Annotated in this window: 102 protein-coding genes and 1 tRNA gene (2 of these 103 cut by a window edge); 49 read left to right on the top strand and 54 right to left on the bottom strand. The window is 42.1% G+C overall.

The window, feature by feature from the left end; translation table 11 throughout:
- The 5 genes from C5745_RS04450 to C5745_RS04425 all read right to left on the bottom strand — a co-directional run.
- A protein-coding gene (locus C5745_RS04450; RefSeq protein ID WP_105715779.1) for a pirin family protein crosses the window boundary here: on the bottom strand, nucleotides 1–434 show its 5' portion. The gene continues 481 nt to the left of window position 1, outside the view; 434 of the gene's 915 nt are visible here — the first part of the coding sequence; the start codon lies at nucleotides 432–434; the stop codon falls past the left edge of the window.
- A gap of 42 nt (nucleotides 435–476) precedes the next feature.
- Nucleotides 477–911 carry an OsmC family protein gene (locus tag C5745_RS04445; RefSeq protein ID WP_165793016.1) on the bottom strand — a complete coding sequence of 145 codons (435 nt, stop codon included), beginning with the start codon at nucleotides 909–911 and terminating at the stop codon, nucleotides 477–479.
- A 25-nt stretch (nucleotides 912–936) separates the two neighbouring features.
- Nucleotides 937–1227 carry a GNAT family N-acetyltransferase gene (locus tag C5745_RS04440; protein ID WP_105715777.1) on the bottom strand — a complete coding sequence of 97 codons (291 nt, stop codon included), beginning with the start codon at nucleotides 1225–1227 and terminating at the stop codon, nucleotides 937–939.
- Nucleotides 1227–1442, bottom strand: a complete 216-nt coding sequence (locus C5745_RS04435; protein WP_105715776.1) for a (4Fe-4S)-binding protein — start codon at nucleotides 1440–1442, stop codon at nucleotides 1227–1229. Before C5745_RS04435 ends, C5745_RS04440 begins: the two co-directional genes overlap by 1 nt.
- 330 nt (nucleotides 1443–1772) lie before the next feature.
- Nucleotides 1773–2414: an NAD(P)H-dependent oxidoreductase gene (locus C5745_RS04425; protein WP_243403247.1), complete on the bottom strand. Its 642-nt coding sequence runs from the start codon at nucleotides 2412–2414 to the stop codon at nucleotides 1773–1775.
- An 89-nt stretch (nucleotides 2415–2503) separates the two neighbouring features.
- On the opposite strand from C5745_RS04425, the gene C5745_RS04420 reads away from it, so the two are divergent.
- Complete coding sequence (locus C5745_RS04420; protein WP_105715774.1) at nucleotides 2504–3418, top strand: LysR family transcriptional regulator; 915 nt, start codon at nucleotides 2504–2506, stop codon at nucleotides 3416–3418.
- A 31-nt stretch (nucleotides 3419–3449) separates the two neighbouring features.
- Here C5745_RS04420 and C5745_RS04415 read toward each other — a convergent pair whose 3' ends face one another.
- The 7 genes from C5745_RS04415 to C5745_RS04385 all read right to left on the bottom strand — a co-directional run bounded on the left by C5745_RS04415 (nucleotide 3450) and on the right by C5745_RS04385 (nucleotide 13143).
- Nucleotides 3450–4016, bottom strand: a complete 567-nt coding sequence (locus tag C5745_RS04415; protein ID WP_105715773.1) for an AAA family ATPase — start codon at nucleotides 4014–4016, stop codon at nucleotides 3450–3452.
- Nucleotides 4017–4187: 171 nt separating this feature from the next.
- Entirely contained in the window at nucleotides 4188–4586 is a 399-nt protein-coding gene (locus C5745_RS04410) for a RidA family protein (protein ID WP_105715772.1), read from the bottom strand.
- A gap of 198 nt (nucleotides 4587–4784) precedes the next feature.
- A complete protein-coding gene (locus tag C5745_RS04405) occupies nucleotides 4785–5702 on the bottom strand; it encodes a hypothetical protein (RefSeq protein ID WP_105715771.1) in 918 nt (305 codons plus the stop codon).
- Between the two features lie 48 nt (nucleotides 5703–5750).
- The gene (locus C5745_RS04400; protein WP_207795714.1) at nucleotides 5751–6854 is read right to left on the bottom strand and encodes an endo-1,4-beta-xylanase; all 1104 of its coding nucleotides are present in this window, start codon (nucleotides 6852–6854) and stop codon (nucleotides 5751–5753) included.
- Nucleotides 6855–6886: 32 nt separating this feature from the next.
- Nucleotides 6887–8428: a RagB/SusD family nutrient uptake outer membrane protein gene (locus C5745_RS04395; RefSeq protein WP_207795713.1), complete on the bottom strand. Its 1542-nt coding sequence runs from the start codon at nucleotides 8426–8428 to the stop codon at nucleotides 6887–6889.
- Nucleotides 8429–8482: 54 nt separating this feature from the next.
- Nucleotides 8483–11806 carry a SusC/RagA family TonB-linked outer membrane protein gene (locus C5745_RS04390; protein WP_207795712.1) on the bottom strand — a complete coding sequence of 1108 codons (3324 nt, stop codon included), beginning with the start codon at nucleotides 11804–11806 and terminating at the stop codon, nucleotides 8483–8485.
- A gap of 167 nt (nucleotides 11807–11973) precedes the next feature.
- Nucleotides 11974–13143: a FecR family protein gene (locus C5745_RS04385; protein WP_105715768.1), complete on the bottom strand. Its 1170-nt coding sequence runs from the start codon at nucleotides 13141–13143 to the stop codon at nucleotides 11974–11976.
- Between the two features lie 173 nt (nucleotides 13144–13316).
- On the opposite strand from C5745_RS04385, the gene C5745_RS04380 reads away from it, so the two are divergent.
- Complete coding sequence (locus C5745_RS04380; protein WP_105715767.1) at nucleotides 13317–13880, top strand: RNA polymerase sigma-70 factor; 564 nt, start codon at nucleotides 13317–13319, stop codon at nucleotides 13878–13880.
- Between the two features lie 27 nt (nucleotides 13881–13907).
- On the opposite strand, the gene C5745_RS04375 is transcribed toward C5745_RS04380, so the two are convergent.
- On the bottom strand, nucleotides 13908–14789 hold the full coding sequence (locus tag C5745_RS04375) for a carbohydrate kinase family protein (RefSeq protein ID WP_133166290.1): 882 nt from the start codon (nucleotides 14787–14789) through the stop codon (nucleotides 13908–13910).
- 55 nt (nucleotides 14790–14844) lie between these two features.
- Nucleotides 14845–16062: an enolase C-terminal domain-like protein gene (locus C5745_RS04370; RefSeq protein ID WP_105715765.1), complete on the bottom strand. Its 1218-nt coding sequence runs from the start codon at nucleotides 16060–16062 to the stop codon at nucleotides 14845–14847.
- A gap of 255 nt (nucleotides 16063–16317) precedes the next feature.
- On the opposite strand from C5745_RS04370, the gene C5745_RS04365 reads away from it, so the two are divergent.
- The 3 genes from C5745_RS04365 to C5745_RS04355 all read left to right on the top strand — a co-directional run bounded on the left by C5745_RS04365 (nucleotide 16318) and on the right by C5745_RS04355 (nucleotide 20578).
- Nucleotides 16318–17076: an NYN domain-containing protein gene (locus C5745_RS04365; protein WP_105715764.1), complete on the top strand. Its 759-nt coding sequence runs from the start codon at nucleotides 16318–16320 to the stop codon at nucleotides 17074–17076.
- Nucleotides 17077–17194: 118 nt separating this feature from the next.
- Nucleotides 17195–17812 (top strand): MCP four helix bundle domain-containing protein, encoded by a 618-nt coding sequence (locus tag C5745_RS04360; protein WP_105715763.1) that lies wholly within the window; start codon nucleotides 17195–17197, stop codon nucleotides 17810–17812.
- Between the two features lie 114 nt (nucleotides 17813–17926).
- Complete coding sequence (locus C5745_RS04355; RefSeq protein WP_105715762.1) at nucleotides 17927–20578, top strand: alpha-L-rhamnosidase; 2652 nt, start codon at nucleotides 17927–17929, stop codon at nucleotides 20576–20578.
- A gap of 36 nt (nucleotides 20579–20614) precedes the next feature.
- Here the strand turns inward: C5745_RS04355 and mgrA are convergent, their stop codons facing one another.
- Nucleotides 20615–21646, bottom strand: coding sequence for an L-glyceraldehyde 3-phosphate reductase (mgrA, locus tag C5745_RS04350; RefSeq protein WP_105715761.1), 1032 nt, complete (start codon nucleotides 21644–21646; stop codon nucleotides 20615–20617).
- Nucleotides 21647–21721: 75 nt separating this feature from the next.
- Between mgrA and C5745_RS04345 the strand changes: the two genes are divergently transcribed.
- The 3 genes from C5745_RS04345 (at nucleotide 21722) to C5745_RS04335 (ending at nucleotide 23371) form a co-directional block, all read left to right on the top strand.
- Nucleotides 21722–22171, top strand: a complete 450-nt coding sequence (locus C5745_RS04345; RefSeq protein WP_243403246.1) for a GNAT family N-acetyltransferase — start codon at nucleotides 21722–21724, stop codon at nucleotides 22169–22171.
- 119 nt (nucleotides 22172–22290) lie between these two features.
- Nucleotides 22291–22824: a Crp/Fnr family transcriptional regulator gene (locus C5745_RS04340; RefSeq protein WP_207795711.1), complete on the top strand. Its 534-nt coding sequence runs from the start codon at nucleotides 22291–22293 to the stop codon at nucleotides 22822–22824.
- Nucleotides 22825–22885: 61 nt separating this feature from the next.
- Nucleotides 22886–23371, top strand: a complete 486-nt coding sequence (locus C5745_RS04335) for a carboxymuconolactone decarboxylase family protein (RefSeq protein ID WP_105715759.1) — start codon at nucleotides 22886–22888, stop codon at nucleotides 23369–23371.
- A gap of 24 nt (nucleotides 23372–23395) precedes the next feature.
- Here the strand turns inward: C5745_RS04335 and C5745_RS04330 are convergent, their stop codons facing one another.
- The 8 genes from C5745_RS04330 to C5745_RS04295 form a co-directional block, all read right to left on the bottom strand.
- A complete protein-coding gene (locus C5745_RS04330) occupies nucleotides 23396–23986 on the bottom strand; it encodes a DUF1989 domain-containing protein (protein ID WP_105715758.1) in 591 nt (196 codons plus the stop codon).
- 33 nt (nucleotides 23987–24019) lie between these two features.
- Nucleotides 24020–24730, bottom strand: coding sequence for a guanitoxin biosynthesis heme-dependent pre-guanitoxin N-hydroxylase GntA (gene gntA / locus C5745_RS04325; protein WP_105715757.1), 711 nt, complete (start codon nucleotides 24728–24730; stop codon nucleotides 24020–24022).
- A 134-nt stretch (nucleotides 24731–24864) separates the two neighbouring features.
- Entirely contained in the window at nucleotides 24865–26331 is a 1467-nt protein-coding gene (locus tag C5745_RS04320; RefSeq protein ID WP_105715756.1) for a sigma 54-interacting transcriptional regulator, read from the bottom strand.
- A gap of 73 nt (nucleotides 26332–26404) precedes the next feature.
- Nucleotides 26405–27526: a vWA domain-containing protein gene (locus tag C5745_RS04315; RefSeq protein ID WP_105715755.1), complete on the bottom strand. Its 1122-nt coding sequence runs from the start codon at nucleotides 27524–27526 to the stop codon at nucleotides 26405–26407.
- 74 nt (nucleotides 27527–27600) lie between these two features.
- Nucleotides 27601–28221 carry a response regulator transcription factor gene (locus C5745_RS04310; RefSeq protein ID WP_105715754.1) on the bottom strand — a complete coding sequence of 207 codons (621 nt, stop codon included), beginning with the start codon at nucleotides 28219–28221 and terminating at the stop codon, nucleotides 27601–27603.
- Nucleotides 28214–30244: a tetratricopeptide repeat-containing sensor histidine kinase gene (locus C5745_RS04305; RefSeq protein ID WP_105715753.1), complete on the bottom strand. Its 2031-nt coding sequence runs from the start codon at nucleotides 30242–30244 to the stop codon at nucleotides 28214–28216. The genes C5745_RS04310 and C5745_RS04305 overlap by 8 nt, the downstream gene beginning before the upstream one ends.
- 50 nt (nucleotides 30245–30294) lie before the next feature.
- On the bottom strand, nucleotides 30295–30897 hold the full coding sequence (locus C5745_RS04300) for a hypothetical protein (RefSeq protein ID WP_133166289.1): 603 nt from the start codon (nucleotides 30895–30897) through the stop codon (nucleotides 30295–30297).
- 14 nt (nucleotides 30898–30911) lie between these two features.
- The gene (locus tag C5745_RS04295; RefSeq protein ID WP_133166288.1) at nucleotides 30912–31901 is read right to left on the bottom strand and encodes a TolB family protein; all 990 of its coding nucleotides are present in this window, start codon (nucleotides 31899–31901) and stop codon (nucleotides 30912–30914) included.
- A 235-nt stretch (nucleotides 31902–32136) separates the two neighbouring features.
- Here C5745_RS04295 and C5745_RS04290 point away from each other — a divergent pair, with 235 nt between their 5' ends.
- The gene (locus C5745_RS04290) at nucleotides 32137–33345 is read left to right on the top strand and encodes a GTP pyrophosphokinase (protein ID WP_105715750.1); all 1209 of its coding nucleotides are present in this window, start codon (nucleotides 32137–32139) and stop codon (nucleotides 33343–33345) included.
- A gap of 31 nt (nucleotides 33346–33376) precedes the next feature.
- On the opposite strand, the gene C5745_RS04285 is transcribed toward C5745_RS04290, so the two are convergent.
- The 5 genes from C5745_RS04285 to C5745_RS04270 form a co-directional block, all read right to left on the bottom strand.
- Entirely contained in the window at nucleotides 33377–35266 is a 1890-nt protein-coding gene (locus C5745_RS04285) for a PAS domain-containing sensor histidine kinase (RefSeq protein WP_105715749.1), read from the bottom strand.
- A 47-nt stretch (nucleotides 35267–35313) separates the two neighbouring features.
- Nucleotides 35314–36375, bottom strand: a complete 1062-nt coding sequence (locus C5745_RS04280) for a fatty acid desaturase family protein (RefSeq protein WP_105715748.1) — start codon at nucleotides 36373–36375, stop codon at nucleotides 35314–35316.
- 48 nt (nucleotides 36376–36423) lie between these two features.
- Nucleotides 36424–36546, bottom strand: coding sequence for a hypothetical protein (locus C5745_RS20710; RefSeq protein ID WP_262508116.1), 123 nt, complete (start codon nucleotides 36544–36546; stop codon nucleotides 36424–36426).
- 354 nt (nucleotides 36547–36900) lie between these two features.
- Complete coding sequence (locus C5745_RS04275) at nucleotides 36901–37092, bottom strand: cold-shock protein (RefSeq protein ID WP_105715747.1); 192 nt, start codon at nucleotides 37090–37092, stop codon at nucleotides 36901–36903.
- Between the two features lie 145 nt (nucleotides 37093–37237).
- The gene (locus tag C5745_RS04270; protein ID WP_105715746.1) at nucleotides 37238–37585 is read right to left on the bottom strand and encodes a response regulator; all 348 of its coding nucleotides are present in this window, start codon (nucleotides 37583–37585) and stop codon (nucleotides 37238–37240) included.
- A gap of 248 nt (nucleotides 37586–37833) precedes the next feature.
- Between C5745_RS04270 and C5745_RS04265 the strand changes: the two genes are divergently transcribed.
- Complete coding sequence (locus tag C5745_RS04265) at nucleotides 37834–38313, top strand: hypothetical protein (RefSeq protein ID WP_105715745.1); 480 nt, start codon at nucleotides 37834–37836, stop codon at nucleotides 38311–38313.
- 33 nt (nucleotides 38314–38346) lie between these two features.
- On the opposite strand, the gene C5745_RS04260 is transcribed toward C5745_RS04265, so the two are convergent.
- The 4 genes from C5745_RS04260 to C5745_RS04245 all read right to left on the bottom strand — a co-directional run bounded on the left by C5745_RS04260 (nucleotide 38347) and on the right by C5745_RS04245 (nucleotide 40349).
- Nucleotides 38347–38844 (bottom strand): copper resistance protein NlpE, encoded by a 498-nt coding sequence (locus tag C5745_RS04260; RefSeq protein ID WP_105715744.1) that lies wholly within the window; start codon nucleotides 38842–38844, stop codon nucleotides 38347–38349.
- Between the two features lie 55 nt (nucleotides 38845–38899).
- Complete coding sequence (locus C5745_RS04255) at nucleotides 38900–39319, bottom strand: hypothetical protein (RefSeq protein WP_133166287.1); 420 nt, start codon at nucleotides 39317–39319, stop codon at nucleotides 38900–38902.
- 72 nt (nucleotides 39320–39391) lie between these two features.
- Nucleotides 39392–39829 (bottom strand): adenylyltransferase/cytidyltransferase family protein, encoded by a 438-nt coding sequence (locus C5745_RS04250; protein WP_105715742.1) that lies wholly within the window; start codon nucleotides 39827–39829, stop codon nucleotides 39392–39394.
- Between the two features lie 40 nt (nucleotides 39830–39869).
- Nucleotides 39870–40349 carry an adenylyltransferase/cytidyltransferase family protein gene (locus C5745_RS04245; RefSeq protein WP_105715741.1) on the bottom strand — a complete coding sequence of 160 codons (480 nt, stop codon included), beginning with the start codon at nucleotides 40347–40349 and terminating at the stop codon, nucleotides 39870–39872.
- Nucleotides 40350–40610: 261 nt separating this feature from the next.
- Between C5745_RS04245 and treY the strand changes: the two genes are divergently transcribed.
- From treY to treZ, 3 genes are read left to right on the top strand one after another with little or no spacing between them, the layout of a single operon-like run.
- Complete coding sequence (treY, locus tag C5745_RS04240; RefSeq protein ID WP_105715740.1) at nucleotides 40611–44792, top strand: malto-oligosyltrehalose synthase; 4182 nt, start codon at nucleotides 40611–40613, stop codon at nucleotides 44790–44792.
- Between the two features lie 28 nt (nucleotides 44793–44820).
- A complete protein-coding gene (gene glgX, locus C5745_RS04235) occupies nucleotides 44821–46944 on the top strand; it encodes a glycogen debranching protein GlgX (RefSeq protein WP_105715739.1) in 2124 nt (707 codons plus the stop codon).
- A gap of 38 nt (nucleotides 46945–46982) precedes the next feature.
- Nucleotides 46983–48800: a malto-oligosyltrehalose trehalohydrolase gene (gene treZ, locus C5745_RS04230; protein ID WP_165793014.1), complete on the top strand. Its 1818-nt coding sequence runs from the start codon at nucleotides 46983–46985 to the stop codon at nucleotides 48798–48800.
- Here treZ and C5745_RS04225 read toward each other — a convergent pair.
- The 4 genes from C5745_RS04225 to folB form a co-directional block, all read right to left on the bottom strand.
- Nucleotides 48797–49210 (bottom strand): DUF2721 domain-containing protein, encoded by a 414-nt coding sequence (locus tag C5745_RS04225; protein ID WP_105715737.1) that lies wholly within the window; start codon nucleotides 49208–49210, stop codon nucleotides 48797–48799. The genes treZ and C5745_RS04225 overlap by 4 nt on opposite strands.
- Before the next feature lie 127 nt (nucleotides 49211–49337).
- Entirely contained in the window at nucleotides 49338–50570 is a 1233-nt protein-coding gene (locus C5745_RS04220) for an MFS transporter (RefSeq protein WP_105715736.1), read from the bottom strand.
- Nucleotides 50571–50878: 308 nt separating this feature from the next.
- Entirely contained in the window at nucleotides 50879–51322 is a 444-nt protein-coding gene (locus C5745_RS04215) for an Hsp20/alpha crystallin family protein (RefSeq protein WP_105715735.1), read from the bottom strand.
- Between the two features lie 127 nt (nucleotides 51323–51449).
- Nucleotides 51450–51815: a dihydroneopterin aldolase gene (gene folB / locus C5745_RS04210; RefSeq protein WP_105715734.1), complete on the bottom strand. Its 366-nt coding sequence runs from the start codon at nucleotides 51813–51815 to the stop codon at nucleotides 51450–51452.
- Nucleotides 51816–51891: 76 nt separating this feature from the next.
- On the opposite strand from folB, the gene C5745_RS04205 reads away from it, so the two are divergent.
- Nucleotides 51892–52626, top strand: a complete 735-nt coding sequence (locus C5745_RS04205; protein ID WP_105715733.1) for a 3-keto-disaccharide hydrolase — start codon at nucleotides 51892–51894, stop codon at nucleotides 52624–52626.
- Between the two features lie 71 nt (nucleotides 52627–52697).
- On the opposite strand, the gene asnB is transcribed toward C5745_RS04205, so the two are convergent.
- From asnB to C5745_RS04190, 3 genes are all read right to left on the bottom strand, one after another.
- A complete protein-coding gene (gene asnB / locus C5745_RS04200; RefSeq protein ID WP_105715732.1) occupies nucleotides 52698–54389 on the bottom strand; it encodes an asparagine synthase B in 1692 nt (563 codons plus the stop codon).
- A gap of 207 nt (nucleotides 54390–54596) precedes the next feature.
- Nucleotides 54597–56435, bottom strand: a complete 1839-nt coding sequence (locus C5745_RS04195) for a UbiD family decarboxylase (RefSeq protein WP_105715731.1) — start codon at nucleotides 56433–56435, stop codon at nucleotides 54597–54599.
- Nucleotides 56436–56501: 66 nt separating this feature from the next.
- The gene (locus tag C5745_RS04190) at nucleotides 56502–57359 is read right to left on the bottom strand and encodes an SDR family oxidoreductase (RefSeq protein ID WP_105715730.1); all 858 of its coding nucleotides are present in this window, start codon (nucleotides 57357–57359) and stop codon (nucleotides 56502–56504) included.
- A 209-nt stretch (nucleotides 57360–57568) separates the two neighbouring features.
- Between C5745_RS04190 and C5745_RS04185 the strand changes: the two genes are divergently transcribed.
- From C5745_RS04185 to C5745_RS04170, 4 genes are all read left to right on the top strand, one after another.
- Entirely contained in the window at nucleotides 57569–58813 is a 1245-nt protein-coding gene (locus C5745_RS04185; protein ID WP_105715729.1) for a deoxyribodipyrimidine photo-lyase, read from the top strand.
- A gap of 163 nt (nucleotides 58814–58976) precedes the next feature.
- Nucleotides 58977–61706, top strand: a complete 2730-nt coding sequence (locus C5745_RS04180) for a 2-oxoglutarate dehydrogenase E1 component (protein ID WP_105715728.1) — start codon at nucleotides 58977–58979, stop codon at nucleotides 61704–61706.
- 147 nt (nucleotides 61707–61853) lie between these two features.
- Nucleotides 61854–63092 carry a 2-oxoglutarate dehydrogenase complex dihydrolipoyllysine-residue succinyltransferase gene (odhB, locus tag C5745_RS04175; protein ID WP_105715727.1) on the top strand — a complete coding sequence of 413 codons (1239 nt, stop codon included), beginning with the start codon at nucleotides 61854–61856 and terminating at the stop codon, nucleotides 63090–63092.
- Nucleotides 63093–63178: 86 nt separating this feature from the next.
- Nucleotides 63179–64189: a hypothetical protein gene (locus C5745_RS04170; protein ID WP_105715726.1), complete on the top strand. Its 1011-nt coding sequence runs from the start codon at nucleotides 63179–63181 to the stop codon at nucleotides 64187–64189.
- A 16-nt stretch (nucleotides 64190–64205) separates the two neighbouring features.
- On the opposite strand, the gene C5745_RS04165 is transcribed toward C5745_RS04170, so the two are convergent.
- Nucleotides 64206–66140 (bottom strand): LTA synthase family protein, encoded by a 1935-nt coding sequence (locus C5745_RS04165; RefSeq protein ID WP_105715725.1) that lies wholly within the window; start codon nucleotides 66138–66140, stop codon nucleotides 64206–64208.
- Nucleotides 66141–66330: 190 nt separating this feature from the next.
- Between C5745_RS04165 and C5745_RS04160 the strand changes: the two genes are divergently transcribed.
- The 4 genes from C5745_RS04160 to C5745_RS04145 all read left to right on the top strand — a co-directional run bounded on the left by C5745_RS04160 (nucleotide 66331) and on the right by C5745_RS04145 (nucleotide 70816).
- Nucleotides 66331–68949, top strand: a complete 2619-nt coding sequence (locus tag C5745_RS04160) for a valine--tRNA ligase (RefSeq protein WP_105715724.1) — start codon at nucleotides 66331–66333, stop codon at nucleotides 68947–68949.
- Between the two features lie 60 nt (nucleotides 68950–69009).
- The gene (locus tag C5745_RS04155) at nucleotides 69010–69762 is read left to right on the top strand and encodes an isocitrate lyase/PEP mutase family protein (RefSeq protein WP_105715723.1); all 753 of its coding nucleotides are present in this window, start codon (nucleotides 69010–69012) and stop codon (nucleotides 69760–69762) included.
- A 541-nt stretch (nucleotides 69763–70303) separates the two neighbouring features.
- The gene (locus tag C5745_RS04150; protein ID WP_133166286.1) at nucleotides 70304–70579 is read left to right on the top strand and encodes a hypothetical protein; all 276 of its coding nucleotides are present in this window, start codon (nucleotides 70304–70306) and stop codon (nucleotides 70577–70579) included.
- 33 nt (nucleotides 70580–70612) lie between these two features.
- Nucleotides 70613–70816 (top strand): YqaE/Pmp3 family membrane protein, encoded by a 204-nt coding sequence (locus C5745_RS04145; RefSeq protein ID WP_105715721.1) that lies wholly within the window; start codon nucleotides 70613–70615, stop codon nucleotides 70814–70816.
- A 1-nt stretch (nucleotide 70817) separates the two neighbouring features.
- On the opposite strand, the gene C5745_RS04140 is transcribed toward C5745_RS04145, so the two are convergent.
- The 3 genes from C5745_RS04140 to C5745_RS04130 form a co-directional block, all read right to left on the bottom strand.
- A complete protein-coding gene (locus C5745_RS04140; protein ID WP_105715720.1) occupies nucleotides 70818–71261 on the bottom strand; it encodes a PepSY-like domain-containing protein in 444 nt (147 codons plus the stop codon).
- A 77-nt stretch (nucleotides 71262–71338) separates the two neighbouring features.
- The gene (locus tag C5745_RS04135; RefSeq protein WP_105715719.1) at nucleotides 71339–72619 is read right to left on the bottom strand and encodes a sensor histidine kinase; all 1281 of its coding nucleotides are present in this window, start codon (nucleotides 72617–72619) and stop codon (nucleotides 71339–71341) included.
- Nucleotides 72620–72623: 4 nt separating this feature from the next.
- Nucleotides 72624–73295 (bottom strand): response regulator transcription factor, encoded by a 672-nt coding sequence (locus C5745_RS04130; protein WP_105715718.1) that lies wholly within the window; start codon nucleotides 73293–73295, stop codon nucleotides 72624–72626.
- Nucleotides 73296–73652: 357 nt separating this feature from the next.
- Between C5745_RS04130 and C5745_RS04125 the strand changes: the two genes are divergently transcribed.
- The 5 genes from C5745_RS04125 to C5745_RS04105 all read left to right on the top strand — a co-directional run bounded on the left by C5745_RS04125 (nucleotide 73653) and on the right by C5745_RS04105 (nucleotide 83966).
- Entirely contained in the window at nucleotides 73653–78848 is a 5196-nt protein-coding gene (locus C5745_RS04125; protein ID WP_243403245.1) for a translocation/assembly module TamB domain-containing protein, read from the top strand.
- Nucleotides 78838–81147 carry a translocation and assembly module lipoprotein TamL gene (gene tamL, locus C5745_RS04120; RefSeq protein ID WP_243403244.1) on the top strand — a complete coding sequence of 770 codons (2310 nt, stop codon included), beginning with the start codon at nucleotides 78838–78840 and terminating at the stop codon, nucleotides 81145–81147. The genes C5745_RS04125 and tamL (C5745_RS04120) overlap by 11 nt, the downstream gene beginning before the upstream one ends.
- Nucleotides 81148–81261: 114 nt before the next feature.
- Complete coding sequence (locus C5745_RS04115) at nucleotides 81262–82206, top strand: malate dehydrogenase (RefSeq protein ID WP_105715715.1); 945 nt, start codon at nucleotides 81262–81264, stop codon at nucleotides 82204–82206.
- 53 nt (nucleotides 82207–82259) lie between these two features.
- The gene (locus tag C5745_RS04110; protein ID WP_105715714.1) at nucleotides 82260–82697 is read left to right on the top strand and encodes an aspartyl protease family protein; all 438 of its coding nucleotides are present in this window, start codon (nucleotides 82260–82262) and stop codon (nucleotides 82695–82697) included.
- 9 nt (nucleotides 82698–82706) lie between these two features.
- Entirely contained in the window at nucleotides 82707–83966 is a 1260-nt protein-coding gene (locus C5745_RS04105) for an acyloxyacyl hydrolase (RefSeq protein ID WP_105715713.1), read from the top strand.
- A gap of 9 nt (nucleotides 83967–83975) precedes the next feature.
- On the opposite strand, the gene C5745_RS04100 is transcribed toward C5745_RS04105, so the two are convergent.
- Complete coding sequence (locus C5745_RS04100) at nucleotides 83976–85199, bottom strand: MFS transporter (RefSeq protein WP_105715712.1); 1224 nt, start codon at nucleotides 85197–85199, stop codon at nucleotides 83976–83978.
- A 125-nt stretch (nucleotides 85200–85324) separates the two neighbouring features.
- Between C5745_RS04100 and fsa the strand changes: the two genes are divergently transcribed.
- From fsa to rnr, 3 genes are all read left to right on the top strand, one after another.
- On the top strand, nucleotides 85325–85984 hold the full coding sequence (fsa, locus tag C5745_RS04095; RefSeq protein WP_105715711.1) for a fructose-6-phosphate aldolase: 660 nt from the start codon (nucleotides 85325–85327) through the stop codon (nucleotides 85982–85984).
- A 131-nt stretch (nucleotides 85985–86115) separates the two neighbouring features.
- On the top strand, nucleotides 86116–86565 hold the full coding sequence (locus C5745_RS04090) for a Fur family transcriptional regulator (RefSeq protein ID WP_105715710.1): 450 nt from the start codon (nucleotides 86116–86118) through the stop codon (nucleotides 86563–86565).
- Between the two features lie 513 nt (nucleotides 86566–87078).
- Complete coding sequence (gene rnr, locus C5745_RS04085; RefSeq protein WP_105715709.1) at nucleotides 87079–89208, top strand: ribonuclease R; 2130 nt, start codon at nucleotides 87079–87081, stop codon at nucleotides 89206–89208.
- Between the two features lie 80 nt (nucleotides 89209–89288).
- On the opposite strand, the gene C5745_RS04080 is transcribed toward rnr, so the two are convergent.
- Nucleotides 89289–89753 carry a hypothetical protein gene (locus C5745_RS04080; RefSeq protein ID WP_133166285.1) on the bottom strand — a complete coding sequence of 155 codons (465 nt, stop codon included), beginning with the start codon at nucleotides 89751–89753 and terminating at the stop codon, nucleotides 89289–89291.
- 169 nt (nucleotides 89754–89922) lie between these two features.
- Complete coding sequence (locus C5745_RS04075; protein ID WP_105715707.1) at nucleotides 89923–90402, bottom strand: GNAT family N-acetyltransferase; 480 nt, start codon at nucleotides 90400–90402, stop codon at nucleotides 89923–89925.
- A 106-nt stretch (nucleotides 90403–90508) separates the two neighbouring features.
- On the opposite strand from C5745_RS04075, the gene C5745_RS04070 reads away from it, so the two are divergent.
- From C5745_RS04070 to rpsJ, 5 genes are all read left to right on the top strand, one after another.
- Nucleotides 90509–91108: an NAD(P)H-dependent oxidoreductase gene (locus tag C5745_RS04070; RefSeq protein WP_105715706.1), complete on the top strand. Its 600-nt coding sequence runs from the start codon at nucleotides 90509–90511 to the stop codon at nucleotides 91106–91108.
- Nucleotides 91109–91217: 109 nt separating this feature from the next.
- Complete coding sequence (gene rpsL, locus C5745_RS04065) at nucleotides 91218–91625, top strand: 30S ribosomal protein S12 (protein ID WP_105715705.1); 408 nt, start codon at nucleotides 91218–91220, stop codon at nucleotides 91623–91625.
- A 19-nt stretch (nucleotides 91626–91644) separates the two neighbouring features.
- Complete coding sequence (gene rpsG, locus C5745_RS04060; RefSeq protein WP_105715704.1) at nucleotides 91645–92112, top strand: 30S ribosomal protein S7; 468 nt, start codon at nucleotides 91645–91647, stop codon at nucleotides 92110–92112.
- Between the two features lie 102 nt (nucleotides 92113–92214).
- Nucleotides 92215–94338 carry an elongation factor G gene (fusA, locus tag C5745_RS04055; protein ID WP_105715703.1) on the top strand — a complete coding sequence of 708 codons (2124 nt, stop codon included), beginning with the start codon at nucleotides 92215–92217 and terminating at the stop codon, nucleotides 94336–94338.
- Between the two features lie 64 nt (nucleotides 94339–94402).
- On the top strand, nucleotides 94403–94708 hold the full coding sequence (gene rpsJ, locus C5745_RS04050) for a 30S ribosomal protein S10 (protein ID WP_002993539.1): 306 nt from the start codon (nucleotides 94403–94405) through the stop codon (nucleotides 94706–94708).
- A 74-nt stretch (nucleotides 94709–94782) separates the two neighbouring features.
- Here the strand turns inward: rpsJ and C5745_RS04045 are convergent, their stop codons facing one another.
- Nucleotides 94783–95409 (bottom strand): porin family protein, encoded by a 627-nt coding sequence (locus C5745_RS04045; RefSeq protein WP_105715702.1) that lies wholly within the window; start codon nucleotides 95407–95409, stop codon nucleotides 94783–94785.
- Between the two features lie 196 nt (nucleotides 95410–95605).
- Between C5745_RS04045 and C5745_RS04035 the strand changes: the two genes are divergently transcribed.
- Together C5745_RS04035 and C5745_RS04030 are read left to right on the top strand one after the other, a co-directional pair.
- A tRNA-Cys gene (locus C5745_RS04035) sits at nucleotides 95606–95676 on the top strand.
- A gap of 28 nt (nucleotides 95677–95704) precedes the next feature.
- On the top strand, nucleotides 95705–95884 hold the full coding sequence (locus C5745_RS04030) for a spore protein (protein ID WP_105715700.1): 180 nt from the start codon (nucleotides 95705–95707) through the stop codon (nucleotides 95882–95884).
- A 64-nt stretch (nucleotides 95885–95948) separates the two neighbouring features.
- Here C5745_RS04030 and C5745_RS04025 read toward each other — a convergent pair whose 3' ends face one another.
- Both C5745_RS04025 and surE read right to left on the bottom strand, forming a co-directional pair.
- Complete coding sequence (locus C5745_RS04025) at nucleotides 95949–96968, bottom strand: aldo/keto reductase (protein WP_105715699.1); 1020 nt, start codon at nucleotides 96966–96968, stop codon at nucleotides 95949–95951.
- 75 nt (nucleotides 96969–97043) lie between these two features.
- Nucleotides 97044–97775, bottom strand: coding sequence for a 5'/3'-nucleotidase SurE (gene surE, locus C5745_RS04020; RefSeq protein WP_105715698.1), 732 nt, complete (start codon nucleotides 97773–97775; stop codon nucleotides 97044–97046).
- 76 nt (nucleotides 97776–97851) lie between these two features.
- Here surE and C5745_RS04015 point away from each other — a divergent pair, with 76 nt between their 5' ends.
- The 5 genes from C5745_RS04015 to C5745_RS03995 all read left to right on the top strand — a co-directional run bounded on the left by C5745_RS04015 (nucleotide 97852) and on the right by C5745_RS03995 (nucleotide 101231).
- Complete coding sequence (locus C5745_RS04015; RefSeq protein ID WP_165793013.1) at nucleotides 97852–98751, top strand: diacylglycerol/lipid kinase family protein; 900 nt, start codon at nucleotides 97852–97854, stop codon at nucleotides 98749–98751.
- Between the two features lie 23 nt (nucleotides 98752–98774).
- Nucleotides 98775–99032: a SemiSWEET transporter gene (locus tag C5745_RS04010; protein ID WP_105715696.1), complete on the top strand. Its 258-nt coding sequence runs from the start codon at nucleotides 98775–98777 to the stop codon at nucleotides 99030–99032.
- Between the two features lie 164 nt (nucleotides 99033–99196).
- Complete coding sequence (locus C5745_RS04005) at nucleotides 99197–99499, top strand: hypothetical protein (protein WP_105715695.1); 303 nt, start codon at nucleotides 99197–99199, stop codon at nucleotides 99497–99499.
- 38 nt (nucleotides 99500–99537) lie between these two features.
- Nucleotides 99538–100143: a hypothetical protein gene (locus C5745_RS04000; protein WP_105715694.1), complete on the top strand. Its 606-nt coding sequence runs from the start codon at nucleotides 99538–99540 to the stop codon at nucleotides 100141–100143.
- Between the two features lie 20 nt (nucleotides 100144–100163).
- The gene (locus C5745_RS03995) at nucleotides 100164–101231 is read left to right on the top strand and encodes an AI-2E family transporter (RefSeq protein WP_105715693.1); all 1068 of its coding nucleotides are present in this window, start codon (nucleotides 100164–100166) and stop codon (nucleotides 101229–101231) included.
- Here C5745_RS03995 and C5745_RS03990 read toward each other — a convergent pair.
- On the bottom strand, nucleotides 101208–102740 hold the full coding sequence (locus tag C5745_RS03990) for an FAD-dependent oxidoreductase (protein WP_105715692.1): 1533 nt from the start codon (nucleotides 102738–102740) through the stop codon (nucleotides 101208–101210). The two genes, C5745_RS03995 and C5745_RS03990, sit on opposite strands and share 24 nt — an antisense overlap.
- Before the next feature lie 253 nt (nucleotides 102741–102993).
- On the opposite strand from C5745_RS03990, the gene C5745_RS03985 reads away from it, so the two are divergent.
- From C5745_RS03985 to C5745_RS03975, 3 genes are all read left to right on the top strand, one after another.
- The gene (locus C5745_RS03985) at nucleotides 102994–103554 is read left to right on the top strand and encodes a type 1 glutamine amidotransferase domain-containing protein (RefSeq protein WP_105715691.1); all 561 of its coding nucleotides are present in this window, start codon (nucleotides 102994–102996) and stop codon (nucleotides 103552–103554) included.
- A gap of 105 nt (nucleotides 103555–103659) precedes the next feature.
- The gene (locus C5745_RS03980) at nucleotides 103660–104409 is read left to right on the top strand and encodes a 5'-nucleotidase C-terminal domain-containing protein (RefSeq protein ID WP_105715690.1); all 750 of its coding nucleotides are present in this window, start codon (nucleotides 103660–103662) and stop codon (nucleotides 104407–104409) included.
- Nucleotides 104384–105373 carry a bifunctional metallophosphatase/5'-nucleotidase gene (locus C5745_RS03975; RefSeq protein WP_105715689.1) on the top strand — a complete coding sequence of 330 codons (990 nt, stop codon included), beginning with the start codon at nucleotides 104384–104386 and terminating at the stop codon, nucleotides 105371–105373. Before C5745_RS03980 ends, C5745_RS03975 begins: the two co-directional genes overlap by 26 nt.
- A gap of 101 nt (nucleotides 105374–105474) precedes the next feature.
- On the opposite strand, the gene C5745_RS03970 is transcribed toward C5745_RS03975, so the two are convergent.
- Entirely contained in the window at nucleotides 105475–108909 is a 3435-nt protein-coding gene (locus C5745_RS03970; RefSeq protein WP_105715688.1) for a TonB-dependent receptor, read from the bottom strand.
- A gap of 204 nt (nucleotides 108910–109113) precedes the next feature.
- Nucleotides 109114–110775: a DNA repair protein RecN gene (recN, locus tag C5745_RS03965; RefSeq protein WP_105715687.1), complete on the bottom strand. Its 1662-nt coding sequence runs from the start codon at nucleotides 110773–110775 to the stop codon at nucleotides 109114–109116.
- A 525-nt stretch (nucleotides 110776–111300) separates the two neighbouring features.
- Between recN and C5745_RS03955 the strand changes: the two genes are divergently transcribed.
- The 3 genes from C5745_RS03955 to C5745_RS03945 all read left to right on the top strand — a co-directional run bounded on the left by C5745_RS03955 (nucleotide 111301) and on the right by C5745_RS03945 (nucleotide 114116).
- Nucleotides 111301–111933: a SprT-like domain-containing protein gene (locus tag C5745_RS03955; RefSeq protein ID WP_105715685.1), complete on the top strand. Its 633-nt coding sequence runs from the start codon at nucleotides 111301–111303 to the stop codon at nucleotides 111931–111933.
- Between the two features lie 37 nt (nucleotides 111934–111970).
- A complete protein-coding gene (locus C5745_RS03950) occupies nucleotides 111971–113635 on the top strand; it encodes a M28 family metallopeptidase (protein WP_243403243.1) in 1665 nt (554 codons plus the stop codon).
- A 64-nt stretch (nucleotides 113636–113699) separates the two neighbouring features.
- Entirely contained in the window at nucleotides 113700–114116 is a 417-nt protein-coding gene (locus tag C5745_RS03945) for a hypothetical protein (protein WP_105716022.1), read from the top strand.
- A gap of 64 nt (nucleotides 114117–114180) precedes the next feature.
- Here the strand turns inward: C5745_RS03945 and C5745_RS03940 are convergent, their stop codons facing one another.
- Nucleotides 114181–114441: a hypothetical protein gene (locus C5745_RS03940; protein WP_105715684.1), complete on the bottom strand. Its 261-nt coding sequence runs from the start codon at nucleotides 114439–114441 to the stop codon at nucleotides 114181–114183.
- Between the two features lie 57 nt (nucleotides 114442–114498).
- On the opposite strand from C5745_RS03940, the gene C5745_RS03935 reads away from it, so the two are divergent.
- Nucleotides 114499–115086 carry a hypothetical protein gene (locus C5745_RS03935; RefSeq protein ID WP_105715683.1) on the top strand — a complete coding sequence of 196 codons (588 nt, stop codon included), beginning with the start codon at nucleotides 114499–114501 and terminating at the stop codon, nucleotides 115084–115086.
- Here the strand turns inward: C5745_RS03935 and tamL (C5745_RS03930) are convergent.
- On the bottom strand, nucleotides 115083–115343 hold the end of the coding sequence (gene tamL, locus C5745_RS03930; RefSeq protein ID WP_243403261.1) for a translocation and assembly module lipoprotein TamL. 2052 nt of this gene lie beyond the right edge of the window; 261 of the gene's 2313 nt are visible here — the last part of the coding sequence; its start codon lies off the right edge, out of view — the gene reads right to left on this strand; it ends in the stop codon at nucleotides 115083–115085. The genes C5745_RS03935 and tamL (C5745_RS03930) overlap by 4 nt on opposite strands.

Below are 115343 nucleotides of genomic sequence, written 5' to 3'. Positions count from 1 at the left end.
AATTCTTCTGGCTTATAGTTCTCGAAGGATGGATCACTTTCTTCGTCCTTTTCGGGAAGTGCCACCCATGTTTGCAGCATTTCCAGTTTGCCTCCCGCAAGCATCGCCGGATCTTCAAATCGCTCACTGTGTGTTATACCTTTGCCTGCTGTCATCCAATTTACCTCGCCCGGTGTTATTAACTGTTCTACCCCCAGACTATCTCTGTGGGTCACGTTCCCGCTAAATAAATAGCTTACAGTAGATAAGCCAATATGAGGGTGGGGCAAAACATCAAAATTATTTATCGATCCGGTCGGCGCATTTAATGGCCCGCCATGATCGACAAAAATAAACGGTCCAACCATTCTGCGAAGTCGAAACGGGAGGATACGTTTAACTGTAAAACCTGGGGAAAGTTCAGCCTGTCGGGCTTCTATAACTATATCAAGCATAATAAATATTTAAATTACCATTTGCCTATAACTCGAAAGCTTTTACTCGACTATGCTTTCATCCTTAATTAATTCTGTTGAAATGTTGATATTTCCTTTCAGTAGCTTCGATATGGGACAGTTTTCCGCTACCCTCAATAATCGTTCTTCTATGTCTTGATCGAGTGGTTCTCGAAATATGATCTTTCGCTCCATGTATGCAGCTGATGCTTTGTCTTCGATTTTATAGAAAATATTCGCCTGGACTTCTATCTCCGAAACGGCTAATCCTTTGTGGTCGATATACATTCTAAGAGTAGCTAAGGTACACCCCACTAGGGAAGACAGCAACAACGTGTAAGGATCTGGACCTAAGTCTCTCCCACCTAATTTTTCAGGTTCATCTGTGATGAATACCCCGTTCCTCCAATGGATCGTTGTTTCGTATTTTTGGAGTCCAATCGTACCCTTTAACGGGGTTTCTAGTAGATATTTCATTTGCGCTATATTGTTTACGTCTCTTTTATGACCTAACATCTGCATATTCCTCTGGGTAGCGCTTGAACTGCGCAAGAACATACGGGCAAAGTGGTATAATCCTCAAGCTGCTCTCCCGGGCATAACTTACCAGCTGATTAAGTAACAGTTTTGCGAAACCTTTGCCTTCGTGTTCCACGTCTACTTCGGTATGATATACTCGGAGCTTCCCGTCGGCAACAGAAATATCCATCTTTCCTACTTTTTCATCATCTGAAAACAGTTGAACTTCACCGTAGATACCATCTTCTTTAAAAATTACCTGTGTATTTTCCATTATTCAATTATCTTTTTGATACTCAAAGCTCCTGATGGGCATTTGGACACCTGATCAATGAGTTCCTGTGATGTTGCATTCTCGACTTTTATCCACGGCCGTGCTTTCGGATTATAAACCTGTGGCAAAGCCTTTACACAGACTCCCGCGTGGGCGCATTTTGTCGGTTCCCAGAGAATGGTGATTTCCCCGTTTGGATATTCATGTACGTTCATAATAGCCTCTTTCAAATGGGTTATTTATTTAATATTTAGATGCCTAAACTGGAGACCAGTTCTGGGGTTTTCCATTATTACCTTTTTGATTTAAAAGTTTACAACTCAAAAGTACCTCAAATAGAAAGAAAAAAAGTAGATAAATGACGAAAAAAAATATCGACTAATGTCTACAATATATAAAATGTAATGTATCCGCCTAGCCTAACTTATCTTTTCACTGCTTTTCTGCGTACTCGGCTCAGTGTGTCTTTTGTAACGCCAAGATAAGAAGCAATGATATGTTGAGGAAACCGGTGAACAAAATAGGGATGCCGTTCCATGAAGTCTTCATAGCGTTTTCAGCGACAAATTTTCGTCCCGATTATTGTTAACTGGCTCGAAAGTTTGCTTTAGATGCGCAATATAACTTTTATGATAATCCTCAAAACGCTGCGGGGTCAATCCTTTAACGATATCATAAAAATGGAATCCGTCTAGTTTGGACAGGCCTACAAATTTCATAGCGATATGAACCCCGAACAAAACGCCCTCATCCACTGTCTTTTGATCCATTATTTCGTCTTTGATAGTAAAAGCACCGGCAGGTGCATTCCAGCTCGAAGTGATCATATATTTCTTTCCTTTCAACAAACCTCCTGTCCCGTAGTTTATTTCGGGGTTTGTGCGCGTTCTTCCGTCACTTTTGTAAATCTTGCCACGTCCATTTTGAAAGACCAAATCGATGTATTGTTTGAATTTGTAAGGAAGTTGGAACCACCAAATGGGTGTGTGTACAACGATTGCATCCGCCCATATGAAATTTTCGATCTCCGTTTCTATTTCATATCCGTCTTCTATATGGGTGATACGGACTTCAAAGCCAAGTTCTTTCGCCGTATTTTCTGTCCATTCAGTCAACAACTTATTAAATAGCCCCTTTGATTCATTAAATTCTTGACCTCCGTTAATGATAAATATTTTTGACATCATTTTTAAAATTAATAGTGAGCAGCAAAATTATCCCGTTTCCATGTATAATAAAAATAATGTAGATTTGAATAAACTATAATAATTATTATATGCAAGCAAATTTTGAATGGTTTAGAACGTTTAAGGCGATATATGAAACGGGTACAATGAGCGGTGCGGCGAAGCAGCTCTTCGTTTCACAACCGGGAGTAGGACTACATTTGAATGCACTGGAAACCTACACGGGTTTTCCCTTGTTCGAACGTACGTCAAGAAAAATGATACCTACCGAAAAAGGCAAATTGCTTTATCAGCAAATGGTGAAGTCTTTGCTCTGCCTCGAAGATATTGAGATGCGTTTTCAACGAAAATCGGGACGTGACCGGGCAAATGTGAGCGTTGGAATGTGCGTAGAAACTTTTCAACAGGCTTTAGAAAAATATATTCCGACGCTGAATTTTAATCTTATCATGAGGTTTGGCACCAACGAAGAATTGGTACAATCGTTAGAAAACGGTTCGGTGGATTTAATTTTGACATCTTCTGTTTCCAGCCGCGGCAACTTGATTTATGCACCATTCACGACCGAAAGATTTGCGTTGATCGCAGGTAGGTATACTGATATTTCGACATTTGAGATTTTGGACGGGAATGATACAATCAAAGACTGGATGAAATCCCAGATTTGGTATAGTACCGCAGCAGATATGAGTTTTTTGAACCAATTTTGGGAGAACAATTTCGGCGAACGTCCTGATTTTGTTCCCAATTATATTGTACCCAATAAGTTTTCTATCATCCGATGCCTGTCAGAAGGAAGCGGTCTAGCCGTTTTACCCGACTTTTTATGTAAGGATGCAATGGACAATCATAAAATCCATAAAATTTGGGAGGGCGACAGACCTATTGAAAACACTTTATATTTCGGAAAAAGGAAACAGTCTCTGTTTATGGAGGAGATAGAATGGATAGAAAAAGTTTTGGTAGATGAGTTTCAAAAGTTTGCAAGCGAGTACGTCAAGTAAATTAACATTGCGTCTGGACTGTGGTGATACATTAAGATCTCGGTGATCTGATCTTTGTTTTCTCGACGATAAATCGCTGTCTCTCCAAAACCGAAACTTTCGGTACTTCGATGACATGATAACCATATTCTAAATAAGTTTCTTTCATCCTATCAAAGGTGGACAAAGCCTCTTTCCAAGATTGCTTCCGTTCACTATCGGTTTCGTAAATCTCTCTCCAGGGAGGAAGAATAAAGACATTTCTGTTATACACACATTTATGGACTGTATCCACAGTTTCCTTAGATACAGGAATATTTTCCATATGCATATAACAAACCGCATCTAAAATGCCCCGGTCGAAATATACGGGCTCCCTGAAATCCACACTTTTTTTGATTTCTTCATAAGCGCTTACAGATGCATCGAACATCAATTGCGCATATAAGGTTTTGTTTTTCCAGGGTACACCGTCGCCACCGGTAGCCAGCTGGTCCTTGATAATTCTTCTGGCTTCTTCTTCAACCGTAGTAAAGCCTATTCGTCTAAGCGCATTTATAAGGGTTGTCTTCCCTACCCCGGGTCCACCGCTAATTATATAAAAATTGTTTTTTATCATTTTTTGTATTTTGTTTATTACTGGAAATTACTTCGACTTGACAAGACTTGGTCAAGTTTAACCGGATACAGGAGTATCCGCATATTCGGTAAGAGAAAATATCCTCAACTCTTTCCTCGGTCGGGAGTGATCAGGAATGTCAACAATGAGGTACAAAATTGCGAATTTGGGCTACTGTTTAGCAGCCCAAATTTCAATCTCAATTTTTATGTCTGGTAGTCCCAGTGCGTTTATATATCCAATAGTCATTGAAGGATAACTTTCTCCAAACAACTTATCCCACTCCGCATACAAAAAGTCCCAATCAATTTCTTCTGTAGCCCAGATATTGACTTTTATGATGTTTTCAGAAGTCAAGTTCTGAGAGCCTAAAAGTTGTCTAATATTTTTAAACGTGTATCGTACTTGTTCATTCAGGTTTAGCGGAATATTTCCGCTATCGTCAATGCCAATTTGCCCCGAAAACGTATATAAATCTGAGTTTTTGGGGATTATTGTTACATGAGCGTATTTTCCAACGGGCGCGGGGAGATTTTCGGGATTTCGTCTTACAATTGTTTTTATATTCATATTTTAACTTTTTCTGTGCTGATATACGTCTGTGCCAACCATATTCCACATACGGAGCGTGGTCGATAGCATCTAAATCAAAAAGCCATCATAAACTAAGATTTCGATAGAATCAATTTTAGTATTTTGCAACCGTTCGATTCAAATATATGCAATTATTTAGCTCCGTAAAAAGGAATCTCAAAAAAGCAGCTCCCTTTATATTTTTTCCTCCATTTTTTCTGACACGAAGACATGATCTACATAAAAAGTATAATTATCAAACGTCCGAACGTCGCCTGCACCGCTTCTGAATAAGATAAATTCGGTTATTTGAGTAAGATTGATATTCGGGTCTTTCTGTTTAATATGAGCTACCGGAATGGATACAAGGTGCCAATTCCCGTCCCGCTTAAATCCATATTCTTCGCCCGCAGCGGTGAACTCAAATATCGCGTTTCCGCCTCCAGCGCTGCGGATGCGAATTAACATTGGTGCTAACGATGTTGATTTTAGGCCGATGTGGTAATATCCATCAGCAAACGATGAGATATCGATATATTGTCCTCGACCGTCCTCTAAAGCGCCCATTGCCCAATCGGATTCTCCTGTTGCTTCAAATTTATAAGCTTCCACACCTTCGAATGCATCGGAAACCCTTGTTCCCGGAAAATGGTTCATATTTACTGGTCTGACGAGGGGCAGCCGAGAAGTGATATCGGGATGCTCTGTGTAGATACCGTATGTCGCACCGTAGTCGTAATCTGGAATTTGATTATCGGGATCTGGCTCAACTTCGATATCGAAAGCATGCTGCCCGCGTTGGTTATCGATAAAAACTACATTGAGAATCGCTTTAAAAGAGCCTCCCAAAGGATAATGGACCGTGACAACCGAATCCGCTGAGGTGCCGGGCGTTCCGCCAGGAAAAACCCAATTGCGATTTTGAACTTTGGTGGATAAATCGGTGTATGTAATGTATTCACCAAATTTGATATCGACACTGCTGGCTTCAGCTGCTACCTGGCCAGGTTCGAATAGGGTTACGGGAAAAGTTTCCTCTTCTCCACATCCCCCTAAAAACAGTATAGCCAAACAGCCGACGATATAGCTTATTTTCAATCGAATAAGTTGCATATGTTGTATATTTTAAATGTGTGCACGCACGCTTTGTCATTCAAATTTCTAGTTCAGTCCGGATAAAAACCCCTTGTATGCTTCTTTAGGTTGATAGCTTTGATCAAAAAGAAGGGGATATTCTTTAGGGTGCCATGACCCTGTAAGCCAGGTATGTTTATCTGTTACACCCCATAACGAGATAGCAAATTTTTGCTGAGCGGGCAAAGCAGCATAGCTTTCTGCGATATGTTTGTACATGTCGGATTGCTTTTTTTCCTCTGCTTCTGTAAAGACATAACTGTCGGATTTATTGACATTCATTACGATATCGAGCTCGGAAATGTGTACTAACAATCCCGTGCTCGCCATATCGTTCAAGCCATTGCGTAACGTGCTTTTGTCGTTGTTAATACGATAGTGAAACTGGTCGCCTATACCATGGATGGGGATACCTTCATTTTTAAAACGTTGGACCATATTTTTAATGGCGTTCCGTTTTCCGGGGGCGATCACGACACTATAGTCATTATAGAACAACTTCGCGTCCGGGTCAGCTTCGTGTGCGTATTGGAAACACCTTCCATAAAACGCTATCGGGTCCTTGAATGTAGCATACACGGGGCAATCTGTTATTCGCAAGGAACCGTTATCATTAAAAATTTCGTTCGCAACATCCCAACTGATTATTTTACCTTTATATCGTCCTACAACGGTATTAATATAGGCCTTCACATGGTCTTCAAAAGCAGTGGAGTCATATCCGGAATTTTTAAACCAACCGGGGAAGGACTTATACCATACAAGTGTATGACCATGCACATCTAAATCATTCTGGATTGCAAAATCGACTAATTTATCTGCTCCGGCCCATTGGTAATTGGTTGACGATGTCCATATGGCGTCCATTTTCATTTCCCATTCGGCCGTAATTTGGCTAAAATGTTTTGTCACAGTCTGCGTATAACCGTTTTCGCTCATCAAAGATGTTTTTATCGCCGCACCGATACCAAACGATGCTTTTTCCTTCAGAACGCTCGTTTCGGGTTCGGGTTGTTCTATTGGCTCCTCGCGATCAGGGGCTAGGTCTTGCTTGCTACTACAAGAAATATTGCTCATTCCAATCAGTAGCAATAGTGTACAACATAGGTATTGTTTAATTATAAGTTTCATCGTCTATTTCTTTATCTTTATTATCATTATTATTAATAACCGTCGTTTTGTGGAAATGTACCCATCAAGTCGATTTGCGACTGTGGAATAGGCAGCCTCACCATATGGGATGCCATGGGATAAACGGCTTTGTTGCCAGAGTTCGATCCCATTTCATAGTACAGGTTAACGCGCTCTACCAAAATGCCAAGTCGCTTTAACAAAAACCATCTTTCGTTCTCAAAGGCTAGTTCGCGGGCAGATTCTTCCAAATAGCTCTCCAGGTCGAAAGAAGCGAAGCCATGGAGACCTGCCCTGTTCCTTACCTCATTTATATACCCCAGCGCTTTAGTTGTATTACCCGTCCGCCATGCTGCCTCAGCACCTAAAAGCAAGGTTTCTGCATATCGATAAACGATATGATCTTTGTAGCTGTTGAGTGTACCAACGCGCTTTTCTTCATCATGATACTTTTTTAAACTCCAATGGTATCTCCGGTAGTCATCATCGTAGCGCTCTGGGGCCAAAGGTTGTCCGAAGTTTGGCGACTCGGGATTATTGACAATGAGTTGCAACGGATAATAATAGGTACGAAACCGCAAATCGTTTTCTTCATCGTAGAGCGAGCGGAGATAATCGTTCGGAAAAGACCAACCTAGCGATTCACCACCGTATTCGGTCGACCGGATCATTTCTCCTCCCGACAGTTCGTACACTCTCGAATTAAACACACTGCTGATCCAGGTTGGTCCGCCGCCCGCTAAATTGTCATTGCCACCGGTAATCTCATCTCTGACGTATACCAACAAAGCTTCTTTATGGTTCAAATTCTGCCCAAAGACTTGCGCAAGTTGTTCACGTGGCAATAAATCATGGGTCGGATCTAGGATTACTGCGTCAAAGTGTGTGGATGCTTCCTCCCATTTTTGTTGCCATAAAGCGCTTTTGCCTCGGATATGATGCGCTACGCCTTTACCATACCTGCCGTAGTCAACGTTCCAAGCTAGATGCTGTACAGCGAAATCGAGGTCTGCATCGATAAGTTCAAAAACTTCTACGGGATCTGCAGGCGCATATTCTTTAGGATCAAAAGCATTTTCAGGCGTGGTCGCTATAGTGTCCAAGAGAATATTGTCGTACATGCGGATGAGATCCAGATACAGTTCACCACGTACCATCCTTGCTTGCGCAACAATCTGATTGCGTCTTGTGTCGAGCATGTCCACCTGGGGTGCATTGGCTATAATCGCGTTAGCCCGGTCGATGATCTGGTAACCTCTTGTCCATTTGCGGGCAGGAAAAGCTACTGGCGTGTGATTGGGCCCGTAAGGTGTGTGCCAAGTGCGGTTGAGCCCTAAATCGGTTCCTACCAAAAAGAAGAGGCTGGAACGCAGTGCATCTCCCTCACCTTCGGGTATGTTATAATTCCGCATGAGGTTATACAACGCATTCACACCGCTTTCCAACCCTTCTGGCGTCGTGTATATAAAATCAATGGAGACTTCGGTAACGGGTTCCTCTGCCAGAAATTTTTCGCACGACAGGAGAGATAGCAATGTTACACCGAATAGTAACTGCAGAAATATCCTTTTCATATATATATCGTTATTCATCATTGTTCTTTTTCTATAATTTAATCCATACGTTTTTTAGAAACCTACTTGGATTCCACCTACAATTGAAATTGCTTCAGGGTACTCATTAGGATTCTTTTCAGGGCTGTACGACTTGTATTTTGTCCACGTAGCCAGGTTGTGGGCTGTCGAATAAATTCGTAGGCTACCGACTTTCAGCTTTGAAGCAAGCCGAGACGACAATGTATATCCTAGCGTCAGCGTGTGTAAACGTAGATAAGATGCATCCTGCAGTCCAAGTGTCCATATATAAGGCCGATCGTTGGATTCCAATGGCCTCGGCCAGTTCCCCTCTGGATTCTCCGGCGTCCAATAATTTACTTTGACGCCGTTAAAAACGCCACGCAACGAGCCTCCTGAGGCATAATCGTATAAAAAGGCATTGTTGCGCATCACGCCTTGTACCGTGACAAAATCGGCTGCGAAATCTATACTTTTGTAATTCACCGCGAGATTGAATGATCCAAACCATTTTGGATCGCGAGGTACAATGACGCGGTCGGCATCGGTGAGCCTACCGTCACCGTTATAATCTAGTAACTTGACATCACCGGGTTGTGCAGTTGGCATGTGGCTATTGACGATATCCTCTCCTTGTTGCCATATACCTGCCGGACGGAATTGATAGTATACATCTTTTGAATGCCCAATAAACCATTGGTTCGCGATATCATCCACTTCATTTCCATGCTCATCTAAATCACCATACAAGCTGATAATTTTATTCCGGTTTCTGGACAGCGAAAATCCTAGGTTTACTTGCCAGTCTTTTTTGTCCATAACCAAGCCGTTCACATTTAGTTCGAATCCTTGGTTCTCCACTTCACCGATATTCCGGAGCATTCTAGAATATCCGATATCCGCCTGTAACGACAATTCGGCTAGCAGATCCGTAGTCCGGGTATTGTAGAATTCGAATGTACCCGTCAAACGGTTATTCCAGAAACCGAAATCAAGTGCAGTATTTAACGTGGTGGAGGTCTCCCATCTCAAATTAGGGTTGGGCAGAAAGTCTCCTGGAACATAACCTATTCGTTTGACGTTGTTGAAAAGATAGTCCCGCTGCACGGCTGTGCTGAGACTACGATACGGGTTAATAGCTTCGTTTCCTACGCTACCATAGCTTGCTCTTAGCTTTAGATTGTTTACAACGGACTCCTCCATAAACCCTTCCCGGTGTATATTCCATCCCAAGGCTACTGCGGGAAAATAGGCCCACTTATTATTTGCGCCGAACACGGTGGAACCGTCCGCACGGGCCGATGCGGTTAAATAGTATTTCCCATCATAGTCGTACTGAACGCGGCCAACAAACGAAACCAATCCTCTTTTATTGGCGCCAACTGCCGGTATGTTACTTTCGGCACTCGGTAATCCCCAAATTCCCAATAGATCATTTGGAATATTGCTGGCATTATTTCGAAAGTTACTATAATTCCGCTGGCTTATGCTATGTACCAAGGTACCTGCAAGATTGTGCTTATCAAAGTCGGTGTTATAGTTTAAAATATTTTCTAGCTGCCACTCTACTTCGTCTTCAAATTGCATGGCTCCGTTACCTAATCCTCCCCTACGGAATCCTTGTAACGATTCAGCGGTTGCATAATGTGAAGTCTTTCGGTTCCAAGAGCGCCTGCTTGCGTTCACACGGTAATGGAAACCTTGGAATGGTGTAAAGTCGGCGAAAATATTCATGATGTCGTTGCGATCATTCCGCGTATTTGATACTTCCGCTAGATCCAGTAAAGGATTGACGCTTTCTTGTACGCCTGAGGGATAAATCCGATAGGTTCCGTCGTCGTTATAAATTTTGCCCAAGGGCGAAGTGGTGACAGTGCGCAACAGGGTCTCGCCCGTACCGGGATTGTTGTTCTTGGAAAGCTGCCAAGATGTATTAGCGCCCAGTTTTAACCAGTCTGTAATCGCTTGGTCAACATTGATGCGAATCGTTCCACGTTGAAAATCTGTGCCGGGAATTACCCCTTGTCTCTTAGAGTAATTAAAGCCCGAATATATACGCGTTTTTGCCGTTCCGGTTGAAACACTCAGGTTATGATTCTGTGTGCTTGCAATACGTAGCAATTCCTTTTCCCAATCGATAAAGTCTCCCGTAGCGAGTACTTCGCGCTCGATATCTGTAAAGATAGCTTCATCGGGAAGGTACTGGTTGTTATTATCGGCTCGATAGGCCTCCCGTTTTAACTGCGCGAATTCCGCTGCACTGTACACGTCGAAGTTACGTTTCACCGTCTGTCCGCCGTAAAAGGTATTGAAATCGACAATCGTCCGATCTTCCTTAGCACGCTTGGTCGTAATGAGGATAACACCATTTGATGCTCTAGCACCATAAATAGCCTGTGCAGCTGCGTCTTTCAGAATCTCAATGGACGCTATATCATTCGGGTTGACATCGTTGATACCTCCCACTGGTACGCCGTCGGCGATGACAATTGGCGCATTTCCCGCTGTTAATGAACGGCTTCCGCGAATGAGGATATTAGACGAACTTCCAGGTGCAGCGTCGTTTACCGTTACATATACTCCGGCGGCTTTTCCCCTCAGCATTTCGCCCAAATCGTTAGATGGCACTCGATTTACGTCCTCCGTGTTTACAGACACGACAGAACTGATTACATCGCTTTTCTTTTGGGTGCCGTATCCCACCACGACAACCTCATCTAAGTCGCCCATGCGGGCGGTCAACACGACATCCACTACTGTCTTTCTGCCTATAATCTGTTCGCTAGGCGCATAACCGACCATCGAAAACACCACAACGGACTGTTCGTTTGGCACTGCAATCTGATAATGCCCTTCGGCATCGGTATGTGTCCCAACCGAAGTCCCTTTGACGGACACCGTTACGCCCGGAAGCGGTACGCCAAGCGAATCTCGAACGGTTCCGCTTACTGTCCGCTGCAGCGACCTTACATTCGAAGGGTTAACAGTATCTCTATTCGCACTCGGGGCTTCCTTGCTTGGGAACTGCTCCTTTTGGTTTAACACAACTACTTGATCCTGTATGTCATAGCCATAAGGTAGATCTTTAAAAAGCAGTGCCAACACCCGGTTTAAAGGTTCTTCTCGTAAAACAATAGTAACGAGATCCTGCTGAATGTCCCTCTTGTTGTAAAAGAAAGTGACGCCAGATTGATTTTCTATTTTTTTGAGCACCTCCCACAGAGAGACATCTCGTTCATTCAGCGAAATCTTCTGGCCAAATACATTAGCCGAAAGCTGAAGGCAAAAGACGGTCATTATAATGATAGTTAACTTCACACGCATAATGATTTTTTGGGTATACGCCGGTAAAGGATACATTAATAGCTTTAATTGCATACTTTTGTATGATTTGGGTTTATAATACAGTGTTAATTCCAGATTACTTGTTATTCATGGACCCGATCAATAGCCGGGAATGCTCGCAACATTTCCGGTTTTTTTATTCGAAGTCTTGTTACCGAGGCTATGGTACCCCTGGGGTTGCCCATCTACTTATCATCGTTTTATTTGTTTTTTATGGTTAATTGCCGTCCATTCTTTAATTCGAAATGTACGCCAGCTGTTTTGAGAATATGCAAAGCTTTGTCCAATGTCACGTTTTTGGGCAGCTTACCGTAAAACAGGTCATCTGAACGCACTTTTTCATAATTTACATCGATATCGTACCACCGCTCGAACGCTTGGAGAACCGTATAGATATTTGCATCATTAAAGTAAAAATAGCCTTCTTTCCATGCGACATATTGCGCTGGGTCGACCTGATATTTTGTAATTCCTTTTTCATTGACAACTGTTTGCATGCCGACGGCAAGGACGATGCGGTCGTGGTTATTAGGCTTATTGTTTGATTTGACCGCGACAGACCCTTCGGCAACGGTGGTAACAATTCCTAGTTTTTTATCATACGCGTTGATGTTGAACTGCGTTCCCAATACCTCAACCAATTGTTCATTATTTTTTACAAAAAATGGTATTTTCTTTCCACCCATCGAATTTGTCGCTACATCGAAGAAGGCTTCTCCTGCCAATAGCTCTACCTCTCTCCTATTTCTACTAAACTTTCTTGGAAAACGAATAGACGACGCCGCATTCAACCAAACTCGCGTACCATCGGGTAGTTTCAACTGGTATTCTCCTCCTCTGGGAGTGGACAAAGTCACTAGGCTGCTTTCGCTATCTATATTGTTGAATAACGTTGATTCAAGTACGCTACCGTCCATATAGTGCAGTTGCTCGCCAACGATCAACCCTTGTCCGGCTTCCTGTAAGTCAATGACTGAACCGTCGCCTAACGATAGAAGCGCTTTGTTCTTTCCGGGGTTCACATCCTCCAGACCTATATGCATGACCTCTCCTCCTCGGTCGGTGAAATAGTAGTATCCCAAACCGAATATAGCTAAAGCAATGATGGACGCGGCGGCCGCACGCATTTTTGTTGTTAGTGAGCGTACCTTACTGGTTTGTGGTCTATCTGGCTGTTGTATAGCTGACTTCACGTTGGACAAAATCCGTTGCTTTAGCTCCATCTCGTCTTTTGCAAAATTAGAAGGGATCTCTACCTGCTCATCTATATGTGCTTTATACCAAGCAAGAAACTCTTCTTTTTCGATTTCGGTAATACTTCCATTTAGCCATTTCGAAGCCAATTCACGGTATTTGTTTGTATCATTCATAACTGGAGCTTTTATATATGTCCTTGTTCTAGCACAAATCCCTTACACTGTTTTCATTTTTTTTGTCCTCTTTACTGATTCTACTGGTACAAGGTTGTTGTACAACTAATAGAATAAAATATCTATATTTGATACGTTGCTGTGCGGCCAACCAAAATAAATCGCTTTTAGTTATGATTGTTTACAGGGATTTAACGGATAATGAATTGTATTTACGTCTTCGTCAAGACGATGAAAGTGCGTTTACAGAAATTTATAATCGCTTTTGGAAAAAACTATTTGCAATAGCTGCCAATCGCATAGGGAATTTGGAGGAAGCAGAAGAAATTGTCCAAGATATTTTTACGTCGTTATGGAATAAGCGATCTGATATGGTACTTCGGTCTGATTTGGCGAGTTATCTAGCTGTGTCCGTAAAATATCGGGTGATCAAATCAATGGACAGACAGTATAATGAAAAGCGGTATGTAGATAGCTTATTGGGTACCGGGCTGGTTGATGACTCTACGCAGCAGAAACTAGCCTTTGAAGAACTTCAAGAAGAATTGGAAAAACATATTCAAATGCTACCCGAGAAATGTCAATTGGTTTTTAGATTAAGTCGTCAGGACGGTTATTCCCAAAAAAAGATAGCGGATGAATTAGGTATTTCCGAAAAAACTGTAGAAGCTCATCTGGGAAAAGCTTTCAAAAGACTTAGAGCGCGCTTAGCCGGTTTCTTGACGACGCTACTTTAGCCACGCCGAAATATGCAAAACGCTGCTTCAGTTGCGAAACATTTCGAGATACCCCTCATATGAGGGGCACGCCTCATATTGGGACGCTACATACCCGCCCTTCTTGATCCCCTCCAGAAAGCACGCTTCTATCGTCGAGGAGTTGTCTAGCCGCTTACTTAAAAAACCAGCAAGAAAAGCATCGCCGCTACCCACGGTGTTTGCGACCTGTATTTCCATTGCTGGCCTATGTAATTCATCTTCATCACTATAATAGCTGGCGCCTTCTTCACCTTTGGTTACAATTACCTCGTCAATATTAAATCGCTGCCTGATGGCTTCCACCTGTATCTTTTCCTCCTCCTCTTTATTATCATACCATTGACTTAGCAATGCAAGTTCGGTATCATTTAGCTTTAAGATATGCGTTTTTTGGAGTAGTTCTTCCAATATGAGTTGATCAAAGTAAGGAGGTCTAATATTAATATCAAAAACATTCAATGATGAATACTCCAAGCATTCTTTGAGGGTATCATACGATCGGGTATTTCTTGAAGACAGCGATCCGAAAACAAAAGCGTTACTATTGGCAATCACGGACATATACCCCGCTTTCCAAGGGATATAATCCCAGGCAGCGGGATATACGAGATCATATTCCGGCAGTCCATTTTCTCCCTTTTTTACAATCGCCTCACCGGTTTTATGGGAATCGCTTATCGCGATACCAGTTGTGTCCAATCCCCATGTCTTTACAATATCCAACAATTCTTTTCCATATGGGTCATTGCCCACACAACTGATCAAAAAACTCGCTGTCCCGGCCTGTTTTAAATGATAGGCAACATTGAAAGGGGCCCCACCAGGCTTCGAGCTACCATCGATAATATCAAACAGAATTTCTCCAAAACAAACGACCTGACTACTCATATGCTTACGTTTTTTACGAAGTCCCAACTGCCTTCGCAGCCAACTGAATAAATTTTTATATTTTCTTTAACAATGGCATACCAAAACCTGGCGTCGACGGGGGAATTAACTTACCGTCTTTGATGGTGTAACCGGAAAGATCGACTTCATCTGACGAACTGGTAACACCTTCGATAGTAACAGTATTACCTAATCCTCCAGCCAAATGCGCAGTATAATTGGTCTTGAGGAGTGAGCCCCAAGCATGCGGCGAAGCCTGTGCACCCAACGCTTGGAGTTCTGGCATCAATCTTCGCCAATTGGTAAAACCAAGGCCTTCTATATCTGTTAGATGTACATCTAATAGATCCTGTTGAATAAGTTCTCTTAAAAATTTCTGATCGGGATCGGCCTCGCCATCAGCCAATAAGGTTTGGATACCTTCGCGCTTTATAAAATTGCGCAACTTTTGATAGTCGGCAACGGTTTCATGAAAGGGTTCTTCTATCCAAAACAACTTAACACCGGCAATACCTTTCAGATAATCAATAAACTGATCGGACGTAAACCCGTTATTTCCATCCACTAGAATCTCACAATCAGGAAAAGCCTGTTCCACCGCTTTGGTGACTTCAATATCGCGCTGCAACCCTTCTTTATAAGGCATCCACTTATGCCCACGACCTATTTTTAGCTTAAATTGCCTGTACCCTACATTATAGTCATAACGACACTCCTCCAATATACGATCGATCCCTGCTGGCTTGCTGGCGGGCTCTAGATCATCGAAATAAATCATACCACTGTAGTAATCTGTGATAAATGGTTTATCTTTCCCTAATAAAGCGTAGACTGGTTTTTGTAGAATTACGCCTGCTAGGTCATGCAGCGCCATATCGAACGGTATGTGCCGATCCTGCAATGTACCAGCCTTAACAGCAAACAGTTCCGATACCTTTTGGCCCACGAGTTCGCCCATAACATTTTCAGCATCGCGCTTCGACCCGCGTAGAGAAGCCCAACCTATGGCTCCCTTATCAGTCACTAAACAAACTATTTCTACATTTGGGCCGGTACCATGGAGATCGAGACGGGCATTTTTCCCTACTAGACGCGGATAGTTTAGCTGGACGGTTGAAAATTTGATATCCTGTATCCGGTGATAGGCTAGCTCTTTGTCATCGGCTGTCCTGTCTAGGAGTGATGTTAAATACGTTGCATGGCTTTTGCCATTAAAAAGGGCGGCTGAGGCAATGCCTACATTGAGCGCGTTTAAAAATGTTCTTCTTCTCATATTGGGTTTATTTTGTTCATATGGTACAACAGTCCTAATGTAAGCTATTGATGCTTGTGATCGTGTCGGCTTCTACAGCTTTTAACATTTAAAGATACAATAAATTTGAATATCACATATAGCAAGATTGATGCGACTACGTTACAGACGAAAAAAATAATGGCCGGTTTGCTTATTCGATGGAAAATCAATCCGTGAAGTCTGTTTTTTGTGAAACATAAAACTTATATTTACGGTATACCAAAAGTCAGACTGATGCAAGATCATAAACTCGCAGTTTTAATTGATGCTGATAATGTACCTTACGCTAATGTGAAAGAAATGCTGGAAGAAGTATCCAAAAGTGGAACACCTACTGTAAAGCGAATATATGGAGACTGGACAAAGCCCCATCTTTCTGGCTGGAAACATGTTTTGCTGGAGAATGCGATTACGCCAGTTCAACAATATAGTTATACTACCGGTAAAAACTCATCAGACAGCGCATTGATTATCGATGCTATGGATATCCTGTATTCAGACAAAGTTACCGGTTTCTGTATCGTGTCCAGTGACAGCGATTTTACTCGGTTAGCAACCAGACTACGCGAAGCAGGGATGGTGGTCATTGGTATCGGAGAAAAGAAAACGCCGCAGCCATTTATTGCGGCATGCAACAAGTTTATTTATATTGAGATATTGCAGCCAGTTGAAAAGGAAGAAAGCACAAAGGTACTAGTGAAATCAGTAACGAAAGAAAAGCCGAAACCTACGCAGAAAGCCATCGATAAAGTAGATAAGCAGACCATAAATCTTATTGTAAATAGTGTTGACGATCTGGCGGATGAAACAGGATGGACATTCTTAGCTTCTTTAGGAAACTTCATTTCTAAAAAGAAGCCTGATTTCGATCCTCGGAACTATGGATTCAATAAGCTGTATGATCTGATCAAGTACATCAATAAGTTCGAAATTGATGAAAGAGATTCGGGCGGGCATAAGCACGTGAAACACATTTATCTGCGGTTAAAGTAGGTGCTGAAATATCGCTCTCCTAACACGTTGTTATGCGTGGTAATTTGTTGAAATAATTTCCTTAACTTGCCTCAGTTATAAGCCTAAAGCATCGCATTGCTGGGTTAAATTGAAGATTATGTGGACATTTGCGATTAAACAAAAAATGACAGCAGCGATACTGTTGTTCACCGTGATTGGCTTGGTAATGCTAACCAATATGCGTGAACAACGAATCGCGACACGGATAAGTACCGCAGTCACCTCCATTTATGAAGATCGATTGGTAGTAGCCCAATATATCCTTCGATTGTCGAAACAAATGGACGGTGTTATCACCATCTTGGAAAAAGAGGAAGCTGAAGTTACTGCACGGATAAACAGCCATCTAGCTGAAGTAGCCACATTAAATGCATTATACGAAAAAACGATTCTCACAGAAATGGAAAGAGCTAATTTTGAGACTTTCAAACAGCTGTGTCAGACCATATCCGTAAAAAACAAAAACGGCGATCATACGGCAGCGCTCTCAGCTGCGCGGAACGCCGGAGACACATTGCAAACTTTATCTTCAATACAGGTAGAAGAAGGAAAAAATCTACTAGATGAGGTACTGGATATGACTCGTTTCTCAAACATGATTTCCTACCTGGAATTAGCGATTCTAATCATCATCGCTGTGATTATACAGGTGCTCGTATTTGCTTCGAAGACATTGATAGGCATTAAAAAGCCGACAAATGAAAATCTGAACTAAGTGGGGGTTTCATCGCCAGACAATGTCTTTTGTATAAATACGTTAGGTTTTTATACTTTCAGTATCGTATATTAGTATCAAAAAGAAACGGCAACACCTCATCGTAATCCTATAATGAAAAAAATCTTATTCTTGGCAGTTTGTTTGGTATTATGCGGCAACCTCTATGGAAAGAGCGCTCCAGCAAACGGCGAACCGATCCAGCTGAAATGCGAGCACCTCATAAACCCGATAGGAATAGATATACAGAACCCTAGGCTGATGTGGATGTTAAAGGATGACAGACGAGGAGCTGTTCAGACCGCATATCAAGTGCTTGTAGACACGGACTCAATGGAAGTAGTCAGGAATCAAGGTCGGATCTGGGACACTGGCAAGCTATCTAAAACAGATATACGCGTAACCTATGCGGGGCAAACGTTGGATCCGCAGACGCGTTACTTCTGGAAGGTGATAGCATGGGATAAGGACGGAAAGCCGACACCCTCAGCGGTAGCCGCCTTTGAAACCGGCATGATGGGAGGCAACAACTGGAAGGGTGCTTGGATTAGCGATCATCAGGACATCCACCATAAAGAAGCACCTTATTTCAGAAAGCAATTTGATGTAAAAAAGACCATCAAATATGCTCGGGCATATATAGCGGTGGCGGGCCTGTATGAATTATCCCTGAATGGTGAACGCGTTAGTAATCATCGACTAGATCCAATGTATACACGGTTTGACCGACGCACCCTTTACGTAGCGCATGATGTGACCACCCTTCTTCAATCTGGAGCAAATGCGATTGGTGTGGTTCTGGGCAATGGCTGGTACAACCACCAACCAATTGCTGTCTGGGATTTTCACAATGCGCCGTGGAGAGCAAGACCAACATTTTGTTTAGATCTTCGCATAGTCTATACCGATGGAACTGAAGAAACTATTGTGTCAGGACTTAACTGGAAAACTTCGTCCGGACCGATTGTATCCAACAACATTTATACGGGCGAACATTATGATGCCCGTTTGGAACAGCCCGGCTGGGACGAGCCTCATTTTGATGATGCTAAATGGCGTAGCGTTCGATACCGAAGTGCGCCATCCGACCATATCGTGTCACAGCTGATTGCTCCTATACGGTTAATGAAAACGTACAATCCGATATCGGTTAAGAAGGTTGATGAGAAGACGTATGTATTTGACATGGGGCAGAATATGGCTGGCGTTACACGCATTAAAGTTAAAGGAACCGAAGGTACTGTACTACGTATAGCACATGGCGAACGTCTTGATGAAAATGGTCGTTTGGATATGTCTAATATCGATGTGTATTACCGAGGAGATAAAGAGAACGACCCTTTCCAAACGGATATTGTCACACTTAGTGGTAAAAAGGAAGATGAATTTATGCCTAAATTCAACTATAAGGGGTTTCGGTATGTAGAAGTTACCAGCAGCAACCCCATTATACTAGACAAATCGAACATAATAGCTTATTTCCTACATAGCGATGTTGCTCCAGTGGGCCACGTGAAGACTTCCTCAAAACTGGTAAACGACCTATGGGAAATAACAAACAACGCGTATTTGTCTAACCTGATGGGCTATCCGACGGATTGTCCACAACGAGAAAAAAATGGTTGGACAGGCGACGGACACCTAGCTATCGAAACTGCGTTATATAATTTCGACGGTGTCACTGTTTATGAAAAGTGGCTGGCAGACCACCGCGACGAACAACAGCCCAACGGCGTGTTGCCGGACATTATTCCTACCGGTGGATGGGGATATGGCACTGCAAATGGATTAGACTGGACGAGTACAATCGCTATTATCCCGTGGCAGATATATATGTTTTATGGCGATAGCAGGCTTTTAGCCGACTGTTATGAGAATATAAAACGCTACGTCGATTATGTTGATCGTATCAGTCCGAATGGGCTGACTAGCTTTGGCCGCGGCGATTGGGTACCGGTAAAATCGCGCTCGAACCTGGAACTTACTTCATCTGTTTACTTTTATGTCGATGCAGATATTTTGGCTTCTGCAGCTAAATTGTTTGGTAAAGAAGCAGACTATAAAAGATATGATGCACTGCGTAAAAAAATCAAACAGTCCATTAACGATAAATTCCTAAATCGAGAATCCGGAATATATGCGGATGGAACGCAGACCGAATTGAGCGTCCCGTTACATTGGGGTATCGTTCCAGAGGATATAAAGGCTAAGGTCGCTGCGAACCTGAATAATAAAGTAGCGGAAACTAATTTTCATCTTGACGTGGGCGTGTTAGGTGCGAAAGCGCTATTGAATGCGCTTACCAATAATGGATATGGCGAGACTGCCTATCAGGTGGCCGTTCAGGATACGTATCCATCTTGGGGGTGGTGGGCTATAAACGGAGCAACTACATTGCTTGAAAATTGGGATTTGAAAGCGACAAGAGATATCTCGGATAATCATATGATGTTTGGGGAAATCGGGGGTTGGTTCTTTAAATCTATCGGCGGTATTTTACCCGATCCCAATCAGCCCGGATTTAAAAACATATTACTTCGACCGATTTTTCCAACAGGCCTGAACCAATCAGAAGTCAGGCATCGATCACCGTACGGCGAAATTGTGTCAAGCTGGGAAAAGAAAAAAAATACAATTATTTATGACGTGCAGATCCCAGCGAATTCAACAGCTACGCTTTATCCCCCTGAAAATGTAGAGGCAGATGGGAAAGCAATACATCTCGTAGCCGGAAGGCACCAGTTAAAGCTAAAATTGAAGCAATAGTCAGACACGAGTATGAGTTATTGGCTAAAATCGCACTCAATCTAGTTCTGCTGACCTTGCCCAGATATTTATGTCACTGTCTGTTGCATACCGATCGATTTCAGAAAGTTCCGTTGCTGTAAAGTCAAGATTCTTTATAGCACCGACACAATCCGTCACCTGCTCTGGCCTGCTTGCTCCGATAAGGGCGGATGTGATTCTCCCTTTTTTGAGAACCCAAGCGATGGCCATTTGTGCAAGGGTTTGGCCACGACTTTCAGCAATAACGTTCAGTGCTCGTATCTTTTCCAAATTTTCGTTGCTGAGGAAATTTGGGTTTAACGACTCCCGTTGATTGGCCCGGCTACCATCGGGGATATCGGTGAGATATTTTGTGGTGAGCATTCCTTGGGCAAGCGGAGAAAAGACGATGGAACCCACACCAAGTTCATCAAGCGTATCAATGAGGCCATCGTTTTCAATCCAACGATTAAGCATCGAATAGCTTGGTTGATGTATCAGGCACGGGGTTCCGAGATCATTCAGGATCGCCACAGCTTCTTTTGTTCGGTTACTGTTATAAGAAGAAAGCCCCACATACAATGCTTTGCCGGATCGAACGATCTGGTCCAGGGCCTGCATAGTCTCTTCCAATGGCGTATTGGGGTCAAAACGGTGGGAATAGAATATATCAACATATTCGAGCCCCATACGTTTAAGGCTTTGATCGCAACTTGCTATAAGATATTTTTTGCTACCCCACTCGCCATAGGGGCCCGGCCACATTTCATAACCTGCCTTTGAAGAAATGATAAGTTCATCTCGCAAACCGGCAAAATCTTCCTTTAATATTCTGCCAAAAGCCAATTCTGCCGTTCCCGGGGGCGGGCCGTAATTATTGGCAAGGTCGAAGTGCGTGATACCATGATCAAATGCTGTCCGACATATCTGCTGTTTAATATGATGTGGTTTGTCGTCACCGAAATTATGCCATAATCCCAGCGATATCGCTGGTAATTTCAAGCCACTCTTACCGCATTTGTTATATACCATCTGTTGGTATCTATCTGGATTTGGAGTATAATGCATATCTTCGGTTCATTCTTTTGTTCATCCATTAATGTACGCTAATATACTATAATAGACGTTAATTTTTATACAGTCATGATGAGAATTACATATTTTATTAAAGCATTCAAAGAACTAGATACCACTGAACTTTATCAAATATTGAAACTTCGAAATGAGGTCTTTATTGTAGAGCAATGTTGCCCTTATCAGGATATCGACGAGAAAGATCTAATCAGTTATCATCTGATGTGTTTCGTAAATGATAATCTGGCGGGCTACACAAGACTCCTTCCTGCTGGCGTATCTTATGACGAGGTCTCTATAGGACGAGTCGTTGTTGGCCCTCATTTCAGAGGTTTAAAATTAGGAAAGCAACTTATGGAAAAGTCGATATCGTCATGCAAAGAACTTTTTGGCAGTTCAACGATACGTATTGGAGCGCAAGTATATTTGATAAAATTCTATAATGCATTAGGCTTTGCGGAAATCGGAAAACCTTACGATGAAGACGGAATACCTCATATAGAAATGATTAGGGAGTAATTCGCCAATATATTTGTATAGCGACTAGATATAACGTAGCTAGATTCATGATACACCGACTTAATAGCATTTAAAAAATGAGTAAAATCTTATTTCAACATATCAACAAATTCGTCTCCATGGAAGATCAGGTTCTGGAAGAAGTTATTTCATATTTTACGCACAGAGACGTTGAAAAAAAAGAGCTTTTAATGCGTTCAGGGGATACTATTCTTCATGATTATTTTGTATTATCTGGATGTTTGCAAATGTACTTTATAGACAAGGATGGAACGGAACACACCGTCCAATTTGCCTTACAGGGCTGGTGGCTGGCTGACTACTTAGCCCTTCAAGCGAAGAAGCCCACTGAGTTTTTTATACAAGCTGTAAAAAAGACAGCAATATTGAGCATTTCCGCAACTAAGCGTGTTGAGCTCTTTGAGACTTTTCCGAAACTGGAATCTTATTTCAGAACTGTGTATCAGATCGCTTATGGTAGTTATCAAACAAGAATGAAGTATATCCTAAGTTATTCCAAGGAAGAAATTTACTTCAAATTCAGAGACGAATTTCCAGAATTTGTAAACAGCATCCCTCAATACCTTATTGCAAATTATCTGGGTCTTTCACCAGAATACATTAGTAAATTGAGACGTAAGCATATTTCTTGAACCTGTTCAATTTTTTCTTGCAGGACACACCGTATTTTTGCTGTACGTTAAATGATTAAATATGGCACAACGATTAAAATACAGTGAACATTTTCCAAAAGGGTACAATAAACTTCTGGAACTGGACGCTTTAGCAGGCAACTCAGGGTTAGAAAACCTGCTGGTCCATCTTGTAAGGTTGCGAGCATCGCAAATCAATGGCTGCTTGTTTTGCATAGATATCCACACTAAACAAGCTATTCGGGACGGGGAGCGTCCTCTGCGATTACTTCATTTATCGAGTTGGCAAGAATCGTCGCTCTTTTCGGCACGAGAAAAAGCGGCCTTGCTATGGACAGAGGCTTTAACGCAGTTGAGTCCGGAAACAACGAAAAATGAAGTTTATCAGTCCGTAAAATCGCTATTTGATGACGCCGAACTTACCAAACTCACTATGCTTATAGCTCTTATCAATGCGCTCAATCGGTTCGGCGTGGGTTTCCGAGCAGAACCAGGTTCGCTTGATAAATTTTTAGGATTGGACGAAAACACAATAGCTGGAACATAGCGTCCTGGCCTATTGGGTAGAACGTTAATGCCTACTGCTTATGATCTCATATTGAATAGGCTTAAAAGCATAATTATTTGATTGTTCGGCCGAGCATGCAGTAAGACCGACAATCAAATCCATTTTAGCCTCAAAAACGACATAATCTCCCGCTTTACTTTTAGGCGGATCGACCGATAGTTCTCCGTCTGCACTAAATTGCACATTCATAAAGATGTTGAAAGCGGTTGGGATATCATCCGGTTCTATTCCAAACGCTGAAAGGTTGGTATAAAGGTTTTCAAAACAGCTCGGATGGTACTCAGGATTATTGTAAAGGATTTGAAATGTTTCGGGGCTGCAAGGCGCTAAAAGAAAATCGTTACGCCCATTGGTATCTTCCAATATCTCCATCATCTTACGACTTCTATTACTCCATAAATGATGGCCTTTGGTGATTAAAATCGTATTCTCAAAATCTAGTGTTTTTCCTGACGAAATTCGCTCACGTTTATCATCAGCGTTAAAAAGAACCATATCACTTACTTGTTCACCCTGAGGGTCGATCACTTTTAGTTTATCACCCGTTTTAAGTTGAAAGGCTGTACCTGTTTGTTTTTCTATTGTGTTAACCATATGGTATATGATTGATTTGTAAATATAATTAACTTATTTAGCATGAAATGGACATTTCCAACTTTTATCTACTTTGCGTCCACTATATTGAGGTGCTTCAAGCCCTTCACCGTGGTCGCTGAGCATGGGGTTAATATCGCCGTCATAGTTTATGTCCCGATCACGAATAGTACTTTTCATTTTCTCGTATAGATCGAGATCGCGTAACCGTTCAAACTGGCTATGAAGATTAAATGCCATCGCGGGATACTTGAATCTTCTCGCTCTTCTACTTGCATGCGGGTGCATACCTACCACGAAAAAAGCCTTGCCATGAAAACTGAAGCTAAAATCACGCTCATCAGGATTACTGCCCACGGTGGGATCCCATGGCTGTTCGTCCTTTTCGCTATCGTGCAGTGTTTGTAATTGCAACCAGAGTTTTTTTTCGAAATCGAGCTCGGACTGTATTTGGTCGGTGAATACTGCAATCATGGACATATATTGACTATCGGCGGCAACTGTTTCTTCGACATATGTCTTTAAGTCATTATTTAAAGCTCTGGTACTCTCTTCAGCACCCATTTTTCCGTATATTCCAAACCGATATTGATCGGTATGCATCGCCGATTTTGCGCCGACACAGGGATAATCCACTGCATCGATTTTTTGTATAAAGTCTTGACTGATTTCTTGAATCTGCTGATTCGATCCGGCTATTATATCTTCTGGTTTAAAATAGGTTTTTATTTCTTTTGCTCCCATAATGAATTGATGTGGAATATTAGCATGTCATTTATGGTATAACGACACCAGGAAGCTTTTGTTTCGTAAAAATGGTATGTTTCCCCTATCCTCCAAAGGGGAAACATACAATATAATAGATGATGGTATCGTTTCTATAGGTTATTTCTTAGGTAGCCCTGAAAATTATCTTGAAACTGTAGACCCTTATCTACTCTGTATTTACTCAGTTTATTATATAAGGTCAACCCCCAAAGCACAAATTCGCTGAGAAAATAAATATCTTCCTGTTTTGTCTCTGGTTGATGCTGCTTTATTAACGCACGGATAGGCTCCACTTGTTCCAGCGTCCGCTGATAATCCATAGTAGGCAGTTCGTCCGGCAACTCAATACCGTCTGAACTCAAGAACCAACGCATGATGTCATCGTACGGATATTGTTCGTTTTCCTTCTCTAATTTTTCTATTTTGGGGAATAAGGTGGGGAATAAGGTCTTCACCGCATTTTCGATCAACTGTATAGCAACCGCAGCGGCCCCTTCTTGCTCACCCTCATACAGCAATTCTACCTTTCCGGTTATAGCGGGCACAATGCCCATAAAATCACTTAATCGTACCGCGGTCGACGTTTCTCCATTCCTCAGCATGCGCAGTTCCGCTGTACTCAGCAGGTTTTGGAACGCGGTAATGCTCATCCGAGCGCTGACACCGCTTTTTACATCGATATATTCACTTTCCCGAGCTTCAAAGCTGATTTGCTCCAATATTTCGCGCGCAAGCTCGGGTACATAGATCTGTTCCTTTTGTCCGGCTTCTAAACCGACTTCTTGCGCGGTAATCGCCTTGGCGACAGCCACGGACGTGGGATAGTGCGTCAAAATCTGCGACCCTATACGATCTTTCAGCGGGGTCACGATGCTTCCTCTATTGGTATAGTCTTCGGGATTGGCGGTAAATACAAATTGGACATCCAACGGCAGGCGTAACTTGAATCCGCGGATCTGTATATCTCCTTCTTGCAATATATTGAAGAGCGCCACTTGGATTCGAGCTTGCAGGTCCGGCAGTTCATTAATTACGAATATCGAACGATTTGCCCGTGGGATCATACCAAAATGGATTACGCGATCGTCGGCATAGCTCAGCCTCAGATTCGCTGCTTTTATGGGATCGACATCACCAATCAAATCCGCTACGGTCACATCTGGCGTCGCCAGTTTCTCCGCAAAACGCTCGCTTCTATGAAGCCAGCTAATAGGTGTTTCATCCACTTTCTCACGTAGCAGTTCTACGGCATAACGAGAGATGGGATTAAATGGATCGTCATTGATTTCAGAACCTTCCACTATGGGCACGTATTCATCTAGCAAATTAACCATCAGCCTCGCCAACCGCGTCTTCGCTTGACCACGAAGCCCGAGTAAATTAATATTATGCTTGGAGAGAATAGCTCTTTCCAATTCTGGAATAACGCTGTCCTCATAACCATGTACCCCTTCAAAAACGGTTTCGCCCTTCTGTATTTGTGCTATCAGATTCTGACGCAGCTCTTCTTTTATCGTTTTGGGTGCATACCCTGCATTTTTCAGTTCACCAAATGTCTTTATCTTCGTATAATCCATATAATTTTATTCTTAATTAAAAACGCCAATGAATGTGTGTGAAATCGTTATCCTATTGTTCCTAAATCGATGCTTAACGGATTCTCTTTTTACGATTTTCTTCGTAATCTTCGAAAATCATTTCGCCTAAATCTCCCAGCCCCGTGTAATAGGCTTTACCCCGGTTCGACGCCGTAAATTCATCGACAAATTCCTGCAGATAGGGGTCAGCGGTAATCATAAACGTCGTGATCGTTATGCCCAATTTTCGTGCCTGTGCCGCTACACTGTAGCATTTGCTGGTGATAATAGGATCCAGACCCATTGGATTTTTATAGTATGTGCCATCCGGCATATTCAAACAGCTCGGTTTCCCATCCGTAATCATGAATATTTGCTTATTCGCATGCCGTTTTCGTCGGAGTATATCCATGGCTAGCTGAACGCCGGCAACGGTGTTAGTGTGGAACGGCCCAACTTGTAGGTATGGTAGATCTTTGATGGCTATAGGCCAAGCATCATTACCAAAGACGATGACATCCAGTGAATCTTTAGGATAGCGCGTAAGGATGAGCTCCGATAAAGCCATAGCAACTTTCTTCGCTGGTGTAATTCGGTCTTCCCCATACAGGATCATGCTGTGGCTGATGTCAATCATCAGCACCGTACTCATCTGCGACTTAAATTGCGTATCCTCGACAACCAGATCATTTTCTGACAAACTGAAATCTCCTATTCCATGATTGATCTGTGCATTTTTCAGGCTCTCTGTCACCGATATTTTCTCCAGATTATCCCCATATTGATAGCCTCTAAAATCTCCTGTATTCTCGTCACTACGCCCTTGGTAATTGGTTTTGTGATTCCCGGACTTACCCTTGCGCATCTTACCAAAAATTTGATTCAAGGCATTCTGCCGAAGGGCCTTTTCCATCTTCGAGGTGATATCCACGCCCTCTCCACCACCAAAGCCTAAACGTTCTACAATGTATCCCTTATTTTTCAGATCTTCTATAAAATCGTCTATGGTATATTCGGGTGTCGTCAGTCTGAACTCTTTGTCCAGTTCCCGCAACCAATCGATGGCTTCATCAAAATCACCAGAGGTATGGGTGATGAGCTCCTTGAAAATTTCAAATAGCTTATCAAAAGGCGTCTGAAAGGGCTCTTCGTACTGCTTAAAGACAAATCCCTTATTTCTTTCCGCTTTCTTCATAGCATAAATTTACGATTTAATAGCCTTTATCGCGTCTGAAAAATGCAAGAATCGTAAGAAAGATGACAGCAGCCTTAAATAAACTTCATTTCGGTAGCCTTATGAATCAAAGATACCGAATTGCTCACGAGAAACTTCTGCAAAAGATTCCTGCGGTGACTTTCTACGGTCAGCGGGCTAATAAACATCAGCTCTCCAATCTTTGGTGTAGTATACCCTTTTGCCATCAAAGATAGCACTTCTCGTTCCCTTGCCGTGATTTTAGGTACGGAATCCTGTTTATCAGACAGTGCGTCGTTCATCTCCGTGCTAAAAACTTGTTCGCCGTGGTACACGGCTTGTATAGCATCGATCAATTCTTCTGCCGATACATTCTTAAGGAGATAGCCGGTTGCCCCCGCCTGTATCATCCGTAAGGCGATACTTCCTTCGTTTAAGTTGCTGATAGCAATTACCCGGGTGTCGAGGTAGGACTTTTTAATAAGTTCGGTCGCTTCGATTCCGTTCATATCGGGCATATTAATGTCCATTAGCACAACATCTACCTGTTCAGTCTGTAAAAAGCTCAACGCATCCTTAGCTCGGCTAAACGTCTTTTTGAGCAAGATATCGGAGTTTCGGCTTAAGATAAACTCAAACCCATTTAGGACCAACGGGTGGTCGTCGATAATGATGACGGAGATGACTTTATCCATATATATCTAGCCGAATATGAAATGATGCGCCTCTGCCTAGCATCGTATCGATTTCCAATTGTCCGTTTAGTATCTCTACGCGATTACGGATATTGGAAATTCCAATTCCTTCTTTTTCAAGCAGCTCCTGTTTGGGATCAAATCCTCGGCCATTGTCCTCTACAGAAACGAAAAACTTCCCTTTTTCTTCGCTGCACTGCACCCAAACCTGCGAAGCTCTACTGTGTTTGACCGCATTGGTTAACAGTTCCTGTACAATACGATACACAGCAATTTGAAAAGGTTGAGGATGATTACTACTCACCTTTGACGCCTGGAAATCGATCTTTAATTCAGCATTAGTCAGGGCATTGCAGAGATCTTTCAAAGCTGCTTCAAGCCCCATATATAATAAAGACTCAGGCATCATATTACGTGCTACCCGACGCAGCTCATCGACCGAATGATCTAGTTGACTGATAATGGTATACAATTCCATATGGGGTTCGTTATTAATCTCTTGTTTGTTAGCATTCGTGGCAACTGCTGATAATTTCAGCTTAACACTTGCCAACATACCGCCTAAACCATCATGCAGATCTCTTGCTATTCGGCTACGTTCACGCTCTTGTCCTTGCAACATAGCATGATAGAGGTTTAGTTTTTCTTGTTGACGGTGGTTTTTAAGTTCTTTCTGCAATAGCATTTCTTTTTGTGCCGCTAACTTCTTTTTGTTCTTCAGCGCATTATACCCGGTATAACTGACTACGCCTAATATGATACTGGTTAGCAATAAAATGCCGGCCAGCATACGCGTATTTTGTAGGGAAAGCTGCTGTTGTTGACTTTCTGCTTGTATCTGAAGAAGCGCTTTCTCTTTTCTCGCCGTCTGATATTTTTTTTCCAACTCATGGATATGAGCTTGACTCCTATCATGAAAAAGGGTATCTGACACATTTTTATATGCTTCATACCATTTGACAGCCTCTTGGTATTGGCTTAATTTCGCAGTGGTACTAGCCAGATTGTAGTAGACCATCTGTTTGTTTCTTAACGAATATTTCTGTTGTACGTGCGGTAATACCTCCAGTAGCTTTTCTTTTGCGGAACCGTATTCGCTGTTCATCTGGTAGGCCGTAAATTGATCAAAAAGTATCGTAGCGGCCATTTCCTCATTGCTATGCATTTTTGCTGCGGATAAACCGCTTTCAAAATGCGCATGGGCTTTCTTATAATCTTTTAGCGCTGCCCAATAACTTCCATAAACGGAATGATATATAGGGATATATGGTGAATTTGGAATATGGAGGGCCAATACGGCGGCGCTGTCTAACAAGTCGCCGGACTTACGATAATTTTTGTGAAGCAAAGCATTCCGTACGACATTAACAAATAGTGTAAAACGCTCTTCCGGCGACTCTGTCTTTCCGCTAAGCAACTGTAGCGCCTTGTCATAATATTCATCCGCTTTTTCATAATCACCTAAATTCATCAAATTTATAGCGACATTTTGAAAATTATTTCCCATTAGGGAAGAATCTCCGATACTTTTTGCTAGCGGAATGACTTTTTCTATTAGAATCTGAACATATTCATGCGCTTTACCCTCACGTTGCAATAATGCTCCGTAGCTTCCCCATAACCGCGCGCGGTAGCGCGAAGCCTCCGTACGTTGTTCTGCCTTCACATCTTTTAAGAAGCGCTCAGCCTTCATGTAGTTTTGTTTGGCTTCGGTGGGATCGGCCTCAAAATAAACTGCGGCACGGTAGAAGCTCTCTAGCCCTTGGTAGAAAGCGGAGTTACCTGTTTTTCCTAAAACATTTTCAGCTTCGCTTAGATAGGAAAGTGCTTTAGTTGTATCGTAATCGGACCAAAAAAAACTCAGATCAAATAAAGCTCGCGCTTTTGCGTCGCGGTCTTTTATTGATTGTAGTTGTCGGAAAAGGCTATCACCATGATGTTCTAGCTCATCTTTCGACTGGCTAAATCCCTGTGTTATTATGATCACCAAAAGCAAAACAAGCAACCCAAGTCTCTGTAGCATATGAAATGTAACCACTGATTGTTTTTGAAAAATACGGATAAATACGCAGATTAACAATCGGGAACCATCCCCATAGTCATACCATTAGGGCTCCATATAGGAACCAAGCGCATTTGACAGCCAGAACCGTTGTCGTTGTCGGTGATGTTACGACTGGTATTAAAACGAAGGCGTAGCCGCGATCCTTTTGGAAATGCGCCTTCCGCCTCTTTGAATTGAACTTCGACAGCCATATTCACTTGTTCTTTCTCCATAGACCCTTCGAAAAACATCTTCTGAAGGTGGTTTTCGGTACTTCCCGTAATCTTTCCGTCGATGACACGAAAGAAATTGGAGGGGTCTTCTGTTTCTAACCGAAAGGCAGATCCTTCTGTCTTTCCGCGCATTTTTAAATTGATCTCTCCTTCATTACCGAAATCAGCCATGAAAACCAAGGATACGGAATCTAAAGATGATTCGATCAAGGCCACACGCCCAGTTCCCTCCCACGTGTAATTGTCTTGATCGTCTTGCAAGCGAATACCGCTTGCCGTTCCTTTAAAAGGTGTACCACCGTAATAGGCACTAAAATCATCATCTTCAATATCTTGACCGTCTTCTTTGGTACATCCTAAAAACAGAATAGATACCATTAATAACATTATTTTCTTCATAGCTTTTTATTAAGTCATCGCCATATCATTTGGCCGCCTGCCGCTTCAATACGGTCTTGGCCACTAACAATGACAGGAATTACGTCCGGTGAGTTCTGCTCAATCGGATCAACATGATATTGTTTTCCATCGTTTGGAATAATCTTCATGTACCACATATAGCCGAAGGGCCCCGTTTGTTTATATTCGCTGCCCACCAGCAGATATTTTCCATCAGGAGAAAACTGAGGAACCGATTCTTTAAAATTGCTAATGGTCACTTGTTTTAAGTTCGAGCCATCAATATCCATCGTGTAGATATGATTCGCAATCTGCAGGGCGAGCTGTGTTCCTGCCTGATTCACCGTCAATTCATCCCAATTTTCATAGTCCATTTCCTTTATTAGCGTTCCCGATGTATAGGGAGGAGCAATCCGAATAATATATTTACCATGGGTAATGACGACGTTATTGTTAGGTAACCAAAGGCGTGCTTCGCTAAAACCAAGTCGCTCACCATTAATATCCATCATGCGTGTTACAAATTCACCGTTTCTCTTTAGAATCGTAATACCATCTTCTCTATCGTTGGACGTCACTAGAATTAAGCTATTATCGGGGGATAGATAGCCTTTGCAGTAGCTATTCCCTGCGGGGCTGTTATATATAAACTCTTCAATGACGTTGCCGTTTTTGATATCACTGATGGTGAACCGAACATCATATTGTCCTAAAGTACTGGCATTAACGACAGTCAGCTTTGTTCTCCCATCTCGTGAAATATCGAAGTTATTAAGTTTAGTGTCATCGGGGATAAAAGAGCTTCCTGTTCCATCAGGTAAGCTTATTTTTAGAATACCTTCCGTTGCCCAATCGTAATAGATTGTTCCTTTTAACGTTACTGGATAAGCAACCCCATCTGGGTTATTGTCTTCCCCAGGGCCGGTGTTTTGTTCTTTGGAGCATCCCACCAAAAGAAGAACAAAACATACATTAACAAACTTAGCAGCAATTAATTTTTTCATCTGTTTCATTTTTCTAAACTTTTAAAATTCCACTTTCAAAGTTAACAGGGAATTCAAACTTATTCAATCCACGAAAACAAGGATTTTTATATTAAAAACAATTCACTTCCATCCATGTTCTTTATAAAATAAAGCATAAATCAAATGTGCCTATCTGCCCCTACTACTATTGCTGAAAACGCTAACTTGAGTGTTTTACCGATGGTGCGGTCAGACAAAACGAAATTTCTCCTAAATGAAAATAATCGACAATTTTATAACGGCATACGACACAGATTTCTATCAAAAACAATCGCAGATCATTGCAGAGCAGATTGAAGATCAACTATTCAAAAGAGGCATTAAAGCAATGGTAACTTTCAGAGCAAAAAAAAGAGATCGATTAAGAGATAAATTAATCAAACGAAATGCCGATAAACGGTATCATTCGATGGAAGACATTCTCGAAGATATTGTTGATTTGGCAGGCATCCGTGTCTCGCTTTATTTTCCATCAGAGCGGGATGTTATCGATGAGATAATAACGGACATATTCAATGTTGAAAAGAAAAAAATATTTCCGACAGAAGCACATACTCCCAAACATGCCAAACGATTTTCTGGATATTGGGCTACACATTATAGAATACGCTATAAAGATGAGCATATAACCGCGCATAACAGTATAATTGCCGAAATCCAGGTTGCTTCCGTCTTAATGCATGCTTGGTCAGAAGTTGAACATGACTTAGTCTATAAACCCTATTCTGGGTTTCTATCCAGGGAAGAACTATCAATATTGGACGAAATCAATGGCATGGTACTTAGTGGAGAGATTGCCTTAGAGAGGTTGCAGTCCGCCATGGCAGAGAGGACAAAACAAAAGAATGCCATCACCAATAAATACGAATTGACAAATTTCCTCATAAGCGCGATTGATAAAGAATACAAAAACAAAATAAAAATCGGTGATACTTACCTTCTAAACAACTATCTGAACACAATTAAAAAATTGGACACCAATCAATTTATTGATTTTATAAACAAGATTGACGTAACTTCACAGGAATCTGCGACCGACCAACTATTAAACATGCTATTGCTTAATTATCAAGACAACGACGGCGTAAGCCTGAGAAATTATTTTAAAAACTTGGGGATTGCGGATCGGAAAGTATCCAGTTGTGAAGCGTTCATCAGACGCTGGGTAATGCTAGAACAACAAATAAGAGCGCTCCATTTCGAAGAGGAAATTGGGACAACGAAAGCTATAACATACGCATATAAAATCATAAAAAACAATAAGTTCTTAACGGATGAGGAAATTTTAACGCTGGATCATTTAGGAAAACTTAGAAACGATTTACTACACGGCATTCGTATACCGACAGAAAGGAGCTTAAAGGAAAGTTTAGAATTGCTTACGGAACTATCAAAAAAGCTAATCAATAGTCAAGATGCATGAAAGGCCGTCCCTGGTATACCAGGCGATCAACTTAAGATTGAACGACATCCTGCTTGAATTCATCTATAAAAAAGAAAAATAGGGATCCTCTTCCTTTTTCACTTTCGACATGAATCTCCGATCCATGATATTGAAGTATTTCTGAGACTAGAAAGAGTCCGATTCCGAATCCGGAAATATTCCGACAAGCTTCATCATTAGCCCTGTAAAAGCGTTGAAATAAATTTCTTTGCTCGGCCTTACTTATGCCGATTCCCTGATCGCTAACAAAAACCTTTAATTTCCCGTTTTTTCGTTCACAGCCTATCGTCACCTCGCCCCCAGCAGGTGAGTACTTTAACGCGTTGCTGACCAAGTTAGTCAACACCTGTCCAATTTTGTCTCGATCCGCGTAGATTTTTACAGGGTTATCGCCTACAACTTTTATCCGGCGGCTTACGTTGAGCAACGCAGCGTCATCCACAATTTCGTTTATCAACGTAAAAAGTTCAAATATATCAAAACGGAGATGGATCTTTCCTTCTTCTAATCGTGTTAAACTCAAAAAGTCGCCTATCATCGTGATCATTTTCTTTGCTTGCACCTCAATTTTTTTTACCATTTCCGGCGCCACGATCTGTTGGTTCTTTTCAGATTTTTTATCCAGCACCTGGGCATATAAAAGAATGGAGGTTAACGGTGTCTTAAGCTCGTGGCTCACCATAGATATAAAGTCGTTTTTACGACGTTCTTCCTGCTTTTTGTCAGTTATATCTCGGATAATTTTCGATATGCCTATGATTTCCCCTTTGCTGTTTTTGATCGGGGAGATGGTTAACGATACATCCAAAAGATTCCCGTTGCTCATGCGGCGTTTCGTCTCAAAATGTTCTACGGTTTCACCTTTTCGTAATCTGCTTAGGATATAGTTTTCCTCATCCTTTCTATCTTGGGGAATTATTTTCAATATAGAATGTCCGATCATTTCTGCTGCACTGTAACCAAACATCCGTTCTGCTGCAGCATTCCAGGTCATCACCTCGCCTTCTAACGACTTACTGACAATCGCATCATAAGAGGTCCTGACGATTGCCGCTAATTCCGCTCCTTTCTTTTCCACTGCCTTTGCATCGGTAATATCCAGGATGGTTCCGACAGCCCGATCGGGTACATTATTTCCGTTGAGATAAATTGCTACATGGAGTTTTATACATCTAAACTGATTATCTTTGACGTTCCGGATGGAACCAATAAACTCGAAACTGTGACCACTCGCATCTTTGTAACACTGGTGCATAAGCTGTTCGATATGTTTAACGTCTTCGGGACAACAACGCTCTAAAATATCTTCTATTTGAAAACATTCTTCTTCAATACCTAAGACCTTTCTAGCTTCCTCGGAAAGGTGAATATATCCTTCATCGAATTTCCAGTCCCATATACCAAGTTTCGTTGCATTTATCGCCAGCCTTAATCGCTCTTCACTTCTTTCTAAAAGCGACAACAAATCGCTCCGCTTCTTTTCCTGTTGGACAATTTCGGTGACGTCTTTTGTGAAACACCGGGTATGGATAAACTTTCCTTCCTCCATCAACACATTCGAGCTAATCAGCACATGCTTGATCGTTCCATCCTTACATCGAAGACTCGCCGGATAATTATATAAGGTTTCATTGTTAGTAAGCCTTGCTAGAATATCTTCTATCGCCTGCGTATCCGCATGGAAGTCCCGAATAGAAGCACCTATATATTCCTGCGGTGTGTACCCCAAAGCATCGAATTCAGCTTGATTTGCCCAAATGATAATTCCTTCGGCATTGACCCAATGTAGTGGTATGGCCGCATTCTCGATAAAATCCGTCAATTCGGCTACTCTATTCCGAAGTGCTCGGTTCTCATGTTCCATTTGTTGGATTCGTTGAAATGGTCTATCTCCTTCCATGGATGTAAAACAAGGTTCCCACACAATAGTTCAAAATAAATATTTGGCTAGTTCGACATATATTTTAGGACTGATACATGTGATTTGAACGCTTGACCGAAAGATTTGAATTCAAAGTACTTTATTTGGAATTCATGACATGTTTGCTGTACAATTTTGTTAATTGCTGGATAGTGTACATGACTTACCCTCGGAAATAAATGGTGTTCGACCTGAAAATTCAATCCGCCGAGCAACCAGGTCAACACTTTGTTCTTCGTGGCAAAATTCGCTGTCGATTGAAGTTGATGGATCATCCATTCTTCCTCCACCTTATCGGCTTCTATAGTTTTAAATTCCGTTTCAGAAACGACGTGGGCAAGCTGAAATACCGTCGCCAAACAGATCCCACATACCATGCCGGCAATCATCAGCCCTACCAAGGTAGGCAGCCATCCTACTAAAATGACCGGTGCAACGACAAATATACCGAAGTGACCTATCTTACTTATCCAAAAGATAAGTTTCTCTCTTAGCGGAAAAGGAAATCTATCGGAGTTTCTGCCAAGTCTCTGGCGGAAATACTTTTCATAGTCCTGAAAAAAGATCCATGCTAAATAAGACACCCCGTATAGGAACATAAAATAAAATCGTTGATACTTATGATGCTTTCTCAATTTTTGGTCGTGGTGTACGCGCATAAACTTAATCTCAATATCGTGATCCTCACCCTCGATATTGGTATAGGTGTGATGTGCGATATTATGCTTCAGTTTCCATAAATAAATGTTACCCCCCACCAAGTTTAAGGTATAGGAAAGAAATGTATTGACCCGCGTATTACGCGAAAACGAATTGTGCCCCGCATCGTGCATGATGTTAAATCCTATCGCAGCAAAATTGACTCCCAAAACTATACAGAGGAGGACGCTAATCGCTGCAGGTGGTTGCACGAACACCAATAATATATATAAAGAGGCCAACGAAACCAAAAGGATAACCGCTTTGAGGATGATCCTCCAATCGCCCGTCCGCGGTTTTCCACTGGTATTAAAATAGTTGTTTATTCTCGTTTTTAATGATTTCGAAAATAATGTATTTACATTGTTAAATTTAATTGTTGATTTCATGGTATTGTAACGATATTAAAATGCTGAACGGCAGCTCCGATCAACTGATTATTTCTTCTTTTTGCTAAACACATTGGCTATCGTATCCTTCAATGTCATGTCCTTGTCTTGTTGGTAAGAGGATTGTGTTTTTTCTTTTGTGCTTTTTACTTTTTTTTTGTCTTTGCTCATGATGAATATTTTTTCAATTTACTGAATGTTTCCACACGTCAACGGTATCCTGCCCTTGGCGGCTAACAGGAAGATAATCGGATTCACTTAATGACCTGCCTGTTCTTGCAACTTGGAAATATTACGTGCTTTAAAGTGAAAGGATTACTGGTAGGCAACCGAAAATTTCAGGATAAAACAGTATGTTTTATTTTATTCAATCTGCTGCATGGGTTAAGTAAAGTTGCAGACCTTTTTTTAAAGATAAGAATAATAGTTGGTATTCAGCGCATTATATCGATAAACTTGTAAAGTTTCGCGTATAAAAAAAGCCGTTCCAATGAGAACGGCTTTTACAATATATGCAAGAATAACTTAGATTAACTTCACATTTACTGCACTTGGGCCTTTCTGTCCGTCTTGTACCTCAAACGATACATGATCACTCTCGCGGATATCTTCTGTAAGCCCCGACGAATGGACGAAGATCTCACGACCTCCTTCACTTGGAGTGATAAATCCGAAACCTTTAGTTTCGTTAAAAAATTTTACTATGCCTTCTTTCATGGCGATTAAATAAATAAAAAAAATAATTAATTGATGTAAATGTACGATAAATTATTTAACAAAAGATTATAATCAAGATTATTACATCGAACTGACATTCATATTATGTTGGTAAATCCATGACTGCGCTACGGTGCTGTCTATCCTATACGAGTGATAAGATCGCCCTCATATCAAACGGTTTCGCAAGAAACACATCAGCCCCAGCCTCCGTCGCTATTTTCTCACCTTCATAGCTAGCAGATATGCATATGATATATGTTTCTTGCAGTTCAACATGATTACGCACTTTATGTATTAGCTGTTCTCCACTCACTTCGGGCATCCACAAGTCAACAATTAAGACATCCGGTTTCTCTTTTATCAATCTTTCAAATGCGCGGGCGCTACGTGATTCGGCTATTATTTCGGCGTCAGTAGACTCGAGTATCAATCTTAATACATCGATAATGCCCGTGTCGTCGTCACAAATAAAAATTTTTTTTCCATCCATTATTCTTCCGTTACTAGCAATTATTCATCTAATATCCTCTTTTAATCAACAATCGGCAAATCAAAGATATCGACTATAAACGCTGTGTAGTGAACGGATAAAAAAACGAATAGTTGCATTGAACATTAAAGAAGCGTATTTAGCGCGTAGAACGCGTATCTTTTCGTTTCTGTTATCGCGGCTGTTATAGTACCGAGTATTTCGGCATTACTATTGCGGAGAACTTTGAACATGATCTTGAATGAAGGATGAAGAACTATTTCTTACTATGTGCTATCGCGCTAGGTTCGTGCGTAGGCCAGGACAATCGCAATAGCGAAGATACAAATAAGGCTGATGAAGATACCATCCATGCGATGGCAAATAGACCAGTACAAAACAAACCATATTGTTTTATCCGCACAGAGGGCACTGGCCAACAAGATACGACTAAGGTTAGGTTCACTATAAATGGCGACAAGGTAGAGGGCGAGATGAGCTGGATACCAAAAGAAAAAGACAGCCGCAAGGGAGTGTTAACGGGAACTATTTCTAACAATGAAATTACAGCGCTATGGAATTACATGCAAGAAGGCATGAGGGATTCGATCAGGATGGCATTTAAGCTGTTACCCAATGATGAACTAGCTCAAAAGCCATTGACAATAAACGGGGCGAGTGGCATACAGGAGACTGATGAAGCAGCAGGCTATACGGTTATATATAAGTCAGATCATTGTAACGATTAACCTAATTTAGCATGCTCCTAGACGAAGCTTGGTTCACATATCCCTTTTCTCAAAAACAAAGTCTTTTGCGTGCTCTCCTTCAATTACGTTGTCATCTTTATCTAATTGGAAGAGTTTATCCTCCCCTATTTTTAGCTTCAAATCTGTTTCCGTACCTTGAAGGTGAATAATGGATGCGTTTTCAATTAATTTAAATGGGCCATTATCCTCTATCTTCTTGTTTTTTCCTAGGTATTCACTACTAATTCGGAATGTATGGTTGTTATTAATGGTGATTACCGTGTGTATCCCATCACAATCTCCGCAAGGAAGTGTGGCTTCATAAGTACCTTCAAACTCGGAAGGATTAACAGACACATCGGTTGTCGATTCATCGTCCTGCGCCGCGGAATTCCCTGCGTATTCTTGTTGCTCTGCAGGAGTGCCTGTAGCTGCTCCGTCTTCGTCTCGGGGTTGTGATAAATCGACGCATGCTGAGAACAGGGAAAACAGAAAGAAAAGGGATGCTAATGTTTTTGTTGATATAATCATAACGGTAATCTATTTACATGCATGAAAACTAATTTTCAATATTTACTTAATGATTTTATGCAAATCCTGTACTTGGCTTTCTTTTAGATAGCACGGCTGACAGAACGACTTTTGAGATGGAAGATAATAATGTTTGTACGGAGCAATACTTAGAAATTAAAAATTGACGTAATTTAACACCTCGCTCCTTGTTTAGATTTTTTTCGCAATCGTCACAAATAAGTAAGAAGGCACTTTGTGGAAAGAGGCTTTTCAGGTCTTCTAAGCAGAAGGACACTTGATTGCACACCCCTTCATAATCTACAAGAAGGACATCGGGCTGCCCGTAATGTGTCCGGTAGATCCTCAGGTCTTCCGCTAATAAGGAGTCCCATAAAACTTCCGTCTGGTCCTCCCCCTCCTCTTCGAGCAGTAATCTATAGGCGATGCGCAATCGCTTATTATTGCTCACAATCCCTACTGTTATCCTTTTCATGTCAAATGTATAATTTATAACCTTAAATTCCATTCGTACACTCTCTTCCTGTGTATTTCGCCGTAATTAATGTTAGCTAATCGTCTTAACCAACTGCGCTTTCGTCAATTCTTTCTCTGTCACGACCTTTCGCAACCTATCACTTGTAAAGCGGTGTTTACGCTTTGTGTAATGAATTTTGATCCCTTCCTTTAAACAATAATCTTTCCCGGGAAAATGAGAAACCCTTCCTTCTACAAACCGAATATCAATGGGTAGAGACTGTAACATATCCAACAGTTCTTCATCCGATCCGTAGGGGATAATCTCGTCTACGTACCGACAGCCTTCCAGTTTTATGAAGCGTTCAACGACAGTTTGTGCAGGATGCGAACTGTTCTGATCTCTCTCCGCAGTATCTGTTTTTAGTCCCACAATCAGGTGATCGCAGTACCGTTTGGCCTCTTCCAACAAAACGAGATGGCCTAGATGTAACAGATCAAATTCACCAAAAATAATTCCTACTTTCATTTTCTTCTATTAAGAATTGTATGCCTTTGCTAAAATCCGCTTATGCGTTCAGCCGCTGTAACGGTAACGCTATATTCTCTTTAAGATGCACGATGGAAACAGACTCCTCGTGCTGTTTCTCTGCAATAATTTTACGTAATGATGAGCTCGAAAATCGGTTCTCCCTACGGTTGAAATAAAGCTCAATACCCTTTTCTTCACAGTACTTCCGTCCAGTGAAATTTTTATCTTTATACTCGTCCCCCAAAATTCTTACATGAATTTTATAGGAACGAAGGATGTCTTCCAGATCTTGCTCTGTAGCATATGGAATGACTTTGTCTACGTGTTTACAGCCCCGCAGCTGCATATAACGTTCAAACACGGTCTGCGTGGGTTTATTTTTCTCCGGGCGATCCAACGTAGGGTCGGTCTGCACCCCACAGATAAGAAAGTCGCACTGTTCCTTGGCGTCTTCAAGCATTTTAATGTGTCCTGCGTGTAATAAATCAAAAGCAGAAAAAGTTATTCCTATTCTCATTGTAAATTATTTTAGTTTTTAATTTCATGTTCAATTATCGATGCATTAACGTTTGTCATAGGTACATATAGAACACGCTTAGTGGAATCTCGTTTTGAAAATTTTCTTTTTTGTTGCTTTTTATGACCGAAAGCTTACTTTTTGTCGAATTCGACCAGAAGCAAAAAAAAGAGAACTAATTCGATCACCAGACGTTTTATTTACGTGGAGGAATGAACAATATCTCCTCTACTTCTAGATAACTTATTTTAGCGAACAACAATGGACATATCGAGCGGCACCTACCGTATCCAGTTTAATGAGAATTTCAATTTTCAGCATTTGGAGCAGGTAATTGACTATTTGTATAATCTTGGCATCGACACCATTTATGCGTCCCCTATTCTGCGCGCGGTACCTGGCAGTCTACATGGCTATGACAGTACCGACGTTAATTGCATTAATCCCGAGTTGGGCACGTTAGACCAGCTAAAGAAGCTTAAAACGCACCTTGCTCAACTTAAAATAAGATGGTTACAGGACATCGTCCCGAACCACATGGCCTATCATCATGAAAATAGTTGGTTAATGCATATACTGGAGTATGGCGAAATCTCTCGTTACAGCAGCTATTTCGATACAACGTACAGCGGCGCGTTATTCAAAAAAAGTAAGCTCATGGTTCCCCTTCTTGATAAGGAACTTAATGAGGCCATTCTAGCAGGCGAAATTACGATCGCCTCTGAAGATCATGGACTATATATTTGTTATTTCAGTCATCGCCTTCCTGTCAATCCGGCCTCGTATGGTGATATATTCGGCGATTTATTATCATTAGTCGATCCTGATTTCAATGACACCGTTCATTATCTTTATACAAACCCAGACTATAGCCACTCCCAAGAATGGTGCCGCCGTCGGGAAGAAATATTTGCGCTTATGCATTCATTGCCCCACCGGGAGCGCTTTGAGCAGCGTTTGTCTCACGTGAATAACGACAAGGAAAAGGTACGGGAGATATTGTCCAAGCAACATTATCGGCTCTGCCATTGGAGAGAAACAGATCAGCGCATAAATTATCGACGGTTCTTTACCGTCAATGGACTGATTTGTATGAACGTGCATAATGATGACGTATTTAAGGACATGCACCGCTTTATTGGAGAACTGCTCTCTAAACAAATCGTCGAGGGATTGCGTATAGATCATATTGACGGCCTTCACAACCCGTCAAAATACACGAGGGATTTACGGAGCCTGTGTGGTCCGAACACCTATATCGTCGTTGAAAAAATACTAGAAAAGGGGGAAGAACTCCCTGGTGATTGGCCCGTTCAGGGCACAACAGGCTATGATTTTTTAGCTTTATGCAATAACGTACTTACCAATTGCAAAAGCGAGGAGCTTCTTTCCAATTTATACAGAAAACAAGTTGGAGATGGTGTTTCAATAGCGGAGCAGCAAATAGCAAAGAAACGATACATTCTATCGGAACATATGCTGGGTGAACTCGAAAACTTATGTGAGCTTTTTGTGAACCTTGACCTGAGTAATAATGATAGTACGTTTGATATGGAAGGTCTGCGGGGAGTTATCCGGGAATTCCTAGTCTACTTCCCCATATATCGTGTTTACGAAGAGACCTTTCCATTTGGTCCAGATGCTTATACAACGATAATGAACGTTTTTGATACTATGCGGCAAAAAGGCGTCCGGCGGGCTGATATGCTGCAGCACGTTATCGAGCGGGCACAGCGTGAATCGAATCAGTCTTATCGGAAAAAAGCCATGGCCTTTTTCCATCGCTGCATGCAATTCACCGGTCCTTTAATGGCAAAGGGCGTCGAAGATACGCTCATGTATACTTATAACCGGTTCATTGTCCATAATGAGGTGGGCGATCATCCAGAAAATTTTGGCATACCTATTCCAACTTTCCATGAAGCTATGCTAAGACGACAAGCTAACTGGCCCTCCTCGCTCAATACCACGGCTACCCATGACACCAAGCGGGGTGAAGATGCCAGAGCTCGTCTTCAGGTACTATCAGCCTGGCCGGAAGCGTGGGAGGAACAAGTTAATGCCTGGCATAAAATTGTAACGGCACAATATAAGGCGGATTACCCCCACCCTAACGATGTTTATTTCATTTACCAAGCGATGTTCGGGTCGTATCCCATGCCGAATTCTCCCGATGATGATTTCGTTAATCGGTTTTTAAATTATCTAACAAAGTACTTACGGGAAGGGAAAGAACGTTCCGACTGGGCGACACCAAATAAAACATACGAGCAGCGCATCCATCATTTCGCGCAATTTTTACTGGATAAGAATGGGTCTTTCTTTCCGGTTTTTCACGCTTATTTAAAACGCATGGTAGACTTTGGAATAATGAATTCGTTGGTTCAAGTCTTACTAAAATACACGTGTCCAGGCGTTCCAGACACTTATCAGGGAACAGAGCTCTGGGACCTAAGTTTTGTGGATCCTGATAACAGACGTGAGGTTGATTACATTACACGAAACAGTTATCTGCGGGAGATCGATGAGGTAGACACAGACAAAATTCTTTCGGTGCTTTGGGAAGACCGATATACGGGCAAGATCAAACTTTGGCTACTGAAAACTTTACTCGCGGTTCGCAAACAGTACAGCCTGCTATTCGCCGAGGGAGAATATGTACCGTTAGAGGTCACAGGAAAATACCGCCAGCATATACTAGCTTACGCTCGTAAGCATCAAAAAGATTGGCTAGTTGTTATTGTCCCTCTCCATCTTGCCGCTATCGACAAGCTAAGAAATGATACCGGATATCATCTCGATTGGGAAGATACCTCGGTCGTTTTACCGAGCCAAATACCTGTGCACTGGCGGCATATACTATGTCCGATCAGGGGACAAGGCACAACCTTAAAGTTGTCTACCGTCTTTAGGGATATTCCGCTCGCCGTGGTTTGCTACAGCGAACAGCCTAACCCCAGAAGCGCCGGTGTGTTGTTGCATATTACTTCCCTGCCTTCTCGTTTAGGTATAGGCGATCTCGGTCCAGCGGCATATGACTTCGTACAATTTCTCAAATCCAGCGGACAACGGTGGTGGCAAATATTGCCTTTGGGACCGACTTCCACTCAACAAAATCATTCACCCTATAGCACCCGGAGCGCTATGGCCGGAAATCCCCTATTGATCAGCTTAGAAACATTAGCAGACGACGGCCTCTTAACACGGGAAGAAGTAGAAAAGACAACGATCGACAAGTGCGCGGAGGTTGATTTTGCAAGCGTAGAATCCATAAAAAAGGAATTGCTACATATAGCCTTCGAACGGGCAGATCTTGCGAAGGATTCTTCTTTTATTTGTTTTTGCGAGGAAGAAGCATACTGGTTAGATGATTACGCATTATTCGTCGTTTTACAGAGCGCCTATTCGCAGGCTCCTTGGTATCTATGGCCAGAGCTATATAAATCTCGTAATCCAGAAGCGCTTGCTAACTTCGAAGCCCAGCATCAAACACAACTTCAGGAAGTAAAATGGACGCAATATGTTTTCTTCAGTCAATGGAAAAAACTAAAAAAATATTGTCAGGAACTTGGCGTGCGCATTTTAGGAGACGTACCTATGTATGTGAGCCATGACGCTGCCGACGTTTGGGCACACCCTCACTTGTTTTCGTTGAAATCAGATGGAAGTCTTAAATCCGTAGCTGGGGTACCTCCAGATTATTTCAACGCGGATGGACAACTTTGGGGTATGCCGTTGTACGATTGGGAAGCACTCAAACAAGATGGCTACAAATGGTGGATGCTTCGGTTATTGCATAACTGCAAGCTTTTTGATAAGATTCGACTGGATCATTTTAGAGCGTTTTCAGCATATTGGGAGGTTTCCGCGGGGAACAAAACCGCCAAAAATGGTCAGTGGAAACCGGGTCCGGGAAAAGAATTTTTCACCAAAGTAAAATCGGAATTGGGCAAGCTGCCCTTTATTGTCGAAGATCTGGGCGATATTGATAACGCGGTTTACGAGTTACGAGATGCTTTTCGATTGCCGGGAACCAAAGTCATTCAGTTTGCATTCGGCGACGATATGGCATCGTCGCCTCATATTCCACATCATTACGACCGCAATTTCTTCGCTTACACCGGTACGCACGACAATAATACAATAGTGGGCTGGTTCAATGAAGAGTTGGACGATGCGGCCAAGGAACGGATTTCGATGTATACATCCATTACGACCGACAAAACAAACATAGCTGATATTATGTTGAAAATGGTATACGCTTCAGTAGCGGATACAGCAATCGTGCCTATGCAGGACCTTGTATCCCTTCCGGGAACACATCGCATGAATAATCCGGCAAGGGCTATAGGCAACTGGAACTGGATGGCACCCCAAGATGCTTTTCATGACCGTGTCAAAACAAAATTACGCGGCCTCATGAAATTATACGACCGGATATGAAGAATGATAATAAGAAAAATATAAAAAAATGAATGTGAAAATACTTGTCGGGTCGCCTTATCCCCTAGGAGCTAATTACGATGGCAACGGCGTAAACTTTGCTATTTATGCGGAAAATGCAGAGGCTGTAGAGCTTTGCCTTTTTGAACACGCAACGGATGAAACGGAGTCTTTGATAATCGAAATCAAAGAACGGACGCATCAGGTATGGCACGCCTATATCCCGGACGTCGGTCCTGGACAGTTATATGGTTATAGAGTGCATGGACCTTATGAACCTAAGCAAGGGCATCGCTTTAATCCCAACAAGCTCCTTATAGACCCCTATGCTAAAGCGATAGCGGGTACACTACGCTGGGATGATGCGCTGTTCGGTTACGAGCTAGGGCATCCCGAGGGGGATGTAAGCTTTAGCGAGAAGGACAGTGCAGCGTTTATTCCAAAGGGGGTCGTGATAGATAATACGTTTGACTGGGAAGGTGATACACCGCTTCGGATCCCTATGCATCGCAGTATTATCTATGAAGCACACGTTAAGGGATTTACTGCACAGCATCCCGAAATCCCAGAGGAAATAAGGGGGACTTATTCTGCCTTGGCCCATCCTGTAACTATTTCTTATCTCCAGTCGCTGGGGATAACGGCGATAGAGCTCTTACCCATACATCATTTTATTACTGACCGACATCTTCACGAAAAGGGCCTGACGAATTATTGGGGTTATAATACGATCGGATTTTTTGCGCCGGACATTCGTTATGGATCAACTGGCAGTCAAGGAGAGCAAGTTATCGAATTCAAAAATATGGTGAAGGAGCTCCATCGCGCCGGAATAGAAGTGATATTGGATGTAGTGTATAATCATACAGGTGAAGGCAATGAGATGGGCCCAACCCTTTCTTTTAGAGGCATTGACAACGCTTCATATTATCGCCTCGCCGAGGATCCTCGTTACTATATGGATTTTACCGGCACAGGAAATACGCTTAACGCACGTCTACCCAATGTGCTGCGCCTAATTATGGATAGTCTACGCTACTGGATTCTAGAGATGCATATCGACGGGTTTAGATTTGACCTCGCGTCCGCTCTTGCTCGCGAGTTGTACGACGTGGATAAACTAAGCTCGTTCTTTGACGTCATCTATCAGGACCCTGTTATTTCTCAGGTAAAACTCATCGCCGAACCGTGGGATATCGGAGAAGGCGGCTATCAAGTAGGCGAATTTCCTCCAGGTTGGGCGGAATGGAATGGGAAGTACCGTGATTGTATGCGTGATTATTGGATCGGCGCAGATAGTATGCTGGGGGAGTTTGCCGATAGATTGACAGGGTCGTCCGATCTCTACCAAGGGGATTACCGTAGACCGACAGCAAGCATCAATTTTATCACGGCCCATGACGGGTTTACTTTGCACGATCTTGTTTCCTATAATGAGAAGCATAATGAAGCGAACGGAGAAGATAATCTAGACGGGGACAACCACAACCGTTCTTGGAATTGTGGCGTAGAAGGTCCGACAGAAGACGAGGAAGTCAATAAGTTACGCGCAAAACAGAAAAGAAACCTGCTGACGACATTGTTCCTCTCACAGGGTGTTCCGATGATTGTGGCGGGCGATGAGTTTGGGCGCACCCAACATGGTAATAATAACGCTTACTGCCAAGACAATGATATATCGTGGCTTGACTGGAACGGGCAGGATGAAAAATTGCTGCATTTTACCCGGCAACTAATTACATTTCGAAAAGAACACCCCACATTCTGTCGAAGGAAATGGTTTCAAGGTATTCCTATAAAGGGTATTGGTTTGGAAGATATAGCGTGGTTTAACCCAGAAGGACAGGAAATGGAAGAATCACATTGGCAAAATGATTTCGCCAGATCTTTAGCTGTTTTTCTAAATGGTAATGGTATACGTACGTCAGACGACGATGGAACTAAAATCATAGACAACAGTTTCTATATCATGTTCAATGCTTATTGGGAAGATATCAGCTATAAGTTACCGCATGCAAAATACTGCAAAGAATGGATAATGGTGTTAGACACCAATATAGAGACTATCGGCGCCCTTGACACATATGCCGCTGCTCATACTATTACGGTGCCAGCACGCTCCATTATTGTTTTGATGTCAACGGAAATATAAACATTATCCTTGCTTAAAAATAGTACATTAAAATGCATATGAATACCGAGAGAACAACCTCACTAGGCGTTACGCTTACGGAAAATAAAGCCCAAATTACAGTATGGGCTCCCAAAGCCGAAAGCATAATATGTCGGACCTATCAACCTAATAAAGATATCGTCTTGTCGCAGCAAGCCTATGGTTACTGGTTTGCGGAGCATGAGGATATAGTTGCGGGCCAGCGTTACCACTTTGTTGTTGATGGCGAAGCGCTACCTGACCCGGTATCGCGGTCCCAGCCGGAGGGCGTGCATGGATCATCGGCGGTTGCGGATCTTGATTTCGATTGGACTGATCAAGACTATCAATGTCCACCTTTAGCTGAGTTCATTATCTACGAGCTACATGTCGGAACATTTTCTCCCTCACACGATTTTGAAGGTGTCATCGAACGCTTACCATATCTCAAGAATTTAGGTATAACAGCAATAGAAATCATGCCGGTAGCACAGTTTCCGGGAGAGCGAAATTGGGGATACGATGGCACGTTTTTGTTTGCGGTACAACACGCTTATGGTGGGGCGCGAGGATTGCAACGGCTGGTAGACGCTTGTCATCGAGAAGGGCTAGCCGTCATTCTCGATGTTGTATATAACCATTTTGGCCCGGAAGGCAATTACCTAGAGAAATATGGCCCATATCTTACGGAAAAATACCATACACCTTGGGGAAAAGCAGTCAATTATGACGATTCGTGGAATCATGGCGTACGAGACTTCGTTTGTGAAAATGTACGGATGTGGTTCCGTGATTTTCACGTAGACGCACTTCGTCTTGACGCCGTCCACGCTATAAAGGATTTTAGTCCTTCGCACATACTTCAGGATATAAGACGGACAACAGACATTTTGATGCGTGAAACTGGGCAAACACATTATCTGATAGCGGAATGTGATCTGAACGACAAACGCTTTTTAGAGCCCCTGGAACGGAACGGTTTCGCCATAGATGCTCAATGGCTTGATGAATTCCACCACGCTCTACGTGTCGCCGCCGGCGAAGAACAAAAAGGGTATTATAAGGAATTTAATGGCGTCGAAGATCTTGCCAAGGCGTATGAGCAAGCTTATGTATTTACGGGTCAGTACTCTACCCACCGTCACAAGTTTTTCGGCAGCAGTGCTGATGGGATCCCAGGAGAGAAATTCATTGTTTTCTCACAGAACCATGATCAGGTCGGCAACCGTATGCTGGGTGAACGAAGCAGTTTATTGTTTACACCCGAGTTACAACGTTTAATGGCTATGGCCGTAATCGTCTCCCCATTTATCCCTTTATTGTTTATGGGCGAAGAATGGGGCTCACGAAAGCCTTTCTATTATTTTGTAAGCCATACCGATCCTGAACTAATAACTGCTGTCCGCAGAGGCCGTCGCGAAGAGTTTTCTGATTTTCACGGCGAAGGAGAGGTGCCCGATCCACAGGATGTAAAAACCTTTCGCGATAGTATATTGGATTGGACAGAGACAGCTGTAGCAGAGCATCAACGCATGTTACGGTATTATCAAGGTCTGATTGCTTTGAGAAAGTCGAATACCGTATTTCAGATTCTAAAAAGAGAAAATCTACATGTGTTTAGTGACCTGCAGAAAGATTCGCTGGTACTGCGTTTTGAATATAAAAAAGAAATGCTGATCTGCATTCTCAATTTTTCATCGTGCACGCAGCGTTATGCTATTCCTGAAGATCAACTGTGGGAAAAAGTGTGGGATACCGCCGAGCGCAAATGGGGCGGCCTTTCTTCAGCCATACTGACCGACCGTTTCGCAGATCTCCCTGCTCAAACAGGTATCATAATACAAACGCGAATCTAGGTTAGATGATTGTCGACCTTTCCAGCATCCATGTCACTCAACTCAAGCTCCAGGGCCTTATTGCTCAACTGAATTTCTACGAAAGAAATAACTAACGATATGGTAAAAAACAAAAGGCTCATTGCAAAAGCGATTTCAGCTACCAATACATTGTCTAAGTAGATGCCATACATACACACAATGCAGCTTATAAAACTCACCACGCCCGCACCTTGCATATGTCGCAATAATTTAAGTCGATAGCGAAGATTTCCGATTTGACCTTGCAGTACACCTTTTTTATTGTGTTCGAGATATTTAGCATGTAAGCTCCGCACGAGCGCAGCCAAGGCTAAAAAACGATTGGTGTACGCCAGCATAATTAAACTGATAGCCGGAAAGAGCAAAGCTGCTGTGTTGTACGTTATCATAAGCTAACCGATGATATTTTTGTTATAAAACCAAAAGACAATTATCGAAGATAATCAATATTATGTGTACATGAAAACAACGCTGTCTGCTTTTAATTCTATTAGAGGGACTTCACAACTATAATGATTAACGCGAATCCTTTCTCCCCAACTCCATAACAAAGCGATTAAAGAAAGAAAACACGCCAACAAGGGCAATAATGCTCCCTAAAGCAATAAAAATATTGTTTACACCAAAGAAATCTGCTGCCCATCCGGTTCCAAGCAGTCCGATGACGGTGGGGATGATGGCCATACTGAAATAAAGGGAGAAGACACGTCCCATCACTTCGGCACGTACCTCTTCTTGCAATACGGTCATAAAACTCGCGTTATAAATCGTTGCTACTATGCCTCCTACAGCTGTTAATCCCACCAAAATCCAGAACGTATGCGTTGGGATAACACCTGATAATGCTAAGCTTATCCCTAAAATAATGGTAGTCATATTGATCATCACGACTTTCCGAATCGTGGGCTTAAAGATCCCCAACACGCTCCCCCCAACCAACATGCCGATTCCCCAAGCCATTTCGACTATGCTCATTTCCCATTTGCCTCCACCGAAATATTGCAAGGTTAACAACGGGAACAATACAGCCACAGGCATAATACAAAAGGTTGCGATCGTAGAAAAAGCGAAAAGCCAGGTCAGCCCTTTGTTATCCAAAATCGCTTTAAATCCCAATTTTAAGTCGTTCCACGCCTGTCCAAAACTTGCTTTTGCCTTTTCAGGGATTTCCGGATTCGGGATATGTACAAACAGCAACGCCGTGATAGCGACAGTGGCACCGACGATATCCAATAGCAAGACATTGCCTATCGACATCAAAGTAATTGCTAAAGCTCCTAATGCCGGACCTGCAATTGCGGATATTGATTGTATCATCTGGTTCACGCCCGCGATTCGTAACAATTCACCCGCTGGTGCAATCATGGGGACGGATGCCTGCATAGCGGGCATATGGAAAGCCGACCCTACCGAACGCAGCGCGAGCATAGCATATATTAGAATAAGACTTTCATATCCAAGATAGAAACTAATCGACATGACCAACGTGCATAGTGCTACGAAACCATCGGCAAACATCATCGTTTTCTTCCGGTTCCAGCGGTCAATGTAAATTCCTGCAAACGGACCGATAACCGCCGCAGGCAACATTCCTGCAATAGCGCCATAAGCAAGCACCTCAGCTGAGCCATGTTCGATGCTCAACCAAATAATAATAGCAAAATTCACGGCTGAGCTCGTAATCAATGATATGAACTGCCCAATCCATATAATGAGGAATTTCTTTTTCCAGTTTTCTTTCTCTTGCATAAACTTTCTGTATAAAACGTAATCTTTTGACGTTTTGTAATCAAAAATAAAAATGAGAATATGGATAAAACAAGCGCGGAACGGCTTATTTTAACGGCTATCGAGACATAGTGGATGCCTAGTGCTTACGCTATTCTGTTGCGTTCAGTCAATACCCGATATAGAGAAGTAATTTTCATAATGTAGCAAAGATAAACGAAAAATATAGAAAAGCCAGCACGATGACATAAAAAAATGGCAAAAAGAAAGCCCCTGCAAAATCTGCAGAGGCTCTCCCTCACCTTAAACTACTACACTACTTACAATTATTATTTCACTTCGATAAGCCTTTTTGCAACGATCGCGTCTTCTTTCTTACCAACGGTCACTTGCAAAACACCGTCTATATATTCCGCTTCGATTTCATTGTAATTTACAGAATCAGGTAGTGAAAATGAGCGCGTAAAGGATGTATAGCTGAACTCTTTTTTACTATAGAGTTTATCGCCCTTGCTCGTCTCTTCTTTTTTCTCTGCGGAAATGGTAATCATATTTTTATCCACATTGATTTTAAAATCTGATTTCTGTAGTCCCGGAGCCGCTAATTCTATCTTGAACGACTTTTCAGTTTCCGCAATATTAACTGCAGGTACACGTGTAATAAGCCGATCACCGATAAATGAATCGTTGAAAAAGTTATCAAAAAAGCTGTTAACATAAGGGTTAACTGCGTCTGAATTGATAGTTCTGTTGGGAAACTTAATTAATGCCATTTTTGTATCCTCCTATTTTTTAATTTCTTTTAATGTACTTACCTTCAAATCAAATCTTATACCGAATGATACAGAAATGAATATAAAGACATTTTGTCATTAAAAAACGATTTAAAACGCCATATTGTCACCTATGATAACATAAAGAGACCCTAGCTTGTACGTGATCATGCCCGAACGGAGGTGTCGTTTTATGAACAGACACTCGGGCTTCGTCAACAAAGGGATAGCGGTTTTGTATTTTAGAAAGAATTTCTTCTGCGGCGGACTCGAGAAGCCTACGTTCTTTTTTCATGACCTCATATACTAGATTGTAAAGTTCTCCGTAGTTAATTGTATTTGATAAATCTTCCGTATTGGCATTGCCGAACGGAAAGCGAACGACAACATCCACGAAAAACTCGTTCCCCAAGATACGTTCTTCTTTGTAATAACCGATTGGAGAAAAGAAGCGCACCTTCTGAAGCGCTACTTCTTGTGTGATAGAACCCATATACAAACATATGAAAAAATGAAAAATGTAAAAATTAATACATATTATTGCTTAATTAAACGTAAAATAACATCTGATGAAGATTCAATTAGGGAGCACATTGCTATTTCTAACATTATCCATTAGTAGTATGGCACAGACAAAATTCAAACCGGAGGATACCGAATTTTACTCACCTAACCCTCCTGTCGTAACAGTTCACAACCAAGTACCTAGCGATGCTATTGTTTTATTCGACGGGAAAACACTCGATCACTGGGTGAGTCGTGACAACCCCACACAACCGGCTGAATGGACACTAGAGAATAACATCTTGACTGTTAAACCCAAAACAGGCGACATCCAGACTAAACAAACATTTGAGGATTTCCAACTTCATCTAGAATGGAAAAGTCCAGCTGTTATCAAAGGCGAGGGACAGGGACGTGGAAATAGTGGCCTCTTCCTTCAGGGACGTTATGAAATTCAAATATTAGATAACGATGATAATCCCACGTACGTCAATGGTCAGGCCGGAAGTCTATATAAGCAAAGACCTCCGTTAGTGGAGGTAAGGGCACCAGAAGACAGATGGCACCGATATGACATCATTTACAAAGCTCCAAGATTCAATAAAGATGGTATGCTGATCAGTAAAGGCACATTTACGTTACTCCATAATGGAGTTGTTGTGCAAAACAATACCGTTATCGAAGGGACTACAGAATATATAGGTTTACCCAAGATGCAAGCTCACGGTGCGGGGCCTATTATCTTACAGGATCATGGCGATTTGGTCAATTTCCGAAACATCTGGATTAGACCATTATAGCCTAAGACGAAAAGGTAGAGATGTGCTACCTCACATCTCTACAAAACAAAATAAAAAAGCACTAAATAGTCCTAGATTAACGGCTTCGATGTCTTTTCATAACTATCATTGTGCACATGGGCTACCGCTCTTCCTGAGGGATCGTTCATATTCTGAAAAGACGCGTCCCACGCTAATGCCTCTGGCGTACTACACGCTACCGATTTCACAGACGGCACCGTTCGGGCCGCGGCTTCCGAAGGGAAATGCGACTCAAAAATGGAACGATACAGAAACTCTTCTTTATTTTTTGGTGGATTAACAGGGAAGCGTGTTGCCGCTATATCGAACTCAACATCCGAGACCTTGCTTTCTGCCAATTCTTTTAATGTATCGATCCAACTGTACCCCACACCGTCAGAGAACTGCTCCTTTTGTCGCCATGCTATGCTTTCTGGCAGATAGTCCTCAAATGCCTTTCGCACCACCCATTTCTCCATTCGCCCGTCTTTGATCATCTTATCCGCTGGATTAAGCGTCATGGCGATATCCATAAACTCTTTATCTAAAAACGGCACGCGACCTTCCACACCCCACGCTGCCAACGACTTATTCGCGCGCAAACAATCGTATAAGTACAATTTGTTCAGTTTTCGAACAGTCTCTTCATGAAATTCCTGAGCATTGGGCGCTTTATGAAAATATAGATACCCTCCAAAAAGTTCATCCGACCCCTCGCCCGACAACACCATTTTAATCCCCATGGATTTGATAACCCTCGATAGAAGATACATCGGTGTTGAGGCACGTATTGTCGTCACATCGTAGGTTTCGAGGTGGTAAATAACGTCTCGAATGGCATCTAGCCCCTCTTGAATCGTAAAGTTTATCTCATGATGGATCGTACCAATGTGGTCAGCTGCTTTTTTCGCAGCAATTAGATCGGGGGCCCCTTTTAGGCCTACAGCAAAGGAATGCAGTTGTGGATACCACGCCTCTTCCTTCCCTTCTGTTTCAATACGCTTGGAGGCAAATTTCTTCGTGACAGCAGCGATAACCGATGAATCAAGGCCACCAGATAATAGTACGCCGTATGGAACATCCGACATAAGCTGCCGTTGTACTGCATCTTCAAGCGCCTGTCGTAATTTGACTAAATCTGTCTCGTTATCTTTCACTATGTCATAAGACTCCCACTCCCGAATATACCATTTCCTAAGCTCCCCCCCATCTTTACTCGAAAGATAGTGCCCTGGAGGAAATTGTGCCATCTCCACACAAAACCCTTCCAATGATTTCAACTCCGACGCAACAAAGAGTTGTCCCTGTTCATCTTTACCATAATACAAAGGAATGATACCCATATGATCACGAGCCACCAACCAAGAGTTGTCACGAGAATCATATAACGCAAAACCAAATATACCGTTCAAGTCTTCTATAAACGAAGGACCTTTAGCCAGATACAACGCCAAAATAACTTCCGAATCCGACTGTGTGGTAAACTCGTAATTAGGCAGCGTATTGCGGAGCTGTTGATGATTGTATATTTCGCCGTTCACTGCAAGGACAACGCTCTTATCCGGACTAAACAACGGCTGACTCCCCGATTTAGGATCGACAATAGCCAACCGCTCATGCGCTAAAATAGCTTTTTCGCTGGTAAAAATACCCGACCAATCCGGTCCGCGATGGCGAATCCGCTTCGACATCTCCAGAACCTGCGGTCTTAACTTCTCCGAAGAGAATGGCTTTAATTCAAAAGCACCAACAATTCCACACATAAATTTAATTTTTAATACTGTTCACTAATATGCATTAGCGTAATAACACAAAGAAACATATAAAAAATCAAATTAACAACGTTTTTTAACTTTCATTGAAAAAAAAATAAAGAAACAATTATTTGTTTATCAAAATAATATCAAAACGAGCATTTAATTGACATCCACCTTGCCCCGACACGATCTAAACCTCGAAATACGTGGTGCTTATATAATGCCATACAAAGACCCGCCTTTTGACCCTAAACGATCTACACTTCGCTCCACTGCTTCATTTTTGATCAAATCCGGCGCGTGATGGGGCTTACGTCTCGCGTCGATGATTACGGGCCCTTTGCACCCCCAATGTTTAAAGGAGGTAAAACTATCAATACCATAAATATCATAGGCGGGGTTACTACGTGTGAAAGTCACCCAAATAAAGTTATTCATGTTATCCGCCGTAAAGCCAGCGTCATCTGCTAGCACAATTAGCTGAATGCCGGCCCAATCCTGCGATTGCACTTCCTTACACCACGCGTCAATTACGTTTCCCTCATCAGCGTATGTTGTAAACAGCGCTCCCTCGACCACAACGACACCGGGCAGGGGCATTTTAGCCCGGTTAAACGGTCTAGGAAAATTTAAAGCTGCCGGAATATTCCTTAATAGCTCCCGTTTTTTGTTTCCCACAGCTGCAAACGTGACTTTCGAACCAGCATTTAGCCCATCCCCAGAGTAGTCCAAGGTATCAATGGTGGTATTGGTGAGAAAGTGTAAATCGCGGGTTAGGTCGATGCGCTCCAAAATATGCATGAAAAATCCGGGGATATCGTGGATATCCAGCCCGGGGTTATCTTCATAAGCGCCAATAAAAAGATATTTCGCCAAACTAAGCTGGTTTGTCCCCAATATCTGATTGGCAATCGTCAAGACTTCCTGTGGACGATCCACTTCTTGATACGGTGTGTAGCGCTCACTTCCTATAGCAAATAGTAACGGGTGTACCCCCGCAGCGTCAACGGCATGAACCGCATGAAGGCCACTTATCTGTTGAGGAATTGCATTTCCTGTGATTTCATGAATCAGCGCACCAAAACTTGTGTCTTCCTGCGGCGGCCTACCGACAACCGTAAATGACCAGATGGGGTTCCGGCGGTGGTAAACCTTATGTACTTTCATAAGCGGAAAGGGATGCGTCAAGCTGTAATAACCGATATGATCTCCAAAGGGACCTTCGGGCTTCGTTTCGTTAGGATACACCGTGCCAGTTATGACAAAATCAGCGTCAGCTGAAATACAGAACCCTTCGTCGTCATAAAAATAGCGAAAGCGTCGATTACCTAACGCTCCGGCAAAAATCATCTCGGAAAGTCCTTCGGGCAATGGCATTACGGCTGACAGCGCGTGCGATGGTGGACCACCAACAAAAATACTGACCTTTAAGGGCATACCGAGCTGGTTCGCCTTTGTTTGATGTACGCCGATCCCGCGGTGTAATTGATAATGAAGACCGATCTCCTTATTAGCAGCGTAATCGTTACCAGACAATTGTATACGATACATTCCTAGATTAGCCTGCATAATGCCAGGACGTGAAATATCTTCTGTATACACTTGTGGCATGGTCACAAACGCACCGCCGTCCATTGGCCAGTTGATGATTTGGGGTAAAGCCGATATTTCCGTCTGTCCGTACAATATAGGAGCCCTACTTTTTTTCTTCCACGGAAGTGCACCAAGTGCTACCACGGACGAACCGACATAATCAAAAGGGTTTTTCAATACTGACGCGGGATTCATCTTTACATCAACCAATTTTTTTACGTGGTCTAACGTATCACGGAACATGAATTTTGAGCGCTCTAGCGTCCCAAAGAGGTTGGAAACCGCAGGAAATGTTGACCCTTTTATATTCTCAAAGAAAAGCGCCGGCCCAGCGACATCAAATACCCGCATGTGGATAGCGGCCATTTCCAGGTGGGGATCTACTTCTTCTCTTATGCGTATCAAATGTCCGTGTTGTTCCAAATCAGCGACACACGCTGCCAAACTGTTGTATCCCATGTCTTGCGCAATATAATAAGCAACAAAATTAACAGAATAACCGGAAAACGGGCAATAGACGAAAAATTACTCTGCTAAAAGGATTTGTTCGATTGAAGAGAAAGTAAAGGAAAGATGTTTTTTCCAAGTATTAGCTACCACACTTTCCTCCTGGATACCACGAAGAAACTCAGCCATTGCAGTATCGCTCGCCACGCTCCTTTTGGATATTAAGTTAAGCAGCCAATGCGGTAAATAAACTACGGTTTGGGAAGCTAACTTTAATTTTAGGTCGCGAAACACCCCGTATAAGTCTACCGCTGTTATCGTTTCTGCCCCACCAACCTCCAATACGGTATAATGGAAAGCAGGAACGTCCAAAACAGCTTTTAGCCAACGTACAAAATCATTTACACCTATTGGCTGTAGCAGATTCCCGCCATATCTCTTCGAGTAAAAGACAAATCTTTTTTTCGCAATACTACGATATACATTATAAAGCAGACAATCCTTCCCTAAAACGATATTTTTTAAGATTACCGTGTAATCTAATGCGAATTCCTTTAGCAAATTCAAAATGGGCTCTAACGCTTGCTTATCCATTAAACGGGCCACGTAGACTATTCGGTTACACCCCATACGCTTAACCAGATGGATGAAATTGCGCAGGCATAATAATTCCACGCGCAAGTTAACTATATCGTCTAGCGTGGGAACCTGCGTAAAGTAAAACGATGCTTTCAAATCTGGCACGTTTATTTGGCCATCTGTTTCCCCTTTGAGTAAATCATACTCAAACACTTCGGCATGTAGAGGCTCCGACAAACGCTTTTCGAACAGGGCTCTGTTTCTCGTGATAGCGAACACATGAAAGTTTTCATCGGCCATCAGATTCGTACATCGCCGCCCCACGTAATTATTGAGTCCGCTGATCAGTATATTCATAAAAATTCAGTTATATAATCATCTGATTTCATAACACAATAAAACGGTGAATGTTCACACTAAAACCTATTTGTTACAAAAAAGTACACCACGGAACTTTCTTCTTCATTTGTCTCTTCTTTGTAAAAAGACCTCGTACAACGAAATCGGACCGTATTTTACGCTATCTTTGCGTCAATCGTTAACATTTCCGCTTGGCATTTTCTCGTATGACAAAAAAGGTAATTTTAGTATGGTTTAGGAATGATCTGCGTGTCCACGATAATGAAATTCTGCATGAAGCAGTGCAAAAGGGCGACATTGTCATACCGGTTTATTTTTTTGACCCCCGTTATTTTAAAACAAACGAACTAGGATTTCGAAACACTGGTGTTATCCGCGCCAAATTTCTTTTAGATTCTGTTACCCATCTTAAATCTACACTACAAGAAATAGGCGCCGACTTATTGGTTTTTAACGGTAAACCAGAGGATGAAATAGGTATACTCTGCGCCAAATACGAAGTAACCGAAGTGTATCACCACAGGGAGGTAGCCCAACGGGAAACAAGGATTTCAGAACGGGTAGAGGAAGCGCTTTGGAAAGAAAAAATTAATTTAAAGCATTTTATAGGACATACCCTATATCATAAAGAGGACTTACCCATCCCTATTAGAGACATCCCGGACTCTTTCAACTCTTTCAAGAAAAAAGTAGAAAAAGAGAGTTTCGTGCGACCTGCCCTACCCCCCGTCTCCCGTATAACGACCCACCCCCATTTGGAAACGACCCACATACCAACATTGGAAGAGCTAGGCTTTTCGCAGGAAGTCATAGTGTCATTAAACAACATAGAAGCACCATTACAAGGGGGGGAGGGAAAAGCATTGGAAATGATCGAAATGACGCTTTCCGCAGATTATGATGACGTAAATGATTATAATTTTATATCTCCCTATATAGCAAATGGCGCCGTTTCGCCAGCTTTTTACTATCATAAAATCAAAACACATTACCATCCATCGAAAAAAAAGAAGTACGACAGATTACTGGCACGACTGTTATGGCGAGATTATTTTCGATTTATGTTAAAGAAATATCCTAATATATTTTTCAAGCCGCACGGTGCGAACGCGAGCTCTCCGACTGCCCCTGGGGATGCTTTAAAAGTATTTATACGTGACGGTAGCCATCCCCCTCTCATTAATGAACTTATCCATGACCTGCAAACAACAGGCAATCTACCGTATGAATACCGAGAAATTTTGGCCGCTTATATGCTCCAAGAATCGAACGTCAATCATTTGATTGGAGCAAGCTTTTTTGAAGAATATTTATTGGATTACGCGCCCGCAACGACATACGGGTATTGGCTTCACTTTGCCGGATATGGCACCAGTTCTAAGGATAATTTAAAATTATCCTGGGAAGAGCTCCTCAAGAAAAACTATCGAGCAAAAAAGACAATAAAATAGGACGATATAACACATGTTCTCCCTACAGGCACAGCGCAGTGTCATATTATTTCTATATATACCGCTATCCCCGGTTTAAACTTGTTTTTTATTGCATTTATCCATGACATAATATCTAATATTTGTTAACTTTGGACAAAATTTTTATACGTAAGATTTCCTCATGGATAAATTAACATATTTGAGTAACGCAGATTCCGGATATATTGACTCGTTATATCAAGCATACAAGGAAGACCCAAATTCAGTAGACGCCAGTTGGCAAAAGTTTTTTGAAGGATTCGATTTCGGACAAGCTTACGGAGGAGAAACCATTGCCGAACAAACTCCCGAACACACCATTAAAGAAATCAAAGTATTAAACATGATTCATGGTTATCGTGACCGTGGACACTTGTTTACAGAAACCAACCCTGTTCGTGAGCGCCGCAAGTACTTTCCGGGAAAAGAACTGGAAACGTTCGGTTTATCCGAAGCGGATATGGAAACCGTTTTCAACGCGGGTGTTGAAATAGGCCTCGGCCCTGCTAAACTCAAAGACATCCGTCAATTTATCGAGGACACTTATTGTCGTTCTATCGGCGCAGAATTTCGCTATATCCGCCATCCGGAAAAAATTAAGTTTCTACAAGATCGGATGGAAGCGGATAGAAACACGCCAAACTTCCCGATAGAAAGCAAAAAACGTATTTTAAAGAAGCTAAACGAGGCTGTTATTTTTGAGAGCTTTTTGGGTACAAAATTTTTAGGACAAAAACGATTTTCGCTAGAAGGTGGCGAATCCTTGATACCTGCGTTAGATTCTGTTATTCAGAAAGGGTCATCGCTTGGTATTGAAGAATTTGTTATCGGAATGGCACATCGTGGCCGTTTGAATGTACTGTCCAATATTATGGGTAAGCCTTATAAAACCATATTCTCTGAATTTGAAGGGAAAATGTACGAAGCGGATCCCGAAACACAGTTTGGCGGCGACGTAAAATATCACCTGGGTTTTTCTTCGGATATCACGAGCCAAGAGGGAAAGAACATTCACCTTAGTCTTGCGCCAAATCCGTCTCATCTAGAAACCGTCGATGGCGTTGCGGAAGGTATGGTACGCTCTAAAATCGATATGAAATATGGCGGCGATTCTTCGAAGATAGCACCGATTCTTATCCACGGGGACGCTGCTGTAGCTGCTCAAGGCATCGTCTACGAAACCATACAGATGTCCAAACTAGATGGTTACAAAACAGGTGGTACTATTCATATTGTGATCAACAACCAGGTAGGTTTTACTACCAACTATAAAGATGGTAGGTCGTCGACTTATTGTACAGACATCGCGAAAGTTACGTTATCTCCTGTTTTCCACGTCAACGGTGACGACGTCGAAGCATTGGTGTATGCTATTAATCTCGCGGTAGAATATCGGCAGAAATACAAAACTGATGTATTCATCGACCTTTTGGGCTACAGACGTTTTGGTCATAATGAAGCAGATGAACCGAAATTTACACAACCTTCGTTATACAAGCTTATCGAAAAACACCCGAACACTTTGGCTATTTATGTAGATAAGCTTATCAAACAAGGTTCTGTCAATGCTGAATACGCTAAAACGTTAGAGAAAGATTTTCGTGCCATTTTACAAGACCGATTAGATGCGGCCAAAGCAGTGGAGGAGATTAGTGACGAACGCCCTATGTTTGCGGGGGCATGGAAAGGGCTACGGCCGGCAAGACAATCTGATATTGACAAACCGGTAATCACTAAAGTTACCGAAACGTTATTTTTAGAATTGGCAAAAGAAATGAACACTTTGCCAAAAGATAAGAAATTCTTCCGGAAGATCACCAAAGTCTATGAGGACCGGTTAAAGATGATCGAAACAGACAAATATGACTGGGCAATGGGTGAGCTCATGGCTTATGCTACGCTATTGAACGAAGATTATCGCGTGCGTATCTCCGGACAGGATGTACAACGCGGTACCTTTTCTCATCGTCATGCTGTCGTAACTTTAGAAGATTCAGACGAGACCTACACACCACTGTCGAAACTAAAAGGTGGAGACAAATTCTGTATATACAATTCTTTATTATCAGAATATGCAGTATTAGCATTTGAATACGGTTATGCGTCGGTTAATCCAAACGCGCTGACAATCTGGGAAGCTCAATTCGGTGACTTCGCTAACGGTGCGCAGATTGTATTTGATCAATACATCTCCTCGGGAGAAACAAAATGGAAACGCTCCAATGGACTTGTTATGCTACTTCCTCACGGAATGGAGGGGCAAGGACCTGAACACTCGTCATGTCGCATAGAACGTTATTTGGAATTAAGTGCGAACGATAATATTATTGTGGCAAATTGTACAACACCTGCAAACTATTTCCATCTGTTACGTCGTCAGCTTCATCGCGACTTCCGTAAACCATTGGTTGTAGCAACGCCGAAAAGCCTTTTACGGCATCCGAAGGCTGTTTCTTCCCTTACCGATTTTACACAAAAAGCTTTTCAAGAAATAATAGACGATGAGAACGTAGCAGCCAAGTCTGTAAAACGTGTCGTGCTATGCTCGGGCAAGATTTATTACGACTTGTTGGAGAAACAAGACGCTGATAAACGTAAAGATGTTGCAGTGGTACGTATCGAGCAATTATTCCCTATTGCATACGATCAACTTGAAGCCCTCCGCAAAAAATATGCGAAAGCAGAGTTCGTATGGGTACAGGAAGAGAATGAAAACATGGGCGCGTGGCCTTTTTATTGCCGTAAACTCAGTGGTTCGTCACTGAACCTACGCGTTATAGCTCGTCCAGAAAGCGGATCGCCTGCGACGGGGTATATGAAACGGCACTTAGCACAACAAACGGAGATAATTAATAACGCATTTCTTCTTTAAAATAGTCCTTGATGGCTGAAGAAAGCGAAATAAATTAACTTATATGCTGAGGTGGATATATTGCATATAAAAATGAATTTATTTAGGTTTGAAATATAAAACATATTAACAAGTATCCTTGTTGTTGATATAATAGAAAACAAAAATATGAGCTTAGAAATCAAAGTACCTGCCGTAGGAGAATCGATCACAGAGGTGACCTTGGCACAATGGCTAAAACAAGATGGCGATTATGTAGAAATGGACGAAAACATCGCTGAATTGGAATCCGACAAAGCAACTTTTGAATTACCAGCAGAAAAAGCAGGTATTCTCAAAATTATTGCACAAGAGGGTGATACTTTAGAAATTGGTGCGGTAGTATGTAGCATCGAAGATGGGGATGCTCCGGCGGGAGGTGCAGATAAAGAAGAAGAGGCTCCTACTGCAAGAGAAGAGACAACTGCGCCGGCAAAGGAAGAAGCTGAAAGCTCGGATTCCTACGCAGCGGGAACAGCGTCTCCGGCTGCGGCTAAAATATTGAGAGAGAAAGGAATCAACGTATCAACAATCAAAGGCACGGGCAAAGATGGTCGTATTACCAAAGAAGATGCAGAGAAAGCACAAGCTAAACCTGCAACGTCTAAAGCAGAAAACAAAGCTGCTTCCGAGCCGGCATCTTCGGCACCGGTCACTGTTACGGGGTCACGCAATGAGCGTCGGGAAAAAATGACCTCGCTTCGTAAAACAATTGCGAAACGTTTGGTAAGCGTGAAGAATGAAACGGCTATGTTAACGACGTTTAACGAAGTAAACATGCAGCCAATCATGGACCTCCGTTCAAAATACAAAGATGCTTTTAAAGAAAAACATGGTGTTGGTTTAGGTTTCATGTCATTCTTTACGAAAGCCGTAACCATGGCATTAAAAGAATGGCCGGCGGTTAATGCACGTATCGAAGAAAACGAAATCGTATATTCGGACTTCGCTGACATTTCTATCGCGGTTTCTGCTCCTAAAGGCTTGGTGGTTCCGGTCATCAGAAACGCTGAATCTATGAGCCTGTACCAAATTGAAAAAGAAGTTATCAACTTAGCGACAAAAGCACGCGACAACAAATTGACTATCGAGGAAATGACTGGCGGAACGTTTACGATCACTAATGGCGGTGTATTTGGTTCGATGATGTCGACTCCAATCATCAATGCACCTCAATCCGCTATCCTAGGTATGCACAATATCGTGCAACGTCCGGTAGCTGAAAATGGTCAAGTGGTTATTCGTCCGATGATGTATATCGCATTATCTTATGATCACCGCACCATTGATGGCCGCGAATCCGTGAGTTTCCTTGTTCGTGTAAAACAATTACTGGAAGACCCTGCACGGCTATTACTAGAAGTGTAAAATCCACCAATATTCTCTAAAAGGTCGTCTTCTCCCGTAGAGACGACCTTTTTTCTGAGACACGTTTTCTTAGCACACATTCGTTCATGAAACAATTTCTACGCGTCATAGGTTTTTTTACGTTCTTATGTTGTAAGATCGCCTTTATATCCGATGCACAAGAAATCGGTTTAGAAGTCGATTTTTTTGGCTATGCCGACAACCGAGAGTACAAATCTATCTACACGGAGGACAAAACTTTCTTTGGTGCCATCTTATCCCCTAAGCTTTATTTTGAATTGGACAGCAACCATCGTGTTTACGGCGGACTTCACTACAATCAGGATTTCGGTATGCATAGCGAAAACAAGGAACGCGTATCCCCTATTGCCTATTATAATTTCAAGAACAAAAATATTGATTTTGCTCTAGGTCTCCTGCCACGTCACGAACGGCTGGCTGACCTACCCAAGATGGTACTGGCGGATACGTTTATGTACGACCGTCCGAATATAGAAGGCATGTATTTTGCATTTCAGAACCAACATATCAAGCAGGCTATCTATATCGATTGGCTGAGCAAACAAAGCCCTCGGCATCGTGAACGTTTTATTGTTGGACTTTCTGGGAAATATACTTTTGGGAGCTTCTTTGTCGCGGATGATGCACTCCTCTATCACAATGCATTGACTAGCAATGACGAAATGGACGAGCATATTCAAGACAATGGAATAGTACTTTTAAGGGTGGGCGCCGACCTAGGTAACAGGACTTTTTTGGACTCCTTGACTATAGATGCGGGCGCCGCCGTCGGTTTTGACCGCGTACGCACGGAATACGACCTCCGCGTAGCCAAAGGCTTCATTTCAAATATTCATCTAGGCTACAAACAATTCTTCTTAAATAACACCATATATCTGGGCGACCCACAGCATCTTCCCAATGGCGATTCGTTTTATCACCGGGATACGTACAATCGCCTTGATTTGGGCTGGATACCTTTCAGAAAACGAAATCTGGAAGGAAAATTCACAGCTTCTTTCCATTTCGCTCCTGATCAAGTCAGCAACCAACAAGCTTTTACCCTGCGATATAGGTTCGGCAAAACGTTGTTTTAGTAAACACACGTTCGCTTTAAGGTGCAACCAAATTATTATGTATCATACGGTTATTGTATTGCTGAATAAAGGCTTTCAAATTACGTTCTAAGCTGTCTGCAACCTGTGCTTCCTCGGCTAATACATCTTCTTGTTCCAAGCGGTCTACTCTTAAATTGAACAAGGACAGAGGTTTCTCTCCATTGTGGGTCATAAAATAATCCCCTTGGAAGAAACAATATGTGCCGCTAATATTATTGACCGAGAAATTACTACTATTATCGGCAAAGGCATCAAATCCGAAGGAAAAATAGGGCTTGTCGTAACCCAAATAATTCATTACAGTAGGCATAATATCGATCTGTTGTACCAACTTGTCCGAAACGCCGCGTAAGTTTTTATTACTCGGATGATAGAAGACAATCGGAATAGCCACACTATTAGCTGATGTCTTATATTCGGGTAAATGACTAACGGTCGCGTGGTCGGCACAGATGACGAACAATGTATTGTCAAACCATGGCATTTTCGAAGCCGTCTGAAAAAACTGCCGCAAAGCGTAATCGGCATAGCCTACAGGTTCTTGTACAGGAAGAGGACCTTTTGGAAATTTCCCTTCGTACTGGATAGGTACTCTAAAGGGATGGTGAGATGACAAAGAGAAAAATCCGGCGAAAAAGGGTTGTTGAAGATTATTTAGTTCTTTTGCCATAAATTGCATGAAAGGCTCGTCCCAGATTCCCCACATCCCATCAAAATCTTTGTTGTTATTATACTCGTCCTTACCAAAATAATGTTGAACTCCTGCCAGTCGCATATACGCCGAAAACCCCATACTACCATTGGGTGCTCCATGAAAGAATGCTGTTTCGTATCCCTCCTCGCCCAATAACTTTGCCATACTTGTGGTCTTATTTCCGGAATATATCGATAGTACAAAAGGTTCCCCTATGGATGGAATCCCCGTAATAATCGAAGGCAATGCGTCGATGGATTTTCGTCCGTTTGCAAATGTTCTTGAAAATGTATACGAATCCGCAATTAACGAATCCAAAAATGGCGTATACCCCTTATAATTTCCACCTTGTATATCTTTATTTAATGCTCCGATATGCTCTTTCGCGAAGCTCTCTAAAATCAAGATCACCACATTCGCTTTCTTAAAAACAGCTGTATCACTGGGCCGATGAATAACAGGATAAATTTGCTCCAATTCTTCTTCCGAGTAATAGTGAACTTCCTTAAACTGAACCGCCTTCAACGTTTTCAGTATGCTAAAAGGTGTATTCAGTACGATATTCATCTCTTCAGGGCTATGTACATAGTCCCCCGCATTGTTCAGCGTGATTGGACGCGTACTGTGTGCCCATCCTCCACGTACCCCTCCTACAAATAAGAAAGCAATCATTAAGAATAGCATCGCATGGGCAGTGTAAAACGGAATCGAAAGCTTTACCGGACGATATACGATAACTATACGTGCGACGGCCCTAATCACAAAGATCAAAGCCACAAACAACAACACCAGTCCCCAATACCCCCACACAAAATCAAAAGCCAACTTAGTGAGATTATCTTCGTTAGCAAACTGACTAAACACCGTACCTGTTGTTCTTTTTAAGGTAAACGGATAATATGCATAATCAACCAGGTTTAACGCAACCCCCAAACTGTTGGTGATGATAAAAAGCCATTGGGCTGCCTTCTGGTAAGAGCGCGTGTATTTGAAAAGCAAAGGTATGCCCTGCATCAAGATGTAAAGCATATTCAGGTAAAGCAAGGCTACCACATCAAATTTTACACCTCCCCACAGCATACGAAAAAAATCATCCGTTTCCACACTAGGAAACAACGACTTGTTATATGTATAAAATCCTGCCCGCAACACGGTATATAAAATTAGTAACAGGAAAAACTGGATAACCAGCAGCCAAAAAGTATTGACCAAGTTATAAGATAACCTATTTTTCATCAGCAAAGCAAAAAATCAACCTACAAGCAACATACGGGTAAAGTACATTTACCTCCATCTTATTTACAATAATTTAATATAAAATTAATTTCAAATTTACATTATTATTTGGGAATACACGTTGTCCGATATTCGCAATCTGCTCTTTATTCCGTATTTTTGCGTTTCGATTTTTGAATGATTTACAATAATGAGCATAGCAAAAACATACAACCCTAAAGAAGCGGAAGAAAAGTGGTATTCTTATTGGATGGAGAATGGTTTTTTCCGTTCTACACCTGACGAGCGCGAACCGTATACTATTGTCATGCCACCGCCAAATGTCACGGGCGTTCTCCACATGGGACACATGCTAAACAATACCATTCAAGACGTATTGATCCGTCGTGCACGCATGCAAGGCAAAAATGCTTGTTGGGTACCGGGAACTGACCACGCTTCTATTGCTACCGAAGCTAAAGTTGTTGCTATGCTTAAAGAACGAGGCATTGATAAAGAATCCTTGAGTCGCGAGGACTTTCTGAGACACGCTTGGGAATGGAAAGAAAAATATGGCGGTATCATCTTAAAACAATTAGAAAAATTAGGTGCATCTTGCGACTGGGAGCGCACGAAGTTCACCATGGATTCCGATTTGTCCGAAGCGGTTATCGATACGTTTATTAAATTTTACAAAGACGGCTATATTTATCGTGGTGTACGAATGGTGAACTGGGATCCACAAGGAAAAACAGCGCTTTCCGATGAAGAAGTTATCCGTAAAGAAGTCAACCAAAAACTATATTACATTCGCTATCAAGTCAAAGATAGTGAAGATTATATTATCATCGCCACTACGCGTCCCGAAACAATCATGGCAGACACAGCCATTTGTATCAATCCTCTTGATGAACGCTATCAGCATCTGCAAGGAAAAACAGTCCTTGTTCCTTTAATAAACCGCGAAATTCCTATTATCCAAGACGAATACGTGGAGATGGAATTCGGTACTGGTTGTTTAAAAGTAACGCCCGCGCATGATCTCAATGATTACGAGTTAGGGCAGAAACATAACCTTCCTGTTATCGATATTCTGAACGACGATGGGACATTGAATGAAAAGGCACAAATACTCATTGGGGAAGACCGCTTTATAGCACGTAAGAAAGCTGCAAAGATGCTGGAAGAAGCTGGTCAGATTGAGAAGATCGAAGACTATAAATCGCAAGTAGGCTTCTCCGAACGTACCGATGCGGCTATAGAACCGAAGCTCTCAATGCAATGGTTCTGCAAAATGAACGAATTGGCGAGACCGGCATTAGAATATGTAGAGAACGGCTCAATTAAGTTGATTCCTGAAAAATTCTTTGCTTCCTACAAGCACTGGATGGAAAACGTAAAAGACTGGTGTATTTCCCGTCAATTGTGGTGGGGGCAACGTATCCCAGCATGGTACAACGAAAGGAATGAGTGGGTGGTAGCCAAAACCGAGGCAGAAGCCCAGGAAGCTTTTGAAGCAGATGGGAAGTCTGCAGACGGTATCCGACAAGAAGACGACGTTTTGGACACTTGGTTTTCATCGGGCCTATGGCCGATGTCTGTATTCGACGGTGTACGTCATCCGGAAAATGAAGATTTCAAATATTACTACCCTACTAATGATTTGGTAACCGCACCGGAGATTCTATTCTTTTGGGTAGCGCGTATGATTATTATGGGGCACGAGTACACGCAGACCCCTCCATTCCGAAATGTATATCTTACCGGAATCGTCCGTGACAAATTGGGTCGAAAGATGTCCAAATCATTAGGCAATTCACCCGACCCCATTGAACTAATGGAACAATATGGTACCGATGGGGTACGCGTAGGTATGCTTCTCTCCTCTCCTGCGGGCAACGACCTCATGTTTGATGTTGCTTATTGCGAACAAGGGCGAAACTTTGCTAATAAAATTTGGAACGCCTTCCGTTTGGTGAAAGGTTGGGAAAGTACAGATGCACCGGCTACTTCCGCGCAAAAAACGGCAGCGTTGTGGTTTGAAAACCGTTTCAACCAAGCGGTAGCCGAAATTGATGAACATTTTGCTAATTATCGTCTTTCTGATGCCTTAATGGCGACTTATAAATTGATTTGGGATGATTTCTGTGCTTGGTACCTTGAATTAGTGAAACCAGCGTATCAAACGCCCATTGAGAAGGAAACGCTCGAAAAGGCTAAAGTTCTTTTTCAAAATGTATTGACACTGGCACATCCATTTATGCCATTCCTGACAGAAGAATTGTGGCATGATGAATTATTTGGCTCACGCGATGCTCAAGATTGCGTTATCGTGGCCCAATATCCTACCGTACAAGCTTACGATGAGCAAATAATCAAGGAATTTGTCATCGTTCAACAAATCATTTCGGAAGTGCGCAATGTGCGAAATTCCAAGGGGATGTCACCGAAAACGACCTTGCCCTTGGCCATTAACGGAACAGAGATTGATTTCACGAAGTATCAGGATAGTATTATCAAATTAGCGAATGTTTCGGAGTTGAACTTTGTACAGGAGAAGATAACAGGGGCTATAAGCTTCCTAGCCGGAAAGAATGAATGCTACGTAAAATTGGATACTGGAAATATAGACTTGGAAGCGGAACGTGAACGCATTACAAAAGAGATAGCTTATCTCCAGGGATTCTTGGTTTCTGTAGACAAAAAGCTGTTAAATGAGCGTTTCGTACAGAATGCCAAACCGGAAATCGTGGAAAATGAGCGTAACAAAAAGGCCGACGCCGAAGCAAAGATTAAGATTCTCGCAGAGAGCCTTATAAGTTTGGGGTAAAATCAAGTAAATAGAAAACCAAATGGCCTCCCTGCTGTTCTTCTAGTAAAACACATGATTATGTCGCAGACTATTTTTAAACAGCTTCATCAGGAGAAATCGATATTAATATTAGGAAACGTATGGGATGCCCAAAGTGCGAAAGTAGCACAAGATGCCGGCTTTAAAGCATTGGGAAGTTCTAGTCATGCCATTGCTAATCTTTTAGGACATGAAGACGGAGAACAAATATCGATGGACGAAATACTGTTTATGATTGAACGTATCGTTAACGCTGTCGATATTCCTGTGTCGGTAGATTTCGAGGCCGGTTACGATGATAACCCCGATACCGTCGCCGGATATGTTCGACAGCTGTCAGATCTAGGCGTCGTAGGAATCAACCTCGAAGACGGAAAAGTCATAGGGGGTGAACGAAAGCTATTGGATGCTCCGTTGTTGGCCGATAAAATACGCGCAATTAAAGCCGCTACCCCTGACATGTTTATCAACGCCAGAGCTGACACATACACGACAGGGCATCCCCAAGCACTGGAAGAATCTATTAAACGAGCTGCGTTATATCAAGAAGCGGGTGCGGACGGACTCTTTATTCCACTTGTGGAAACAAAAGAAGATATTGAAAAATTAGTTGCATCTACACAACTCCCACTCAATGTTTTTTTAACTGATAAATTGCCTGATCTGGAAACGTTACATCAATGGGGGGTAAAACGGCTCAGCCATGGAGCGAAAATCTATGAATGGCTGGTGGAAAAGAATGCAGAGGTATTTCGGTATTTTGTGAATGAGCCGAGGCTTCCTTCGTCGTAAACAAACTTTGGTAAAATAATTAAAATAGGGAACTGAAATCCCTATTTTAATTTCATCCTATCCAATCTTCTTATGGTGTCTTAAGGTTTACAAAGCTTAAAGACAAACAGTACAAAACCGACCATGAACATCAGAAACGATTCGTTTGGCATCATCCCCCGTTGTATGCTTTCTTGGCTTCTCTGGGGTACGTCAAAATTCTCTTCCATAACCTAATTCATTTGATGTTTCTACACCTCGTTTTTTAGCGGCGATGAAGCCACCCAATTTTTGTAGCATTCATATCCTCCTTAGAACAATCTTCCTTGGAAAAGGTTTCTTGATGCGGTTAATTTTTCGTAAAAAAAATTATTAATACCGTAGGAAGATCAATTCGCAACGGAAAATATTAGCACAAATTAGTGTATTTTTACCGATTGGTACACTACTTTTACCGAGAGATACTGCTAGCATACCTATTCTATATCGTTTATATTTGACAAGCAGCTTATCTTTGGAGTATACAAACAGAGATAAAAATAACGCCATTAAAAATAGAAACATGGAAACGAAAAAAACATACTCGTTAAACAGTGGGAGCATCTCCGACACATTTCAAAAAATTGTTGACTGGATTCAGGAAAACGAGGTCAGTGTTACTTCAAAGACCGGTAAAGAATATGTTAGACTTCCATTCGTCGTCGCTTTTATTGTAGCTATACTTGTTCCATTCGCCCTCGTTATTGGTATTATTTTGGCTTTGGCTTTTGGTATAAACATTACTTTCGAGCGGATCGGCAAAAAAGAGAAATCTGTTCACAACGACAAGCCTTATTAAGCAACCGAATTACAAAAAATTAGACAATACGTTATGATATTGATAGCAGTCCTGTTTCCATGGTTATCCTTTTTTTTAAGAGGGAAAATATTAATTGGTTTTATCTGCCTTATTTTGCAGTTTACGCTAATCGGGTGGCTGCCAGCAGCGATTTGGGCGGTGGCTTCCCGTATAGACGGAAAAAACAAGAACCGCATTCGACGGTTAGAAAGACAGTTACAGCGTCCGGGAGTATAATTTAGTCATCTATCCTAATAAATTTGCCTTCGTTTGAAAACTCCAAATCAAGTCCGTTTGAAATTTCAACGTCATACCCATTCCTATTCTTCTTTATTCCTTTCACGAACGTATTCGGAAAGCTCTTATGGATATATTGAGAAATGTTCGCCGGTATAAGTATAGCTGGCACAGCGCTCTTTTTCATTTCCACCTTTTTCCATACTCCGTCGGCATCAAACTCGATGTTCGAGCCACTTTTTAAGGTAAGTTCATATTCCTTCTTAAAAAGATATTCGGTGTCCATCGAAACCTTAACGACCTCTTTCTCCGAAAAATGCTTTTTCACAAATGCTTGCGCTTTAGCAGGCAACTTCGTAAACGATATAGCTTTGTCTTGTGCAGAAGCGGCTGTTATCATAAACAACAATAATACGGACAAGGTTATTTTTAATAGCGATTTCATTCCAGTACGTTTTTACTAACACAAAGATTTCAATTGATTTAGGAAACTTTTGGGAATGAGGCCATTCCACTAGTCCATCATGGTTTTTCTAAAGAAAAAACATGCCAACTTCCCTCAAAGCGATAATCGATTGACAACTCAGGGTAGGTATCTACGATAGATTTTACAATGGCAAGCCCCAGACCAGTTGATTGACTATCTTGCGTACCTTTATGAAAGCGACTGAAAATCTTTTTTTGATCTAGCGGGCTCTGGCTCCCCGTATTAGCCAACGAAAGCTGATTCTTCCTTATACATATGGATATGATTCCGCCTTTAATATTATATCGTAAAGCGTTCCGGAATAAGTTTGAGATTAGTACAAGCGCCAAATCTTTGTTCATCGACACATCAAAAACCGCATGTTCCTCGACTTGCAGCGTTATACCTTTAAACGATAAAAAATCCCTATAGTCTTCACTGATCTCCTTCACGAGCTGATTCAGCCCGATCCTATCAACATCCTTATACTGTTTATTCTCAATCCTTGATAGCATCAGCAAGGCTTTATTCAAGTTTACAAGCCGCCGCAACGACGATTTCGAAGCAGCTAGCTGCGTCAGTTGGCTTTCAGACAGTGATTCGTCCTCCATCAACATTTCCAATTTATTAATCGTGATAGCTAAGGGCGTTTGTAACTCGTGGGCTGCATTCTCGATAAAACGCTTTTGTTCATCAAACACTTCTTCATTTCGGCGCCACATCCGATGTATCTCTTTATTTAATTGATTAAATTCCACAATATTCGTGGACAGGGCTTTCAGATCATCTTTTTTTCCAAAGCGGTAGAGATTTAGGTTTTCTAAAATAATATTAAATGGGCGCCAAGCTCGTCGCAGAACTAATTCATTGATTGAATATACTCCCAAAACAAGCACAAGATATAAAACGATGAGCGCAGTGGTCAGGTTAAGTATCAAATCATCTTCCTCTACTGTGGACGTGCGGATCTCCAGATGATATGGTTTTTGGTCTGGAGCATAAAACCCCGTCCGCAACACCCTGTAGGGCTCCATCTCGTCATCATATGGCATATAGAAAAACTCATTGTTCAGTTGATTCTGCTCCGAAAAATCATCGTCGTCGCTTACAGGCGTAATTCGAAATTGGTTGATACCGTACTTATCTGTTTCTAGCAATCCGGGATCCTCGTAAACCGCTCTTAAAATCAATATCTTTTGGTTTTTCAGTCCGTCGTCTACATTGTCGTAGACCTCTTCCAAAATAAAGGCATAGAATAAAGCTGCCCAAATGGTGATGATCATCAGGAAAGCAATGCTCAAATAACGTAAGGTATAGTTCTTAAGAGAGACTTGCATCGTATTATACCATTTTATAGCCCACGCCGTAGACGGCCTGAAAATCGACTTCTGCTTGATAGTTTTTTAGTTTTCGTCGTAAATTCTTTATTTGGGAATAGATAAAATCAAGGTTATCCGACTGATCGGCATCATCACCCCAGACGGCTTCGGCAAGTGACGTTTTCGTAATGAGCTTTTCCGGACGGATCATAAAGTAATATAACAAGTCGTATTCTTTTCGGTTTAATTGTAATTCATCCGCTCCCACAAGAACTTTACGTTCTTCTGGAAACAATTTAATATCTTTAAACTGAATGGCTTGTTCACCGTGATGGTTTCTCCTTCGGATTATCGTTTTGATACGGGCCAGTAGTTCTGCCAGATGAAAAGGCTTTGCTAAATAGTCGTCGGCCCCCAATCCCAAGCCCTCTACTTTATCCTCAACGGAATCTTTAGCCGAAATGATGATGACCGAGCCGTCTTTTCCCAATGCCCTCAGCTCAGTTAACAGCTGCATTCCGGTACCACCAGGCAGCATAATATCTAATAACACGCAGTCGTAGTCATAATTAACCAATTTAGCCAACCCGGTAGCGTAATCATTAGCGGTTTCCACCATATATTTTTCGGCCTCGAGAAATGATTTTAACACATCGCAGAGGTCCGTTTCATCTTCTACAATTAGTACTTTCATTGTTAAACTAAACTACGATATTACGGACATAATTAGGAAAGATTTTGGAAATTCATTACGCGGCACCCTAAAAACTAGGTTTTTAATTCTATTTCTTGACGTTTTTTCTAACTCTTTTATCGGCAATAGTTGACAAACCTTATCTTTGTTCGTAACTCATGTAAGCAATAATTGTGAGTAGTAATAAACATTTCAACTCTTTTGACGTTTGTTGATAAAGAGGTATACACGACAAAGTCTTATAAAATTTAATAAAAAATCACGTTGAATCGATTCGGACGAATAGCTTTAAAAACAATATTATGGGTTATCGGCAGTATTATTGCCCTTCTGCTATTTATAATTTTTCTTATACGAATGCCGGCGGTTCAAAATTATGTAGTTGGCAAAGTTACGAACTATCTGGAAAACAAGATTGGCACTCGGGTCGATATTGGCTATGTCAATATCACTTTTCCAAAGAAAATCGTATTGGAAAACGTCTATTTTGAAGACCAATCTAAGGACACGTTAGTTGCTGGAGAAAAATTATTGGTGGATATCAATATGTTTAAATTGTTGAAAAACACGGTGGAGGTCCAGCAGTTAGAATTAAAGGGCATAACAGCGAAGATAAACCGCACGTTACCCGATAGTAGCTTTAATTTTGATTATATTGTAGCAGCGTTCGCTTCTGAAGAAGAAAGCACAGCAGCTACTGATACCACCTCGGCCCTCGTTTTTGATATCAATGACGTACTTTTTGAGCGCCTCCATTTCGTTTATCACGATGAAGTTATCGGAACGAGTGCGGACATCCGGTTGCAGCATTTCGATACGAAAGTAAAAAGGTTTGACTTGACTAACAATATGGCATTTTCGATGCCAACAATCAGATTGGACGGGTTGACAGCATTGGTTAAACAATGGGCCCCTATGGGTGAAGGGGAAGCTCCTTCAGCAGACGATTTCGGTATTACAGATGCCTCCGTCGCAGAATCGTCGCTACTTCCGGACCTCGAAATAAAGAATCTAAACCTGAGCAATATTCTCGTAGAATACCAAGATTCATCGACCGCCATGGATACCCGATTTGATATCCGGCAGCTAACTGCGGACATCAAAGAAATAGATCTCAACAACGAAATTGTACGTTTAGGGGAAATTAATTTAGACGAGTCTGATTCGCAGGTACTATTTGGGAATTTAACGTCGAAACCCATCGTAGCGGCAGAAACAGATACCACATCTAACAGCAGTTCCATGAACTGGGTTGTTTCTGCCGACAGATTGACTATCGATAAAACGAATATTTGGTTTAAAGACGATAACGAACCACGCATGAACGGATTCGATTATTTCAACATTAAAATCAGTGATTTTCTAGCGGAGCTTGATGACCTCTATTACTCCAGCGACTCTATTTCCGGTTCATTAAAAAACCTTTCGATGGCGGATCACTCTGGCTTTTCCATTAAAAAGTTGCAGGGGGACTTTGTGTATCATAATTCGGGTGTAGAAATCCAAAATTTCATTGCCCAAACGCCTAAGACTACTATCCGAAATTATATCAAACTGACCTATCCGTCGCTTGACGCATTAACAGAAAATCCGAGCCAAGTATTTGTAGAAGCTAACATCAAAAATTCCACACTCGATATGGGCGATATCCGCTATTTTGTACCAGACTTGGACACCATGGAGGTTATGAAGCCACTTTTGACTTGGTCTTTTTACATCAACGGTAGTGTAAGAGGCCAGATGGATAATCTCACTATACCCAATATTGAATTTAAAACATTAGACCGCACCCACGTAGTAGCCAGTGCAGCCATTAGAGGGCTACCTGATACAGAGAAACTCTACATCGACTTGAATCTTAAAAAATTTACGACCGGTAGAGCGGATATAGAACGTTTAGTTGCGAAATCTTTGATGCCTGACAGCTTACAACTTCCAAATGCCATCAGCCTATCGGGAACGTTCAAAGGAGGTATGTCTGGCTTCGATGCGAACATGAGTCTTGTTACCGAGAAAGGCAACGCTACGGTGAATGGTAATATGCAAATGGGAACAGATACGACATACAATGCATATGTATCCATTGACGATTTGAACATTGGAAACATCCTAAATCAAGATTCTGTTTTAGGTATAATATCTGCGGAAGCGAATGTAGTTGGCACTGGACTAAACCCCAAGGACATGACCGCGGCTGTAGATGGTCGTTTGAATCACTTGGATGCGATGGGTTACACTTATCGTGATATACAGTTGCAAGTAGATGCTAAAGGCGGTGATATCGTGGGTACGCTAAACAGTCCAGATCCCAATATACAGTTCAACATGGATTTCGCGGCAGACATGCGCAATAAGTACCCAAAAGTACAGGCAACACTGATGATCGATAGTGTTAACGTTCGGAACCTTAAATTGATGGAAGACGACTTTCGATATCACGGAAAGATTGTTGCTGATTTTGAAACGGCCGATCCAGATTTCCTAAACGGTTCGATTGTTGTCTCCAACTCGTCCCTTGCATATAAGGATGCTCGCTATACACTAGACAGCATCTCTTTAGTGGCATCCGCAGATACCAGTAAGAATACACTGATTCTAAAATCTGAATTTCTTCAGGCACACATGGTTGGCAAATATCAACTTACCGCATTGGGTGGCGCAGTACAAGATATCATACAGATATACTATAATCCAAGTGGCACACCAAAAGACACCATTTCGTATGCCCCACAGCAGTTTGAGTTTAGTGCAACAATTAATAATTCCCGCTTCATCCGGGATTTCCTTCCGGACTTAGAAGAGATGCGTGATATTACCTTAGATGGTACATTCAACAGTGCTACACAGAATTTTATGGCAAAATTGATCGCACCGAAAATTGTATACGGCGGCACAACTATAGAAGATGTTGGCGTCGATTTGACGACATTTGATAGCACGCTATATTATTCAGCACTCATTCACCTAATTAAAATGGGTGATATCGAATTGAATAATACGGTAGCAAGTGGTAGTGTCGTGGAAAACAATGTTGACCTTGGCTTGTGGATAAAAGATAAGGAAGATAAAGAGCAGTATCATTTAGGCGCCGGGTTACGAGCTGAAGAAAATAACTTTATTTTCAGGTTACATGAAGATGGATTAAAATTAAATTATGAAGATTGGCATATAGACACCACGAATACAATTAGTTTTGGTGAAAGCGGCGTACACGCCCGCAACTTCCGTTTAACGAATAATGGACAGGAGCTTCTTGTCCAATCACGAGATTCTATACCGAACGCACCTATCGATGTGACCTTTAACAATTTCAGAATCGAGACTTTTACACAAATGTTGGAATCCGAAATGCTCGATCTGGGAGGAGGTATTAATGGTACAGCTACCGTATCTCGACTAGAGGGCAGTCCCGTATTTGTTTCCGATCTGACTATTGATAAGTTTTTCTTCGGAAAAGACACCGTGGGCAATATATTGGTCAAAGTAGATAATATCAAAGAAAACACGTTTTCTGCTGACGTGAAAATTGAAGGAAACGGTAACGACGTACAACTCATAGGTGATTTTATCAGTCCGCCAGACGGGACCGCTTCTATCGACGCAACGTTATCGCTAAAACCAATGAAAATGACGACTATACAGGCGTTTAGTCTAGGTTATTTAGAAGATTGTGCGGGCGATTTGGTAGGCGATTTAAAAATCACAGGCACTGTCGATGCGCCTAAAATTAACGGTGGACTCACGTTCCAAAACGGCAAATTGAATGTGGCAATGTTGAATGCAGATTTCCTAATGGACAACCAAACTATCCACTTCAACAATCAAGGCATTCAATTCAAAAAATTTGAAATCAAAGATTTACGTGGTAACACCACATTATTAAACGGTTCTATTGCTACCACCACCTATACGGACTTTAGCTTCAATCTGAATTTGACGATGAACGACTTTGCCGCGGTTAATTCAACGAGGGAAGACAACGATTTATTTTTCGGCAAACTATATTTGACCTCGAATCTGCGTGTACGTGGTAATTTAGACCAACCGCGTGTGGATGGCGACATTAAGGTCAATGAAAACACCGATTTTGTATTCATCGTACCAAATGACGACCCTGGTATTGCGCAGCGGGACGGCGTCGTCAAATTTGTCAATCGTTCTGATACGGCCCGTGCAAATGTATTTGCCCGATTAGACTCTATCACAACGGCTACACAATTGTCCGGCATGGACATCGCCCTCAATCTTTCTACCGACGCCGAGGCAAAATTTAAGGTTATATTAGACGAAGGCACACAAGATGCACTCAACATACAAGGCGTGGCAGAGTTGAACGCTACCATTGATGCAAGTGACAAAATCACGATGTCAGGCACCTATACCGTAGAAAGGGGAGATTATACATTCTCATTGGGACCGATTTCGAAACCATTCCTCTTCCAAAAAGGGAGCACCATTACTTGGAATGGCGATCCACTGGATGCCCGTATGGATATTACCGCCATATATCGAAACCGTTTTCCCACCTTGGAACTCGTACAATCTCAACTTGGTGGCGAAAGCCCAAACCTGTATAAACAACGAATTCCTTTCGACGTAAAGCTTATTCTCACCGGCGAGCTGTTCAAACCAGAAATTAACTTTGATATTGATCTGGACGAGAATAACGCTATCGTTTCACAAGATGTCGTAAGTAAAGTTAACATTGCTTTGGCCAATATACGGGAGGATCCTGCGGAGTTGAATAAGCAAGTGTTCTCACTAATCGCGCTAGGACGTTTCATGTCCGCCAATCCATTTGAGAGCCTTTCGGGCGGTGGCGGAGCTGAAGCAATGGCACGGAACACCGTCAGTTCGTTCCTGAGTAGCCAGTTGAATAATTTAGCGTCCGATCTTGTTAAAGGGGTGGAACTTGATTTCAATCTGCAATCAGAAGAGGATTATCTAACTGGGAATGCGCAAACACGGACGGACTTAAACGTGGGCGTGTCCAAGATGTTATTTGATGATCGCTTAAAAATTACGATAGGTTCCAACTTCGAAGTCGAAGGAAATACACGCCCAGGAGAAAAAGCATCTAACATCGCGGGCGATATTTCACTGGATTACCAACTTTCAAAAGATGGGCGCTACTTCGCTCGTGTATACCGGAAAAATCAATATCAAGCAACGTTGCAGGGACAATTTGTCGAAACTGGTATCGGTTTTATCATTACGATGAGTTATGACAAGTTCAAAGAACTTTTCATGAGTTCCGGCGCTTTAGAGCAATACTACAACACAGATAGCCGGGGTTTTCGCCGCCGGTTTGATATAGAGCGGATGGAAACCGATTCCGCCTACCGAGATAGCGTACGCCTAGTGATTCGTGATAGCCTAATGAAGAATAGCCCAGAGTTCCGTAAACGCATCGAGGAACGCCAGAAAAACGAACGTTTGCAACGTCAAGAAAATAGGACCGACAGCTCTACAACAAATAAGCCGGTTGGTTCCGTCACTCCATCAGCCGCCATCCGGGACGATGAGGAAGAAAGGAGGTCATATGATGATTAATTCGCGCCGAGTCGCAATGGGTATAACTGCAATGATCTTCGTGATTAGCTGTAATCCCACCAAATACCTTACCGAGGATGAAAAACTCTACAATAAAGGGCACGTAATCATCCATCCACAAGATAGTATTCCGAACGAACGCAAAGAAGCGTTTGAAGCACATTTGGAAGAAATGCTCAGGCCCAGACCCAACAAAAAGTTCTTGGGTGTTCGATTCAAGTTAGGTCTATACAATATGGGAGGAGGGCCAGATTCGTCATCGGGCGCCATCAACAGGTGGCTAAGAAATCAGGGAGAAGAGCCAGTGCTACTCCGTGACGTAAACCGAGAGTACAACGAAAATCTCTTGCGTAATCGGATGGAGAATTTCGGCTTCTTTAACGCCTACGTCACATCAGATACTACAATCGATGGCAAACTGGCAGAGGTCACCTATAATGCGTTTCCTGGGAAGATTTATCGTATCGCCAAGGTCGATTTCGAGGTCGATTCGACCAAGCAACTGGGGAAAGACATTTTGAGCACAAAATCTCGTTCCTTGCTAAATGTCGGAAGCAATTACAATTTAGATGTTATTCTCAACGAACGAGACCGCATCGACAATGACTTAAAAAACAAAGGATACTATTATTTTTCGCCCGACCATTTATTGGCGGAGGTGGACAGTAGCAAGGGAAATTTCCAGGTAGACATGTATTTGAAAGTTAAGCCTGAAACCCCACAGAGAGCGAAAGAGCCTCAAAAAATAGGAAATATTTTCATTTACCCAAATTATCGGCAGACAACGCAAGGTCTCCAAACAACCCGACCAAGGCCACAATATTTGTATGACAACCAATATTATATTATAGATCCGCAAAATACGTATCGTAAAAAAGTATTAGCAAATCATATCTTCTTTAACAAAGGAGATACCTATACACGCTGGGAACACAACCGGACGATCAGTCACCTCGTTAATCTCAACGCTTTTAAATTTGTTAAAAATACATTTGTTGACAGTCCTGATTCAGCCAATACGATGGATGTTTATTACCATTTAACTCCGATGCAGAGAAAGTCGATCCGTTTTGAGGTGATTGCAAAAACGGCTTCCGTGTATAATGGTACGGAAGCTAACGCCCATTGGACGCTTCGAAATGCCTTCAAAGGGTTTGAGACACTTACTGTAAGTGTGTTCGGCGGTTACGAAACGCAGACCGGGGGAAATGTAAATCTGAATTCCGCATATATACGTTACGGAACCGAAGTGGGCATTGTATGGCCGCGTTTGTTATCACCCTACAAGTGGGCGCCCTCGAGACGTTACATCCCCAAAACGTATGCGAAGGTTGGCTATGAGTTTTTGAATCGGCGAAACGCATATACACTTAATTCGCTGACCATAAATTACGGCTATAATTGGAAGGAAGATGACCAAAAGCAACACGATTTGGCAGTTGCTGAAATTATCTACGTACAACCCCGAAATATCACGGATGAATATAGAGCACAAATGGACACCGTTCCTACCCTACGCCATATCGTCGATCCACAGTTTTCGTTCGGGCCGAACTATTCCTATACCTTTACCAATTCTATGGACGCTTCACGTAAACATACTTTTTACGTAAAAACGGGTTTAAATACATCGGGGAATGTGCTGGGATTAATTCAGGGAGCGAATTATGACGAAGGTGCCAAAGAGATCTTCGGAACACCGTACGCCCAGTTTATCAAAGCCGAAGCTGATTTTCGTCATTATATGAAGTTGTCGTCTACATCCCAACTCGCTTCTAGAGTAATGGTGGGCACCAGTCATTCTTATGGAAATTCACGCTCACTTCCCTATTTAAAACAATATTTCTCCGGCGGGCCTAACGGATTACGTGCTTATCGGGCTCGGGCAGTAGGACCTGGAACCGCCTACCCGGAAAACTTGGGCGAAAATAATTTCTTCGCCGATCAAACTGGCGATTTCAAACTAGAACTTAATACGGAATATCGGGCACAGTTGGCTGGTATGCTGCATTGGGCCGCTTTTATAGATGCTGGGAATATATGGTTGCAACGAGCGGATGAAAATAAACCTGGGGGTAAGCTAACAAAGGACTTTTATAAAGAACTGGCAGTGGGCGCAGGTTTAGGCTTGCGTCTTGACCTGGATTTCTTGATTATCCGTACAGATTGTGCGATACCAGTACGTGTGCCGTATCGAGATCCGGGAGACCGCTGGGTATTCAAATACATTGATTTTAGAGATCGCGAATGGCGTCGTAACAACCTGGTATTTAACTTAGCCATTGGTTATCCGTTTTAACGGAGTTATAAGTGATGCACAAAAGTTAAAAATCAAAAGTTTTCTGTCTTTGCGCTCTTTTCCGTACATTTATCTACACATCAAGTCTTTACCACAACAAAAGATAGAAAAAATATGCAGACAAAAGTAACAGTTATTGGAGCAGGGGCTGTAGGTTCAACGACAGCGGACAATCTTGTACGAAGAAATATTGCAGAAGAAATTGTGCTGTTGGATATCAAAGAAGGTGTCGCAGAAGGCAAGGCACAGGATATGATGCAAACCGCAGCACTTTTAGGATTTGATTCCACTATAAAAGGAGTAACCAACGATTACACACAAACGGCAGGTTCTACGGTGGCGGTCATCACTTCTGGTATACCCAGAAAACCGGGGATGACACGTGAGGAACTCATTGGAACCAACGCTGGCATCGTTAAATCTGTTGTGGAGAACTTAGTAAAGCATTCCCCCGACATAATTATTCTCATTGTGTCTAACCCGATGGATACCATGACATACCTTTCGTTAAAATCGAGTGGTCTGCCTAAGAACAGGATTATTGGTATGGGTGGCGCACTGGATTCAGCGCGCTTTAAATATCAAATCTCCCAAAAGCTACAAGCTTCGGCGAACGATTTGAATGCAATTGTAATAGGTGGACATGGTGACACTACTATGATTCCCCTTATTCATCACGCCACGTGGAACAGTATCCCTGTCAGCAATTTCTTAACGCAAGAAGAACAAGATACCATCGTTAAAAAAACGATGGTGGGTGGAGCTACACTTACGGCATTGATTGGCACCTCCGCTTGGTATGCGCCCGGAGCGGCAGCGGCGGCGATGGTAGAAAGTATTGTACGCGACCAAAATAGATTATTTACAGCATCTGTCTTCCTAGAAGGCGAATACGGCGAAGAAGATATCAATATTGGTGTTCCTGTAATTATTAATAAAAAAGGTTGGGACCGTATCGTTCCTTTAGAGTTGTCAGAAGAAGAAGAAGCGCTTTTCAAAAATAGTGCAAATGCCGTAAGGAATATGAACCAAGTGTTGAAAGATAGTAATATCATATAAGGCTCTTTTTGCGTGGGTTTTAATTTATATTTATTTTATCTAAGTTTACACCCATGCAAAAAATTCCGTTTGAAATATTGGAACTACAAGGCGATGGTTATCATATATTGATCGATGTTTGCCTATTTGATCAATCTTTTAAGATGGTATTAGATACCGGAGCATCAAAAACCGTTCTTGACAAAACGACACTCCTCCAATCAGGTATTCCGGAGGAAAAAATTGAAATTACTAATATCGTTTCGACTGGATTAGGTACAAATTCCATGGAAAGTTTTATCTTAGAACTACCAACTTTCGAGATAGGTACCTGGAAAGTAAGAAAATTTATAACGGCGGTTCTAGATTTAAGCGCGGTTAATTATGCTTACCAACAAATGGGCCTTCCTCCCGTTATTGGGGTGTTGGGGGGAGATATCCTAGTTACTTATGCTGCTCGTATCGACTATCGGAAACAGCTTTTAACCTTACGGGACCGTAAAGTAAGTTGAAGTTGACCTATGTTTTCGGGTGTAAAATCGTTATTTAGCTATGTATCGGTCTCCAGCTGTTTATTGCTTATTTCCCCAGTTAGCGGGTTGTCCCGAGACACACTGTCGATTGATACTGCACATAAGCTGAATGGTGCTGGACGATTTGTCCATCATCTTGGGGTGGAACTTCGCCCCGGTTTCGTATTGCCTACCGTACCTTTTTACGCTGGATTGAATGATCAGCGAAAACCTATTCGAAACGCGTTATCCGGACATATCAAATACGCATTCCGGTTTCCAAATGGCTCATTGGGAGATCAAATTTATCCCCATACCTACCAGGGAATAGGGGTGTCTTTTTACAGTTTCGGCAACCACCGAGAGTTAGGAGCTCCTAATACAATGTACCTTTTCCAGCGCTCCAAGATCACACAGCTTCGTCCGAATGTAGCATTAGACTATGAATGGAATTTCGGTTTATCGACCGGTTGGGAGCCACACGATTTTGAGCACAATACCTACAATGTCGCAATTGGCTCTAAAACGAATGCCTATTTAAATGCCGGATTATATTTGAGATGGAGGTTAACGCAGAATACAGATTTGGCTACGGGTTTCGATTTCACTCATTTTTCAAATGGAAATACAAATTTCCCTAATGCTGGCCTTAACACGATCGGATTGAAGATAGGTTTTTTATATGATTTTCGAAAACGATATTCAGTCGCCGGGAAGCGTCCCAAAATACCCGATTCGTTGATTGCGCAATACCCCAAACACATCCACTATGATTTGGTATTTTTCGGTTCGTGGCGTCGAAAAGGAGTCGAAGTCATCGGACAACCGGTCCCTTCGCCGCACCAATATCCTGTTTTGGGGTTGTATTTTGGTCCAATGTATAATTTAAGCTATAGATTTCGGGCTGGCGTCTCTATAGATGCCGTATACGACGGCAGCGCGAATGTCTACACAAAAAATTACTTTTCGGCAGCCCTTGAAGAAAAATTCTTTAAGCCATCTATCGACAAACAATTAGCTATAGGCCTGTCGGCGAGAGCTGAATATATCATGCCGATTTTCACTATCGGTATCGGCTTAGGAGGTAACCTGCTGCATAGAGGCGGAGACCTCCGAGGTTCCCACCAAACATTTGCACTTAAGATTGCAGCCACTAGAAATTCGTTCTTGCATATCGGCTATAATTTGAAAGATTTTCACGAGCCAAATTATTTGATGCTGGGTCTCGGCTACCGATTTAAAAATAAAGCACCCTCGCTGTTCTTTTGATAAGATCGATCATATTCTCTTAAACAGTCTTCGATGGATATGTAGCCGCAGATAGGTATAAAAGCTTAGCGCAACGATAACACCAACTGTCCCCATAAAGTATAGCGTGCTCTTGATTCCGATATATTCGGCCATCGCACCAATTAACAGCGTGCCAATAGGAGCGACGCCTTGGAAAGCCATAACATAATAACCTATCACTCTCGCACGATAGCTTGGAACCGCATGCGTCTGGATATACGTATTTATGGACGAATTCTGCATCATCATCGCAAAAGCAACCACCATGGTAAACACCAAAGCCAACGGTAGGAACCGGGCAAATGCTAATAAACAAAGTGCTATGCCCATGAGAAAAGCAGAAAACAATACGCGGTACCGAAGGTTTTCACCTGTTTTTAATCTTGCCATGTTGATGGCACCGATCATCGCGCCAAAACCGGCGGCACTTTCAAACCAAGAGAAAGTGGACTCATCTCCCGAAAAAAGGTCTTTAGCGATGGCCGGCAACAAAGACGTATAAGGGATAACGAATAAGCTAGAAAATACCAGTACAATAATCAATGATTTAATATGCGGAGAACGCCGCACATAGCTGAATCCTTCAATAAGCGCTTGCGAATGGCTTTCTTTAGTAAGCTTTGAGCGATCCTCCTTTACACGCATCAGCAGAAGGCAGATGATGACCGGGACAAAACTGATGAAATTAATACCGAAACACACGAGCTCGCCGTATCTGGTCAACAAAATACCGCCAATGGCAGGCCCCACCATTCTTGCGGCGTTGAAAATAGACGAATTTAACGCTATGGCATTAGGCAAATCTCGCTTGTTATCCACGAGCGATATCATTAATGACTGGCGGCTGAGTACATCGAATGCATTAATGATTCCCTGTATAAAACCTAACACAGATAACAGAAGAACAGTTTGTAACTGCAATCCTACCACTAGTGTTAAAATACCAGCTTGTAGCATCAAACCAATCTGCGTAAGAAAAACCAGCTTATATTTCCTGTGCTTATCGACAAACGAGCCGACAAATGGGGAAAGGATCAATGACGGAAGCAAAGCAATAAATTGAACAAAACCGAGCCAAAATACGGAATTAGTCATTTCATATACCATCCAGCTGATAGCTATCCGTTGCATCCAGGTACCCAAAAGTGATATCGCTTGGCCTATGACATGCAGTCGAAAATTGGGGTAAGAAAGCGATCTAAATATGTCCATGAACGGCCGAAAAAATGTTTTGATTAAACTTAACCAGATTGAGAATAATATAATTACTTTTGTAACATACTTATGTATACTATGTTTTAAAATATTTTAAATCACTATAAAACAATCTAATAAACATGAAGTTTTTTATCGATACCGCAAACTTAGCACAGATCAAAGAAGCACAAGACCTTGGCGTGTTGGACGGCGTAACGACTAACCCCAGCTTAATGGCAAAGGAAGGCATCAGTGGGGAAGAGAATGTAATTAATCATTATAAAGCTATCTGCGACATTGTGGATGGTGATGTAAGCGCAGAGGTTATCGCTACAGATTTTGACAATATCATCACAGAAGGGGAAGCATTGGCTGCCTTGAATCCAAAAATTGTTGTGAAGGTTCCTATGATCAAGGATGGCGTTAAAGCTATTAAGTATTTTAGCCAAAAAGGCATCAAAACAAACTGCACACTCGTGTTTTCTGCTGGGCAAGCGCTATTGGCGGCCAAAGCGGGAGCAACATACGTATCTCCATTTATCGGCAGATTGGACGACATTTCTGTAGATGGTCTAGGTTTAATCGAAGAAATTCGTCACATATATGACAACTACGGTTTCAAAACAGAAATTTTAGCGGCTTCCGTACGTCATAGCGCACATTTATTAGGCTGTGCGAAGATTGGAGCTGATGTAATGACAGGACCTTTATCCGTTATCTTATCCTTATTAAAGCACCCGTTAACCGATAGCGGCTTAGCGCAATTTTTAGCGGACCACGCAAAGGCAGCAGGAAAGTAAAATAATATATTTCATGATGAAAGCCTCTCCCGTTTTATCTGGAGAGGCTTTTTTTATGAGTCTCCAATCCGGTTGATCTGCACTCTTTTTGAGGTAAAAAAGACTATAAAATTCGTAACTTTACGGCTATCATGACGAATGGAAAAAAAGAACAAAACACACAGGAATTTCCGGACCTTCTCCGGGAAAACGGCCTCAAAGTAACCTCCCAAAGGTTGCGTGTCTTAGAAGAAATAACGCACAAAAATGCAGCCATATCACAGCCTGATTTAGAAAAAATTGTAGGAAAAGATATTGATAGGGTAACACTATATCGCATATTATCGAGCTTTGAAGAGAAAGGAATTGTCCATAAAATATTCGATTTAAATGGTACAGCGACCTATGCAATGTGCACTTCTAACTGCACCGAAAACCACCATCACGATCAACATATCCACTTCATATGTTCGGTATGTAATAGCGTATTTTGCTTGGACGAAGTATCGCTTCCAAAAATCACTTTGCCTCCTCATTTCGCACTCCATTCCCTCGCTATAAACGCCGTGGGATTATGTGCAAACTGCCAAAAAGAAGATTAAATACCAAAAAACATATACTTATATAAAAGAAGCTTTCTGAATTCGGGAAGCTTTTTTTATGTAAACTAACCCCGTGATAAAACCAAAAAATAAAGACATAAAAATAAACACATAACTTATATAATACACTTGCAATAAGCATTTTAATTACGCTAAAATAAATGTAAAGACAACTTAATAAATTTAGCAGTTCGACATTTGCTATCCCGTTTTTTCAAAAAAATCGTTCTAACCATGTCAAAAACAAACTAAAGACAACGCATATTTTAGCACAAATCAATTTTAAATTAAACATTATCAATAAATTATAATTGGTAAATTAAATGATAACATAACGATAAGAAATAAGACAGGAAATGCTTTGATTCTAAATAAACATAAAGAACATTTTTTATGTATCTTAGTTTATATAAAGAGCATATCGCTATAATACGCTTGCGCACTTTTATAGTATCCCTCTCCTATCGATGGATGCTATAAAAGAGCGAAGCATCAAGCAATAATTTTAAACACATGAAACAAAAAAAAGAGAACGCCTACAGAGAAGTACTGACTCATCTTATCGTTGACATATTCGAAAAATCAAATAATACGCCACTCAATTACAAACAGGTAGCTGCGAAACTTAACCTTAGCGAAAGCGACTCAAAAAATGCAATCGCCGAGATTCTTTCTGACGAATCGAAATCCGGCAAATTCCTGCAAGTGGAGCGGGGCAAATTTAAGTTGCGCCAGTTGAATGTCTACATCCAAGGAAAGGTCGACATGACAGCCGATGGCTCGGCTTATGTCGTCCCGGAGGATGAACTTGAAAGTGACATTCATATCGCGCCTCGCAAGCTGCGGCAGGCATTACACAATGACATCGTAAAGGTGCACGTTTACGAACGACGAAAAGGCCGGAAGCGAGAGGGCGAAGTAGTGGAGATTATCCAACGGGCAAAAACAGATTTTACTGGAACGATAGACATCTCCAAATCGTATGCATTTTTTCTACCAGACGACCGAAAGATGATCCACGATATATTCATCCCGCTAGACAATCTAGACGGCGCGCAACACGGAGAAAAAGTTGTTGTCTCGATTGTAGAATGGCCGAAGAATGCCAAAAATCCAATCGGTAGGGTGAAAAATATCCTAGGTAAGAAAGGCGAGAATGACACGGAGATGAACGCCATTCTCGCGGACTTTGGCTTCCCACTGTCTTTTCCGCCTCAAGTTGAGGCCGAAGCGAACGCTATCTCAGAGCAAATATCCGATGACGAAATAAAGAAAAGACGTGATTTTCGCGATATCCTCACGTTCACGATAGATCCTTTCGATGCAAAAGACTTTGACGATGCAATCTCTTTCCAAACATTGGATAATGGAAATTACGAAGTCGGCGTCCATATCGCTGACGTTTCTCACTACGTGCAACCAGATTCCCTTTTAGATAAAGAAGCTTTTGAACGGGGCACATCCGTATACCTGGTTGATCGGGTGATCCCAATGCTTCCCGAACGTCTGTCAAACGGCGTATGTTCGTTGCGCCCGCATGAGGACAAATTATGTTTCTCCGCTGTATTCGAAATGGACGACAAAGCAAATGTATTAAACCAGTGGTTTGGACGCACCGTTATCAATTCTAATCGTCGTTTTAGTTACGAGGAAGCACAAGAGGTTATTGAGACCCAAAGCGGAGATCATGCAGCCGAAATCCTAAAACTAAATCAACTCGCCTATATTCTGCGAGAACGCAAATTTAAGAACGGTGCAATCAGCTTCGAAAGTGAGGAGGTTAAATTCCACCTTGATGAAAAAGGAAAACCCTTGGGCGTCTATACTAAAGTGCGGAAAGATGCACATAAGCTTATCGAGGATTTCATGCTTCTAGCCAACCGCAAGGTTGCCGAGTACATCGGTAAGCAAGGTAGAGGTAAAAATAAGCTAACGTTTGTGTATCGATTCCATGATACGCCCAACTTGGAAACGTTGACCACTTTTTCCCAGTTTGCTTTACGATTTGGACACAAGCTCACTATTAAAACAGATAAAGAGGCTGCGCGATCGCTAAATGCACTTTTGACAAAGATCGAAGGCACGAAGGAGCAAAACATGTTAACGACACTCGCCATCCGATCGATGGCAAAAGCTATTTACACAACCAAAAGTACCAGCCACTATGGACTCGCTTTTGATTATTACACGCATTTCACCTCGCCTATCCGTCGCTATCCGGACGTGATGGTACATCGTTTGTTGCAATTTTATCTGGATGGTGGAAAGAAAATTAACGCGGAGCATTACGAAAAAATGACGGAGCATTCCTCTCAAATGGAAAAAAAGGCTGCTGAAGCAGAACGCGCCTCCATTAAGTACAAACAGGCCGAGTACTTGGAAGACCAAATCGGCGTAGAATATACAGGCATCGTATCGGGTGTCACCGAGTGGGGCATGTACGTGGAAATTCAAGAAAACAAATGTGAAGGTATGGTACGCTTACGCGACATCACTGACGATTTCTATACACTTGATGAGAAAAACTATGCCATCATCGGTCAACGGAAGAAAAAGAAATATCAGCTTGGTGACGAAGTACGTATCAAAGTTAAGAAAGTAGATTTGGAAAAGAGGCAAATTGATTTTACGCTCATGTCGTAGTAAGCGCCAGCAATGACATTTTCTATATATAGGGCGCACCCCCTTAATGTGCGCCCTAAGAACCATCACTTCGCTTTTTCTTAAAGCGGTAAATCAGCCATGAATTGCACATTTAACCGGCCAAGATTGACCCCAACCATAAACCGTGGCATCACGTGATCAAATACCCATGCACTATTCCTACGATAAATATACCCCCTGCGGTAAGGATCATAATAAGTGCGATACTCCGGAAAATATACGTAGTCCGGACGATGATGAAAACGCTCACCGTAATACCAATTATCATGGTCGCGATATTGCTTGCGCTGATTCTTGACATATTTACGGTATTCCTTTTCCCGTTTCTCGTAATATTTATGATAAGCCTTATCTTGCTTCTTCGCATATTTACGAGCGTCTTTCTGTCGCTTCTCGATGTACTTCACGTACTCTTTCCGTTCCTTTCGAAAGTTTTTTCCGTTCCCTCGCCCTTGAGCAAAGGTGTCGGTTAAGGTTACTGTGCTAAAAAACAGTACAAAGGCAATTATTGTAAACTTTTTCATGGTTTCTCCTTTCTTTTTGTTCAACCTGCTGTCGCATATATCTATCTTTAAGACAGTCCAGAAGCGATCAGGGTTTAATTACCCGTCACTTTTTTGGCTCGTGCCAAGTGTAGCACTTGAAAACGTCCAGAACCCTAGCTTTATATGGAGCATGGCCATGTCCTAATGACTACCTACGGAAAATAAGCTTTTCTGTAGAGACTCCGCCTTCCTCGCCAACAAAATAACTTTCGAAGCCAAATTTTTCTAAAAGTCGTCTTGACGCAATATTATCAGGATCTATAATCCCAATCACGTCTTTATAGGGGGCTATCTTTTCAGCCTGTCCCAAAAGCGCTTCACAAATTTTCGTACCAAAACCTCTTTTCCAAAATGTTTGTTGAAGCAGGTATCCGATCTCTAATACAGCACCGTCATATTTATATCTTACCAGCTTGCAGTCTCCGATAAACCCAGCGGCGTCATCAAGAACCTTAAAATATCCTAGCAAATCATCTTCTTCATTAATCTGCATGATCGATGCAAATTTTTCTCTCGCTTGTTCTTCCGACATCCCCTTTCCAGTGATGTACTTCATAACATGATCGTCCGCAACTAAGATACAGTACTCGTGAAAATCTTCCCATTTATATTTTACAAGCTGAAGCATTAAACAAAGTTATATAGAAATTACATTATTTGAACATATCGTATCTGCATCCAAAAGACGAAATAATTAGTTTTGCTAAAAATAACAATTAACAACACTCCAAAGTATGCATTTTTTAGACATCGCTAAAAATAGGTATAGCACGAAGCAATACAACCCGAATGAAAAACTATCAGAAGATGTTGTTCAACAGCTAAAAGAAATCCTGCGATTATGCCCCTCCTCTATCAACAGTCAACCGTGGAAATTCATAATCATCGCGGACACGCAAATAAAAAGTGAACTAGCGTCGATATCGTATCACAATTTGGAAAAAATCAATCAAGCAAGCCATTTGGTCGTATTCAATGTGATTGATAGCGTAGAAAAGTTTGAAAATGAAAACCTATGTAAATTACCTGAAGGCGCCGTAAATTATTATAATCAACATGTAAGACCACTAGGTGAAGCGGGTATAAAAAACTGGATGCAGCATCAAGTTTATCTTTCGTTAGGGTTTTTCCTCGCCGCGTGCGCCAGCATGGGTATTGATTCGACACCCATGGAAGGCATCCAACCGGACGAATACAACAAGGTGTTACGGCACAATGGATATACAGCACTATTTGCTGTGGCTATCGGTCGTAGAGACGTCGCTGATTTTAACCAACCTACCGTTAAACCCAAACTCCGTCGTGCGTTAGAAGATGTAGTAGATGCTATTTAATATATTTCTAAAATTTACACACGTAACTGTTTATTATTCAAAAGGGAATCGCTATCTTTGCAGACTTAAAAATTAATTTTAAACGAATTAAAAAAACAAAAACAGGTAAATGCCTACTATTCAACAATTAGTTAGAAAAGGTAGAGTAGCTCTGGTAGACAAGAGTAAGTCTCCAGCGTTGGACTCATGTCCACAGCGAAGAGGTGTGTGTACACGTGTATACACTACTACCCCTAAAAAACCAAACTCAGCAATGCGTAAAGTAGCTCGTGTACGTCTTACCAATGGTAAAGAGGTGAACGCCTATATCCCTGGTGAAGGACACAACTTACAAGAGCACTCTATCGTGTTAATCCGTGGAGGTCGTGTAAAAGACTTACCAGGTGTTCGTTACCACATCATTCGTGGTGCATTGGACACTTCTGGTGTTAACGGTCGTAACCAACGTCGTTCTAAATACGGAACTAAGCGTCCTAAACCAGGACAAGCTGCAGCTCCGGCAAAAGGTAAGAAATAATTAAACGGAGGGAAAGAAAATGAGAAAATCAAAACCAAAAAAGAGAATCATTTTACCTGATCCAAAGTTTAACGACGTTCAGGTAACACGTTTCGTAAACAACATGATGGTAGACGGTAAAAAATCTATCGCTTATTCCATCTTTTACGATGCAGTAGAAATAGTAGAACAAAAAACACAAGAGAGCGGTCTAGAGACCTGGAAAAAAGCGTTGAATAACGTAATGCCTGCTGTAGAAGTTAAATCTCGCCGTGTTGGTGGTGCTAACTTCCAGGTTCCGATGGAAGTACGTCCAGAGCGTAAAATTGCTTTGGGTATGAAATGGTTAATCTCCTACTCTCGTAAACGCGGTGAAAAAACGATGCGTGAAAAACTAGCGGGAGAAATCATCTCCGCTTCTAAAGGTGAAGGTGCTGCTGTGAAGAAGAAAGAAGATACGCATAAAATGGCGGAAGCAAACAAAGCGTTCTCACACTTCAGATTTTAATATCATGAAATTGATTACACAGCTATAAAGGATTACACAGATGGATATAATTGAAATCTGTGTAATCCTTTTTTGATCTGTGTAATTTCATTTAAAAACAAAATGGCAAAAGATTTAAGTTTAGTAAGAAACATCGGTATCGCTGCTCACATTGATGCCGGTAAAACAACAACAACAGAGCGTATTCTATTCTACTCTGGTGTTAACCACAAAATCGGAGAAGTGCACGAAGGTGCCTCTACGATGGACTGGATGGCGCAAGAAGCTGAGCGTGGTATCACGATTACTTCTGCTGCAACTACGGTCTTCTGGAACTACCGCGACAAGAAGTACCAAGTAAACGTTATTGACACCCCTGGTCACGTTGACTTTACTGTCGAGGTAAACCGGTCATTACGTGTATTGGACGGGTTAGTATTCTTGTTTTCCGCAGTTGATGGCGTCGAGCCTCAGTCAGAAACAAACTGGCGTCTAGCTGATGGATACAAAGTACCTCGTATCGGTTTCGTTAATAAAATGGACCGTTCCGGTGCTGATTTCTTGAAAGTTGTAAAACAGGTAAAAGAAATGTTGGGTTCTGAGGCGGTTGCATTGCAATTGCCAATCGGTGCCGAAGACGATTTCAAAGGTGTGGTTGACTTGATCAACAACCGCGGTATTGTTTGGAACACAGAAGATAAAGGTATGACCTTTACCGAAGTACCTATTCCAGACGATATGGCAGACGAGGTAGCAGAGTATCGCGAGAAATTATTAGAAGCTGTTGCTTCTTATGACGAGTCGTTGATGGAGAAGTTCTTTGATGATCCGAATTCATTGACGGAGCGCGAAATCCTTAACGCTCTACGTAGTGCTGTACTAGACAATGCTATCGTACCAATGGTGTGTGGCTCATCTTTCAAAAACAAGGGTGTACAGACAATGCTCAATTTGGTAATGGAATTATTGCCTTCGCCATTGGATGTGGAAGCCGTTAAAGGTACCGACCCACGTAACGGAGAGGAAATTTCCCGCAAACCTTCTGAAGCAGAACCTTTCGCTGCATTAGGATTTAAAATTGCTACCGATCCATTCGTAGGCCGTCTATGTTTTGTTCGTGCTTACTCTGGTACATTAGATGCTGGTTCTTATGTTTTGAACACCCGTTCTGGCAACAAAGAGCGTATCTCGCGTATCTTCCAAATGCACGCGAACAAACAAAATCCTATTGAGAAAATCGGCGCTGGTGATATCGGTGCGGTAGTTGGTTTTAAAGATATCAAAACCGGTGATACCCTTTGTGACGAAAAGAACCCTATCGTTTTAGAGTCTATGGTATTCCCTGAGCCCGTTATCGGTTTGGCGATCGAACCTAAAACACAGGCTGATGTCGATAAATTAGGTATTGCGTTGGGAAAACTAGCAGAAGAAGATCCTACATTCGTTGTTAAATCGGATGATGAGACAGGTCAAACCGTTATCTCTGGTATGGGTGAGCTTCACTTGGACATTTTGATCGACCGTTTAAAGCGCGAATTCAAGGTGGAAGTTAACCAAGGTGCTCCACAAGTAGCTTACAAAGAGTCTATCAACGGAACGACAGAACACCGCGAAGTGTACAAAAAACAATCTGGTGGTCGCGGTAAATTTGCAGACATTAAAGTAGTGGTTTCACCTGCTGATGAAGATTTTGACCCGACTAAATCGCCGCTTCAGTTCGTCAATGAAATCGTAGGTGGTTCTATTCCAAAAGAATACATCCCTTCGGTACAGAAAGGATTTGAAGTCTCTATGAACAATGGTGTATTAGCAGGTTATCCACTTTCGGGCATGAAGGTTCGGTTGATCGATGGTTCGTTCCACGCGGTTGACTCTGACTCTTTATCATTCGAATTAGCTGCTAAGATGGCATACCGTAATGCATTACCTAAATGTTCTCCTGTTTTGATGGAGCCTATCATGAAGGTAGAAGTCTTGACTCCAGAAGAAAACATGGGTGACGTAATGGGCGATTTAAACCGTCGTCGTGGTCAAATGCAAGGTTTGGACTCACGCGGTAGCGCACAAGTTATCAAAGCACACGTTCCGCTTTCAGAGATGTTCGGTTATGTAACGCAGTTACGTACGATTACTTCTGGCCGTGCAACTTCTACTATGGAGTTTGATCACTATGCAGAAGCACCTCGTAACGTACAGGACGATGTAATCGCTAAATCTAAAGGTAAGATCAAAGCTATCGAAGATTAATTATAATTTACCGACTGCTGGTTGTGAATAGCTCTAATCAGCAGTCATATTTAAACAAATAAAAATGAGCCAAAGAATCAGAATTAAATTGAAATCTTACGATTACAACTTGGTAGACAAGTCGGCTGAGAAAATCGTAAAAACGGTAAAACCTACAGGTGCAGTTGTCAGTGGTCCTATCCCATTGCCTACAGAGAAAAAGATCTATACGGTTTTGCGTTCACCACACGTTAACAAGAAAGCACGTGAGCAATTCCAATTGTGTGCTTATAAAAGATTATTGGACATCTACTCGTCCAACTCTAAAACCGTTGATGCGTTGATGAAACTTGAACTACCTTCGGGTGTTGAAGTGGAAATCAAAGTGTGATGTGATAGAGATTTCAAAATAAAAATAGGCTGCCCCTTTGGACAGCCTATTTTTATTTTCTCGTTTCTTTTCTCTTAAAACTGAAAGCCGACACCGAAGGACCAAACTCGATTCGACACGTTATTATCTGCATTTGGCACTAATTGCGTCAAACCAAGGTTATATCCTGCGTTGATGAGCAGACCATTATACAGCTTATACCCCGCCATAAAATTTGCACCTGCATCGATAACATTCATGTCTTTATTATCACCAGAGAAATTCAAATCCCATTCAGTCGTTCCATTATAATCGCCCAAATTTCCTTTTAGTTTTTCTTTTCCGCTGACGTTAAATCCTATATACGGACCCGCACCCAAAAACACACTCCCTGTTCCAGCTGGAATCCAATACACGGCATTTACTGGGACTTCTATCGACATAACATTTCGAGAGAACTCAGCTCCCGCAATACCGTCATAATCTTCGTAAAACCTTGTTCCTTTACCTTGCAAGGATACTCCCGGTTGAATCGAAAAATTAGGTGCTACCGGAAGGTCTGCGAAACCCGTAACGTGAAATGACGTGTTGTTCTTTTGATCATCACCAAAGTTACTATATTTACCTAAGTTAACACCGGCTTTCAAACCCCAAGACGTTTGGGCTTGCGCGCCTGCAGCCAATAAAAATGCTGCTCCTAATGAAAGTAAAATCTTTTTCATACTCTTTTAATTTTGTTTTTACAGATAGTTATACACAATATTCAGACCAAAAAAGAAAGCAGAAATCCATACAACTATATAGAACTACATATCAGCTATTTACACAGTCACCACGTTGGTTTTTTATTTTTAATTTTCAATTTATTGGATATATCAAAAGTAAACTTTATTTTTGCATTCCCTTGAACGGGAAAAGGGTCGGATGGCCGAGTGGCTAGGCTGAGGTCTGCAAAACCTCCTACAGCGGTTCGAATCCGCTTCCGACCTCGCTTTTAAAGATAAAAAAAATTGAACCATGGGAGTTACACGTTTAAAAAGAAAAGATAGAAGAAATAAAACTACTTCACGTGTGGAAGTACAGTTTTTAAAATTAGGTCGCAATGTGGAATTAGGCTCAAGAAGTCAAATGCCGAAGCATAGCCAAATCACGAAGAATAACGCTATTTTGGATAAATTAGCGGCAGAAGCGAAATAATAATCGCTTTTAATTTATAGCAAAACAAGAAGGAGAATGCACTAACATTCTCCTTCTTGTTTTGCTATATAAGCTCTTCTTCTCGCATAACGCGCCAGAAATCAGCAGGGATTTCTTTTGTCGCCATTGCGGCATTGATTCGAACTTTTTCTGCTTTCGTAGTATTAAGCGCTACGCTGCCAACACCGGCGATATTAAAGCCAAAGTTAAAACACGCTTCCGCAGGCAGTATATTAAATCTACTACACAACGCCCAAAACTTATCCCGCCAAGCATATAGCGATTTCCCCTCTTCGCTATTTTTATCAACAAGTTTATAGTTGTAATAATCGCTTCCCACTAAAAAGCCCCCATTAAATACCGCAGAGTTAATGACAGCGACCCCTCTTCTTCCCAATGCTTTTATGAAATCAATAAGCTCTTTCGGATGATCATGTACCGTTAGGCTATTTGCTATCATCACCCAATCCAACATAACATCATTCGCGATACGTTGGATAACCTTCCAATTCTTAGCTCCTACCCCGATGCCGGCAACTTTCCCTTCCGCTTTCAGATCCGCAAGGGCGCGATAGGCATCTAGAACATCTTGATAACGTTCCTCTTCTTCCTCCTGAGACTGCGCTTTAGCTAAATATTCGTCCGGATCATGCACTGAAACCAGCTGCGCTGTGTAGTCGCCCAGCAATGCATTTCCTTGATGAAAGCACGATAAGATACCATCATAACTTATTTGCTGTACCGCATCGTTTTTAAGGCCCTTCCATACGCCGGGTTCAAATGTCGGTTCCGCTGTGGTCAACGGCACTTGGTACCAACCCAGCTTATTGCTAATCAGCACATCGGAAGGTGCGACGCCCAACCGACTTAAACTCTTCCCTATTGATTCCAAGGAGAGGCCAGCACCGTATTTACCCGCTGTGTCAAAAACCGCTTTCCCTGGAGCGTATTTTACGCACTCCCTAACAATAGCTACCTTTTCGTCGAATGGCAGTTCTACGTATAAATTGCCTAATCCACTTGTTCCGAATACTACAGGAGGCAACCGATTACTTAAATTTAGACTTTTATTGCTGTTTTCCATTTAATGCTCTTTCTTGATCGATCGAATGGATGCAATAATATATATAATTGCTGTAAAATCAATTATTTTTTCGTCCTATGTTAAAGAAGGAGATTTTTCTTTGAGTTTTTTTTCATCTGTTAAGTCCAAGCGTAACGGCGTGATCGAAACCATATTATTCTCTATCGCCCAACGGTCGGTGCCTTTCTCCGCGGGATCCAGTGGGCTCACTGTAAACCAATAGTGTTTTCTGCCTAGGGGATCGGTTCCCGGAATAATCGTACCGTCATATAGCCGGACGGACTGCCTGGTCCATACAATATCCGTGGGGTCCGCAGGAAAATTAACGTTATACAGTGCAAGTTCACTGTTTGCCAGCAAAAGTTCTAGTGTCTTCGCTACATATGTCTCGAGGTGTTCAAAATCGGGCTCATCCCGTCCGACGGGGGTGCTGAGTGCAATTCCCTTAACACCAAACAATACGGCTTGTTTCGCTGCCGCCAGTGTCCCAGAATGCCACATGGAATTTCCTAAATTGGGCCCCATATTAATCCCAGATAGAACTACGTCCACATTTTTCCAAAGATGCATCCCCATCGCTACGCAATCGGCAGGCGTTCCATTTACGCGGTGAGCTTCTATATCCGGGAACTCAATAGGGGATTTTTTATAACCTAATGGTCTGGAATGTGTGACCGCATGCCCCATAGAAGATTGCTCTACATCCGGCGCAACGACGCGCACTTCTCCAAAGTTCTTTGCTACTTTCGCCAAGGCGGAAATTCCCGGGCTATATATACCATCATCATTTGTCACTAAAATTCTCATAATATTTTCGCTGTTTATTTTCTTAGGTTAACAACAATTGAGTACCTCAAAATGTTCTCCTATTAAAATGGCATATATGAAGCAAGTAATCTTATTACATAATCCTAAGGCCGGCGACGAAGATCACTTTAAGTCCGATCTGATGAGAGCTATCGAGAAGGAGGGCTATCGTTGCACCTATTATTTGATCAAAAAAGATGAGCGGTGGAAGGACCAAATTGACGAGGCAGATATTGTCGTCGTAGCCGGGGGCGACGGTACGGTGCGCAAAGTCGTTAAAGAACTCTTCGAAAAGGGCATTGCGAAAAGAAAGGCGACCTTGGCGTTACTGCCAATGGGGACTGCAAACAATTTATCTAAAACATTATTACTTAACAAAGAAACCAGTTTCGAAAATCATGTGAACGCTTGGAAAAACGGCGAATATCAACGGTTTGATATGGGCACCATCGCATATGACGGAAATGCTGATTTTTTTCTTGAAGGTGCCGGGTACGGCATATTTCCGTCCCTCATCCAAACAATGGATAAAATCGACCTCAGTCAATTAGAAACGACGGACGATCAGTTAAAGTTAGCGTTGGAGAACTTGTATAAAATTATACAAACAGCAGAGGCACATCTTTACACTATTCGCGCAGATGACAAAACCTATGAGGATAGGTACTTGTTATTGGAGGTGATGAATATCCCCTCAATCGGCCCCAACCTTACACTGGCCCCTGCAGCGCAAATAGACGATGGCTATTTGGATCTGGTTACAATTTCCGAGAAAGAACGGGAGGCGTTCGCACTACATGTCAAAAAGATCACTAAGGGGGAAGCAACATCTTTTGATTTTCAGACAATCCGGGCGAAAAGGTTTGAGATTCGGTCGACTAATAAAACTATCCATATCGACGACAAATGCGTATCCACATCCAATGGTTCCCTCACTATAGAGGTGCGAGAGCATATACTTGATTTTCTTAGTTAAGTTCGCGCATCTAATAAAGAGATATGGAAACTATAATTGGAATTGCGGCCGGAATACTGACCTCTATTTCGATGTTGCCCCAATTGATTAAGGTTATAAAGGAAAAAGACGTCGAAAACCTGTCCCCTTATATGATCGCTATTTTGCTCACAGGCGTATCTCTATGGGTCGTTTACGGAGTTATGCTTCTCGAATGGCCTATTATTTTATCCAACGCCTTCTCTGTCCTCGTTAATGCTACCTTATTGGCTTGTTATGTTCTATTTAGAGAGAGTAGATAAGATCTCTTGGGAGGGTCGGGTGCAATCTCCCTAAACATAAAAGCAAGTCGACTGTTCATTAGTAAATAAACAACACGTGCGAGATATAGATAAAAATAAATAAACTGATGAAAGCAAGATATAGAATTAAGTTTGGAAAACGCAGGTTTATAATAGCGACCATTATGAATACTCCGAAAGACACAGATGATGAATTTGGCGACGCAGCAGGCCAAGAAATTAATAAAGACCCTATTATTGGCGGTGCGGATGATGTGTACCGCGAGAAACCCACGGATGACCTCCGGGATTCTGACCTAGTGGACGCAGAACCTCTCCAAGAGGAAGCCGATCGTGTAGCGAATGGCGGTGAACAAGCAGATGGGAGTTACGAAACAGAAGGATCGCCTGCGCCCGCTGATTCCGAAGAGGAAAACATAGATATCAGCAATCTGGAGGATAACGATGATATTACAAATAACAAGTAGTAGCCAACGTTTTAAAACAGTATTTAAAATATAAGCTTATGGAAAAGAATATTCCGAAACAAGTCGAGGGTAAGTCCCTAGACTGTTTCAAAACCGTTGAACTCCCTTCCCGAGAAGAAGCCACTAGATTTTTTGAGCGTATACGATCCAGGTTATTGAACGTGAATCGTTGGAACGAAATAACAAAGGCGCCTTCGGCCACTTTTACCATTACGGATAAATCTGGTAATCCGATCGAGCGCCCCGTCCAAAAAGCCGATTACATTCGAATAGACATTCCGGGTCCGGGACTCCCTTCGGCAAAAGGCTATGACTGGGTACGCGTAGAAGATATTACGGAAACTGCGGATGTCGAAGGCGCTAGTATTCTTTTGACGTTAAGGCCCTGCCCCGACCCAACACAAGATAATACCGATACCGCACACTTCTTTACATTGTTGGCGACTTCCTCTTTTCTTGTGGAACAAAAAGGCGGCCATATTTCTTTACACTACGCCGGACGCAATGAAATAGTCAATACGGACAATACCTCTATACTGGACAACTTACGTAATTTTATGGTAGGCCTAGGCGCAAAAATGGGCGCGTCATTTCCTCAATGGAAAGCATTAACCGAGGGACTCGGCGACATTGACAATTACTAATAATAGATCGGTCGAAGCTCATGGGGAAATCAATTTCTAGCGTATTACAATTAACGTTCACCTTTGTATTAATCGTTATAATCTTGTATTATGGCAAGGGCATATTGGCTCCACTAGCCATCGCCTGCATCTTCGCTATGTTATTCGTTGGTCCTTCCACCAGAATGGAGAAGAAAGGTTTGCCGCGATGGGCAAGTGCACTGACCATGGTAAGTATCCTTGTACTATGTCTTGTGGGACTCGGCTTCCTTTTGAGTTGGCAATTCCAAAATTTCGCAGAGCAAATTAGTTCGCTGAAACAAAACCTGTCGCAGGTGGTTACAAATTTACAACACTGGATACAGGAAAGGTTAGACATCGATCCTGCTAAACAGCAAGCTATCGCAGAAGAGCAGATGAAAGGAGAGTCTACAAACGGTTCGACGGTCCAGCAGCTTGCATCTGGAATTTTCAGTCTGCTGGTTGACGTCATCTTGGTATTGGTTTATACCTTCCTATTACTCTTTTACCGTGCTCGGCTGAAAATTTTTCTGCTCCAAATAATCCCATCCAAAGATCGGGGGCAAACCGTTGAAATCGTTGATTCGGCAAGCAAAGTGGCTGCCAATTACATGACAGGACTTGCGAAAATGATCGTGGTATTATGGATCCTGTACGGGGTGGGATTCACGGCTATCGGCGTAGAGAATGCACTGTTTTTTGCCGTGATATGCGGCATACTAGAGTTAGTTCCATTCATAGGGAATTTAACCGGCACGGCGGTAACGGTATTGGGCGTGACTGCTCAAGGAGGCGAGACGGATATGATCTTAGGTGTTGTACTGATATATGGTTTCGTTCAATTTGTTCAAACGTATTTCTTGGAAACCCTTATCGTGGGAAATGAGGTTAATATCAATCCGCTGTTTACCATCTTCAGTTTGGTAGCAGCAGAAGCGGTATGGGGTATACCGGGTATGATCCTAGCAATCCCCATTACCGGTATGATAAGGATTATATGCGACCGTATTCCCAACCTACAACCTTACGGCTATTTAATAGGGAGCGATAAAAAAGCTAAAAGATCACTTTGGAGGCGTAAGAAGTAGCTGGCTCAGCGGCGCAACTGAGGGGCCGTTCAGCAGCCTTCCGTCTGGGGCATATCGTGCCCCGTGGCACGGACAGTCCCAGCTCCGTTCTGTGTTATTCCATTTTACAATACATGCCGCATGACGGCATACCGGATCTACGGCAAACAGTTCACCTTGCTCATCTTTGAACAATCCAACTCTTTTCCCTTTGTAATTCAAAATCTTTCCTTCACCGCGGCTTAACGTTGCCAGCTCGTCTATTTCTTCCAGAAAAAAGCGGTCTTTTACAAAATGCTTTGCTACATCGAGGTTTTCTACAAGCAGGTCACTAATCGCTGAAAACGGCCCCAGACGACCCGGCGAATAAATATCCTGAAAATCCGTTTGCCCGTGTACGACGAGCTCTGCCATCATGACACCACCTAACGTCCCGAAAATAATTCCATTTCCGCCATAGCCTGTAGATAACAACTCTCTGTGGTGGCGCTTTCCCGGGTAATAGCCGATAAACGGCAGCTTGTCCTGACTTTCGTAATATTGAGACGACCATTCATATATCTTCTTATTTACGACATAGAGGCTTCTAATATATGCCTCCAGCTCGCGAAAATTGTTTGTCTCGTTATCATGGTGTGCTGTTTTATGATCCTGTCCCCCAACTAGAAGATAAGACCTGCTCTCCTGCTTCACGGTTCTGAAATAATGGAAAGGTTCCTGCATATCATAAACCAACGCTTCCGGGCAATCTATCTCGCGCTCCAACTCCCACACCTGTATATAACTTCGATAGGGTGCCAGACGGAAGTTCATTACCTGTACACCAGGCGGCGTATGCGTAGCGTACAAAACGAAATCCGCAGAAAGAACATGGCCATTATCGGTTTTCACCTGAAGCACATCGTTTACCTTTTCTACATGCTGTACGACGGTTCTTTCTCTGATTTCCCCACCTATACCGATATATGCACTTACAAGCCCAGCAAGATATTTTGTGGGGTGGAACTTAGCCTGTTCTTCGAATTCGATAGCATACACGAACGAAGCCGGAACCGGGATGCTGTCCACTTCAGAACAGGGAATTCCAACCTGAGCCAATGCGTCTTTTATTGCTATGAGCATTTGTTTCTCTTCCTCATTCTGTGCATACATCACGCCCGAACAAGGAGCAAAGTCACATTCAATCTTATAGCGTTCTTTATTTTCCTTGATAATCGATATGGCCTTTCGTGTGGATTCAACCACAGTGCGTGCTGCTTCTAAACCATGCTGTTCAATAATATCCGTATAGGGCGTATCAAGTACCGTATTAATGTGTGCGGATGTACCTCCCGTGGTACCGAATCCTACTGTATTTGCGTCCATGACTACACAACCCTTACCGGCTTCTCTGAGTTTTAATGCAGCTGTAAGTCCCGTAATCCCTGCGCCTACAACAATTACTTCGACGTGCTCCCTAATCGGCGATTTGGGCAGTTCAGGAAACGTCGTCTCCTGCCAAATACTCTTGTTTATTCCATCTCTTTGCATATCATCTTATTCGTTTATTTATGTGTAAGGTGAGTTTATCCTTTTTGATAGAATGCGCAAAAGGGCGTCCTTGTTTCCACTGGATTAGAAAACACGTAGAATTACGTCTTCTTACGTAGTTTTCGTCTTTTAGAATGATGACGATGTGTTGAGCGATAAAACAGTCGAGTATTTTTAAATTTTTAGAACTAGATAATGCTTTGGTTGTTATCTGATTGAACAATGTCTTATTAAAATTAAAAGGGTAAGTGCTATGGGAAAACTAAATGGAAAAAGAATCGCCATATTAACAGAAGATGGCTTTGAACAAGTTGAGCTAACGAGTCCAAAGGACGCTTTGAAAAATGAGGGCGCACAGGTGGATATTGTATCTCCACGAGAAAAAGTTGTACGTTCGAAAAAAGGCGATGACTGGGCTGACGAGTATTCGGTTGATATGCCACTAAATCAGGCAAGGGTCGATGACTATGATGGATTGCTGATTCCTGGAGGCGTAATCAATCCAGATAAATTGCGGACCAATAAAAGAGCGCTCTCTTTTGTCCGTGATTTCTTCCAAGCCGGAAAGCCTGTTGCTGCCATCTGCCATGGGCCTCAGGTACTAATCGATGCGGAGGTGGTCGAGGGCCGTAAACTCACTTCAGTTGCCGCAATAAAGAGGGATTTAATCAATGCAAAGGCACACTGGGAAGACAGCCAAGTAGTGACTGATCAAGGATTAGTAACCAGTCGTACACCGGATGACCTTCCTGCTTTTAACCAAAAAATTGTCGAAGAATACGCAGAGGGAAAACATTCGGGACAGCATGTTTAAAATTATGTCAGTGACTATTCTTTAACTAAAATATAACAAAAAGGAGAACGCCAAATGTTCTCTTTTTTGTTATTAATATTTAGCTTTATCGAAAATTCGAACTGTATGAATCGCGCACTATTATGGTGTTTTTTTCTATCTGCCTCGTTATTGCTGTCTTCCTGCAAAACACAACGTTATCACCAAGTAAGTAACGGTCAATATTATCAGGTAGACACGACGATTGTTGCTGACAGCAGCATTTTGGCTTATTACGCGCCTTATAAAGAACAGTTAGAGATGGAGATGAATCGCGTAATCGGTTTCGCTGCACAAGAACTCCCACGCGGACGCGGCGCACAGAGTCTGCTCGGTAACTTTTTCGCAGATGCATTATTATGGAAAGGGAAACAACTCGATCCGGAGGTACACGCAAGCTTTGCAACCAAAGGTGGTATCCGGGCAGATCTCCGTGCTGGCGATATCACTGTAGGCAACATCTTCGAGATTATGCCTTTCGAAAATGCGTTGACCATTCTCACTTTAAGTGGAGGCGATATGCTCCGCTGGGCGGAATATATGGCAACGACCGGGGGCCAGCCCGTGAGCGGCATCCAACTGGTCATCGAAGATAAAAAAGTAAAAGAGCTTTTGATCCAAGGGAAACCGGTCGACCTCGCGGCGACCTACAAACTGGCGACCTACGATTATCTTGCCAATGGCGGGGACTATGTCTCCTGCTTCGACAACCCAATCGCCCGGTCAGACTATCCACAACGTATTCGCGAAACATTGATGGAATACGTTACGTCCCGCACAACACAAGGAAAAAACATTCAAGCACAACTCGATGGAAGAGTCCAAATTATTAGATAGAAGACGTTTTATTAAGCAGTCGTTGGCACTTAGTGCGCTAGCGACACTCGGTGCTTATCCCTTTGACACATTTGCTGGCCTGAAAACGAAACGTTTGACGATTCTCCATACAAATGACGTACACAGCCGCATCGAGCCTTTTCCTATGGACGGCTCGCGTAACCAAGGGTTGGGTGGTGTGGCACGGCGAAGTGCGCTCATTAATAATATACGTCAGGAGGAAAGAAATGTGCTCTTATTGGACGCGGGAGATATGTTTCAGGGCACACCTTATTTCAATATGTTCGGGGGGAAGCTGGAGCTGGAATTGATGTCCAAGCTAGGTTATGACGCAGGCACCGTCGGCAATCATGAGTTTGACAACGGGATAGAAGGACTCGCCAAGCACCTTGATAAAGCTAATTTCCCTCTTTTAGCGGCAAACTATGACTTTACTGGAACGGCCATGGAAGGCCGGACAAAAGACTATATCATCTTAAAAAAAGGCGGTATTCGCATTGGGCTTACGGGCGTCGGTATTGATGTATCGGGCCTAGTCGATCCAAGCGCACATGCCGGCATGACTTACTTAGATCCTATTCCAGTAGTGAACCATATCGCTGAAATGCTGAAAACAGACAAAAAATGTGATTTGGTTATCTGTTTGTCCCACTTAGGCTATAAATATGAAGACGACAAGGTGGATGATATAAAACTTGCAGCTGCTTGCCGGAATGTGGATATTATCTTAGGTGGGCATACACACACATTTCTGAATGAACCTACCCGTGTGCCCGATCTGGATGGTAACGAGGTTTGGATAAACCAAGTTGGTTTTGCAGGCATACGCCTAGGACGGCTCGATGTTATTTTCAATAAAGCCACCGGAGAGAAAAAGGTAGTGGCGCAACACTATCCAATCGATAAAAGGCTGGATAGTCTTACTTCGTTTTCCGATTTTACTACTTCAGATCGGATTTCGTAGAGGCTTCGGAACCTGCCCCCTAGCGTTATTATCCATGCTTGACAAAAAAAAGAGAGCCGTGACTGTAGTCGCGGCTCTCTGTATTAATGCTTCAATGTTATCTAAAAGATATATCTAACACCCAGCTGCATTTGCCATGTAGTTCCTAAAGTGCTTGCATTCTGAAACGGAGCAGAAGTAGGAAGTTCTCGATCGACATTATTCATTCTAAAAGTAGGAACACCGTCAGCACCAATACTACCTACACTACCTAGTAATTGTTGAGCAGTATTTAGGTTCTCCTGAACCCCCCAAGATTTATTCAACAAATTTCCTAAGTTAACCACATCCATACTTAATTGCAACGTGTGCTTACGTGGTCCGATATTGGTGAAAATGTCTTGAAGAACACGTACATCAAAACGATTCAACCAAGGGCGCAAAAAACCATTTCGCGGAAGATATTCCCCACGGTATTTTTCCAAACCATTGTTACCAACGAACTGATCAAACGCTTGCAATTGTTCAGCCGAAGTAAACGTTTTAGATTGTTCCACATTATCATCGTCCATCCAGGTTATAGTGTAATCTTGGAAATTAAGTGACGAGGATTGTTTTGGCAAATAAAGTAGGTCCGCAGTAATACCGTCATTATTTAAATCGTTAGAATAAATATACGAGAACCGACCTTGGTGCGCTCCGTTATAATATACACCGACAGTGGTCGCCAAGGCATTCGCATATTCAATACGATAACTTAGATTTGCGACTAAACGGTGTGGAATAGCAAAGTTCGATTTATATAAGAATTGATCATTAGGACCGTGGATATTGGCCGAAGCACCCCAAGCCGAGCTTGCATTTGAACCACTGTTACTTGTTACCTCACGCGCATCGGAATAGGTATAAAACAAACTTCCGCTAAAACCTCTGTAATTCGGAACGCTCAAACCTAAGGTAGCACTCAAAGAATGTCCTTTGACGTTGGTGTTCGTCAGTACTGTCGCGTTGTTGGCACCGATAGCACTGTTATAGCGACCATCTGCATTAACACCACCTGGGTAAAACGCACGGTTGTCACCGTAATCACCAACAGCGCCAGATGAACCATAATCTAGGGCCGCACCTGAAGGCGTTCTATTTGCTCCAAACTGGAATACCGCATTGATATCCTTCGTATACATAAAGTCACCTGTCAACACGAGTGGCGTATTCGGAATCTGGTAATCTCCACCAATGCTGGTACGCCAAACCATAGGCATTCTAAAATTGTCATCAACTAAGGCAAACGAAGATGGTGCCCCTGACTCAGGCGTAGGAATAAACACATTTTCTGCACCTTGAGGAACGTTATGTAAGTGATAATACTGATCGGGATTAAAACGAACATTACCAATCCATCCCTGTACATCACCGTAGGATCCCGGTTCGACTACATTTTGCAATACACCGGCGTTTGTTGGCATATTCGTCAACCACACAAACGGAACCCGACCGGAGAAGAATCCTGTTCCTCCACGCAACACCAAAGAACGGTCTTTAAAGACATCGTAGTTAATACCTAATCGGGGAGAAACTAACAACCTTGATTTCGGCCATTTGCCAGAGCTGTAATTTTTAGGCATGCCGTTGATGTCCAAAAACTGCAGCTCATCAATCGAAGGATTCGCCGTTAGTTTATTCATATAAATCGGCAACTCTGCACGTATACCATATGTCAACGTTAAGTTGTCAGCTACTGACCACCGGTCTTGTGCATAAAGCGAAGCCAATCCGAAGTTTACTCTAGAATAAGTGTCTTGCCCTTCGTATGGATAGGTCAAGCCAAACATAATTGGGGCAACCTCATTAGCTGTCCCCGTGGACAAGAAGTCTTCAACAGAGTTATAGCGGTAATAAGAAGACCCCATACGGATATAACTATTTCCAAAATTTTGTATTTCGAACGCACCACCAAAAGTAAACGTATGTTTATCCGCCTGTAGCGTTAAGTTATTAATAAAGGAATAGTTATTATTAATAACGTCATTATCATAGGAAAACAATTCGGTACCAAAACTCATGTAATTATTGTGGAAACCCGGTTGCGCATTTTCAGCGATTTGTTTCTCATCTCGGTTATCCAAAAAATCTTGATGACTACCATCCCCAATATCGACAAATGGGAACAAATGGTCGCTTGGTGTAGTCCTCGTATCCTGAATACGTGTATAAGTTGCTAGAAATTGATTATTCCATCTTGAGTTAAAATTGCTATTAAGCTCGGCTGTAATGGAACGCACGACATTTTTTAACCCGTAATTAGCATTTTCAAAGGCGATTGAGTTTTGGCCCACACGGCCGTATGCGTCGAAGTCAGCCCTAGGTCGTGGTCCCGAATTAGCATTCGTTACATTCATGGATTCTCCTATTACTTGATTGTATCGAAGGGCAAGTTTATGTCGGTCACTGATATTCCAATCTAATCGTGCCAAAAACTTAGTACTCGCTTGCTCCGCTTCATTTGCATAACCTTCGTAACGACCTGGATCATACCCCCACTGGTTGATTAAGTGACTCTGGACAGCCTCTAAATCCGCACGTGTTGTTCTCGCTATATTGTTCTCTGGATCGGCTATCCCGTTTTCTGATGCACGCCACAAATTAGCGCCAGACGCATTTCCTCCTGTAGCTATTTCACGTTCCGCATTCACAAAAAGGAACAACTTATCCTTAATGATGGGACCTCCCAAACTAAAACCAAAATTTTGCTTCGCCGCATCCGTTTTCTCTATTGTTACATCACCAATTTTATAACCTTGTAAATTCTGGTTCTGAAGAAAATAATAAGCAGTTCCCTCTATTTTATTTGTACCGCTTTTAGTAACGGCATTGATACCAGCTCCTGTAAAACCAGATTGCGTTACATCAAATGGTGCAATATTTACCGAGATAGCCTCAATCGCATCTAGTGAGATCGGTTGGGAATTTCCGCCGGGGAGAGGATTATCATTCAAACCAAACCCATTATTAAAGTTGGCACCGTCTATCTGCAAATTGTTGTAGCGCGCATCACGACCCGCAAACGAAGTACCGTTGGCTTGTGGGGTTAAACGCATAAACTCCGTGATACTACGGTTTACCTGTGGTAGCTCTTTCAACTGCTTCTGACCAATGCTCGTTGAAGCTCCGGTTCGTTGACTCCTCGTTAGTTGCCCCGTAACAACAACATCATCCAACGTCATCATATTGTCCGCGAACGTAGGATTTAAGACAAAAGGTTGTCCTAGTTGCAAGTAAATATCCTCATAAACCACCGGATCTTGCCCTACATAGGTCACTTCTACGCGGTAAGGGCCACCTATACGCATATTGGCCAAGTTAAATCGACCCGCCTCATTAGCAGAACCTGTGTAAGCAGTTCCAGAAGGTACGTGGGTTGCCTTGATCGTAGCACCGACTGTAGCATGCCCCCTAGACTGAGTCACTACTCCTTGGATACTACTCGTGGTAACTTGGGCATGGATTACCCCATAGCTTGACAGCGCCAAGGCGAAGATGAGTAAAGATTTCTTCATAATCAACTTTTAGTTTGTTGTTTGTTTCAAAATTTAACGTGACAAAGTTATATATATAATATGAGTACTTCAGCCACTTAACACAAACTTAATGTTGCATTAAAGAAATATAACCATTAATTATTCGCTTAACAATAAAAAAATATATCTTTTATTTTGTTTTAATTCAGCATCCTGCAACACGTGTTGCGGCATGAAGATCTATTATCTTTCAAGCAATTCCTTCGCATGCTGTAAAGCCGACACTCCCGGGTTTGCGCCACTGAGCATTTGCGCGACTTCTAGGATACGATTTTCCTTGTTCAACAGCGCGATATCAGTCTTCGTTTTCTCTTCCTGATCTTGCTTGAAGACTTTAAAGTGCGCCTGCCCTTTGGAAGCTATCTGGGGTAAATGCGTGATGGCGAGTACTTGCATGTTGCCAGCTAGACGTTCCATAATCTCCCCTACGTTTAAGGCAACTTCACCAGAAATACCCGTATCGATCTCATCAAATATGATTGTTGGCAATGCAGACGTTTCCGCCACAAGTGATTTAACAGCGAGCATCACACGGGAGAGTTCTCCGCCGGATGCTACACGGTGTATAAGCTGCAACGGTTGCCCTTTATTGGCAGAAAATAGAAACTGGACATCATCCGCACCTGTATTTTTGTATTTATCGACTTCTAGTAAGGAAAGTTCTATCTTTAATTGGGCATTCGGCATGCCTACCTCTGCTAAAACTTCTTGTACATGGCACTCCACATTACTCACCGCCTGCTGTCTAGCATGGTGCAGATGTTCTCCGGTCTGTTTCAAAGCTTGCAAACATTTGGCGACGTCCTCCTCTAAAGCAGCTAATTGTTCGCCTTGATTAGCCACGGCCAGAATTTTTCGTTCTAGTTCATCTCGTAACGTAATGAGTTCTGCCACGGTATCCATCCGATGCTTTTTTTGCAGACTATACAATAGGCTTAGTCGCTCAGTGACTTCTACTAGTCGGCCTTCGTCCATCAATACATCCTGTTCGTTGGCGCTGACCTCGTCCGCTATATCTTTCACTTCAATCCATACACTTTGCAAACGCTTCGCTAGTTCTTCCGCCGGTGGCATGAAACGCTCCACGGATTGGAGCTGTTGCAAAGATTCTTTTAACGAAAAAGTAGCAGAATGTTCACCTTCACCCAGCAGATGGCTAACACGCAACAATGCTCTTTTTATCTCCTCTGCATTTTCCAACTGACTCAACTCCGTTTCCAACTTTTCCTGCTCGTCCTCTGCTAAATTGGCTTGATCTAATTCATCAAACTGAAACTGGTTAAAATCCAATGCGGCGTTTGTACTAGCAATGTCTTCACGCAGACGGTCCAAGGATTCCTGCTGCCGCCTATATTGTGATAAGTTTCGTTTATAATCTTGTAGAATCCCTTGACTTTTTGCCACACTATCCAATACCATCAACTGGAAACGTTCGGTATTCAGTTGTAAAGTAGCGTGCTGCGAATGAATATCGATCAACTGCTCGCCCAACAACCTGAGTATATTTAGGGTCACAGGGGAATCGTTTACAAAAGCACGGGACTTGCCGTCGACTGAAATTTCGCGACGGATAATTGTTTCGGCATCGTAGTCCAGCTCGTTGTCCTGGAAAAAATCTTGCAAGCCATAAGCATCTATCTTGAAAAAACCTTCTATCACACATTTTTGATCATCCCGAAAGAAGTGCTTTCCTTCCGCTCGATTGCCCAATATCAGTCCCAGCGCACCCATTATAATGGATTTACCTGCTCCGGTTTCTCCAGTGATAGTGTTCAACCCGGTGTCAAATTGGATATCCAGGTTTTCAATCAATGCGTAATTCTTGATATAAAGTCTATTTAGCATGGCGTCTCGTTCGTGGTACCAAAGATAATGATTTTGTTTTTTGTTTCTATAAAATGAAATTTTGTGATGTAAAACGAAGGTTTTCTTTATGCAACTTTTTTTAGAAAAAAGTTGCGCAAACCGAACGGAGTGAGTTCATGAACACCAAAGTAAACACTAGTTCATAAAAAGCGTCGCTGCGGATGTTTTACATTTGGGATAGTACTAAGGATGAATGTGTACAGTTGTAAAACATCCGGAGGCGACCTTGAAGGTTAAGGAAGGGATCATGCAATTGTACTATCCCTTCCTTAAACGCTAATGCCGCCTCAAAAATTTTGAAATATGTAGACATATCTATTTTTGCAGTATTCCTCCCATCAAAATTTTTCAGCGGCGAGTTTTTTGGTTCTTTTTTGAGGTAAAAAAGAACACGAAAATCATGATTAAAGAAAACCTTCAATTTTTTTGAAAATCATAACCGCATTAACCTAGCAACGAAAAGAAGAAATAATATTTTATAAAAAATCTATATGTTTGTAGGACATGCCAGATTTTTCTAAACAACTTAGTCTATATATGCCGGAGCTTGCTGCTCCGATTATCTCCGCATGGATCAATGATACAGGCTGCCAATTTAGGATTTCGCGTAGTCGCAAAACAAAACTTGGCGATTACACCGCACCCTTCCGCGGCGCTCCACATAAAATATCGGTGAATTACGATCTCAATCCCTATGCTTTTCTAATCACGACTATACATGAATTTGCACACCTCAAAACATGGCAACAACACAAACAACGAGTGAAACCACATGGTGCAGAATGGAAGGGCCACTACAAACAGCTTATGGCGCCTTTTCTCCAATTGGATATTTTCCCCGCTGACATTCGACAAGCTATCGCCCAATACATGGACAATCCCGCAGCTTCCAGCTGTACGGACATCGGCTTACATCGTACACTGAGAAAATACGACGAAAATGCGACCGAGCAGCTAACCATAGAATCTATTCCGACGAATAGTATATTTTCATTAGCGGACGGGCGTATTTTCCAAAAGAGAGAAAAACTCAGAAAACGATATAGATGTGTAGAGCTTCGTACAGCTCGTACCTTTCTCATCCAACCTATTGCAGAGGTCATTTTAATTAAGGAAGCTGGCGGTATTAAAAAATAATCTCGTATTTTTAAACGCGCATAATCTTTCGACATATATGATGAAAAAAAATTTACTACTGATTCCTGCTCTTATAAGCATATTATTCTCTTGTCAAGAGGGCAAACAAGACGGGTATAATACAGATGGGCTTGATTCGACAGCGTTATCTGCTATCACAGAAGACACCTACAAAGCACATGTTATCAAACTCTCTTCTGATGAGTTTCTTGGCCGGAAGCCTTTTACAAGGGGCGATACATTGACTGTACAATATATCGAGCAGCAATTTAAAGATTTAGGGTTGCAACCGGGCAATGGTGAATCATATTTCCAAGAAGTACCTCTAGTGGAAATCGCGTCTGAACCAAAAACGAAAGTGCTAACGTTCAAAGGCGAGTCCGGCACCCTTTCAGCAAATCATCTCGACGATTATGTTATTGGCAGCAGACGTCTACAAGACGATATCGACGTATCTGAATCAGCCTTGATTTTCGTAGGGTTTGGGATCGTTGCTCCGGAGTTTGACTGGAACGATTACGAAGGGCTGGATGTCAAAGGCAAAACAGTGGTCGCCATGGTGAGCGATCCAGGCAGATATGATAACAGCCTATTTAAAGCCGACACCATGACGTATTATGGCCGTTGGAAATATAAATACGAAGAGGCTGCCCGGCAGGGTGCTGCTGGTATCCTGTTGATCCATGAAACCGAGGCGGCAAGTTACGGATGGAACGTCGTGCGATCAGGATGGTCTGGGCCGCAACTCGAATTGATATCAGAGGACGACGGCGCTTCATTTGCCGCGTTTGAAGGATGGATTTCCAATGAAACTTCAAAAAAGCTTTTCCAGCTAGCCGGGGTTTCACCGAATATTATGGAAGATGCTAAGAAGCCAGGGTTTAAGGCTGTACCATTGAATGTAACGACATCGGTAGGTATTCATAATACATTTAGAAAGTCAACTTCCAATAATGTTATTGCAAAATTGGAAGGTTCAAAGAGACCGGACGAAGTGATTATATATACAGCACATTGGGACCATTTGGGTGTGGGTGAGCCTGTCGACAGCGATGCTATTTATAATGGTGCGATTGACAATGCGGCCGGTGTAGCAGCTTTGTTTGAGATAGCGAAAGCTTTCCAAGCAGCGCAAGTAAAACCGGAGCGTTCGATTGTCTTTCTAGCTGTAACAGCAGAAGAAGAGGGCCTATTGGGGTCGGCATATTACGCACAACATCCTATTTATCCATTGGCTAAGACTGTCGCTAACCTCAACATGGATGCTTTTAGTCCGCTAGGGCCGACCAAAGATGTTTCCGTGGTAGGTATCGGACAAACAGAAATTGAGGATTACGTAGAAAAATCAGCGGCCAAATTTGGCCGTGTGATGAAAGGCGAAAGTGATCCAACTTCTGGAGGTTTCTACCGCTCCGACCATTTCAACTTTGTTAAAGCAGGCGTTCCAGGGCTTTTCATGGGTGCGGGAAGCGAACTTGTCTCGACTGATACAGCCGATATTGAACGTAGAAGAGAGGCGCTTGCCGGAAGATACCATACGGTAGCGGACGAAGTGGATGACAACTGGGATTTTGGCGGCATTATTGAAGATGTGCGCCTATTTTTTGATATCGGATATACCATGAGTATGGAAAACACGTTCCCTAACTTTAAGCCTAAGTCGGAATTTAAGGAAATAGGAGACAATCGTTTAAAGGGGTGATGAGTTATAACACTAAGTCATTAAGAGAGAGAACAATTAAATACAAACAAACATGTTAACAGGAATGAGACATCTACATTCGACGCTGGCTATTATACTGCTGCTGGCATTAGTCGTTGCCATCGTGATTACTTTGGCAAATTATCTAGGAAAAAAAACGTATAACCGCAAGATTGCGCTGCTGGGTCTTATTTCAGCACATTTACAATTCGTCGTGGGCTTAATCATCTATTTTGTATCGCCACTGGGTATCCAGTCTTTTTCCGGCGAAAATATGAAGAATAGCCTATCACGTCTTTATTTTTTGGAGCACCCGTTAATGATGCTTCTTGCCATTATTTTAATCACTATAGGTTATTCCAAAGCAAAAAAACAAGCAGACAGCCAAAAAGCCAATAGAACAGTCTTGGTTTTTTACGTCATTGGTTTGATTTTTATCCTATCCCGTATCCCTTGGAGTACCTGGTCGATTTTAGTGTAATAAAACAAAAGCCTGGACGAAAATGTCCAGGCTTTTGTTTTATTAATTGTTGAAAACAGAAAAATTAGCTTTTGTTTTTCCCAAATCCCAAAATCTCGAATACTACTTTAAATGCTATGATCGACGCTACCACAACCAACAAATTTGCTATTAGCGAAAACATAAAAGTCATCTGATCCAACGAAGGCAAAACATCAGGAACAAACCGGATGAATACACCTACCAAACCAATGACAATCGCAACCGTTAACTGTACGTAATATTCCGTGCGATTAGCGTTATTGTCTGTCTTTTTTGCGGGTCTTTGAGACACTGTATTTTCCATATCAGTCTATATCTTTTTTATTTTCACAAAGGTAGGGAAGAAAGTTGATAATTGAAAATGGAGAGTGGAGAGTTTTTCTTATTATTGCAAAAGATATTTTTATTTTCCAACGTGAAACATGTCACTCAAATTATCGTATTCATTTTAACATCTATATCGCTAATACAGGCGCAACCACAACGTATTGACAATTTTATCGTAAAGGAAAACCTCACCCAAAATAGCAAGCTCGCCATTATCGCTCTTGATAGTATTGAACAGCCTCAGGAAAGTATCAATGGCACATTTGTGTTCAACCTCAATGGCTTTCAGCAAGATCTCCAATTTCACGATGGGGTTGGCGTTGTGCAACATCCGGTAGAATCTTCTACATTTGTGTTCTTTAAACACAAAAACCAAGAGAAGACGGTTAGCAAGCTGTATTACATCCATAAGAAGGACCTCGAACTTAGGCCGTTTAAAATTAACGGGTTGCTCCTACTATTGATCCCGCTGGCCGTATTATTGATAGCCTATATATTTCGGCGATTCCTCACGACCTTCGTTATTCTGGCACTCGTATATGCCTATTTTCACTTTTCAAAGGGATTGGATTTCTCCGATATTATGGAGAGTATACTGGATGCGTTAAAGAATTTGATCTAGAAAGGCAGTCCAACACTGAAATTGTATTGGATAAAATTATAGCGGTCGGGGCGATGTGTCTGGTAATAATTTTGTTTAAATTCACGACTGTTAAACAACTCTTTTATCACCCATTGTTCACCCTGGGCAAATTGCGGGTCTTTCAGTTTTAATCCAGCATCCAAACGAATAATAAAATAGTCCATATCTAGCCGTACCCCAAAACCCGTACCAAGAGCAATCTGTGAAAGAAATTCATCCGCTTTGAACGTACCATT

The organism is Sphingobacterium haloxyli, assembly GCF_002980525.1.
Taxonomy (GTDB): domain Bacteria; phylum Bacteroidota; class Bacteroidia; order Sphingobacteriales; family Sphingobacteriaceae; genus Sphingobacterium; species Sphingobacterium haloxyli.
The sequence above is the reverse complement of the archived record's forward strand: the minus strand, read 5'-3'. Positions and strand labels throughout refer to the sequence as shown.

Excerpts from the sequence above, each read along its gene's own strand:
- C5745_RS04445 (WP_165793016.1), bottom strand. The coding sequence starts at position 911 with ATGAAATATCTACTAGAAACCCCGTTAAAGGGTACGATTGGACTCCAA.
- C5745_RS04440 (WP_105715777.1), bottom strand. The coding sequence starts at position 1,227 with ATGGAAAATACACAGGTAATTTTTAAAGAAGATGGTATCTACGGTGAA.
- C5745_RS04435 (WP_105715776.1), bottom strand. The coding sequence starts at position 1,442 with ATGAACGTACATGAATATCCAAACGGGGAAATCACCATTCTCTGGGAA.
- C5745_RS04425 (WP_243403247.1), bottom strand. The coding sequence starts at position 2,414 with ATGATGTCAAAAATATTTATCATTAACGGAGGTCAAGAATTTAATGAA.
- C5745_RS04420 (WP_105715774.1), top strand. The coding sequence starts at position 2,504 with ATGCAAGCAAATTTTGAATGGTTTAGAACGTTTAAGGCGATATATGAA.
- C5745_RS04415 (WP_105715773.1), bottom strand. The coding sequence starts at position 4,016 with ATGATAAAAAACAATTTTTATATAATTAGCGGTGGACCCGGGGTAGGG.
- C5745_RS04410 (WP_105715772.1), bottom strand. The coding sequence starts at position 4,586 with ATGAATATAAAAACAATTGTAAGACGAAATCCCGAAAATCTCCCCGCG.
- C5745_RS04405 (WP_105715771.1), bottom strand. The coding sequence starts at position 5,702 with ATGCAACTTATTCGATTGAAAATAAGCTATATCGTCGGCTGTTTGGCT.
- C5745_RS04400 (WP_207795714.1), bottom strand. The coding sequence starts at position 6,854 with ATGAAACTTATAATTAAACAATACCTATGTTGTACACTATTGCTACTG.
- C5745_RS04395 (WP_207795713.1), bottom strand. The coding sequence starts at position 8,428 with ATGAAAAGGATATTTCTGCAGTTACTATTCGGTGTAACATTGCTATCT.
- C5745_RS04390 (WP_207795712.1), bottom strand. The coding sequence starts at position 11,806 with ATGCAATTAAAGCTATTAATGTATCCTTTACCGGCGTATACCCAAAAA.
- C5745_RS04385 (WP_105715768.1), bottom strand. The coding sequence starts at position 13,143 with ATGAATGATACAAACAAATACCGTGAATTGGCTTCGAAATGGCTAAAT.
- C5745_RS04380 (WP_105715767.1), top strand. The coding sequence starts at position 13,317 with ATGATTGTTTACAGGGATTTAACGGATAATGAATTGTATTTACGTCTT.
- C5745_RS04375 (WP_133166290.1), bottom strand. The coding sequence starts at position 14,789 with ATGAGTAGTCAGGTCGTTTGTTTTGGAGAAATTCTGTTTGATATTATC.
- C5745_RS04370 (WP_105715765.1), bottom strand. The coding sequence starts at position 16,062 with ATGAGAAGAAGAACATTTTTAAACGCGCTCAATGTAGGCATTGCCTCA.
- C5745_RS04365 (WP_105715764.1), top strand. The coding sequence starts at position 16,318 with ATGCAAGATCATAAACTCGCAGTTTTAATTGATGCTGATAATGTACCT.
- C5745_RS04360 (WP_105715763.1), top strand. The coding sequence starts at position 17,195 with ATGTGGACATTTGCGATTAAACAAAAAATGACAGCAGCGATACTGTTG.
- C5745_RS04355 (WP_105715762.1), top strand. The coding sequence starts at position 17,927 with ATGAAAAAAATCTTATTCTTGGCAGTTTGTTTGGTATTATGCGGCAAC.
- mgrA (WP_105715761.1), bottom strand. The coding sequence starts at position 21,646 with ATGCATTATACTCCAAATCCAGATAGATACCAACAGATGGTATATAAC.
- C5745_RS04345 (WP_243403246.1), top strand. The coding sequence starts at position 21,722 with ATGATGAGAATTACATATTTTATTAAAGCATTCAAAGAACTAGATACC.
- C5745_RS04340 (WP_207795711.1), top strand. The coding sequence starts at position 22,291 with ATGGAAGATCAGGTTCTGGAAGAAGTTATTTCATATTTTACGCACAGA.
- C5745_RS04335 (WP_105715759.1), top strand. The coding sequence starts at position 22,886 with ATGGCACAACGATTAAAATACAGTGAACATTTTCCAAAAGGGTACAAT.
- C5745_RS04330 (WP_105715758.1), bottom strand. The coding sequence starts at position 23,986 with ATGGTTAACACAATAGAAAAACAAACAGGTACAGCCTTTCAACTTAAA.
- gntA (WP_105715757.1), bottom strand. The coding sequence starts at position 24,730 with ATGGGAGCAAAAGAAATAAAAACCTATTTTAAACCAGAAGATATAATA.
- C5745_RS04320 (WP_105715756.1), bottom strand. The coding sequence starts at position 26,331 with ATGGATTATACGAAGATAAAGACATTTGGTGAACTGAAAAATGCAGGG.
- C5745_RS04315 (WP_105715755.1), bottom strand. The coding sequence starts at position 27,526 with ATGAAGAAAGCGGAAAGAAATAAGGGATTTGTCTTTAAGCAGTACGAA.
- C5745_RS04310 (WP_105715754.1), bottom strand. The coding sequence starts at position 28,221 with ATGGATAAAGTCATCTCCGTCATCATTATCGACGACCACCCGTTGGTC.
- C5745_RS04305 (WP_105715753.1), bottom strand. The coding sequence starts at position 30,244 with ATGCTACAGAGACTTGGGTTGCTTGTTTTGCTTTTGGTGATCATAATA.
- C5745_RS04300 (WP_133166289.1), bottom strand. The coding sequence starts at position 30,897 with ATGAAGAAAATAATGTTATTAATGGTATCTATTCTGTTTTTAGGATGT.
- C5745_RS04295 (WP_133166288.1), bottom strand. The coding sequence starts at position 31,901 with ATGAAAAAATTAATTGCTGCTAAGTTTGTTAATGTATGTTTTGTTCTT.
- C5745_RS04290 (WP_105715750.1), top strand. The coding sequence starts at position 32,137 with ATGAAAATAATCGACAATTTTATAACGGCATACGACACAGATTTCTAT.
- C5745_RS04285 (WP_105715749.1), bottom strand. The coding sequence starts at position 35,266 with ATGGAAGGAGATAGACCATTTCAACGAATCCAACAAATGGAACATGAG.
- C5745_RS04280 (WP_105715748.1), bottom strand. The coding sequence starts at position 36,375 with ATGAAATCAACAATTAAATTTAACAATGTAAATACATTATTTTCGAAA.
- C5745_RS20710 (WP_262508116.1), bottom strand. The coding sequence starts at position 36,546 with ATGAGCAAAGACAAAAAAAAAGTAAAAAGCACAAAAGAAAAAACACAA.
- C5745_RS04275 (WP_105715747.1), bottom strand. The coding sequence starts at position 37,092 with ATGAAAGAAGGCATAGTAAAATTTTTTAACGAAACTAAAGGTTTCGGA.
- C5745_RS04270 (WP_105715746.1), bottom strand. The coding sequence starts at position 37,585 with ATGGATGGAAAAAAAATTTTTATTTGTGACGACGACACGGGCATTATC.
- C5745_RS04265 (WP_105715745.1), top strand. The coding sequence starts at position 37,834 with ATGAAGAACTATTTCTTACTATGTGCTATCGCGCTAGGTTCGTGCGTA.
- C5745_RS04260 (WP_105715744.1), bottom strand. The coding sequence starts at position 38,844 with ATGATTATATCAACAAAAACATTAGCATCCCTTTTCTTTCTGTTTTCC.
- C5745_RS04255 (WP_133166287.1), bottom strand. The coding sequence starts at position 39,319 with ATGAAAAGGATAACAGTAGGGATTGTGAGCAATAATAAGCGATTGCGC.
- C5745_RS04250 (WP_105715742.1), bottom strand. The coding sequence starts at position 39,829 with ATGAAAGTAGGAATTATTTTTGGTGAATTTGATCTGTTACATCTAGGC.
- C5745_RS04245 (WP_105715741.1), bottom strand. The coding sequence starts at position 40,349 with ATGAGAATAGGAATAACTTTTTCTGCTTTTGATTTATTACACGCAGGA.
- treY (WP_105715740.1), top strand. The coding sequence starts at position 40,611 with ATGGACATATCGAGCGGCACCTACCGTATCCAGTTTAATGAGAATTTC.
- glgX (WP_105715739.1), top strand. The coding sequence starts at position 44,821 with ATGAATGTGAAAATACTTGTCGGGTCGCCTTATCCCCTAGGAGCTAAT.
- treZ (WP_165793014.1), top strand. The coding sequence starts at position 46,983 with ATGAATACCGAGAGAACAACCTCACTAGGCGTTACGCTTACGGAAAAT.
- C5745_RS04225 (WP_105715737.1), bottom strand. The coding sequence starts at position 49,210 with ATGATAACGTACAACACAGCAGCTTTGCTCTTTCCGGCTATCAGTTTA.
- C5745_RS04220 (WP_105715736.1), bottom strand. The coding sequence starts at position 50,570 with ATGCAAGAGAAAGAAAACTGGAAAAAGAAATTCCTCATTATATGGATT.
- C5745_RS04215 (WP_105715735.1), bottom strand. The coding sequence starts at position 51,322 with ATGGCATTAATTAAGTTTCCCAACAGAACTATCAATTCAGACGCAGTT.
- folB (WP_105715734.1), bottom strand. The coding sequence starts at position 51,815 with ATGGGTTCTATCACACAAGAAGTAGCGCTTCAGAAGGTGCGCTTCTTT.
- C5745_RS04205 (WP_105715733.1), top strand. The coding sequence starts at position 51,892 with ATGAAGATTCAATTAGGGAGCACATTGCTATTTCTAACATTATCCATT.
- asnB (WP_105715732.1), bottom strand. The coding sequence starts at position 54,389 with ATGTGTGGAATTGTTGGTGCTTTTGAATTAAAGCCATTCTCTTCGGAG.
- C5745_RS04195 (WP_105715731.1), bottom strand. The coding sequence starts at position 56,435 with ATGGGATACAACAGTTTGGCAGCGTGTGTCGCTGATTTGGAACAACAC.
- C5745_RS04190 (WP_105715730.1), bottom strand. The coding sequence starts at position 57,359 with ATGAATATACTGATCAGCGGACTCAATAATTACGTGGGGCGGCGATGT.
- C5745_RS04185 (WP_105715729.1), top strand. The coding sequence starts at position 57,569 with ATGACAAAAAAGGTAATTTTAGTATGGTTTAGGAATGATCTGCGTGTC.
- C5745_RS04180 (WP_105715728.1), top strand. The coding sequence starts at position 58,977 with ATGGATAAATTAACATATTTGAGTAACGCAGATTCCGGATATATTGAC.
- odhB (WP_105715727.1), top strand. The coding sequence starts at position 61,854 with ATGAGCTTAGAAATCAAAGTACCTGCCGTAGGAGAATCGATCACAGAG.
- C5745_RS04170 (WP_105715726.1), top strand. The coding sequence starts at position 63,179 with ATGAAACAATTTCTACGCGTCATAGGTTTTTTTACGTTCTTATGTTGT.
- C5745_RS04165 (WP_105715725.1), bottom strand. The coding sequence starts at position 66,140 with ATGAAAAATAGGTTATCTTATAACTTGGTCAATACTTTTTGGCTGCTG.
- C5745_RS04160 (WP_105715724.1), top strand. The coding sequence starts at position 66,331 with ATGAGCATAGCAAAAACATACAACCCTAAAGAAGCGGAAGAAAAGTGG.
- C5745_RS04155 (WP_105715723.1), top strand. The coding sequence starts at position 69,010 with ATGTCGCAGACTATTTTTAAACAGCTTCATCAGGAGAAATCGATATTA.
- C5745_RS04150 (WP_133166286.1), top strand. The coding sequence starts at position 70,304 with ATGGAAACGAAAAAAACATACTCGTTAAACAGTGGGAGCATCTCCGAC.
- C5745_RS04145 (WP_105715721.1), top strand. The coding sequence starts at position 70,613 with ATGATATTGATAGCAGTCCTGTTTCCATGGTTATCCTTTTTTTTAAGA.
- C5745_RS04140 (WP_105715720.1), bottom strand. The coding sequence starts at position 71,261 with ATGAAATCGCTATTAAAAATAACCTTGTCCGTATTATTGTTGTTTATG.
- C5745_RS04135 (WP_105715719.1), bottom strand. The coding sequence starts at position 72,619 with ATGCAAGTCTCTCTTAAGAACTATACCTTACGTTATTTGAGCATTGCT.
- C5745_RS04130 (WP_105715718.1), bottom strand. The coding sequence starts at position 73,295 with ATGAAAGTACTAATTGTAGAAGATGAAACGGACCTCTGCGATGTGTTA.
- C5745_RS04125 (WP_243403245.1), top strand. The coding sequence starts at position 73,653 with ATGCCGGCGGTTCAAAATTATGTAGTTGGCAAAGTTACGAACTATCTG.
- tamL (WP_243403244.1), top strand. The coding sequence starts at position 78,838 with ATGATGATTAATTCGCGCCGAGTCGCAATGGGTATAACTGCAATGATC.
- C5745_RS04115 (WP_105715715.1), top strand. The coding sequence starts at position 81,262 with ATGCAGACAAAAGTAACAGTTATTGGAGCAGGGGCTGTAGGTTCAACG.
- C5745_RS04110 (WP_105715714.1), top strand. The coding sequence starts at position 82,260 with ATGCAAAAAATTCCGTTTGAAATATTGGAACTACAAGGCGATGGTTAT.
- C5745_RS04105 (WP_105715713.1), top strand. The coding sequence starts at position 82,707 with ATGTTTTCGGGTGTAAAATCGTTATTTAGCTATGTATCGGTCTCCAGC.
- C5745_RS04100 (WP_105715712.1), bottom strand. The coding sequence starts at position 85,199 with ATGGACATATTTAGATCGCTTTCTTACCCCAATTTTCGACTGCATGTC.
- fsa (WP_105715711.1), top strand. The coding sequence starts at position 85,325 with ATGAAGTTTTTTATCGATACCGCAAACTTAGCACAGATCAAAGAAGCA.
- C5745_RS04090 (WP_105715710.1), top strand. The coding sequence starts at position 86,116 with ATGACGAATGGAAAAAAAGAACAAAACACACAGGAATTTCCGGACCTT.
- rnr (WP_105715709.1), top strand. The coding sequence starts at position 87,079 with ATGAAACAAAAAAAAGAGAACGCCTACAGAGAAGTACTGACTCATCTT.
- C5745_RS04080 (WP_133166285.1), bottom strand. The coding sequence starts at position 89,753 with ATGAAAAAGTTTACAATAATTGCCTTTGTACTGTTTTTTAGCACAGTA.
- C5745_RS04075 (WP_105715707.1), bottom strand. The coding sequence starts at position 90,402 with ATGCTTCAGCTTGTAAAATATAAATGGGAAGATTTTCACGAGTACTGT.
- C5745_RS04070 (WP_105715706.1), top strand. The coding sequence starts at position 90,509 with ATGCATTTTTTAGACATCGCTAAAAATAGGTATAGCACGAAGCAATAC.
- rpsL (WP_105715705.1), top strand. The coding sequence starts at position 91,218 with ATGCCTACTATTCAACAATTAGTTAGAAAAGGTAGAGTAGCTCTGGTA.
- rpsG (WP_105715704.1), top strand. The coding sequence starts at position 91,645 with ATGAGAAAATCAAAACCAAAAAAGAGAATCATTTTACCTGATCCAAAG.
- fusA (WP_105715703.1), top strand. The coding sequence starts at position 92,215 with ATGGCAAAAGATTTAAGTTTAGTAAGAAACATCGGTATCGCTGCTCAC.
- rpsJ (WP_002993539.1), top strand. The coding sequence starts at position 94,403 with ATGAGCCAAAGAATCAGAATTAAATTGAAATCTTACGATTACAACTTG.
- C5745_RS04045 (WP_105715702.1), bottom strand. The coding sequence starts at position 95,409 with ATGAAAAAGATTTTACTTTCATTAGGAGCAGCATTTTTATTGGCTGCA.
- C5745_RS04030 (WP_105715700.1), top strand. The coding sequence starts at position 95,705 with ATGGGAGTTACACGTTTAAAAAGAAAAGATAGAAGAAATAAAACTACT.
- C5745_RS04025 (WP_105715699.1), bottom strand. The coding sequence starts at position 96,968 with ATGGAAAACAGCAATAAAAGTCTAAATTTAAGTAATCGGTTGCCTCCT.
- surE (WP_105715698.1), bottom strand. The coding sequence starts at position 97,775 with ATGAGAATTTTAGTGACAAATGATGATGGTATATATAGCCCGGGAATT.
- C5745_RS04015 (WP_165793013.1), top strand. The coding sequence starts at position 97,852 with ATGAAGCAAGTAATCTTATTACATAATCCTAAGGCCGGCGACGAAGAT.
- C5745_RS04010 (WP_105715696.1), top strand. The coding sequence starts at position 98,775 with ATGGAAACTATAATTGGAATTGCGGCCGGAATACTGACCTCTATTTCG.
- C5745_RS04005 (WP_105715695.1), top strand. The coding sequence starts at position 99,197 with ATGAATACTCCGAAAGACACAGATGATGAATTTGGCGACGCAGCAGGC.
- C5745_RS04000 (WP_105715694.1), top strand. The coding sequence starts at position 99,538 with ATGGAAAAGAATATTCCGAAACAAGTCGAGGGTAAGTCCCTAGACTGT.
- C5745_RS03995 (WP_105715693.1), top strand. The coding sequence starts at position 100,164 with ATGGGGAAATCAATTTCTAGCGTATTACAATTAACGTTCACCTTTGTA.
- C5745_RS03990 (WP_105715692.1), bottom strand. The coding sequence starts at position 102,740 with ATGCAAAGAGATGGAATAAACAAGAGTATTTGGCAGGAGACGACGTTT.
- C5745_RS03985 (WP_105715691.1), top strand. The coding sequence starts at position 102,994 with ATGGGAAAACTAAATGGAAAAAGAATCGCCATATTAACAGAAGATGGC.
- C5745_RS03980 (WP_105715690.1), top strand. The coding sequence starts at position 103,660 with ATGAATCGCGCACTATTATGGTGTTTTTTTCTATCTGCCTCGTTATTG.
- C5745_RS03975 (WP_105715689.1), top strand. The coding sequence starts at position 104,384 with ATGGAAGAGTCCAAATTATTAGATAGAAGACGTTTTATTAAGCAGTCG.
- C5745_RS03970 (WP_105715688.1), bottom strand. The coding sequence starts at position 108,909 with ATGAAGAAATCTTTACTCATCTTCGCCTTGGCGCTGTCAAGCTATGGG.
- recN (WP_105715687.1), bottom strand. The coding sequence starts at position 110,775 with ATGCTAAATAGACTTTATATCAAGAATTACGCATTGATTGAAAACCTG.
- C5745_RS03955 (WP_105715685.1), top strand. The coding sequence starts at position 111,301 with ATGCCAGATTTTTCTAAACAACTTAGTCTATATATGCCGGAGCTTGCT.
- C5745_RS03950 (WP_243403243.1), top strand. The coding sequence starts at position 111,971 with ATGATGAAAAAAAATTTACTACTGATTCCTGCTCTTATAAGCATATTA.
- C5745_RS03945 (WP_105716022.1), top strand. The coding sequence starts at position 113,700 with ATGAGACATCTACATTCGACGCTGGCTATTATACTGCTGCTGGCATTA.
- C5745_RS03940 (WP_105715684.1), bottom strand. The coding sequence starts at position 114,441 with ATGGAAAATACAGTGTCTCAAAGACCCGCAAAAAAGACAGACAATAAC.
- C5745_RS03935 (WP_105715683.1), top strand. The coding sequence starts at position 114,499 with ATGGAGAGTGGAGAGTTTTTCTTATTATTGCAAAAGATATTTTTATTT.